The organism is Undibacterium sp. Di24W (assembly GCF_049340325.1).
Taxonomy (GTDB): Bacteria; Pseudomonadota; Gammaproteobacteria; order Burkholderiales; family Burkholderiaceae_D; genus Undibacterium.
In genome coordinates, this window is the sequence record NZ_JBMPOP010000007.1 from 1 (window position 1) to 115,343 (window position 115,343).

Annotated in this window: 105 protein-coding genes and 3 riboswitches (1 of these 108 running past the window's edge); of the genes, 61 read left to right on the forward strand and 44 right to left on the reverse strand. The window is 45.7% G+C overall.

The window, feature by feature from the left end:
- The coding region (locus ACO0KZ_RS15135) for a DUF4214 domain-containing protein (protein WP_422996666.1) at positions 1 to 490 on the reverse strand (490 nt) is incomplete at its 3' end.
- Positions 491 to 793: 303 nt separating this feature from the next.
- Positions 794 to 893, forward strand: a riboswitch (TPP riboswitch).
- Positions 894 to 950: 57 nt separating this feature from the next.
- Here ACO0KZ_RS15135 and ACO0KZ_RS15140 point away from each other — a divergent pair.
- The 13 genes from ACO0KZ_RS15140 (at position 951) to ACO0KZ_RS15200 (ending at position 13,489) form a co-directional block, all read left to right on the forward strand.
- Entirely contained in the window at positions 951 to 3,077 is a 2,127-nt protein-coding gene (locus ACO0KZ_RS15140) for a TonB-dependent siderophore receptor (protein ID WP_422996668.1), read from the forward strand.
- 186 nt (positions 3,078 to 3,263) lie between these two features.
- Positions 3,264 to 3,746 carry a Fe-S cluster assembly transcriptional regulator IscR gene (gene iscR, locus ACO0KZ_RS15145; RefSeq protein WP_422996670.1) on the forward strand — a complete coding sequence of 161 codons (483 nt, stop codon included), beginning with the start codon at positions 3,264 to 3,266 and terminating at the stop codon, positions 3,744 to 3,746.
- 81 nt (positions 3,747 to 3,827) lie between these two features.
- Positions 3,828 to 5,045 (forward strand): IscS subfamily cysteine desulfurase, encoded by a 1,218-nt coding sequence (locus tag ACO0KZ_RS15150; RefSeq protein WP_422997220.1) that lies wholly within the window; start codon positions 3,828 to 3,830, stop codon positions 5,043 to 5,045.
- A gap of 70 nt (positions 5,046 to 5,115) precedes the next feature.
- The gene (gene iscU / locus ACO0KZ_RS15155; protein ID WP_186889177.1) at positions 5,116 to 5,502 is read left to right on the forward strand and encodes a Fe-S cluster assembly scaffold IscU; all 387 of its coding nucleotides are present in this window, start codon (positions 5,116 to 5,118) and stop codon (positions 5,500 to 5,502) included.
- A 49-nt stretch (positions 5,503 to 5,551) separates the two neighbouring features.
- Positions 5,552 to 5,875, forward strand: coding sequence for an iron-sulfur cluster assembly protein IscA (gene iscA, locus ACO0KZ_RS15160; protein ID WP_422996672.1), 324 nt, complete (start codon positions 5,552 to 5,554; stop codon positions 5,873 to 5,875).
- 24 nt (positions 5,876 to 5,899) lie between these two features.
- Positions 5,900 to 6,403 (forward strand): Fe-S protein assembly co-chaperone HscB, encoded by a 504-nt coding sequence (gene hscB, locus ACO0KZ_RS15165; protein ID WP_422997222.1) that lies wholly within the window; start codon positions 5,900 to 5,902, stop codon positions 6,401 to 6,403.
- A 98-nt stretch (positions 6,404 to 6,501) separates the two neighbouring features.
- Positions 6,502 to 8,367 (forward strand): Fe-S protein assembly chaperone HscA, encoded by a 1,866-nt coding sequence (gene hscA, locus ACO0KZ_RS15170; RefSeq protein ID WP_422996674.1) that lies wholly within the window; start codon positions 6,502 to 6,504, stop codon positions 8,365 to 8,367.
- 20 nt (positions 8,368 to 8,387) lie between these two features.
- A complete protein-coding gene (gene fdx, locus ACO0KZ_RS15175) occupies positions 8,388 to 8,726 on the forward strand; it encodes an ISC system 2Fe-2S type ferredoxin (RefSeq protein WP_314863097.1) in 339 nt (112 codons plus the stop codon).
- A 295-nt stretch (positions 8,727 to 9,021) separates the two neighbouring features.
- The gene (locus ACO0KZ_RS15180) at positions 9,022 to 10,629 is read left to right on the forward strand and encodes a sensor histidine kinase (protein WP_422996677.1); all 1,608 of its coding nucleotides are present in this window, start codon (positions 9,022 to 9,024) and stop codon (positions 10,627 to 10,629) included.
- 164 nt (positions 10,630 to 10,793) lie between these two features.
- Positions 10,794 to 11,588: a thymidylate synthase gene (locus tag ACO0KZ_RS15185; protein WP_422996679.1), complete on the forward strand. Its 795-nt coding sequence runs from the start codon at positions 10,794 to 10,796 to the stop codon at positions 11,586 to 11,588.
- Positions 11,589 to 11,606: 18 nt separating this feature from the next.
- Positions 11,607 to 12,101, forward strand: a complete 495-nt coding sequence (locus tag ACO0KZ_RS15190; protein WP_422996681.1) for a dihydrofolate reductase — start codon at positions 11,607 to 11,609, stop codon at positions 12,099 to 12,101.
- Between the two features lie 8 nt (positions 12,102 to 12,109).
- Entirely contained in the window at positions 12,110 to 12,679 is a 570-nt protein-coding gene (locus ACO0KZ_RS15195) for a DUF4337 domain-containing protein (protein WP_422996683.1), read from the forward strand.
- Between the two features lie 12 nt (positions 12,680 to 12,691).
- Positions 12,692 to 13,489: a MipA/OmpV family protein gene (locus tag ACO0KZ_RS15200; RefSeq protein WP_422996685.1), complete on the forward strand. Its 798-nt coding sequence runs from the start codon at positions 12,692 to 12,694 to the stop codon at positions 13,487 to 13,489.
- 68 nt (positions 13,490 to 13,557) lie between these two features.
- Here ACO0KZ_RS15200 and ACO0KZ_RS15205 read toward each other — a convergent pair whose 3' ends face one another.
- The gene (locus ACO0KZ_RS15205) at positions 13,558 to 14,280 is read right to left on the reverse strand and encodes an ABC transporter ATP-binding protein (RefSeq protein WP_422996687.1); all 723 of its coding nucleotides are present in this window, start codon (positions 14,278 to 14,280) and stop codon (positions 13,558 to 13,560) included.
- 9 nt (positions 14,281 to 14,289) lie between these two features.
- Here ACO0KZ_RS15205 and ACO0KZ_RS15210 point away from each other — a divergent pair, with 9 nt between their 5' ends.
- Together ACO0KZ_RS15210 and mnmH are read left to right on the forward strand one after the other, a co-directional pair.
- Positions 14,290 to 14,934: an arylesterase gene (locus ACO0KZ_RS15210; protein ID WP_422996689.1), complete on the forward strand. Its 645-nt coding sequence runs from the start codon at positions 14,290 to 14,292 to the stop codon at positions 14,932 to 14,934.
- Positions 14,931 to 16,001, forward strand: a complete 1,071-nt coding sequence (mnmH, locus tag ACO0KZ_RS15215) for a tRNA 2-selenouridine(34) synthase MnmH (RefSeq protein ID WP_422996691.1) — start codon at positions 14,931 to 14,933, stop codon at positions 15,999 to 16,001. Before ACO0KZ_RS15210 ends, mnmH begins: the two co-directional genes overlap by 4 nt.
- Positions 16,002 to 16,003: 2 nt before the next feature.
- On the opposite strand, the gene ccoS is transcribed toward mnmH, so the two are convergent.
- From ccoS to ACO0KZ_RS15245, 6 genes are all read right to left on the reverse strand, one after another.
- Entirely contained in the window at positions 16,004 to 16,147 is a 144-nt protein-coding gene (gene ccoS / locus ACO0KZ_RS15220; RefSeq protein ID WP_422996693.1) for a cbb3-type cytochrome oxidase assembly protein CcoS, read from the reverse strand.
- A 30-nt stretch (positions 16,148 to 16,177) separates the two neighbouring features.
- On the reverse strand, positions 16,178 to 18,460 hold the full coding sequence (locus ACO0KZ_RS15225; protein ID WP_422996695.1) for a heavy metal translocating P-type ATPase: 2,283 nt from the start codon (positions 18,458 to 18,460) through the stop codon (positions 16,178 to 16,180).
- Complete coding sequence (locus tag ACO0KZ_RS15230; RefSeq protein WP_422996697.1) at positions 18,457 to 18,708, reverse strand: heavy metal translocating P-type ATPase metal-binding domain-containing protein; 252 nt, start codon at positions 18,706 to 18,708, stop codon at positions 18,457 to 18,459. Before ACO0KZ_RS15230 ends, ACO0KZ_RS15225 begins: the two co-directional genes overlap by 4 nt.
- A gap of 449 nt (positions 18,709 to 19,157) precedes the next feature.
- Entirely contained in the window at positions 19,158 to 19,541 is a 384-nt protein-coding gene (locus ACO0KZ_RS15235) for a Rieske (2Fe-2S) protein (protein WP_422996699.1), read from the reverse strand.
- A gap of 7 nt (positions 19,542 to 19,548) precedes the next feature.
- Entirely contained in the window at positions 19,549 to 20,208 is a 660-nt protein-coding gene (locus ACO0KZ_RS15240; protein ID WP_422996701.1) for an HAD-IIIA family hydrolase, read from the reverse strand.
- 58 nt (positions 20,209 to 20,266) lie between these two features.
- Complete coding sequence (locus ACO0KZ_RS15245) at positions 20,267 to 21,274, reverse strand: RluA family pseudouridine synthase (protein WP_422996703.1); 1,008 nt, start codon at positions 21,272 to 21,274, stop codon at positions 20,267 to 20,269.
- A gap of 689 nt (positions 21,275 to 21,963) precedes the next feature.
- Here ACO0KZ_RS15245 and ACO0KZ_RS15250 point away from each other — a divergent pair.
- The 7 genes from ACO0KZ_RS15250 to ACO0KZ_RS15280 all read left to right on the forward strand — a co-directional run bounded on the left by ACO0KZ_RS15250 (position 21,964) and on the right by ACO0KZ_RS15280 (position 31,287).
- Entirely contained in the window at positions 21,964 to 24,996 is a 3,033-nt protein-coding gene (locus tag ACO0KZ_RS15250) for an Rne/Rng family ribonuclease (protein WP_422996705.1), read from the forward strand.
- 228 nt (positions 24,997 to 25,224) lie between these two features.
- Entirely contained in the window at positions 25,225 to 26,346 is a 1,122-nt protein-coding gene (gene moaA / locus ACO0KZ_RS15255) for a GTP 3',8-cyclase MoaA (RefSeq protein ID WP_422997224.1), read from the forward strand.
- 19 nt (positions 26,347 to 26,365) lie between these two features.
- Positions 26,366 to 26,983 (forward strand): molybdenum cofactor guanylyltransferase MobA, encoded by a 618-nt coding sequence (gene mobA / locus ACO0KZ_RS15260; protein ID WP_422996707.1) that lies wholly within the window; start codon positions 26,366 to 26,368, stop codon positions 26,981 to 26,983.
- A 10-nt stretch (positions 26,984 to 26,993) separates the two neighbouring features.
- Positions 26,994 to 28,307: a gephyrin-like molybdotransferase Glp gene (gene glp, locus ACO0KZ_RS15265; protein ID WP_422996709.1), complete on the forward strand. Its 1,314-nt coding sequence runs from the start codon at positions 26,994 to 26,996 to the stop codon at positions 28,305 to 28,307.
- Positions 28,308 to 28,457: 150 nt separating this feature from the next.
- Positions 28,458 to 29,405 (forward strand): substrate-binding periplasmic protein, encoded by a 948-nt coding sequence (locus ACO0KZ_RS15270; protein WP_422996711.1) that lies wholly within the window; start codon positions 28,458 to 28,460, stop codon positions 29,403 to 29,405.
- Between the two features lie 363 nt (positions 29,406 to 29,768).
- A complete protein-coding gene (locus ACO0KZ_RS15275) occupies positions 29,769 to 30,344 on the forward strand; it encodes a peptidylprolyl isomerase (RefSeq protein WP_422997226.1) in 576 nt (191 codons plus the stop codon).
- 373 nt (positions 30,345 to 30,717) lie between these two features.
- Positions 30,718 to 31,287: a lipocalin family protein gene (locus ACO0KZ_RS15280; protein WP_422996713.1), complete on the forward strand. Its 570-nt coding sequence runs from the start codon at positions 30,718 to 30,720 to the stop codon at positions 31,285 to 31,287.
- A gap of 60 nt (positions 31,288 to 31,347) precedes the next feature.
- On the opposite strand, the gene ACO0KZ_RS15285 is transcribed toward ACO0KZ_RS15280, so the two are convergent.
- Together ACO0KZ_RS15285 and ACO0KZ_RS15290 are read right to left on the reverse strand one after the other, a co-directional pair.
- Positions 31,348 to 32,739 (reverse strand): YfcC family protein, encoded by a 1,392-nt coding sequence (locus ACO0KZ_RS15285; protein ID WP_422996715.1) that lies wholly within the window; start codon positions 32,737 to 32,739, stop codon positions 31,348 to 31,350.
- 33 nt (positions 32,740 to 32,772) lie between these two features.
- Positions 32,773 to 33,891: a succinylglutamate desuccinylase/aspartoacylase family protein gene (locus tag ACO0KZ_RS15290; protein ID WP_422996717.1), complete on the reverse strand. Its 1,119-nt coding sequence runs from the start codon at positions 33,889 to 33,891 to the stop codon at positions 32,773 to 32,775.
- A 316-nt stretch (positions 33,892 to 34,207) separates the two neighbouring features.
- On the opposite strand from ACO0KZ_RS15290, the gene ACO0KZ_RS15295 reads away from it, so the two are divergent.
- The 4 genes from ACO0KZ_RS15295 (at position 34,208) to ACO0KZ_RS15310 (ending at position 40,074) form a co-directional block, all read left to right on the forward strand.
- Complete coding sequence (locus ACO0KZ_RS15295; RefSeq protein WP_422996719.1) at positions 34,208 to 35,161, forward strand: MurR/RpiR family transcriptional regulator; 954 nt, start codon at positions 34,208 to 34,210, stop codon at positions 35,159 to 35,161.
- A 113-nt stretch (positions 35,162 to 35,274) separates the two neighbouring features.
- On the forward strand, positions 35,275 to 37,977 hold the full coding sequence (locus tag ACO0KZ_RS15300; protein WP_422996721.1) for a TonB-dependent receptor: 2,703 nt from the start codon (positions 35,275 to 35,277) through the stop codon (positions 37,975 to 37,977).
- A 165-nt stretch (positions 37,978 to 38,142) separates the two neighbouring features.
- Positions 38,143 to 39,441: a cyanophycinase gene (locus ACO0KZ_RS15305; protein WP_422996723.1), complete on the forward strand. Its 1,299-nt coding sequence runs from the start codon at positions 38,143 to 38,145 to the stop codon at positions 39,439 to 39,441.
- 153 nt (positions 39,442 to 39,594) lie between these two features.
- Positions 39,595 to 40,074, forward strand: a complete 480-nt coding sequence (locus ACO0KZ_RS15310) for a DUF962 domain-containing protein (RefSeq protein ID WP_422996725.1) — start codon at positions 39,595 to 39,597, stop codon at positions 40,072 to 40,074.
- Positions 40,075 to 40,188: 114 nt separating this feature from the next.
- Here the strand turns inward: ACO0KZ_RS15310 and ACO0KZ_RS15315 are convergent, their stop codons facing one another.
- The 10 genes from ACO0KZ_RS15315 to ACO0KZ_RS15360 all read right to left on the reverse strand — a co-directional run bounded on the left by ACO0KZ_RS15315 (position 40,189) and on the right by ACO0KZ_RS15360 (position 55,521).
- Positions 40,189 to 40,521, reverse strand: a complete 333-nt coding sequence (locus ACO0KZ_RS15315; protein WP_422996727.1) for an energy transducer TonB — start codon at positions 40,519 to 40,521, stop codon at positions 40,189 to 40,191.
- Positions 40,522 to 40,823: 302 nt separating this feature from the next.
- Entirely contained in the window at positions 40,824 to 43,127 is a 2,304-nt protein-coding gene (locus tag ACO0KZ_RS15320; protein WP_422996729.1) for a collagenase, read from the reverse strand.
- A gap of 812 nt (positions 43,128 to 43,939) precedes the next feature.
- Entirely contained in the window at positions 43,940 to 46,819 is a 2,880-nt protein-coding gene (gene gcvP, locus ACO0KZ_RS15325; protein WP_422996731.1) for an aminomethyl-transferring glycine dehydrogenase, read from the reverse strand.
- Positions 46,820 to 47,061: 242 nt separating this feature from the next.
- On the reverse strand, positions 47,062 to 47,439 hold the full coding sequence (gene gcvH, locus ACO0KZ_RS15330; RefSeq protein WP_422996733.1) for a glycine cleavage system protein GcvH: 378 nt from the start codon (positions 47,437 to 47,439) through the stop codon (positions 47,062 to 47,064).
- Positions 47,440 to 47,496: 57 nt separating this feature from the next.
- A complete protein-coding gene (gene gcvT / locus ACO0KZ_RS15335; RefSeq protein WP_422996735.1) occupies positions 47,497 to 48,621 on the reverse strand; it encodes a glycine cleavage system aminomethyltransferase GcvT in 1,125 nt (374 codons plus the stop codon).
- Between the two features lie 130 nt (positions 48,622 to 48,751).
- A riboswitch (glycine riboswitch) is annotated at positions 48,752 to 48,881 on the reverse strand.
- A gap of 11 nt (positions 48,882 to 48,892) precedes the next feature.
- A riboswitch (glycine riboswitch) is annotated at positions 48,893 to 48,995 on the reverse strand.
- A gap of 121 nt (positions 48,996 to 49,116) precedes the next feature.
- The gene (locus tag ACO0KZ_RS15340) at positions 49,117 to 50,880 is read right to left on the reverse strand and encodes a sensor histidine kinase (RefSeq protein ID WP_422996737.1); all 1,764 of its coding nucleotides are present in this window, start codon (positions 50,878 to 50,880) and stop codon (positions 49,117 to 49,119) included.
- Between the two features lie 168 nt (positions 50,881 to 51,048).
- Positions 51,049 to 52,734, reverse strand: coding sequence for a M14 family zinc carboxypeptidase (locus ACO0KZ_RS15345; protein ID WP_422996739.1), 1,686 nt, complete (start codon positions 52,732 to 52,734; stop codon positions 51,049 to 51,051).
- A 117-nt stretch (positions 52,735 to 52,851) separates the two neighbouring features.
- A complete protein-coding gene (locus ACO0KZ_RS15350; RefSeq protein ID WP_422996741.1) occupies positions 52,852 to 53,988 on the reverse strand; it encodes a M28 family peptidase in 1,137 nt (378 codons plus the stop codon).
- A gap of 171 nt (positions 53,989 to 54,159) precedes the next feature.
- On the reverse strand, positions 54,160 to 54,954 hold the full coding sequence (locus tag ACO0KZ_RS15355; RefSeq protein WP_422996743.1) for a methyltransferase domain-containing protein: 795 nt from the start codon (positions 54,952 to 54,954) through the stop codon (positions 54,160 to 54,162).
- Positions 54,955 to 55,521, reverse strand: a complete 567-nt coding sequence (locus ACO0KZ_RS15360) for a DNA-3-methyladenine glycosylase I (RefSeq protein WP_422996745.1) — start codon at positions 55,519 to 55,521, stop codon at positions 54,955 to 54,957.
- A 191-nt stretch (positions 55,522 to 55,712) separates the two neighbouring features.
- On the opposite strand from ACO0KZ_RS15360, the gene ACO0KZ_RS15365 reads away from it, so the two are divergent.
- The gene (locus tag ACO0KZ_RS15365; protein ID WP_422996747.1) at positions 55,713 to 57,188 is read left to right on the forward strand and encodes a S41 family peptidase; all 1,476 of its coding nucleotides are present in this window, start codon (positions 55,713 to 55,715) and stop codon (positions 57,186 to 57,188) included.
- Positions 57,189 to 57,378: 190 nt separating this feature from the next.
- The gene (locus ACO0KZ_RS15370; protein WP_422996749.1) at positions 57,379 to 57,879 is read left to right on the forward strand and encodes a peroxiredoxin family protein; all 501 of its coding nucleotides are present in this window, start codon (positions 57,379 to 57,381) and stop codon (positions 57,877 to 57,879) included.
- A gap of 81 nt (positions 57,880 to 57,960) precedes the next feature.
- Here ACO0KZ_RS15370 and purM read toward each other — a convergent pair whose 3' ends face one another.
- A complete protein-coding gene (purM, locus tag ACO0KZ_RS15375; RefSeq protein ID WP_422996751.1) occupies positions 57,961 to 59,004 on the reverse strand; it encodes a phosphoribosylformylglycinamidine cyclo-ligase in 1,044 nt (347 codons plus the stop codon).
- 215 nt (positions 59,005 to 59,219) lie between these two features.
- Here purM and ACO0KZ_RS15380 point away from each other — a divergent pair, with 215 nt between their 5' ends.
- From ACO0KZ_RS15380 to ACO0KZ_RS15420, 9 genes are all read left to right on the forward strand, one after another.
- On the forward strand, positions 59,220 to 60,305 hold the full coding sequence (locus ACO0KZ_RS15380) for an AI-2E family transporter (RefSeq protein WP_422996753.1): 1,086 nt from the start codon (positions 59,220 to 59,222) through the stop codon (positions 60,303 to 60,305).
- 49 nt (positions 60,306 to 60,354) lie between these two features.
- Positions 60,355 to 61,032, forward strand: coding sequence for a DnaA regulatory inactivator Hda (gene hda, locus ACO0KZ_RS15385; protein WP_422997228.1), 678 nt, complete (start codon positions 60,355 to 60,357; stop codon positions 61,030 to 61,032).
- 48 nt (positions 61,033 to 61,080) lie between these two features.
- On the forward strand, positions 61,081 to 61,767 hold the full coding sequence (locus ACO0KZ_RS15390) for an HAD family hydrolase (RefSeq protein ID WP_422997230.1): 687 nt from the start codon (positions 61,081 to 61,083) through the stop codon (positions 61,765 to 61,767).
- A complete protein-coding gene (gene pcnB / locus ACO0KZ_RS15395) occupies positions 61,764 to 63,161 on the forward strand; it encodes a polynucleotide adenylyltransferase PcnB (protein WP_422996755.1) in 1,398 nt (465 codons plus the stop codon). The genes ACO0KZ_RS15390 and pcnB overlap by 4 nt, the downstream gene beginning before the upstream one ends.
- Positions 63,148 to 63,642 (forward strand): 2-amino-4-hydroxy-6-hydroxymethyldihydropteridine diphosphokinase, encoded by a 495-nt coding sequence (gene folK, locus ACO0KZ_RS15400; protein WP_422996757.1) that lies wholly within the window; start codon positions 63,148 to 63,150, stop codon positions 63,640 to 63,642. The genes pcnB and folK overlap by 14 nt, the downstream gene beginning before the upstream one ends.
- 31 nt (positions 63,643 to 63,673) lie before the next feature.
- Positions 63,674 to 64,021, forward strand: coding sequence for a DMT family protein (locus ACO0KZ_RS15405; protein WP_422996759.1), 348 nt, complete (start codon positions 63,674 to 63,676; stop codon positions 64,019 to 64,021).
- Positions 64,022 to 64,059: 38 nt separating this feature from the next.
- Positions 64,060 to 64,872, forward strand: a complete 813-nt coding sequence (panB, locus tag ACO0KZ_RS15410; RefSeq protein WP_422996761.1) for a 3-methyl-2-oxobutanoate hydroxymethyltransferase — start codon at positions 64,060 to 64,062, stop codon at positions 64,870 to 64,872.
- 245 nt (positions 64,873 to 65,117) lie between these two features.
- The gene (locus ACO0KZ_RS15415) at positions 65,118 to 66,422 is read left to right on the forward strand and encodes a hemolysin family protein (RefSeq protein ID WP_422996763.1); all 1,305 of its coding nucleotides are present in this window, start codon (positions 65,118 to 65,120) and stop codon (positions 66,420 to 66,422) included.
- A 56-nt stretch (positions 66,423 to 66,478) separates the two neighbouring features.
- The gene (locus ACO0KZ_RS15420; protein ID WP_422996765.1) at positions 66,479 to 67,441 is read left to right on the forward strand and encodes a carbon-nitrogen hydrolase family protein; all 963 of its coding nucleotides are present in this window, start codon (positions 66,479 to 66,481) and stop codon (positions 67,439 to 67,441) included.
- A gap of 292 nt (positions 67,442 to 67,733) precedes the next feature.
- Here ACO0KZ_RS15420 and ACO0KZ_RS15425 read toward each other — a convergent pair whose 3' ends face one another.
- The 7 genes from ACO0KZ_RS15425 to ACO0KZ_RS15455 form a co-directional block, all read right to left on the reverse strand.
- A complete protein-coding gene (locus ACO0KZ_RS15425; RefSeq protein ID WP_422996767.1) occupies positions 67,734 to 69,155 on the reverse strand; it encodes a S41 family peptidase in 1,422 nt (473 codons plus the stop codon).
- Positions 69,156 to 69,227: 72 nt separating this feature from the next.
- The gene (locus tag ACO0KZ_RS15430) at positions 69,228 to 69,929 is read right to left on the reverse strand and encodes an SDR family NAD(P)-dependent oxidoreductase (protein ID WP_422996769.1); all 702 of its coding nucleotides are present in this window, start codon (positions 69,927 to 69,929) and stop codon (positions 69,228 to 69,230) included.
- A gap of 289 nt (positions 69,930 to 70,218) precedes the next feature.
- Entirely contained in the window at positions 70,219 to 70,482 is a 264-nt protein-coding gene (locus tag ACO0KZ_RS15435) for a TIGR02450 family Trp-rich protein (protein ID WP_422996771.1), read from the reverse strand.
- A gap of 7 nt (positions 70,483 to 70,489) precedes the next feature.
- Positions 70,490 to 72,037 carry a cryptochrome/photolyase family protein gene (locus ACO0KZ_RS15440; RefSeq protein WP_422996773.1) on the reverse strand — a complete coding sequence of 516 codons (1,548 nt, stop codon included), beginning with the start codon at positions 72,035 to 72,037 and terminating at the stop codon, positions 70,490 to 70,492.
- A 6-nt stretch (positions 72,038 to 72,043) separates the two neighbouring features.
- Positions 72,044 to 73,402 carry a DASH family cryptochrome gene (locus tag ACO0KZ_RS15445; protein ID WP_422996775.1) on the reverse strand — a complete coding sequence of 453 codons (1,359 nt, stop codon included), beginning with the start codon at positions 73,400 to 73,402 and terminating at the stop codon, positions 72,044 to 72,046.
- A complete protein-coding gene (locus ACO0KZ_RS15450; protein ID WP_422996777.1) occupies positions 73,399 to 73,560 on the reverse strand; it encodes a DUF2256 domain-containing protein in 162 nt (53 codons plus the stop codon). Before ACO0KZ_RS15450 ends, ACO0KZ_RS15445 begins: the two co-directional genes overlap by 4 nt.
- 27 nt (positions 73,561 to 73,587) lie before the next feature.
- Positions 73,588 to 74,628: a MerR family transcriptional regulator gene (locus ACO0KZ_RS15455; RefSeq protein ID WP_422996778.1), complete on the reverse strand. Its 1,041-nt coding sequence runs from the start codon at positions 74,626 to 74,628 to the stop codon at positions 73,588 to 73,590.
- A 252-nt stretch (positions 74,629 to 74,880) separates the two neighbouring features.
- Here ACO0KZ_RS15455 and ACO0KZ_RS15460 point away from each other — a divergent pair, with 252 nt between their 5' ends.
- The 3 genes from ACO0KZ_RS15460 (at position 74,881) to ACO0KZ_RS15470 (ending at position 75,929) form a co-directional block, all read left to right on the forward strand.
- Positions 74,881 to 75,261, forward strand: a complete 381-nt coding sequence (locus tag ACO0KZ_RS15460; RefSeq protein ID WP_422996780.1) for a thiol-disulfide oxidoreductase DCC family protein — start codon at positions 74,881 to 74,883, stop codon at positions 75,259 to 75,261.
- Between the two features lie 95 nt (positions 75,262 to 75,356).
- Positions 75,357 to 75,665 carry a high-potential iron-sulfur protein gene (locus ACO0KZ_RS15465; protein ID WP_422996782.1) on the forward strand — a complete coding sequence of 103 codons (309 nt, stop codon included), beginning with the start codon at positions 75,357 to 75,359 and terminating at the stop codon, positions 75,663 to 75,665.
- A complete protein-coding gene (locus tag ACO0KZ_RS15470; protein ID WP_422996784.1) occupies positions 75,666 to 75,929 on the forward strand; it encodes a TIGR03643 family protein in 264 nt (87 codons plus the stop codon).
- 9 nt (positions 75,930 to 75,938) lie between these two features.
- On the opposite strand, the gene ACO0KZ_RS15475 is transcribed toward ACO0KZ_RS15470, so the two are convergent.
- Both ACO0KZ_RS15475 and ACO0KZ_RS15480 read right to left on the reverse strand, forming a co-directional pair.
- Positions 75,939 to 77,534: an FAD-binding domain-containing protein gene (locus ACO0KZ_RS15475; RefSeq protein WP_422996786.1), complete on the reverse strand. Its 1,596-nt coding sequence runs from the start codon at positions 77,532 to 77,534 to the stop codon at positions 75,939 to 75,941.
- Between the two features lie 103 nt (positions 77,535 to 77,637).
- Positions 77,638 to 78,789 (reverse strand): acyltransferase family protein, encoded by a 1,152-nt coding sequence (locus ACO0KZ_RS15480; RefSeq protein WP_422996788.1) that lies wholly within the window; start codon positions 78,787 to 78,789, stop codon positions 77,638 to 77,640.
- 501 nt (positions 78,790 to 79,290) lie between these two features.
- On the opposite strand from ACO0KZ_RS15480, the gene ACO0KZ_RS15485 reads away from it, so the two are divergent.
- Both ACO0KZ_RS15485 and ACO0KZ_RS15490 read left to right on the forward strand, forming a co-directional pair.
- Positions 79,291 to 80,376: a HAMP domain-containing protein gene (locus ACO0KZ_RS15485; RefSeq protein ID WP_422996790.1), complete on the forward strand. Its 1,086-nt coding sequence runs from the start codon at positions 79,291 to 79,293 to the stop codon at positions 80,374 to 80,376.
- Positions 80,377 to 80,387: 11 nt separating this feature from the next.
- On the forward strand, positions 80,388 to 80,996 hold the full coding sequence (locus ACO0KZ_RS15490; protein WP_422996792.1) for a hypothetical protein: 609 nt from the start codon (positions 80,388 to 80,390) through the stop codon (positions 80,994 to 80,996).
- A gap of 114 nt (positions 80,997 to 81,110) precedes the next feature.
- On the opposite strand, the gene can is transcribed toward ACO0KZ_RS15490, so the two are convergent.
- From can to grpE, 4 genes are all read right to left on the reverse strand, one after another.
- Positions 81,111 to 81,776 (reverse strand): carbonate dehydratase, encoded by a 666-nt coding sequence (can, locus tag ACO0KZ_RS15495; RefSeq protein WP_422996794.1) that lies wholly within the window; start codon positions 81,774 to 81,776, stop codon positions 81,111 to 81,113.
- Between the two features lie 155 nt (positions 81,777 to 81,931).
- A complete protein-coding gene (gene dnaJ / locus ACO0KZ_RS15500; RefSeq protein WP_186923884.1) occupies positions 81,932 to 83,053 on the reverse strand; it encodes a molecular chaperone DnaJ in 1,122 nt (373 codons plus the stop codon).
- 147 nt (positions 83,054 to 83,200) lie between these two features.
- Positions 83,201 to 85,138 (reverse strand): molecular chaperone DnaK, encoded by a 1,938-nt coding sequence (gene dnaK, locus ACO0KZ_RS15505; protein ID WP_422996796.1) that lies wholly within the window; start codon positions 85,136 to 85,138, stop codon positions 83,201 to 83,203.
- A 232-nt stretch (positions 85,139 to 85,370) separates the two neighbouring features.
- Positions 85,371 to 85,949 carry a nucleotide exchange factor GrpE gene (gene grpE / locus ACO0KZ_RS15510; protein WP_422996798.1) on the reverse strand — a complete coding sequence of 193 codons (579 nt, stop codon included), beginning with the start codon at positions 85,947 to 85,949 and terminating at the stop codon, positions 85,371 to 85,373.
- Positions 85,950 to 86,210: 261 nt separating this feature from the next.
- Between grpE and rfbB the strand changes: the two genes are divergently transcribed.
- From rfbB to waaC, 11 genes are all read left to right on the forward strand, one after another.
- Positions 86,211 to 87,272: a dTDP-glucose 4,6-dehydratase gene (gene rfbB, locus ACO0KZ_RS15515; RefSeq protein ID WP_422996800.1), complete on the forward strand. Its 1,062-nt coding sequence runs from the start codon at positions 86,211 to 86,213 to the stop codon at positions 87,270 to 87,272.
- Between the two features lie 31 nt (positions 87,273 to 87,303).
- Positions 87,304 to 88,194, forward strand: coding sequence for a glucose-1-phosphate thymidylyltransferase RfbA (rfbA, locus tag ACO0KZ_RS15520; protein ID WP_422996802.1), 891 nt, complete (start codon positions 87,304 to 87,306; stop codon positions 88,192 to 88,194).
- 9 nt (positions 88,195 to 88,203) lie between these two features.
- Complete coding sequence (gene rfbC, locus ACO0KZ_RS15525) at positions 88,204 to 88,761, forward strand: dTDP-4-dehydrorhamnose 3,5-epimerase (RefSeq protein WP_422996804.1); 558 nt, start codon at positions 88,204 to 88,206, stop codon at positions 88,759 to 88,761.
- Entirely contained in the window at positions 88,758 to 89,714 is a 957-nt protein-coding gene (rfbD, locus tag ACO0KZ_RS15530; RefSeq protein ID WP_422996806.1) for a dTDP-4-dehydrorhamnose reductase, read from the forward strand. The genes rfbC and rfbD overlap by 4 nt, the downstream gene beginning before the upstream one ends.
- 1 nt (position 89,715) lies before the next feature.
- Positions 89,716 to 91,065, forward strand: coding sequence for a flippase (locus ACO0KZ_RS15535; protein ID WP_422996808.1), 1,350 nt, complete (start codon positions 89,716 to 89,718; stop codon positions 91,063 to 91,065).
- 43 nt (positions 91,066 to 91,108) lie between these two features.
- On the forward strand, positions 91,109 to 91,921 hold the full coding sequence (locus tag ACO0KZ_RS15540) for a glycosyltransferase (RefSeq protein ID WP_422996810.1): 813 nt from the start codon (positions 91,109 to 91,111) through the stop codon (positions 91,919 to 91,921).
- A gap of 9 nt (positions 91,922 to 91,930) precedes the next feature.
- Complete coding sequence (locus ACO0KZ_RS15545; protein ID WP_422996812.1) at positions 91,931 to 92,893, forward strand: UDP-glucose 4-epimerase family protein; 963 nt, start codon at positions 91,931 to 91,933, stop codon at positions 92,891 to 92,893.
- A gap of 33 nt (positions 92,894 to 92,926) precedes the next feature.
- Complete coding sequence (locus ACO0KZ_RS15550; protein ID WP_422996814.1) at positions 92,927 to 93,487, forward strand: sugar transferase; 561 nt, start codon at positions 92,927 to 92,929, stop codon at positions 93,485 to 93,487.
- 41 nt (positions 93,488 to 93,528) lie between these two features.
- Positions 93,529 to 95,427: a polysaccharide biosynthesis protein gene (locus ACO0KZ_RS15555; RefSeq protein ID WP_422996816.1), complete on the forward strand. Its 1,899-nt coding sequence runs from the start codon at positions 93,529 to 93,531 to the stop codon at positions 95,425 to 95,427.
- Positions 95,428 to 95,528: 101 nt separating this feature from the next.
- The gene (locus ACO0KZ_RS15560) at positions 95,529 to 96,905 is read left to right on the forward strand and encodes a phosphomannomutase/phosphoglucomutase (RefSeq protein WP_422996818.1); all 1,377 of its coding nucleotides are present in this window, start codon (positions 95,529 to 95,531) and stop codon (positions 96,903 to 96,905) included.
- Positions 96,906 to 97,037: 132 nt separating this feature from the next.
- Positions 97,038 to 98,024: a lipopolysaccharide heptosyltransferase I gene (waaC, locus tag ACO0KZ_RS15565; RefSeq protein WP_422996820.1), complete on the forward strand. Its 987-nt coding sequence runs from the start codon at positions 97,038 to 97,040 to the stop codon at positions 98,022 to 98,024.
- Here the strand turns inward: waaC and ACO0KZ_RS15570 are convergent.
- From ACO0KZ_RS15570 to ACO0KZ_RS15595, 6 genes are all read right to left on the reverse strand, one after another.
- Positions 98,008 to 98,172 (reverse strand): hypothetical protein, encoded by a 165-nt coding sequence (locus tag ACO0KZ_RS15570; RefSeq protein WP_422996822.1) that lies wholly within the window; start codon positions 98,170 to 98,172, stop codon positions 98,008 to 98,010. The genes waaC and ACO0KZ_RS15570 overlap by 17 nt on opposite strands.
- Before the next feature lie 62 nt (positions 98,173 to 98,234).
- Positions 98,235 to 98,729, reverse strand: coding sequence for a porin family protein (locus ACO0KZ_RS15575; RefSeq protein ID WP_422996824.1), 495 nt, complete (start codon positions 98,727 to 98,729; stop codon positions 98,235 to 98,237).
- 500 nt (positions 98,730 to 99,229) lie between these two features.
- Positions 99,230 to 99,556, reverse strand: coding sequence for a cell division protein FtsB (ftsB, locus tag ACO0KZ_RS15580; RefSeq protein WP_422996826.1), 327 nt, complete (start codon positions 99,554 to 99,556; stop codon positions 99,230 to 99,232).
- 92 nt (positions 99,557 to 99,648) lie between these two features.
- A complete protein-coding gene (eno, locus tag ACO0KZ_RS15585; protein WP_422996828.1) occupies positions 99,649 to 100,932 on the reverse strand; it encodes a phosphopyruvate hydratase in 1,284 nt (427 codons plus the stop codon).
- A 244-nt stretch (positions 100,933 to 101,176) separates the two neighbouring features.
- Entirely contained in the window at positions 101,177 to 102,031 is an 855-nt protein-coding gene (gene kdsA / locus ACO0KZ_RS15590) for a 3-deoxy-8-phosphooctulonate synthase (protein ID WP_422996830.1), read from the reverse strand.
- Between the two features lie 19 nt (positions 102,032 to 102,050).
- Positions 102,051 to 103,688: a CTP synthase gene (locus tag ACO0KZ_RS15595; RefSeq protein WP_422996832.1), complete on the reverse strand. Its 1,638-nt coding sequence runs from the start codon at positions 103,686 to 103,688 to the stop codon at positions 102,051 to 102,053.
- Positions 103,689 to 104,009: 321 nt separating this feature from the next.
- Between ACO0KZ_RS15595 and ACO0KZ_RS15600 the strand changes: the two genes are divergently transcribed.
- The 7 genes from ACO0KZ_RS15600 to ACO0KZ_RS15630 all read left to right on the forward strand — a co-directional run bounded on the left by ACO0KZ_RS15600 (position 104,010) and on the right by ACO0KZ_RS15630 (position 109,151).
- Positions 104,010 to 104,621 carry a GNAT family N-acetyltransferase gene (locus ACO0KZ_RS15600; protein ID WP_422996834.1) on the forward strand — a complete coding sequence of 204 codons (612 nt, stop codon included), beginning with the start codon at positions 104,010 to 104,012 and terminating at the stop codon, positions 104,619 to 104,621.
- Between the two features lie 58 nt (positions 104,622 to 104,679).
- Positions 104,680 to 105,024, forward strand: a complete 345-nt coding sequence (locus ACO0KZ_RS15605; RefSeq protein WP_422996836.1) for a terminase — start codon at positions 104,680 to 104,682, stop codon at positions 105,022 to 105,024.
- A gap of 353 nt (positions 105,025 to 105,377) precedes the next feature.
- Positions 105,378 to 105,944: a sigma-70 family RNA polymerase sigma factor gene (locus ACO0KZ_RS15610; protein WP_422997232.1), complete on the forward strand. Its 567-nt coding sequence runs from the start codon at positions 105,378 to 105,380 to the stop codon at positions 105,942 to 105,944.
- Positions 105,941 to 106,675: an anti-sigma factor gene (locus tag ACO0KZ_RS15615; protein ID WP_422996838.1), complete on the forward strand. Its 735-nt coding sequence runs from the start codon at positions 105,941 to 105,943 to the stop codon at positions 106,673 to 106,675. The genes ACO0KZ_RS15610 and ACO0KZ_RS15615 overlap by 4 nt, the downstream gene beginning before the upstream one ends.
- Positions 106,676 to 106,959: 284 nt before the next feature.
- Entirely contained in the window at positions 106,960 to 107,895 is a 936-nt protein-coding gene (locus tag ACO0KZ_RS15620; RefSeq protein ID WP_422996840.1) for a DUF3034 family protein, read from the forward strand.
- Positions 107,896 to 107,960: 65 nt separating this feature from the next.
- Positions 107,961 to 108,425 carry a group I truncated hemoglobin gene (locus ACO0KZ_RS15625; RefSeq protein ID WP_422996842.1) on the forward strand — a complete coding sequence of 155 codons (465 nt, stop codon included), beginning with the start codon at positions 107,961 to 107,963 and terminating at the stop codon, positions 108,423 to 108,425.
- A gap of 120 nt (positions 108,426 to 108,545) precedes the next feature.
- Positions 108,546 to 109,151, forward strand: coding sequence for a sigma-70 family RNA polymerase sigma factor (locus ACO0KZ_RS15630; protein ID WP_422996844.1), 606 nt, complete (start codon positions 108,546 to 108,548; stop codon positions 109,149 to 109,151).
- A gap of 7 nt (positions 109,152 to 109,158) precedes the next feature.
- Here ACO0KZ_RS15630 and ACO0KZ_RS15635 read toward each other — a convergent pair whose 3' ends face one another.
- The 4 genes from ACO0KZ_RS15635 to ACO0KZ_RS15650 form a co-directional block, all read right to left on the reverse strand.
- Positions 109,159 to 110,082, reverse strand: coding sequence for a lipid A-modifier LpxR family protein (locus ACO0KZ_RS15635; protein ID WP_422996846.1), 924 nt, complete (start codon positions 110,080 to 110,082; stop codon positions 109,159 to 109,161).
- Between the two features lie 116 nt (positions 110,083 to 110,198).
- Entirely contained in the window at positions 110,199 to 111,128 is a 930-nt protein-coding gene (locus ACO0KZ_RS15640; RefSeq protein WP_422996848.1) for an alpha/beta fold hydrolase, read from the reverse strand.
- A complete protein-coding gene (locus ACO0KZ_RS15645) occupies positions 111,085 to 113,616 on the reverse strand; it encodes a DNA internalization-related competence protein ComEC/Rec2 (RefSeq protein ID WP_422996850.1) in 2,532 nt (843 codons plus the stop codon). The genes ACO0KZ_RS15640 and ACO0KZ_RS15645 overlap by 44 nt, the downstream gene beginning before the upstream one ends.
- A 6-nt stretch (positions 113,617 to 113,622) precedes the next feature.
- Positions 113,623 to 114,441, reverse strand: a complete 819-nt coding sequence (locus tag ACO0KZ_RS15650) for a TatD family hydrolase (RefSeq protein ID WP_422996852.1) — start codon at positions 114,439 to 114,441, stop codon at positions 113,623 to 113,625.
- Positions 114,442 to 114,839: 398 nt separating this feature from the next.
- On the opposite strand from ACO0KZ_RS15650, the gene ACO0KZ_RS15655 reads away from it, so the two are divergent.
- Positions 114,840 to 115,343 carry the 5' end (the start) of an HD-GYP domain-containing protein gene (locus ACO0KZ_RS15655; protein ID WP_422996854.1) on the forward strand. 633 nt of this gene lie beyond the right edge of the window, so only the first 504 of its 1,137 coding nucleotides appear in the window; the start codon lies at positions 114,840 to 114,842; the stop codon falls past the right edge of the window.

Genomic DNA, 115,343 nt, shown 5'->3' on the forward strand with positions numbered 1-115,343 from the left:
CAGACGCTGGGTCTTTAGTCACGTTAGCCATGATCGTCGTTGCACCAGCAACATCATTGCTGTTCAAGGTGAAACCGTAGTATTCACCCACTGCCACTTTGTTCAAGAACAGGGCTTTAGAATCCAACGCCGCTTGGTCTGTACCTGTGTAGCCTTTTACCGCTGTGATGATTTGTGAGAATACGTCACCCACAGTCACTTTACCCGCTGCATCAAATTTGCCAGTCCAGAAAGTCACACCGTCCGCATCAGCAGCACGACCCAATACGTTGGAGTAGAATTTTTCTACCAATTCTTTGTTCGTGGATGATTTTGGATAGTAAGCACGTGCTGGATCAACATCAAACATTTGTTGAGCGATTTGCGCGTAAGTTGCGCCTGCATCTAATTTACCAACCCAAAATGCCAAGCCGTCACGCTCTGGTGCGCGGCCGAATAGAGAAACGTATAACTCTGTAATCTGTGTGCGCATTGCCGCTGTAATTGCCATGTTATTTACCCTAAGAAAAAACAAAAGAAAACGTAGATTAAATACTGCTAGAAATTTTTCCGATGAACATTAACATAACGGATTTAATGTTGCCACGTTTTAACTCTAGGCGACTCATTTAAGTAACAGTATTTAGTTAGAGCCAAGTAGACTTCGATTAAAAGCTTCCAAAATACCTTTAAAAAACAGCAATAGAAATTTAAATCCAGCTAAAATAGAAATTACCTCTTTACTTATGCAAATAACTAATTGCTATCTACACTCCGCTGCCAATTCAGTCCAATAAATTTTATGTTAAAGTCTCGCCTTCGCTAGGGGTCCTGTGCGCATTTTTGTACGGGTGAGATAGTCCCTTGAACCTGATCTGGATAATGCCAGCGAAGGGAAGCGCAAGATGACTCTGCTCATCCGCCCTCTTTTGCTTGGCTCGCCCAGACATAACCAAGTAGAAGAGCACATCATGTCCAATCCACGTTGCAGTATTAATTTCCGCTTAAGTCTAGTTGCCATCGCGATTGCGCAAGCATTTACTATTTCCACCACAGCCTACGCCCAAAGCAAAGAGCATACTTTGCAAGAAGTCGTTATCAGCGGTAGCCGCAGCGGAAAAACTGAAACAAGTAAAGTCGGCGGTTTTATCGAAAATACCTTGCAAGACACGCCGCTCTCCATCACCGTATTCTCTGCAAATCAATTGCAAGACTTGCGAATTCGCCAGACCACCGATGCGATGAAATTCGATGCCAGCGTGAACGAGGCTTACAACGCCATCGGCTACGCAGAACAGTTTTCCATTCGCGGCTTCGCACTCGATAATTCATCAAGTTATCGCAAAGATGGCTTTGCAATTCCAGGTGACGCCGCCATTCCTTTAGAAAACAAAGAACGCCTAGAAATCTTAAAAGGCATCAGCGGTTTACAAGCTGGCCTTACAACACCTGGGGGCATCTTAAATTATGTCACTAAGCGCCCTAGCAATACCCCAGTGCGCGCCATCACTTTGGAAGCTAGCGAACGCGGCACTTTGTATGGCGCACTTGATCTGGGCGGCAAATCTGAAGATAAACAATTCGGTTATCGCATCAATGCGGCGGGTGAAAAATTACGCTCCTACGTCAAAGGTGCCGACGGTGAACGCCAATTTATATCCGCTGCATTTGACTGGCAAATCAGCCCACAAGCTTTATTCCAGATCGATCTCGACCACCAACACAAATCACAGTTATCAGTACCGGGTTTTCAATTATTTAACGGCACCAAGCTGCCGCGCGGCATCTCCGCCGACTTGATGCTGAATGATCAAAAATGGGCAAAGCCAGTTGAGACTACCAATCGCAATCTTGGTCTGCGTTTTGAATATCAACTAGACAGCACTTGGATCGCAACCGTCTCCAGCAACCATCATGAATTCAAGCGCGATGATTACACTGCATTTCCCTATGGTTGTGGCGCACAAGATCTATATCCTGGCTATTGCGCCAACGGTGACTACGATGTCTACGACTACCGCAGTTTAAATGAGTCCAAGTCGTTACGTGGCGCACAAGCCCTACTCAATGGCAAATTCAGCACTGGCGATGTGCAGCATAAATTAGCTATTGGCTTGAGCAATTCACAACGTCGCGATTACTTTGGTGACTATGTGTACGATTACGCGGGCAGTAGCAATTTATTTCGCCCAGTCGCTGTACCTCCATCAAGCAAGAAAACAGGACCAGTTTCTTTGCGCCGTACTGATAAAGAAACTTCACTCTTTGCACAAGACATTATTAGCTTAAATAGTCAACTCGACCTGCACGTAGGCTTACGCCATCTGAAGGTAGACCGCGCGCAAGCAGGTAGCCCCGACTTTGAACAAAGCTACAATCTGCCGAACCTGGCACTGGTATTTAAACTTGACAATGCCATCAGCACGTATGCCAGCGCCAGCGAAGGCTTGGAACACGGCGGCGTAGCACCATTTGGCACCAAGAATGAAAATCGCATGCTCGACGCAGGCAAATCCAAGCAAGTGGAAGTCGGCTTCAAAGCTGCACTAGACCGTGACTTCAATGTTTCTGGCGCACTATTCCGCATCACTAAGCCACTCGAATATACGAATTCTGCCAATTTCTATGTCAGCGCAGGGGAAGCTGAGCATCGCGGATTCGAATTGTCCGCTCAAGGCAACTTAAGCAAGGAATGGACACTTGGCGCCAGCGCTACCGCAATGAACGCGCGTCAAAATAATACGGGCGACCCGACAGTTGAAGGCAAACGCGTGACCAATGTGCCGAACTTTAAATCCACGGTTTTCACCGATTACGCACCAAGCATCTTTAATGGCGCGCACTTGACCGCATCCTGGCAATACTCAGGCAGCAAGTCGTTTAGCCCTGACAATAAAGTCACCGTGCCTAGCTACAACGTAGTCAATCTTGGCACCCGCTACACAACGCAGCTAAATGGCGTCGTCAGCACTTTCCGCTTCGATATCAACAATGCGTTTAACAAGTTCTACTGGCGTGATGTAACGCAAAGTTTGGGCGGCTACTTATTCCCAGGCGCACCGCGTATTTATAAAATATCGGGACAGTTCGAGTTCTAAACATTATTTCTTATAGAGGCGAGCAAGCAAGTTCGCCTCTACGCCCCTCACACCCTCCTATTCTGCAAAATCAGGCAGTACCTGACAAGATTACTCAAGTTTGCTATACTTGAGTCAATTGCTCGGGATTAAAGTTTGTTCACGACTTTCGCCAAGCATCACTAAACAAGTTTGGAGTATTGACTCATGCGTCTAACCACTAAAGGCCGATTTGCTGTTACAGCCATGATCGATCTTGCCTTACGTCAAGACAATGGACCGGTCACGCTGGCAGGCATTAGCCAACGCCAGGATATTTCTTTATCGTATCTCGAACAATTATTCGGCAAGCTGCGTCGCCATGAAATCGTTGAATCCGTGCGCGGTCCCGGCGGTGGTTACAATCTCGCCCGCAAGGCACAAAATGTGACCGTGGCAGACATTATTATCGCGGTCGATGAGCCACTAGATGCCACCCAATGCGGTAGCAAAGGTAATTGCCATGGCAGTGATCACGATAGTGGCATTCACTGCATGACACATGATTTGTGGGCAACCCTGAACGCCAAGATGGTCGACTATTTAGACTCTGTTTCTTTGCAAGACTTGGTCAACCAACAAAAACAAAAAGCCCAAGATAAACCTATTGTTATCGTTCGTCACGGACATGCCGAACGCACTATTTCCTAAAATTTGGAGTTTTGAATGACTGCCGCAACTACCGCATCTACACACGTATCAGTGCCATTGACAAAAACTTTGATCGACACGCTGAAAGCGCCCCACTTTCCAATTTACATGGATTACTCAGCGACGACCCCGGTTGATCCGCGTGTTGCCGACGTAATGATCCCCTATCTGCGCGCGCAGTACGGCAATCCAGCTTCACGCAGCCACGCTTATGGCTGGGATGCAGAAGCAGCAGTCGAAGCTGCACGTGGTCATGTTGCTGCACTGGTCAATGCCGATTCCCGTGAAATCATCTGGACATCAGGCGCGACAGAAAGCAATAACCTCGCATTAAAAGGTGCTGCACAGTTTTACAAAGGCAAAGGCAAGCACATCATCACCGTCAAGACCGAGCATAAAGCAGTGTTAGACACTGTGCGTGAACTCGAGCGCCAAGGTTTTGAAGCGACTTATTTGCAACCACAAGATAACGGGTTGATCACCATAGAACAACTCCAAGAAGCCATCCGCCCTGATACGATTTTAGTGTCTGTGATGTGGGTGAACAACGAAATTGGCGTAATTCAACCAATTGGTGAGATCGGTGAATTGTGCCGCGAAAAAGGCATTATTTTCCATTCAGACGCTGCACAAGCCACAGGCAAAGTCGAAATTGATCTGGAAAAAGTGAAGGTCGATTTAGTCTCCTTCTCTGCCCATAAATCCTATGGTCCAAAAGGCGTTGGTGCATTGTATGTGCGTCGCAAACCGCGCGTGCGTTTAGAAGCGCAAATGCACGGTGGTGGTCACGAACGCGGCTTGCGCTCTGGCACTTTGGCAACGCATCAAATCGCTGGTATGGGTGAAGCCTTCCGCATCGCTAAAGAAGAAATGACTAGCGAATTAGCCCACGTTCGCGCCATGCGTGATCGTTTGTCTAAAGGTTTGAGTGAAATCGAAGAAACTTACATCAATGGCGATATGGATCACCGCGTTCCGCATAATTTGAATGTCAGTTTCAACTACGTCGAAGGCGAATCTCTGATTATGGCGATTAAAGACATTGCAGTGTCTTCAGGCTCAGCTTGTACGTCTGCTAGTTTGGAACCATCCTACGTTTTACGCGCTTTGGGTCGCAGCGATGAATTAGCGCATAGCTCGATTCGTTTTACCATCGGTCGCTTTACGACGGAAGAAGACATTGATTTCACGATAGAACTTTTGAAATCCAAAGTCGGCAAATTGCGTGAATTGTCGCCATTATGGGATATGTACAAAGACGGTATCGACATTTCAACAATTCAATGGGCTGCCCATTAATTTGACAGAGTTTGCGAGTTTATTTCGCATTGATGAACTAAATTATTAGCTTACAAAAGGAATTTTTATCATGGCATATTCAGAAAAAGTATTGGATCACTACGAGAATCCACGTAATGTTGGCGCGTTTGAAAAAGGTGATGACACGGTCGGTACCGGCATGGTCGGCGCACCTGCTTGCGGCGACGTAATGAAATTGCAGATCAAAGTCGGCGCAGATGGCGTGATTCAAGATGCCAAATTCAAAACTTATGGGTGCGGTTCTGCGATTGCTTCATCTTCACTAGTCACTGAGTGGGTTAAAGGTAAAACTTTAGATCAAGCTTTGAGCATCAAAAACACGGAAATCGCCGAAGAATTGGCACTACCACCAGTCAAAATCCACTGCTCTATTTTGGCAGAAGACGCGATCAAAGCAGCAGTACTCGATTACAAAAACAAACATAGCGCTGAATAACTTTATTCAACTTATTTTTCGCGCAGTTTTAGCGCAAATTGGATAGATCATGGCGATTACTCTGACAGAAAAAGCAGCAAAACACGTCATCCGTTATATGGAACGTCGCGGCAAAGGCATAGGCTTGCGCTTCGGCGTCCGTACCACGGGTTGCTCCGGTATGGCGTATAAATTGGAATATGTCGACGAAGTTGGTGACGAGGATCAAATCTTCGAAACTCACGGTGTGAAAGTGTTTGTCGATCCGAAAAGCTTGCCATACATTGACGGCACTGAATTAGACTTCGCACGTGAAGGCTTGAACGAAGGCTTTAAATTCTACAACCCTAACGTCAAAGACGAGTGCGGTTGTGGCGAAAGCTTCCGTATTTAAGCAGGTGCGACGACATTCATGACCATGCAAAATCATTTCGCGCTGTTCAATTTACCGACCAGCTTCGAACTAGACCGTGCCCAACTTGATAGCGCTTATCGCGAGGTACAGTCTACTGTCCATCCCGATAAATTTGTGCAATCGGGCGATGCAGAAAAGCGCGTTGCCATGCAGTGGGCTACGCAAGCCAATGAAGCTTATCAAACTTTAAAAGATCCACTTAAACGTGCGACCTATCTGTGCCTTTTGAATGGCGTTGATTTGCAAACAGAATCGAACACCAGCATGCCTGCGATTTTTCTAATGCAGCAAATGGAATGGCGCGAAGCCTTTGATGATGCGAGGCACAACCATAATATGGTAGCAATGATGCAACTGGAAAAAGAAGTGCAAGCAGGTTTAAAAGCGCAGATAACAAGTGCTGGCACGGCGATAGCTCGCGGGAATTTTCAATCAGCAGCACAAGATATTCGCGCCTGTTTATTCTTAGAAAAATTTCTGGCTGATATTGCTGCGTTTGATGATTGAATAATCCTTCGCTGATGTTTTGTGAATCCCTGTAATTTTTTGCAAACTTCAGATTAATAAAAACCGACGACATACAGCGTCATCCTCACAACAAGATTATGGCATTACTGCAAATTTCAGAACCCGGCATGTCCACTGCCCCGCACCAACATCGTTTGGCAGTTGGTATTGATTTGGGAACGACCAATTCCTTAGTTGCCACCGTACGCAATAGTATTCCTGAAATTCTCAATGATGAGGAGGGTCGCTCATTATTGCCATCGGTGGTTAGATATTTACCGAACGGTCATGCACATATCGGATTCAAAGCGCAGGCGGAACAAACGAAAGATCCTAAGAACACCATCGTCTCTGTGAAGCGTTTTATGGGGCGTGGGTTAAAAGATATCGCTCACGCTGAAAATCTACCTTACGATTTTCACGATGAGCCTGGTATGGTGCAATTGAAAACTGTCGCGGGTATTAAAAGCCCAGTTGAAGTATCCGCGCAGATTCTCGCGACTTTACGCCAGCAGGCGGAAGATGCTTTAGGTGACGATTTGGTCGGCGCCGTCATTACTGTTCCTGCATACTTCGATGACGCACAGCGTCAGGCCACCAAAGATGCGGCAAAGCTGGCGGGTTTGAATGTACTTCGTTTACTCAATGAACCAACCGCTGCAGCGATTGCCTACGGCCTCGACAATGGTTCTGAAGGTGTGTATGCGGTTTATGATTTAGGCGGTGGCACTTTCGATATTTCAATTTTACGTATGAGTAAAGGCGTATTCGAAGTCTTGTCAACTGGCGGTGATTCAGCACTTGGTGGTGACGATTTTGACCATCGCCTGTTCTGCTGGATTTTGCAGGAAGCCGGTCTATCCTTGTTAAATGATGCGGATACCAGTGTGCTGATGGTCAAAGCACGTGAAGCAAAAGAAATTTTATCGACGCAGACTTCAACCTATATCGACGCCAAACTCACGAATGGCGACGTCGTGCATCTGCAGATTACCAAAAGCATTTTTACTGAAATTACAGAAAATCTCGTCATCAAGACCATCACGCCATGCCGCAAAGTTTTGCGCGATGCAAAATTAAGTGTCGACGACATTGATGGCGTTGTCCTGGTCGGCGGCGCAACTCGGATGCCGCATGTTCGCAAAGCAGTTGCTGATTTTTTCGAAACCACGCCATTAGCGAATATTGACCCAGACAAAGTCGTCGCACTCGGTGCTGCAATTCAAGCGAATTTATTAGCAGGCAATCGCGCCGCTGGTGACGACTGGTTGCTATTGGACGTGATTCCACTGTCTTTGGGTATTGAGACTATGGGTGGACTCTCTGAAAAGGTCATACCACGCAACTCTACGATTCCTTGCGCCCGTGCGCAAGAATTTACAACGTTCAAAGATGGGCAAACCGCTTTAGCGATTCATGTTGTTCAGGGAGAACGCGAACTAGTCAGCGATTGTCGCTCACTTGCTAAATTTGAATTGCGTGGCATTCCACCTATGGCGGCTGGCGCTGCCCGCATACGCATTACTTATCAAGTCGATGCCGATGGTTTACTGTCAGTTTCTGCGCGTGAAATGCGTTCTGGTGTGGAGTCATCTATTGTCGTCAAACCCTCGTATGGTCTGGCAGATGATGAAATTGCACGCATGTTGCAAGACTCATTCAGTTCTTCAGACAGCGATATGCAAGCCCGTGCCTTACGCGAAGAACAAGTCGAAGCGGATCGTTTGCTATTAGCGATAGCATCCGCCTTGGCTGGCGACAAACATTTGTTAAGCGCTGATGAATTGCGCCAAATCGAAGCACTGATTGAAAGTTTACGCCTAAGTAAGCAAGGCAACGACCACGATGCCATCAAATCCGCAATCACCGCACTCGCTGACGGCACAGAAGAATTTGCCGCACGTCGCATGGATCAAAGCGTACGCAGTGCTCTCGCGGGTAAAAACCTGAACGAGTTTGAATAATTTTCCAGATAAAGAACATCATGCCTATTATTACTATCCTGCCACACGCCCAACTCTGCCCCAATGGAAAAACCATAGCAGTTGAAGAAGGAAAATCCTTATGCGAAGCGCTAGTCGAAAACGACGTCGAAATTGAACACGCCTGCGAAATGTCTTGTGCCTGCACTACTTGCCACGTTGTAGTTCGTCAGGGGTTTAAATCTTTAAATGAATCAACGGATGATGAAGAAGATTTGCTCGACGCGGCATGGGGCTTAGAAGCAACTTCGCGCCTGTCTTGTCAAGTAAAACTCGGCGAACAAGATATCACCATCGAAATTCCAAAATACACCATTAATCACGCTCGTGAAAATCATTAAAAGCGAAACAATTGTTTTCATTTAATCAAATGTCGCCCGTGCCGACCGCAAGCTCGTTGTAGTTTTTCTGTTTAGTACGAATTGAATTGGCATAACTGCGATGGCTTCACTTGTGCAAAGTACTAAAACCTTTTACCATCAGAAAGAATTTCTTGCGATAAATACCAACAAGAACTTGCACCGCCTTCCAGTAACCACTACTGATTTATGCCAACAGTTCATGGCACGATATCTGTAAAAACGAAAGACGACGTATGCTGCTGACCCTAAGTGAAATAAAGAAAGTGGTGAGTCCATGAAAAAACCCACTTTCATTTCCTCGATTATCAGTCGTATCACTCTACGCTTGGCGGTGGTCTTGGCCGTATTTTTCGGTTTATTAGTTACGTCAGCCGTTTTAATACCTACTCAGTTAAGTACAATTAGAGCGGATAGCTTACAGAAGCTCGAAGATGATCATAAGCGCTCAGCAGCAATTCTAGCTGTTATTTTGAGCGAACCTGTTTGGCAAATCACCCCAGAAATCGCCAATTTATCCAGTGAAGTCGTATTCTCCAACCCCAATGTTTCAGAGATCAACGTCATCACACTGCCAGATAAAAAAACCTTTATTACAACCTCACGTAAAGCAAGCCAAAAAGGGCCATTTCGTACCAAATCCGAACCGATTATGCATGGCGAACAAGTAATCGGCGAGGTTCAGTTGACTTTCGCCGAAGATATTATGCTTGCAGAGATTACAGCGAATGTCTACCGCGCTATTTTTGTGACAGCCACGTCCTTCCTTCTGTCAGTACTCTGCATTTTTGTCGTACTGCAATGGCGATTAGTATTGCCTATCAAGCAGCTGATCGAAAAATCGGACATGCTCGCTAATGGCGAACTCAACGAAGTCATAGCTTTTGATCGTAAAGATGAAATCGGCCATCTCGCCGTCAGTTTAGAGGCTACCCGTCAAGCTTTACAACGCTCGTTTAGAGAACTGGAAATTAAAAACCAGCAATTGCTCGAATACTCTGGCACATTGGAATCAAAGGTTCGACAACGGACACAAGAATTAGAAAATGCCAACCATCATTTAGAAGCAGCTCTGGCCAGTGTCAATAGCGCCCAAAATGAACTGGCCAGGATTGAACGCATGGCCGCTCTAGGCTCTATGGTTGCAGGCGTTGCCCATGAGCTCAATACCCCGCTCGGCAATTGCCTATTGGTCGCCAGCACCTTAAGTGACGAAACACGTCAGATAGGTAAAGCAATGACTGAAGGTACTATGCGACGTTCCGATCTTTCGCAGTATGTCGAAGCAGCAACGGAGTCGAGTAAATTATTAATGCGTGGCTTACAACAAGCAGCACAACTGGTCGGTGATTTCAAACAAGTTGCGGTTGATCAATCGAGTGCACAACGCCGCAAGTTCACCTTGGTCATCGTCTTCCAAGAGCTTGCAGCCTTGCTGCATTCCAGTCTACGAAAAACACCGTTCAATCTTGAACTGGACATCCCGGACGACATCGAACTCGACAGCTATCCAGGGCCCTTAGGCCAGGTATTTAGTAATTTGGTCAATAACGCAGTTGTTCATGGACTAGACGGAATGAGCCAAGGTTATATGCGCTGTATGGCCCGACGTCAGGGTGATCAGGTGCTAATTGTTTTTGAAGATTCTGGCAAAGGTATACCTCCGGGTATCATCAAACGAATTTTTGAACCATTTTTCACCACGAAATTTGGTAGAGGTGGAAGCGGTCTCGGTCTCAGTATCACCTTTAATATCATTACTAATGTGTTAGGGGGCGACATTCGCGTAACCAGCGAGCCAAATCAAGGCGCACGCTTTGAAATGACAATTCCTTTAGTCGCACCAGGTAGTCAAGATGGTCACGAAGATAGCATGCGTGCCTAAGCGATTAGGCTGAGCTGTTATACTAATCACTTACTCTGAAATTACACAGTCTTGCCATTTCGAGTGGAAAGGCTTTTTTTGCAATGCCTGTACAGAAATGCGGAACATAGCAATTTCTTTAGCAGCATTTCAACCGTTTCAACGACTAATTAAAACTAAGTAAAATGCAACAATATCTCGACTTTATGCGTCACGTGCAGCAGCATGGCAATGTGAAGACAGACCGCACTGGGACTGGCACAGTTTCGGTCTTTGGCTATCAAATGCGTTTTGATTTAAGTCAGGGCTTTCCGCTGGTCACTACTAAGAAACTGCACCTACGATCAATTATTCACGAGTTAATTTGGTTTTTGGCGGGCTCGACCAACACCAAATATTTAAAAGAAAATGGCGTTTCTATTTGGGATGAGTGGGCCGATGAAAATGGCGATCTAGGTCCAGTCTATGGCTCTCAGTGGCGCAGCTGGCCTTTGCCTGACGGCGGTCATGTAGACCAAATCGAACAATTGATTGAGCAAATCAAAACCAACCCAGACTCGCGCCGCCTGATCGTGTCTGCATGGAATGTGGCCGATATTCCGCAAATGAAGTTACCCCCCTGCCACGCATTCTTTCAATTTTATGTAGCCGATGGTCGTCTCTCTTGCCAGTTGTATCAGCGCAGTGCGGATATTTTCCTAGGCGTGCCCTTCAATATTGCTTCCTATGCGTTATTGACACATATGGTGGCACAGCAAACCGAATTAGAAGTCGGCGATTTCATCTGGACAGGCGGCGATTGTCACCTCTACAGTAACCACTTAGACCAAGTCAAAGAACAACTGTCACGCGAAACCTTCGCTTTGCCAAGTCTGAAAATCTTACGTAAGCCTGACTCAATTTTTGATTATAAATTTGATGACTTCGAGATTGAAAATTATGTGTTTCATCCACACATAAAGGCACCTGTAGCCGTATGAAAATAAAGATTATTAAATATGTCTGACCCAGTACCAAATTTAAGCATTATTGTTGCGACCGACAAAAACCGTGGCATAGGGATTAATAATCAACTGCCTTGGCATTTGCCCGAAGATTTAGCACACTTCAAACGCACCACGTCCGGCTATCCGATTTTGATGGGTCGAAAAACGTTTGACTCTATAGGCAGGCCGCTCCCCAAACGTCAAAATATCGTTATTACCAGAAACGCAGATTGGACACATGAAGGTGTTGACACCGTCACGTCTATACAGGACGCCTTGTCCTTGGTCGTAGGCCAAACTGCGTTTGTGATTGGCGGCGCGGAGATTTATCGACAAGCTTTAGCTTTTGCGCAACAACTGATTGTGACTGAAATCCAACAAGCCTATCAATGCGATGCGTTCTTCCCAAAAATCGATATGATTGTTTGGGAAGAAAAGAGTCGCGATTATTTCGTGGCAGAATCAAATCAGTTACAGTACGCAATTATTACTTACACAAGAAAATAGGAAAAAAAATGTCAGGACACGGATTCCACGTTCACGGACCACACGACCATGAACTTGAGCATGCGGCTCATAGTAACGATGATTTTTCCAGCAAAATCGCTGTCATGACGGCGATCATGGCGACAGTTGGTGCGTTAATAGGCTATAAAGGCGGTGCCACACAAAATGAAGCTGCCATGCTAAAGAATAGCGCGGCCATCACAAAGACAGATGCAGCCAATAGTTGGAGTCATTATCAATCAAAATCAAATAAACAGAACTTAGCCGAACTTGCCTTGTCTATCCCTGGTGTCAATGGCGAAAAATACAAATTAGACATAGATCGTTACAAAAAAGAGAAAGAAGACCTAAAAAAAGAAGCTGAGTCTTTTGAGAAGCAGGTAGTAGAATTAGAGGCGTCTTCAGAGGCAGCCTTACACCAGCATCACCGTTGGGCGCAGTCAATGACTGCAGTTCAAATTGCAATATCATTAGCAGCGATAGCACTACTGACCAAGAAAAAATGGCTGGAATACGCTTCTTATGCCATAGCATCAGCCGGTCTTGGTATCGCAGCATTGGCTTGGATGCATATATAGAGAGTTACCATTATGAAAAAAATGATTTGTTTAACAATTTTGTGTGCCTCAGTTAGTGCGTCGTATAGCGCCTCTGCACAAAATTTTGTTGTCGATCAATTTTCATCCGTCAAAAATACTGATGGCACTCAAAAATTGGTGGGTATCTCTACGCTCAAATCCATAGGGATGAGCAATATACTTGATAACACCAACAAAAATAAGCGCGGCTTACAACTGACCAATAGCAGCCTCACAAGTCTGAATTTTTCCAACTCCGACAAACTCGAATACGGCGTCCACTTCAATATTGAAAATCCGCAAGAGTATCTGGACTTGAGTCGCAAGGATTTTAATCGTGATAGTTTTAACAATCCTAAAATCGCAAACTCTACGCTGACCACGGGTGCGTATGTAAACTATCGGATTTCACCTAATTATTCATTGACCTCATCACTTAGCTACAGTAATGGCACAGAACGTGGTGCACAATTAAGCGTTGGTGCTAAGGCGACCAGTATCTTTAATAAAAAGCACCGTTTAACCACGGCGTTCAGTGTTAACTGGGGCAATCAAAATTATGTCGGCGGTAATTTATGGAATCAAATTGATAGCAAATATATTCAAAATTCGAATGGTTTGAATCTCATGAATTACTCAGTTCGTTCGGAATTGCGCTTAGGCACAAGTTGGAACTGGAATATTGACCCTAGCTGGTCCTTGTCGACGGGCGTATCAGCACGCCACATGTTGGGAGATGCCAGCAAATATCCTTTCCTCCAGCAAAGAACACCAGTGACGATTTTTTCTGTCATCACCTACCGCTTCTAAAAAAGTGGCTCAATTCAGATTGAGCCACTTTTCTATCGCCTATTGATTTTTCACCATACTCAAAGCTTCTATATCAATCGCCCAGCTGCGATGGACAAAGTACGACCACAACGCGCTGCAATCGATAAGTCATGCGTCACCAGCACCAAAGTAGATCCTCGTTCACGATTGAGTTCAAACATCAGTTGAATCACGGACTCTCCAGTGGTCGCATCGAGACTACCAGTTGGCTCATCGGCAAATAACAAAGGCGGCTCTGTCACAAACGCTCGTGCTAATGCCACCCTTTGCTGCTCACCACCAGATAGAAACTTCGGATAGTGTTTCAAACGACTACCAAGGCCAACTTTCTTCAGCATTTCTTCGGCCTTTGTTCTGGCATCTTTGTCGCCGCGTAGCTCCAGCGGTAGCATCACATTTTCGAGTGCATTTAAGTGCATCAATAATTGGAAAGACTGAAATACAAATCCCAGCTGGTTCTTGCGCAGCAAAGCACGACCATCCTCATCTAAAGAAAAAATATCAGTCCCACCTAAAAACACGGTTCCTTCTGTCGGGGTATCAAGACCGGCAAGAATACCCAACAGCGTCGACTTTCCGGAGCCAGATGCACCGACAATTGCCAAGGTCTCACCCGCTTCTGCAGTAAACTCGATATTATGTAGAATAGTCAGCTCACCGGTTGCATCCGCCACTCGCTTACTCAAATTTTCCACTTGTATGGCGTATTTGATTGCTGGCGCAGTTGCTAAGACTGTTACTGAAATATTGGCTTTGCTAGAAAGGTTCATGTTGAATTTATGCGCTTAAATTATATAAAAAAACTGAATGTCTTCAGTCTAATCGTTTCTCTGTTTTTCCTGAGCTTTTTTGCTACCTATGCGCATTCTGCACCAAAAACACTACTCGTGCTCGGTGATAGTCTGTCCGCTGAATATGGATTGGCTCGCAATACGGGATGGGTCGCGCTTTTAGAAAAAAGATTGCAGGAAAAAAAAGTCCCCTTAAAAGTCATCAATGCCAGTATTAGCGGAGAAACCAGCAGCGGCGGCAAAACCCGTTTAAGTGCTTTGCTCAAAATTCATCAGCCTTCAATAGTGATCATTGAGCTTGGTGGGAATGATGCACTACGGGGCTTAGATCTCAATGCATCAGAGCAAAATTTCCGCGACATGCTGATGATGGTACAGGATAGCAAGGCTAAGCCTCTACTAGTCGCGATGCAAATCCCTCCCAATTACGGCAAAGCCTACACCGAAAAATTTTTTTCTATGTATGCCAAATTAGCCAAAGAAACTAATTCTGCGCTGGTACCATTTTTCTTAAAAGGCGTGGCAGATAAACCGGAATTATTTCAGGCTGATCGCATCCATTTGACCGCACAAGCTCACCCGGTGATGATGGAAAACGTCTGGCAACCACTACAGAAATTACTCAAAAAATGAAGCCTTCCTTATTGATCAGTTTTGAAGAAGCCAATAAGAACTTGTCTGGCATTGACTGCATAATCGATGTCCGTAGCCCTGGCGAATTTGCAGAGGACCACATTCCGGGAGCGATCAATTGTCCTGTCCTGAGCGACGACGAAAGAATCCGGGTTGGCACCCTCTATAAACAGGTCAGCCCGTTTGAAGCGAAAAAAATAGGTGCGGCCCTTGTTGCCAAGAATATTGGCATGCATATCGAAAACTTATTTCTAGACAAACCGAAAGAATGGCGGCCATTGATTTATTGCTGGCGCGGGGGTAATCGCAGTGGCGCTATGACACACATACTAGCCAAGATAGGTTGGCATGCACAGCAACTAGATGGCGGCTACAAAAATTTCAGACGTCATGTTAATCAGAACATCGCAGAATTGGCTGCGCAAGCAAATTGGCGAGTTCTGTGTGGAGAAACAGGAACCGGCAAGAGCCGACTGATTCAAGCTTTGCAAGATCAAGGTGAGCAGGTAATCGATTTGGAAAAACTGGCTCAGCACAGAGGTTCAGTTCTTGGAAAATTGCCGTCAAACGGACAGCCCTCACAAAAATTTTTTGAGACGCAAATATGGCGCGCCCTATCTAGTTTTGACTTCAAAAAACCTGTTTATGTTGAAGCTGAAAGTAAAAAAGTAGGCAACTTAAGGGTACCCGATGGCATGATGGACAGCATGCGTCAGGCACCTTGCATTAAATTGGAACTAGCGCTCGAAGACAGAATAACGCTGCTGACCGAAGACTATCAACACTTTGTTCATGATACGCAATTATTGAACGAGCAGCTCGCTTGTCTGATCAGTATTCACGGCAAGGATCAAATACGAAAATGGTCTGAACTAAGCCAACAAAACAAAACGCCGGAACTCATAGAAGAACTACTTTTGAAACACTATGACCCTGCCTACCACCGAGCCATAGCACGGAATTTTAGTCAGGTAGAAAATGCAAGAAAATTTCAGCTTTTAAATGGTAGTGATGAGACCTATCGCGAACTTGCGCGTTGCATACAAATAGACAAGTATGGTCAATAACATCAACCTTCTTTATCATCAATGATACTTCGCCCCGGCTCGTCTAAATCTTCAAATTGTCTGTGATGCAAAGCCCACCAAAATATCGCACCGATAGCAAAAACCAGAACCACACTTAATGGAACCAGCAAATACAAAATTTCCATAATTATTTACTCTCATTCGAGCTGCTTCCATCAAGTAAGCAGATGCAAATCATAATCTGGTGGTTCCATAGACAATAAACGCAGACCATTTAACACCACCAATAAAGAACTCACCGACATGCCCAGTGCCGCATGCCATGGTTCCAGAAAACCGAAAACTGCAGCGGGTACCGCGATGAGATTGTAAAGTAATGCCCAAGCCAGATTTTGTCGAATCAAGCGATATGATTGATTCGCCAGTTTAATGCTAAAACACAAGTCACTTAACCGATTCGACATCAGCAAACAATCACTACGCGTTTGTGAAATAGGCGCGCCCTGCCCCATCGCAATAGATACATTCGCCATCGATAACGCAGGACCGTCATTCATACCATCACCTACCATTGCTACTACTGCACCTTGTTTTTGCAAGTCGAGGATATAAGCATGTTTTTGCGCTGGATTCAGGCCCGCCCGATATTCAAGAATATGGCATTGTGCGGCAATATCGGCAACCACCTCCAGCCTGTCGCCAGACAGCAAAATAATTTTTTTACCTAAACTCTGTAAATCTGCGATCGAATTGACAGTGCCATCTCTCAATTTGTCTTCCAAAACAAAACACGCTAAGACTTGTTCAGTGTCACCAAAGACTGTTACTGTCTTGTTTTGATAGGCGCTGGGGATAGTCCAATCGCTGGCACTTAGTTCCCGGACATAACTCAATTGACCAAGGCGATATAATTTACCATTAAATCGCGCCTCGATACCTGAACCAGTGTGCTCAATCTGCCGCTCGATCTTCGATTGATTTTGAAGTCCACTCTGCCGTGTCGGCTCGCCGACCAAATAGTCGGCAATGGCTTTAGAGACAGGATGCAGTGACATCTTAGCCATCATGCCTATCATGATTTTACATTCAGCGAGTTTGTCGCTATCAAGCACTGCAGGAAAAATTACTTGCAGCACTTTTAATTTACCAAAAGTCAGTGTTCCTGTTTTGTCGAAAACAATATGGGTTACATTCGCTAAATTTTCGATGGCACTACCTCGCGTCACTAACATACCAAATTTTGCTAACTGTCCAATCGCTGCTGACATAACGCCCGGTGTCGCTAAAGACAAAGCACAAGGGCAAGTTACGACGATGACGCTCACTGCAATCCAAAGCGCGCGATCAAGATTAATGCAGGCCCAGACAATTCCAGAGACAAAGGCGACAAACAATATCACCAACAAGAAGCGACTAGCATGTTTATCCGCCAACTGAACCAAGCGTGGTTTTTCCAGTGTTGCCGACTCCATCATCGCAATCAAGCTGGCCAACTGCGTTTGACTACCAACATGTTTTGCTTGCACAACCAAAGCACTATGCAAATTCACCGAACCTGCTATGACTTGACTGCCTGTTTGTTTATTTACTGGATGAGCCTCACCCGTCATCAATGCCTCATCACATGCGCTAGCACCACCGACCACGACACCGTCGCAAGGAATTTGCTCACCTGGTGGCACTAATAAATAATCACCAATCGCAATTTCATCAGTGCGACATTCTTGCGTGCGCTCAAGTGAAGGATATGCAAGAATTTTCTGCGCTAAAGCTGGGTGGATTTGAGTCAATACAGATAGTGCAGCTGAGGTTTTTCGCTTTACGTTTTCTTCGATAAAGCGTGCCCCAAGCAGCAAAAAAACGAACATAATCGCTGAATCAAAATACACAGCGCCACCAAAAAAAGTAGCCCAGCAACTCGCGACAAAGGTCAACAAAATGCCTAAGGCAACAGGAACATCCATACCTATATGTTGATATTTCAAATCACGCCAAGCACCTTTAAAAAAAGGAATGGCTGAAAACCCTATCACCGGCAATGTAATGATTAAACTGGCGATTTTTAATAGACGATCCAAATCGGGTGTTAAGTCGCCATCGAGCGAAGGAACGGGAACCAAGTAAGCGGGAAATGCATACATCATGACTTGCATCATTGCGAAGCCTGCGACAAACAAGCGCCATAAGGCGAGGTTTTTTTCTTTCGATTGAAATTCGCTCAACGATTGATTTGCTGGAAACGCAGCATAGCCTACATCGACAATTGCCTGCAGTATTTGCTTCAAATCTATCTGCGACGCATACCAACGTAATTGCGCTTTTTGAGAAATGGGATTGATGCGAAAAGAATCGATTCCATGAAGTTGAGAAACGCGAAATTCAATCAGCTGTATACAAGCAGCGCAACGAATTCCTGCAACACTTAACAATTCAGTCTGTGGCTGGTCGGTATCCGCAGACGCCGCAGCCGAGTTTGGGGCAATACTAGTATGACTCATGCAAAGTCTTTGCCTTCTTCACGATCACGCTTTGAAAGCAAATAATCATCAACCAAATTATTCTTCTCGATCGCATTCAATACAGCAAGGCAACCATAACAGCAAACCGGATACTGCTGATGTCGAAATGTCGCCATCAAGGCTTTTTCTTTACGCATACTTTCGCCACAATGAAAGCAAAGGCATTTTTCACGCTTAAAAAAGCGGGAAAAATGCAGATCACAAAATTGGGATAATGCTAAATGCATGGTTGATCCGGATGCGTGCTAAGGAAAACGAAGGTACAAAGCATGATAACGGACATATGGATAGTTTTCTTGATCTCACGCAAGAAAATTTAAGAAAACTTTGATGCCGAAATAAAAAGAAAGTGAGAAGAAAATAGAAAGGTGAAAATGAAAAACGATGGTCGAAACCATCGTTTTTATCACTTTGGGGCTTATTAGAAGCCTCTAAACCGAGGTATGTTCACACGGCATTTAATCGTATTAGAAGGACTTTCTACTTCACACATAACCGGTAAAGGATAAACACCGGAGCTCAACTTCCATTCGTCTGAAATACAAAAATATTTATGTATATTGACCTCCTCTTTTGAACCAGTTACGACTCTAATATAGGCTAGTCTTTCACGATCACAAAGAAAATTTTAACTATCTAAACGATTTTAAAGATTAAAAAAATCAAAATTATCAGATCAACTAGGAAGTGCTGCGTTGGCACTTGGGGCAAGTAAATAATCATCTGGTTGCCAATAAATTTTGCCCTCGACTTCAATCACCTGCATCTTACGCAATCGACCACCACGACATGGTCCGCCAGTGCAGTGTCCGGTTTCTGGTACATAAATCGCACCATGCGTCGCGCACATGATATATAAGCCGCTACCTTCGAAGAACTCACCTGGAGTCCAGTCCAGTTCAACTGGCACATGGGCACAACGATTTAAGTAGCCGTGGGCAGTTCCATCGTAACGCACAATAAATCCAGTGGCCTCGTCGCCGCCAGCTCTCAATGGAAAGCGTATGCCTTTTCCACCTTCTTCCAGTTCTTCTGAATTACATATAAAAATTTTTGTCATCACTACCTCAAGCATTTTCGGTAAGCCATTGATGCAGCTCAAAAACATTTTTTGCGGAATACAGTGGTGCCAAACTTGCTAGTGAACGTGCATCATGCGCGCCGTATTCAACTGCCACCGACGCCGCACCTGCATTGGCCGCCATCAATAGATCATGAGTTGTGTCACCTATCATCAAGGTACGCTGCATGTCTTGCCCGAGTTCACGAGTCAATTCTTGCAACATAGCCGGATGTGGCTTAGAAAAAGTTTCATCTGCACAACGAGTCGCATCAAACATGGCCAGAACATTTACACTATTCATCGCCCGATTCAATCCCACACGCCCCTTACCTGTTGCGACTGCCAAAAAATAACCTTGTTGCGCTAAATCTGCGAGCATTTCACGAACGCCTGGAAACAGGGGCAATTCGTGATCGCGCAATGCATAATGGTAGCGGTAGCGTTCTGCCATCTTTGGATGATATTTAGGGTCAACGTTTGGCATCACAGCCTGCATTGCATCGCCTAATGACAAGCCGATCACGTGCGCAGCAGCACCAGCATCTGGGATCGGTAATGAGAGATCCTTTGCCGCAGCTTGAATGCACTTCACGATAGCAGTAGTGCTATCCATTAAAGTGCCATCCCAATCAAACACAATAAAATCAAATAATTTCTTTCCCATATTTCCTTAATTTTCTTAAGTTGCAAAACTTAAACTTCTATTAAATTTTTGGTTCAAATCAGCAGAGGCTTTGCAAAAATTTCTCACATTCTTTTGGCAACGGTGCATTCAAAGTCATTTGTTTACCACTTTCGGGATGCGTAAAAGTGATTTGATGCGCATGCAGAAACATACGTTTTAATGCACCACGACTATCGGTTGCTTTTAATAAAGCACGATTTAAAGCAAAGTCACCATATTTATCATCGCCCGCAATGGCAAAACCGCTGGATGATAAATGCACGCGGATCTGATGGGTGCGACCAGTTTTTAATTCCGCTTCTAATAATGCGAAATCGTTATACTTTTTCTTCAAGCTAAATACGGTGTGGGATTCCATGCCATCTGCTTGCACGCGCACACGGCGCTCACCATCTGCCGTCGTATACTTATGGAGTGGCAATTTAATGTGCTGTCTTTGATTTTTCCAATCGCCTGCGACCAAAGTGAGATAACGCTTGTCCGTTTCACCATCGCGCATTTGTTCATGCAGATTGACCAAGGCCGAACGTTTTTTTGCTAACAACAGGATTCCTGAGGTTTCTCTATCTAATCTATGCACCAATTCCAAGAACTTGGCATCAGGGCGTGAGGCACGTAGTTGCTCAATAACACCAAAACTGACGCCAGAACCACCATGCACAGCAACGCCGGCTGGCTTATCAATAATTAACAAATGACTATCTTCAAACACAATCGCAAATTCAGCTCCTGGAACATGTGTTGTCTCTTTCTCGGCTATTCGAGTTGGCGGAACCCGCACAACATCGCCCTCTTTCAAGCGATACAACTGATCAATACGCCCTTTATTCACACGCACTTCACCAGACCTCAAAATCCGATAAACATGACTTTTTGGCACACCTTTACAGATACGCAACAAAAAGTTATCAATACGCTGACCAGCATCTTCTTCAGTGATTGTAATGAGTTGCACTTGTGCAAAAGTTTGCGAGGCGGTCTGCCCTTCAGCCATTTTGGATGGTTTTTGAGATATTCCACCCATATTTATCGCTAAGTCCTTCATTTTGAATATATAATCCCTGAGGCTAGAGCTCACAAAGCTTCAGCATGTGTAAGAAAGACGACTATTCTACACAGGGGCGTGTCTATCGGCCTCGCCATTTTGCAAATTCGATAGAAAAGATGTGTATGCACATCGTTTTTTGCAGGTCAAGGTTGCAACCAATTGTGGCAATCGGACTCATGCAAAGCGATTTGGATCAGAAAGTTTGAAATATAAGGATAAGTCTGGCAAGAGATGCGAATTGACATAAATTCGCTGGCTTGCCGGTTGATGGTTTTAGAAATACCGGTCGATTTCGTCATACGTGATGTAGTTAAATTGAACTACCAACGCTTTGACACTATTTATATTTTAGTAAGTTGCGCATCGCCTGAATAATTATTAGCTTGATGTAACTCTGTTTCGCGTCTAAGGATGTCGGAATGCAAGCCAGAGTATTCGGAGACATGTGCACTCGCCCCAGGTAAAAATCATCCGCGCCAAGCGCACAAGAGATTTAATGAACACCTTTGAATGATTCCAGCTTTACGCTGATCGCTCGCAGGATTATTTTTTACATTTCTTCGTGTCAGTGGCATTTCCCGCCCCCTCAAACTCTCCGCTCTCGCATACATCCAATGTAAGCACGCCACTATTGTTCAGCCGAGCTGACGCTAGTGATAAATGGCTTTGATGCCATGGAGAAAAATATGAAACGTATGCTATTTAATGCTACGCAGCAAGAAGAGTTGCGCGTAGCGATCGTCAATGGACAAAAACTGATTGACATCGATATCGAAACCACCGGACGCGAACTCCGTAAATCGAATATCTACAAAGGTGTTATTACCCGCATTGAACCATCCCTTGAAGCCTGTTTCGTCAACTATGGCGAAGAACGTCACGGCTTTTTACCCTTCAAAGAAGTGGCGCGCAGCTATTTCAAAGAAGGCATCGATGTTCGTAATTCATCGATCAAAGATGCCTTGCGTGAAGGGCAAGAAATCATCGTACAGGTAGAAAAAGAAGAACGCGGTAACAAAGGCGCAGCCTTGACTTCTTTCATCTCTTTGGCTGGTCGTTATTTAGTATTGATGCCAAACAACCCGCGTGGTGGTGGTGTTTCCCGCCGCGTTGAAGGTGAAGACCGTCAAGAACTGCGCGAAACTATGGACAAGCTGGACTTGCCACAAGGCATGTCCGTGATTGCTCGTACCGCAGGCATTGGTCGCAATGTCGATGAATTGCAATGGGATCTCAACTACCTGATGCAACTCTGGCGCGCAATTGATGGCGCTGGCAAATCTGCTCAAGGCGCCTTCCTGATTTATCAAGAATCCTCCTTGGTGATTCGTGCGATCCGTGATTATTTCCAGCCGGACATCGGCGAAATTCTGATCGACACTGACGACATCTACGAACAAGCTCAGCAGTTTATGAGCCACGTGATGCCAGATATGGTGCACCGTGTAAAACGCTACAGCGACGACGTGCCATTGTTCTCACGCTTCCAGATCGAACATCAGATCGAAACAGCCTACTCACGCACTGTGCCTTTGCCTTCTGGTGGCGCGATCGTTATTGACCACACCGAAGCTTTAGTTTCTGTGGACGTCAACTCCGCTCGAGCAACACGTGGTGGCGATATCGAAACAACCGCGTTCAACACAAACTGTGAAGCAGCTGAAGAAGTTGCGCGTCAATTACGTTTGCGTGACCTGGGTGGTTTGATCGTGATCGACTTCATCGACATGGAAAACGCCAAAAATCAACGTGAAGTTGAAACACGCTTGAAAGACGCATTGCGCTATGACCGCGCTCGCGTACAGATGGGTAAGATCTCCCGTTTTGGCTTAATGGAATTGTCTCGCCAGCGCTTGCGCCCTTCTCTCTCAGAAGGCAGCCATGTCACTTGCCCACGTTGTAATGGCACAGGCCATATCCGCGATACTGAATCTTCTGCTTTGCAAGTCTTGCGTATCATCCAAGAAGAAGCAATGAAGGAAAACTCAGCAGCGATCCACGTCCAAGTGCCAGTCGACGTCGCAGCTTTCTTGCTCAATGAGAAGCGCGGCGAAATACTCAAGATAGAAAATCGTCACCGCGTAACAGCTATTTTGATTCCAAACAAACATCTGGAAACACCGCATTACAAACTCGATCGCCTAAAACATGATGATCCACGTCTGGAAGAAGCACATGTTAGCTATGCCATGGCTGAACAAGCAGATACCGATATTGGTTACAGCAAACGCCAAAAAGATGATGTCAAACCACGTCAAGAAGCGGTTGTGAAGAGCATTACACCGGATACAGCGCCTATTGTTGAACGTAAGCCAGCGCCAGTCTCGACACCAGTAAAAGAAGCATCCAGTGGCGGTTTGTTTGCAGGTATTGCAAAATTCTTCAGTTCCATTTTTGGTGCCAGCGAAAGCAAAGCCCCCGTCGTTGAAGAAAAACCAAAGCATAGCCGTGACAAGCAAGGTGACCGTAATCGCCAGCGCAATCGCGGTCGCAACGGCAATGGTCGCAACGGTCGTAATGCGAATGGCGCAGAGACTGAAGATCGTCCGGCGAATGCGAACACTGCAGCAATTAACACTGCAAAAGATGCAAACAAAACCGTAGCTAACGATACAAACACGCAAACACGTCAGGCAAAACAAGCTCGCCCACCACGTGAAGAAAAAGATGGGCAAGAGCCACGCCGTGAACGTCAGCAACGTCAACGTGATAACCGTAAAGAAAGTGCGAATTTGGAGTCAAAAATAGAGGAACTGAGCAATACAGCCAGTACTACTCCTACGAGTCCGACACCCGCATTGAACAAGGCCAAAACCACAGAGGCGAATGAACCTGCAAACACAGCAAACTTAGATCTTAATGCAGAGCAAAATGATCAAGGTACACAAGCGGAAGAAAGCCGTCGCCGTCGCCGTGGTGGTCGCAACCGCAATCGTCGCGATCGCAACAACGCAGACAACAATGAAACAGTGTCCGGGACTAGCGAAAACAATGGCGAAACGAAAGTCGATGCCGCTCCTGCATTCATTCCTGTAGTCGATTTGCTTAACAGTGCTGCAGAGACTGTCACAGCACCTAGTGTTGACACGAATGTTGCTAGCGCCCCTGTCTTGACGGTCGCATCGGTAGAAACAACGCCAGTGCAAGCCAGCTTCGATTTAGTAACTGCAACGCAAGAACCGTTGGCAGTGGAAGTAGTGACTCCAGTAGCAACTAATGTCGCAGTCGATATAGCACCTGCCAATCAAGCAGTGGCAAGCAACACAGTAGCGGAAGCAGCGCAAGTTGAGATAGTAGCGCAGCCAGTGATCGTGCCAGCTACAGTTGCAGCCGAAGTACTTACTGAGACAATTGCAACTGCAGTCACCAAAGTCACTGAAACCGCTATCGCAGCAGGCGAAGCACCAACTGCCATCATTGATGTTGCACCAGCAGCGACTGAACCCCCAAGTCCAGTAGTTGTTACAGCGCCGGCAAATGAAGTGGCAGCAGCGACAGCACCTGTTCAAGTCACCACCAAAGTAGCGGTGCCAGTTGAAGACTTAACGGCGGTATTGGCAAGTGCTGGATTAGTTTTAGCTGGCACTGACCCAGCCAAATTGAAAGCTGCTCAAGAAGCCGCTGCCAATGCGGCGCCAGTCGCACGTGTAGTTCGTGAGCGCAAGCTTGCAGCACCGGTCGCAGAAGAACCTTTGGTCATGGTGGAAACCAAGCACTAATAGCGAAAACTACTAGCGCTATTGTTTGTGCAATTAGCGTTACTTCAAATGAAAAAGCCCTCTGATTTATTTCACAGGGCTTTTTTCTTACTGCTTAGCTTACTTGATCTAAGCTATTCTCCTGTTGATACTAGCCTACCTGATTGGGCGAGCAATGGCGATTTGTAGTAGGATCAAATCTGGCCTCCATTACACACAAATGCGTCAATGCAGAATGAGCGAAGAATGATGTCGAAAAAAATTATACCCATTATTCAAACAGCAAATCGTTTGGATAACTGGCTTGCCACGACACAAATGCAAACTACAACGGGCAGTTTGCTTGATACTCGCCAGCGCCCTTTACAAGACTTACGCATTTCGGTAACAGACCGTTGCAATTTCCGGTGCACTTACTGCATGCCTAAAGAAGTTTTCAACAAGGACTATCCGTATTTGCCGCATGGTGACTTATTAAGCTTTGAAGAGATTCTGCGCATTGCCCAGTTGTTTGTCGCCCATGGTGTGCGCAAGATTCGATTAACTGGTGGTGAGCCACTGCTTAGAAAAAACATTGAAGATTTGGTCGCAATGCTCAGTGTTCTGCGCACTGTGGATGGCGAAGCAATTGATTTAACTCTAACGACCAACGGCGCTTTATTGGGGCGCAAGGCACAAGCGCTAAAAGACGCGGGATTAAGCCGCATCACTGTATCACTCGATGCATTAGATGACACGATGTTTAAGCGCATGAACGATGTCGATTTTCCTGTCGGTGATGTGTTAGACGGGATACGGGCTGCAAGTACAGCAGGATTCACAAACATTAAAATAAACATGGTGGTGAAAGGCGGCACTAATGATCAGGAAGTCATTCCCATGGCACGCTATTTCAAGTCGAGTGGACACATATTGCGTTTTATCGAATACATGGATGTCGGTGCATCGAATGGTTGGAAACTTGATGAAGTAGTACCAAGCGCGGAGATTATCGAAAAGTTAGAGCAAGCAGGTATGCGATTACAGCCCTTAGGTTCACAGAGTGCCAGCGAAACTGCAACACGCTGGCAACATAGCGATGGGCAAGGTGAAATTGGCTTTATCTCCAGCGTGAGTCAGGCGTTCTGTCATAGCTGCAGCCGAGCGCGCTTATCGACACAAGGCAAACTTTACACTTGCTTATTTGCGAGCGAAGGACATGATTTACGCGCGCTGCTACGCCACCAACAAGAAGACCAGGTCGATCAAAGGTTAAGTCACTTAATTGCGCAAGTCTGGCAAACTAGGGACGACCATTATTCAGAAATGCGTCATCAGCAAACTGATCTGACACAAAGAAAAAAAATCGAAATGTCCTACATCGGCGGTTAGCTGTTTTTAACATTCACTCATGATTCCTCCAAAACAAATTACAGGTTTAATCCTCGCAGGCGGGCGTGGTACACGCATGGGGCAAGTCCAAAAAGGCCTGCAATTGCTACATGGTGAGCCCATGCTAAATCACGTGTTGCGACGCCTACATCCGCAAGTGGGAGAGCTCATCATCAATGCGAATCAAGATCGTGAGCTCTACGCTGAATATGGACATCCGCTCGTAACTGATCAAATTACTGGTTATGCAGGCCCCTTAGCAGGCCTGCACGCTGGGCTAATACGATGTGAGACGCCTTTTCTGATGAGCGTACCATGCGACTCTCCCTTCTTACCGGATAATTTAGTAGAAAAGTTAGCTCATGCTTTATTCAAGAATAATGCGCAACTTGCGGTAGTAACTGCGCTCGATAGCGAGTCAGAACCAGCTCAAATGCGCGCGCAACCCGTATTTTCCTTGATGGAAACTGGACTCGTTTCGCATCTGCAGTCGTTCTTAGAAAATGGCGGTCGAAAAATAACAGCATGGTATGCCAATTTACGTGTAGTCGAAGTACCGTTTGAAGATGCAGCAAGCTTTAGGAATATCAATACACTGGCTGAATTACAGCTCTACAATCAAACTTTCGACACTTAATATTTTAATCATGTTGACACCAATCCAAGCGAAGGACCAAACGCAAATTTCATTGCAGGAAGTTTTGCAGCAGCAGCCAAGTTACGAGGCACATGCCCTGAGCGTCAATGCAGCTCAACAGATCATCCAAGCTTTCGTTCATGAAGTTCAAGAAACCGAACAAGTCAATTTATTCTCAGCATTTGAAAGAGTCTTAGCGCACGATATCGCCTCTCCTATCGACGTTCCAGCGCATGACAATTCTGCGATGGATGGATTTGCATTTGATGGCACTGCTTTGCAAGCTGGTGGCAGTCTGGAGTTAAGAGTTGTAGGACATGCACTTGCTGGTCACCCATTTCAAGGGCAAATTCAAGCCGGTGAATGCATACGCATTATGACCGGCGCAGTGATGCCAGCTCACTGCGACACGGTCGTGCCACAAGAATTCACTGAAAGCGTCGGTCAAAATCAAATCCGCTTCGCTGTCGGCAAATTACAATTGGGTGATAACCGTCGTTTTCGAGGGGAGGATTTAAGCAAAGGTAAAATCGCTCTCGGTAAGGGTAAGCATATCACGCCGGCGGATCTCGGCTTATTAGCGTCACTCGGCTTAGCGCAAATTGAAGTCAAACGAAAAGTAAAAGTCGCTTATTTTTCCACCGGCGATGAGATACGCTCCCTAGGCGAATCACTGGATGCAGGCAGCGTTTATGATAGCAATCGCTACACCATCTACGGGATGTTGCAGCGCCTCGGATGCGAGATGCTAGACATGGGAGTGGTTGCCGACAATCCCGATCAACTGGAACAGGCCTTGCGCCATGCATGTGAGCATGCCGATGCGATCATTACTTCGGGCGGCGTCTCGGTTGGTGCAGCAGACTACACCAAACAGATCATGGCAAAATTAGGCGAAGTCGAGTTCTGGACGATAGGAATGCGCCCCGGACGACCTATGGCATTCGGGCGAATTCATTCAAACGGACATAGCGCTTTTTTATTTGGGCTGCCAGGCAATCCGGTAGCAGTCATGGTGACTTTCTATTTTTTTGCCCAGCAAGCCTTACATGCATTGATGGGGGTGACGCCGACACCTGTAATTACCGTGTCGGTAAAATCCAAAAATGCTATTCGAAAACGACAAGGCAGAACCGAATATCAACGTGGGATTGTGACAAAAACCGCCGATGGCCTGCTAGAAGTCGCCGTTACTGGTTCACAAGGATCAGGTATCTTGCGCTCCATGTCTGAAGCCAATTGCATGATCATATTGGATGACGCCTGCAGCGACGTCGGCGCAGGCGATCTTGTTAATGTGTTGCTTTTTGATGGCCTGACTTAAAAAGTAAATCAAGCTTCTTTCATAAAATCTAGGCTAAACAGAGCTGCAGGCCAAAACAATGTCAGGAGTATTCTTCTTAATAAGCGTTTATCTTCAAGAGCTTAAGCTCTATAATTGAACCGTGGAAACAAAATTAATCAATCAAGCGAAATGGGAAATCTCGAAAAAATCACCAGACACCCGTCGCTGGATTTTGTCGCATCTTGCTGGCATAAGCCGCTTCACCTGATGCGACTTATTCCCGCCCAAATCGGCAACGCCCTCTTCAGCTCTCAAACTGGCTCCCAACTAAGCTCCAAGTTTAGTTCAGTTTTTTTGCGATGTTTGATGTTGTATTTCTGTTTGCTATGGTTTTGCAATGCCCCTGTTTTTGCACAAACAAAAGTGCCGCTACTATTTGGTGAAAACAAAAATGAAAAAGGCGAGATGATACCTTTAGGTGATCCGTTCGTTAAAATTTTTTCGTTTATCGAAAAAGACTTAAAAATCAAATTTGAATTGCAGATTTATCCTTGGAACAGAGCTGTAATGTTGGCAACGAATGGGCGAGGATTAATTTTCGGTTTAAGTCTAACGCAAGAAAGAGATGCTATTTTTAGTTTTACCGAGCCGGCCATGTATCGCCATTTGTGGCTGGTTACACGTTCAGACCGCCGCTTCAAATTTAACAAGCTAGAAGATCTAAAGGGTAAAACTATAGGCATCGTACGTGGCTCAAAATATGGCGGTGACTTTGACGCGCAAAAAGGAATACTTTTCCAAACCGATGATGATATCGATGCTTATGCCCCGCGCCTCAAAAAATTACTAAATCAAAGAATCGATGCAATGGTTTTTGCCAGCTCATTAACCGATGCCAGTGAAGTAGAAAAAGTTGTGAGCGCCATCAAACTTTACAACGAGAATGACACAACTGAACCGTCTTACCGTCAATTCAGCGTGCTACCGGTACCGATTCTAAAAGATGGCATCCGCTTTGCAATGCTAAAAGGCAAGAACGATCAATTGGTTAAGAAGATTGATCAATCTTTGCAGAGGTTTCATGCTTACGAAGCTTCAGTACTTCGCAAAAAAGTCACTTCTCAACGCAAGCCCTGATACAAATACATACAACTGACTACAAAATTGGGACAGGATTCCCTAATTTCCCTTCGCCTTGATCTCTATACTCGTGACTCAATCTTGAGCACGGAGAATCTTTTGAAATTACCTCTTATTCTATCTAGCGTTATCGTTTTACTCTCGGCTTGCGGTGGAAGTTCTAGTTCTGACACCCCAACGCCTAGCAAGAAAGTCAGTGTTTCTGAGGTGAGCACGGATCAATTGGTCTATCGCAAAATCAGTACCATCACAATTAAGGGGCAAAACTTAGATGCGGGTATCAATTTTTCCCATTCGGGCTGCTTAAAAATTACCGAATTGACCGGTAGTACAGCGACACAAAAAGTCTTCAGCTGCAAAATGGTTGGCGTTGGCACAGTACCCGTAGTCATCACAGATGGCTCTGGCAACTCACTCTATGCGAGTAATGTCAGCATTCCACTAGCAGCTCAACCTCAAGTCACCGTGGTCACTAATCAAGGCACCGTTGTTTTGGAGTTAAATCCTGCCAAAGCACCGATTACGGTCGACAATTTTCTTAGCTATACAGAAACTGGCTTTTACGTGAACAAGATCTTCCATCGGGTAATCAAGGACTTCATGATCCAAGGTGGCGGCTTTAGTGCTGATCTAACGCAAGCGGTGACGCAGGCTCCAATCAAACTAGAAGTGGGCAAGGGTTTGAGCAATATACGTGGCAGTATCGCAATGGCACGAACCAGCGTATTGGATTCAGCAACCTCACAATTTTTTATTAACGTTGTTGACAATCTCACCTTAGATACCAGTGCAGGTGGTTATGCAGTGTTTGGCAAGGTGGTCAGCGGTTTGGACGTAGTTGATAAGATCAAAGTCGTGCCAACAAGTACGCGTGGTGGCATGGCCGACGTTCCTGACACCGCTGTTGTTATCAATAGTATGTTGCAAACCCAGTAATCATCTTGACTTAGTACTACCTACTCCCTCTTCGGGCTGGCTTTTACGCCAGCCTTTTTTTATTGCGCAAAAAGCTCAATGAATAAAAATCAAACTGACAAAAGATTACTGAAAAATTGCAGCCAACTCGGGGGCATTAGCAGCGCTTTGGCCACTCCTGCACCCACTAATTTTGAAATTGTCTTTCAGTAAAAATAAACCAAAAAGTGCCTCGATCAGGCTGTAGTTTATCTTCTACCGGAATGCCACTTAGCTTAAAATATGGCATAGAAACTCGCTATGTGCACAAAGCATCAAACGGTATCGAGGGATTGTGATAGATTATTTATCGCAAGAACCAATTCTAAACTGACAATATCAAGGCATAAAAGACATGAATCAATTATTGCAAGTATCACACCTATTTCGGTTACTCAGCAAACTTATTCTGGTCGGCATAATCGCCAGCGTCAGTTTACTGACGGCATGCAATGAAAAATATGCGCCTATGGAAACGGTGAAACAAGTGGAACTAGATCGTTATTTGGGGAAATGGTACCAAGTCGCGTTTATTCCAAACAGTTTTCAATCTATGTGTATTGCTGACACTCAGGCCGAATATCAGCTTGACGATAAAGATGTTCGTGTCATCAATCGCTGCCGCACCAAGGACGGCGGAATAGAACAGGCAAATGGCATTGCAAAACTGGTTGAAAACAGCAACAACACTAAACTACGCGTCAGCTTCTTTCGTCCGTTTTATGGCAATTATTGGGTACTCGATTTAGATCCCAATTATCAGTGGGTCTTGGTTGGAGAGCCTAGTCGCAAATACGGCTGGATACTGTCGCGCACGCCACAGCTTGATTCTGCCATTCAACAATCCATTTTGAAAAAAGCGGAAACACTAGGCTATCAACGCAGTCAATTTCAAGTCAGCGCCCAAAGTAATCCGCTCAAATAAATATCTTCATTGAGAACAAAAACGCCCTTAACAAATTGCTTCAGGGCGCTTTTTAAGTTCTTACCAATTCAGCTGACAAGCAATGGCTAACATCACCAAAGCCAACACAAAATAAATCACCTGCAATGGAATCATCCATTTGGCCCAAGTCACCCAAGGAATCCGGGCTAATGCCAACACACCAACGGTGATGCCAGATGTCGGTATCATTGGTGTAGTGAACTCACCAAATTGAAACGCGAGTACCGCTGTTTGACGTGATACACCGACCAAATCCGAAAGTGGCGCCATGATAGGCATAGTTAAAGCAGCTTGTCCGCTACCTGAGTGAATGAAGAAATTAATCACCGACTGAATCACAAACATTTTGTGGGCCGCGAACACGGAATTATCTGCCTGCACCAACGGCGTCAAATGAAACAACATGGTGTCGATAACATGTGCGTCACGTGCCAAAATCATAGTGCCGCGCGCTAAAGCGATTACGAGTGCGGTCGTAATTAAATCTTTGGCACCGTGAATAAAGGCCTCGACAAATTCATCCGAACTCAAACGTCCAACAATCCCGACCAAGATCGCCATCACCAAAAAGAGCGCCGCAATTTCATTGATAAACCAAGCATATTTCACCACGCCGAACACCATAACGCCGAGTGTTATTGCAAACATCAGCAGCACAGCCTTGTGCGTCTTGGTCACTCCCTCAAAGCTAGCCAATTCATCGTCTTGTTTTTGCGCACGCCGTTCTTGATCAATGGCGTAGGTCGGCGACAACATAGGATTTTTCTTAATTCGTGCGGCGTACCACATCAAAAAAGCGATCGTCAACGTTGTCGCCAAAGCCCATACAATCAGACGAAATCCAATACCAGAAAATACGGGAACACCAGCGATGCCCTGGGCAATACCAACATTAAAGGGGTTTAAAAATGCCGCCGCAAATCCCACTTGCGATCCGACAAATGGAATCGATACACCAACAATCGAGTCATAACCCAAAGCCAAGGCCAAAGGAATAAATATCATCACGAAAGGGATTGCCTCTTCGGCCATCCCAAACGTCGCTCCGCCTAATGAAAACAAGGTCACAAATACGGGAATAATCATCACTCGCACTAAGTGAGAGCGCGTGTGGGCTTGAGCGACCGATTTGATCATCGAATCAATCGCTTGCGTTTTTTGTAGAACAGCAAAAGCGCCACCCACAATCAACACAAATCCGATAATCAAGGCTGCTTCCACAAAGCCTTTAATCGGTGACATCATCAAATCGACTATTCCTTGCGGATTACTGGCGACATAATGGAACGAACTGGGATCAATCACAGTTTTGCCATTGATCACTTGGGTCTCGTATTTCCCACCTGGCACAAACCAAGTTGAAATCGCGAGTATCGCCAACAGTGCAAATAGCAGCACGAAGGTATTCGGCATTCTAATTTTTTTTAACATACGAGTCTCTCTTATTCTTTTAACCTAGACGATTTACATCGATAACAAATTACCGCTGCGATAGGCAATCGCGCCAGCAACCTTGGCAACCCGCATACCTTTCTGTGCATAACGCCGTGCAACCCGCGCATACAAGACGCCAGCCACACCAGAAATCATCGGTGTCACTTGACCTGAAATCGGATCAATCAAATCACCAATAGATTCACCTGCCTCAACGACATCTCCCACATTTTTTGTGAATGCCAATATGCCCGCATGCGCTGCGATGATAGGTTCGGAACCTTCAAGCGGTGTAGGTTGGCATAGTGCTGCGGGCATCGACTCTGCTTCCGCCAATATATGTCCAGCTTGAATGAGAAATTGCACAATGGCGTGCGCATCTTGCTGAGCATGCTCATGCACGACATCAGCTTCGCCGCGCAATTCAATGGTCACCGATTGGCAGCCTAATGCAATTGGCGTCACAGCGCCGAATTCCTCGGCCAGCTCCCACCAATGACGTGCGCAAGATTCATCAAATGGATCATCACCAGATAAGACAGATAGCAGTAGAGCACGTCCACCTAAATAACGAACTAGAGGCATAGTTGCATCTGCCCATGGTGTTCCAGTATACAGGTGCATCACTGCTTGATTATCACAATGTAGATCTAGCACAATGTCCGCATCAATCGCTAAAGATTGCAATGTCTTTTTAAGAGCAGTCGCCTCGCTGTTGGGCTGCCACTCCGCTAGCAAAGCCAAAGCCTGTTCACGAATCAAGGCGGTATTCACCTGAATATCAGCACCTAGTTTTCCTGCTAATCGTTGTTTCAAAGCAGGCGTCAAATATTGATAGCCGCGATTAAAATTTATGCCGGTGGCGAGATCGAAACGGCCGAACGCACTGCCCTGTATATCCTGTGCTAGGCCAATAGGATTCGCCACTGGTACCAAGACAATCTCGCCGGCAATTACACCAGCTTGCTCTAAGGCGGTAAAGCTCTGGCGTAGATAGTGGCTAACTAGCATGCCCGGAATTTCATCCGCATGCAGCGACGACTGGATATACACTTTTTTACCTTGAGTATTGCTACCAAAATGGTAGCTGGTCACTTCTCTACTGGTTCCAGCACTCAGCGTCGGCAGTGCATGTTTCACAATACGCATAACAATACTTTCTAAAAAATTACAAATTCATCTCAATTAATTTTACAAACAGATTGACCCGCATCTACACATACCAATTCCTACACATCCTGCCGCCAGCATCATTTCGTTGCATTATCGATGTCTTTTATTCACCTGCAAACAACAATCAAACAAAACGTTGTTGCCAAACTATTCTTGAACACATAAATTTATGTCTGATTTTTTACACATTCTATCTTTATGAAAAAAATCTGACAATAACTATTGAAATTTATTTTGATTCGTTCTAAAGTGCAGCCATCGACATTGTTTAGTTTTTTCAAAAATAGAGAAAATGAAAAAAATCCTGACTTCCACTGAATCGCATTCACCTGATCTGGTATTCGCCAAATCTAGTTTAGGCGAGAGCTTGATGCAGCAATTGAAGGAAGGTTCCTCCTCTTATAAGCGGATCGCGGACTATCTATTGCGCAATCAAGTCAAAGTTACTGCCTTGGGCATCGAAGACATGGCGGAACAATGCGAAGTATCGACAGCAACGATCAGTCGCTTTGCCCGTGATTTGGGATTCGCTAACTATGCAGCACTAAAAAATAAGATTGCGGAAACCGTACAAGAGATTTTCTCACCTGTTGAAAAGTTACGTAACACTATAGAAGCGCGCAAAAGCAATTCATCACCAGCAAACGCTAGCTTGCAATCGGCTACGGCAAACATCAATGCCGCCAGTCATGGCATAGAAGACGAACAGATGAGTCAGATCATCAATCGACTGAGCAAAGCTGGTACTGTATATATTATGGGCTTCGGCATCAGCGCACATTTGGCTGGCATGCTCGCACTGCATTTACAACCTTATTGCAATCGCGTAGTTGAAGTAGTGGCGTATGGCGGCACCGAAGTCGCTGCGGGCAATTTGGCAAACATCACCGATAAAGACGTACTGATCGTGATTTCATTCCCACGTTACGCCTTAGACGTGATTCGCCTCACGCAATTTGCACGCAATCATGCCACTTGTATTGTCGCCATTACCGATTCATCTGCATCACCGATCGCGCAACTTGGCGATTACTTGTTATTAGCACCTAGCACACATGCAGTGTTGGCCAGCAGCTCAACTGCCGCCACCGCTGTCATCGAAGCTTTAGTCAGCAGCATCATGGTTTCAAATAAGAAAAACGTCGAGAAAGCAATTCGTTTAACGGAAGCGCTCTCAGGCTATTTACACAATAACGATAACACCACAAGAACCTCGCAACTGGAAAGTCGCAAGCCGAAAAAGTAAGTTCCCACACTAAGCCACTGCTAACAACAAGCACTTTGAAAAGTGCTTGAACGGGATCTCTTTTTCGCAAAATTTTTGCAGCATTATTTTTAAAACCTGAGGAGTCAATAAAGATGAGTAATTACAAAGCAGGCACACAGCGCTTCCCATCTGTGCCGAAGAAAATCACATCAGCAACCTGGTCCGCACTGGGCGTGATGGCAATGCTGAGTATTTCTGCGAATACGGCATTCGCTCAAGAAAAAGCTGCAGAACCTGCGATTCAAAAAGTAGAAATTACTGGCTCATCCATCAAACGTATCAATGCAGAAACTGCTTTGCCAGTACAAGTTATTAGCCGCATTGAGATCGAAAAAACTGGCGCTACCAATGCTGAGCAATTATTAAATACACTAAGTGCCAATACAGGCTACACACAAGAATCCGCGAGCATTAGCGACAAACCTGGCTCAAGTGGCTTATCAGGCGCAAACTTACGCGGTTTGGGTGTTTCTTCTACTTTGGTTTTGCTCAATGGACGTCGCTTAGCTGCGTTTGCATTCGGTGGCGAAGGCACTGACTTAAACTCTATCCCTTTGTCCGCGCTAGAACGCGTTGAAGTATTGAAGGATGGTGCCTCTGCGGTGTACGGTGCTGATGCGGTGGGCGGCGTCATTAACTTCATCACTCGTAAAGACTTTGCGGGATTGGAAATTAGCGCCGGCGGCTCACGCACTAAAGAAGGTGGCGGCGGTGACAAGAACGTCAGCATTTTGGCAGGATTTGGTGACTTGAACAAAGAAGGTTACAACGTATTTGCCAGCATACAGCATAAAAAATACGATCAATTGCGCACAGCACAGCGTGACTTCGCCGTCAGCGCATGGCGCCCACTAGAGGCACGTGGTTACGCTGACAACTTCACTTCAGCAAACACATTCCCAGCCGGCATTTACTCTGTTGGTGGAAAAAAGTATTTGGGTAACCCAAGTGCGCCAGATTGCGCACCGCCAGCTAGTATCAATATCAGTGGTGCCTGCCGCTTTGATTACCAAGCAGCAGCGGATATCTATCCTGAGTCAGCAAAAACAAACTTTATCAGCCGCGCCACATTAGCGATCGATGCTGATCATACTATTTTTGCGGAATTCACCGCTTCGAAAAATGATGCTAAATATCGCCTCTCTCCTACCGGTGTCAATGGAAATCAAGGTACAAAATCAAGCGCTTTCACGTATCCAGCAGGCGGCCCTTTTTATCCTGCGTTCTACGTCAACTCAGCCGGTGTCAAAGTGGCAACCGATGGTCAGCCGTTCAATGTCCGTATCCGCTTAACACCAGGCGGTGCTCGTACCAATGGCCAAGAATCGAATCAATCACGTCTGTTGTTAGGTAGCGAAGGTACTATCGCAGGCTGGGATTACAACACAGCCTATGCTCACTCAGTTTCGGATAACACACAGACTTTGACGAATGGTTACTATGACCGCGTCAAATTATTGGCTGCTTTCAGAACAGGCAAAATCAATCCATTCGGCGCACAAACTGCCGAAGGACAAGGATTATTAGACGCGGCTGAACGCAATATCGATGGTCGCAAAGGTAAATCCACTAGCGATGTGTTCGATGCGCGCTTTACTCGTGAACTTGCTAAAACCGATGCGGGTGTAGTGGGTATTGCAACGGGTATCGAATTCCGTCGTGAAAAATTGGAAGACAATTCATCTGATGAAATTTTGTCTGGCACAATTTATTCCACTTCGAAGTCTCGCCGTGTGTCTGAATCTCGCGATGTGAAAGCGATCTTCGCTGAGCTTGAAGTGCCATTGACTAAAGAATTAAGCTCACAACTCGCTTTGCGTCATGATTCCTACGGTGGCAGCATAGGAAGCTCTACTAATCCTAAAGTCGCGTTGCGTTACCAACCAAGTAAAGAAGTCTTGTTCCGTGCTTCGTTTGGCACAGGCTTCCGTGCTCCTACGATGAAAGATTTGGATCCATCCAAAGTCGAAACAGCAACTGGCGGTTTGTATTTCGATACGATAGGCTGCAACAAGTACAACTCACAATGTTTTAGCGACCAAATCCCAACAACAGAAGCGGGTAATCCGAATCTAAAACCTGAGAAATCAAAACAATTCTCAGTTGGTTTTGTGTGGGAACCAGCAGCCGCTTTTTCAGCTGGCATCGATTACTGGAGCGTACGTAAGACGGACGTTATCAAGTTTGCACCTGAAACCTTAATTGATACCGATCCAGCTTACGTAGAAAAGTTCATCACGCGTGACAGTGATGGCTATATCTTGAACTGGGCATTGACTGCACAAAACCAAGGTAAAGAAACTAAGAGCGGTATTGATATCAATTTGGCCTATCGTGCGAAATTGGATGGCTACGGCAAGTTCACAACCCGCCTCTCAGGCACTTTGATGACCAAGAGTGAACAGCAATTTGCTGCCAGTTCAAAAGTCTTCGACAACCTCGGCAAATGGGGCTTTGAATACGTGACACCAAAGTGGCGTCATCGTTTGAGCGGTGATTGGGATATTGGCTCATGGGGTTTCACTTTGTCCAATACTTTCCAATTGCATCATGAAGATCAACAGTTAGATCCAAACGGTAAACGCCCAACTGTAGCTTCTTATAGCTTGTGGGATTTGCAAACGGCTTATTACGGGTTCAAAGACATTAAGGTTACCGGCGGCATTTTGAATGTATTTAACACTAAGCCTCCGTTCTCTAATCAGACTTTGACTTACTTTGCTGGCTTTGATTCGACCTATGTTGATCCACGTGGACGTGCATTTTACGTTCGTTTGAATTACGCCTTCAAATAAACAGAATATAGGATAACCAGTACCATTTTCTTGTGCGGCATTTCTCCCGCATTTCGGGTAGCATCTTAGGATTGCTACCCTTTTTTTTACATAGAATTCACTCGCCATAAATTAGTTCGCCGTAACTTCCCGAACAATATGGCATACATCTATTTTGGATAAATCATGACACTCACCGTGACTTGCGTTTTCTCGCCACTACACCAATGTCTAAGTATGCAGGGTGCAGTGCTGTTACGCCTTACATTCATCTGCCTAAGCTTACTTTCCGCACCATCACAAGCCAACACTGACCTTAGCAAAGTACGCGGTTCTCTACTTATTGCTGGTGGCGCTTTACGCAATGACAATGCAGCAGTATGGGAAAAATTAATTGAGCAAGCCGGCGGCAAAGACAGTAAGATTGCCGTTATCCCGGCGGCATCTGGCAACCCTGATCGGGCGGCTGAATTTGTTGTACAGACCTTAAAGAAATATGGTGGCAATGCTTTTCTCATCCCACTTTCAATTAAGTATGAGACCAAAGATAGTCAGAAAAAAACCTCGCAAATCAATCAAGATCCACACTGGATCTCACAAATTGAACGAGCCAACGGCGTGTACTTCACTGGCGGCGATCAAGCAAAAATTACCCGTGCTTTAGTGAATGCCGATGGCAAACCCAGCGCGATGTTAAATGCGATCTGGTCGCTTTATCAACGTGGTGGCGTCATCGCTGGCACCAGCGCTGGCGCAGCGATCATGAGTACTACGATGTTCAACGATGCGAAAGGTGTTCTGGCGACCTTAAAACTGGGTGTCAGCGATGATAAGGAAATCGCTCCCGGCTTAGGTTTTATTGGCAAAGATATTTTTATCGATCAGCACTTGATAATTCGTGGTCGTTTTGCACGTATGTTGCCAGTCATGCTAAAGAAAAATTACAAACTAGGCATAGGCATTGATGAAAACACTGCCTTGCTGGTACGTCCACAGCACAACATTGAAGTCCTAGGCTACAAAGGTGCCATTCTGATTGACTTCAATAATGTGAAAACCAACTCCTCGCTTCCAGAATTCAATCTGCAGAATGCGGGTATTTCCTACTTGTCGCATGGTGATCGTTTCGAACTTGAAAGTAAGCAGATTATTCCAGGCACAGACAAATCATTGATAAGCAATACCGCATCAGAAGACAGCGATCAGGCAGCTGTGTTCTTTCCTAACATTTTAGCCAATACCGCGGTGGTCGAATTAATGTCTGGCTTGGCGGAAAGCTCGCGGAGTTCAGCTTTAGGTTTAGCATTTGATACCGACAGTAAAATCAAACCCGGCTTAGGTTTCGAATTTACGTTCAGCAAAACGCCAGAGTCGAAAGCGTATTTCTCCAGTAGCTCAGGTGCGGAAGCATTTACGGTGATGCGACTGCGATTAGATGTACGACCAGTCAAAATGGCGCAGCCTCTGTATGAGTCCATCAAGTAACTAGTTTATATTTAATTATGTAGACAAAATTAGAGGAAATCATCTGTTGTTTTATTTGGCGACGGAGCTGCAATATGGCTGCGCTAATAGTGGACATACACTAAGATGTTCCGATCAACTATTACCTGCCGTCACAGCAGCTTTGGGAACATTATGAATAGCCAACAATTACCAGCATCAGATCAAAATCTGCCAATTTCAGGTCAGCGTAAAGTACTGCAACTACTCAATAAGTATGCCGAAAGCCATCGTCACCCACACAATGAAATCATTCATTTCATTTGTGTACCAGTCATTATGTGGACGGTATTAGCCTTATTGTGGGCGGTGCATCCACTGGTCGCAGTCGTTAGCAGCGTTGCCGCCCTGCTCTATTATTTCAGTCTGTCACTGGGATTTGCGCTAGGTATGTGCATGATGGCGGCATTAATGCTGGGTGTCCTGTGGTGGATGCCGCAAGAGTTGGTGCTACGCGTAGCCCTTGTTGTGTTTGTGATTGCCTGGATTTTTCAATTCATTGGACACAAGATCGAGGGTAAAAAACCTTCATTTTTTGAAGATTTGCGCTTTCTGCTAATAGGTCCCTTGTTTGTGATCAGCTTTCTATATCGACGTTGGAAATTGCCATATTGATCAACTGAATTCAAGAAGAGACTCACCACAAAATTCTCCATAAAAAAAGCCAGTTTCAAAAACCGGCTTTTTTCAATCTAGGCTTAAGTCAGCACTGAAACAGTGTCTAGCCGATTATGACAAACTCCAAACATGCTCTAATTTTGCCCAAGCTTGTTGTGCTTTGCCATCTTTAGTGGCTGGCTTGAATTTGCATGAAGCGTAAATCTTAACCGCTGCTTTATCCAAAGTTTTGGAACCACTTGATTGTTCTACTTTAGAGTCAACTACGTTACCGTCAGCGCCAACCAAGATAGACAACAACACGGTGCCAGTCTCTTCATTTATCAAAGAAGATTTTGGATAAACTGCTTTTTCGCATGTCTGCTTTTCAACAACAGGAACATCAGCCGCATTTGCAGCAAATACGGAACTCAACAAAGCAACAGCTAACAAGATTTTTTTCATAGTCGGATCACAGAAAAGAGATTGAGATAAGCCCATGAGAACTGTATTGCATAATGACCTGCAAATTGCCACATGGAAACAGTCGACATTCTAAAGAAATTTTTTCCGCATGGCAATACTTATGCACAAAATTTAATCAGTATTTTTGTCGAATGTAAATATATTCCCTTGTCTTTGCGCTGTTGATATCGTCGCGACAATAAAAGACCGAGCATGTGATACCACATGCTCGGCAAAATCATCTACTAACCCGTCCACTTTTGGTCTGGCGGGCCAGTTAATGATGAACTACCTAGGGACAATTATTCATAAGTTGCATTAATATTTACACCGCTAAATGGCTGTTTCGCTTTCAATACGATGTAATACCAGGTGTTCGCTGTAGGAGACGCAATTAAAACGTTTTCGTTGTTACCTGCTTTCAAAGAAGCTGCATCGTACGAGCTGGTCGTTGGATAGCTGTCTTTCTTCACATACAGATCGACATCACCGCTTCCACCATTGGTGTACAGCTTCAGATTCTTCGCACCGGCTGGCACCATAATATAAATATAGGCTTGAGTGTTAGAAGATAAATTCCTGATTGAGCAGTTTTTACCCAATTGTGATGTCGAATTACAAGCTGGCAAGACTACAACGGGTGGCGTAGGCAAAGGTGGCTCACCAGCAACCGTCGCGCTTTGAACCCAAGCTGTAAACTCTGCATCGTATTTAGTGCCTATATTTGCCATATAGGCTTGGTATCCCGTGTAATCACCCACGCGGAATTTAGCCACAATCGCATCAACATCATTGCGATGTTTCTCGTTCATAAAACGCACGGCCATATATCCCCAGCGATAAGCACGCGCCACATAATCAGACATGGAATAAGTATTACCGAAGATGGTGCTGAGTTTATAGGTACCCGTTTTCGCCGCGTCAATCGCTTCCTGATAGTTATTTTTGTGTGACAAATATTCTGCCACACCTTCTATCCACCAAATCGTTGGCTGCGCAGTGCCCGCTGAAAAATCACCCGCCATATCAAAGCGGCCATCCAAATAATGCACATATTCATGCTCCAGATTCCACACTACGAAAGCTGGGCGCAACCAAGACGCTTCATGAGCGATAAAACGTGCCTGATTATTGGCATCTGCCGGATTACCTTCTAAGTACATGCCACCATTATCAGTACTAATGCCATACAAGACACTGGCGTATTTACTGTAGTTGGTATAGTCGTCGAACACGACCAACTCTAGTGACTTGTTATTGTCGTTTGCCACAGGCTGTTGATTCGATACCAGCATATTGTGGAAATAGCCTTCTTCCGCACCCAAGATATTGCAAGAGTCTTGCAACTGCGCCGTCGTCATATCTTGTGCACGAATCTTGATTGTCGGGCTGCAGGTATAACTGGTTTTCAACACGATGTTAGCGAGCTGCGTTTTGTAATTGCATGTGCCGTAATCTGAACAGTTGGCACTATCATAGAAATCAACAGCGGATGCCGCATTCAACCACAGATCGCTATCAGAGCCTGTCATGCTAGACGTCGCCAATTGTTTTTTCACCATGGGCTTCACACTCGGCAACAAAGCTGAATACTTCATAAATCGAAAAGCTTCGTTTTCCGCGTCATTCAACTGATACGCGTTACTAGTAGTCAAAAGCGCAGCTTTGTTGTTCACCACAAAATTATTCAAAGCTGTCGGGTAAGACATATCCTGAATAATCGATGCTGCATTCGCACGATCATGCGCATAGAACATCACCGTTAAAGCACCAGTAAAAGCACCTGCTGCCGATGACTGCAGCAAGCCATTTGAAGCATTTGGATTCGAAGCAGTATTGGTAAAACGTACGAATACATTCTTAACGCTCGGTAGATAATAGGCTTCGTCATTCAGGTTAGTGACCAGCTTGAATACTTCACTGGCGGTATTGCTCCAGGCTGTATTTGACGCATACAAGGTATTACCATCTATCAATTGCTTAATCGGCGTACGCAAACTAGTCATAACAGTCGCGGATGGAGCAGGAATGGTGCTACCACTAGCTAAGTAATAACCAGCACGTAAATAAAGTGTCAAATTTACCAAAGCGATATTCGTGGCATCGTAACTACCCGCCTCTTGGATAAAACGAGATGCCACGGCATTCATATTGTTTGCCGAGTAAATTCCTGCACCTTGTGCAGCGGTTAAAGAAAACAAGCCATAAGTGCATTCAGGATCAGGCAAGGACACCAGATAGTTGGCAAGTGCTGCGCCGCTATAACCCGCCATCGTCGTCACATCTTTGCAAGCTGCAGTTGGCGCTGGCGCCATTAAAGGGTTGGACTTGGTTACTGCCGTGTTTTTATTTGGTGTGTGAAATGCTTCTAGATCACGCTTGCTAAAAGGCAAATTAAATTTGACTTGCTCAGCACTAGGCGGCATTGCTAGACGCTCATGGGGCCGCGGTGCCTGTTTCAATTGCTTGGAAGCATGCTCATGGCGCCCATCTAGCTCATCCCGTTCTAACTTTTCTAGCGAATTGGCTGCAATGGCATGTGACATGCCCATCACATTCGTAGCGACCAAGGCTGCGACGATCATGGTGTTTCGGTTCATTAACATTTTTTGACTCCTCTGTTGTAATTATTGACGGACGCCCAGCAACAACTTCTGCTAACAGGTGTCCACCGATGGATGAGTGGTCTTTCTACTGAAAAGCCCACTCCAGAGCCCCACCACAGTGATGTTTACGAGCTAGCGACCGCAATATGCCATCTCGCAACCCCAACAAAAACTGTAGTAACTGAAGCCTGGTTTCCCCTCCCTTAGAAGAAACAAGACTCAAGCAAAGGCGAACCCATCTTATAAATATATCTAATAAATATCAATGATATATTTCTACAATCGCGTAATCTAAAGACAATTAAATGCAAAAACAGAGTAAATTTTGGCAAGGTAAAGAAATATGAGATTTTGCTTTGAGGTGGAATTCAAAACCCAAACAAAATTCTAAATTCCGTGGTGAATTGGCGAATTTCCCAAGGGAATCATAGGCATTGATATAGTTTTGTTTGGTGAATACTTAGATTGAACATCGTATTGACTGCTTATTTAGCAGCAATCAAACTAGAAATCCTTATGCCTGTCTCAAGCAAAGCATGAATTCAGCTAAATATTTTTTCCTTGGGTTACTTACAAGCCATATTTTTCTTACTCGCAATCCAACCATCAAATCCTTTGCATAGTTTTATCTGGTGATTTACCTATTGGCTACGCTCTTTAAATATTCCTATTTTTATTAACATTCCTGTGTTCAATAGAATTACAGAGGGACAAAGACCAAAAAAAACGGACATGTGATTAACATGTCCGTTTTTTTGCAAACTCGCATGCCGTTTTGCGCCAAGCGAGGGTACTCGTTTTAAGAACTATAGTTACTCGTAATCACTCATAGGCACACAAGCACAGAACAAGTTACGATCGCCGTAGACGTTGTCCGCACGGCCTACTGGTGCCCAGTATTTTTGCTTACGCAATGCGGGTACTGGGTAGGCTGCCACTTCGCGGCCATAAGCGTGATTCCATTCGTTGGCGACCAATACTTCAGCAGTATGTGGTGCGTTTTTGAGTGGATTGTCTTTCGCGTCGAATTCACCACTTGCTACTTTAGCGATCTCTTCGCGGATAGCGATCATAGCGTCAATGAAACGATCCAACTCGGCTTGTGATTCGCTTTCTGTTGGCTCAATCATCAAAGTGCCTGGCACTGGGAAGCTCATGGTTGGTGCGTGGAAACCGAAGTCAATCAAACGTTTTGCTACGTCTTCATTGGAGATGCCAGTTGCATCTGTTAATGGACGCAAATCCAAAATACATTCATGCGCAACCAAGCCATCGTGGCCTGTGTAGAGCACAGGGTAATGTGGCGCCAAACGCTTCGCGATGTAGTTCGCTGCCAAGATCGCTGTTTCTGTCGCGGCTTTCAAGCCTTCTGCACCCATCATGGCGATGTACATCCATGAGATTGGCAAAATAGAAGCGGAACCAAATGGTGCAGCACTGACTGCAGAGATGCCTTCTTCACCACGTATATAATGGGTCGACTTTTGGTTCGGCAGGAATTTTGCTAAATGCGCGCCCACTGCAACTGGTCCAACACCTGGTCCGCCACCACCGTGAGGAATACAGAATGTTTTGTGCAAGTTCAAGTGACTAACGTCGCCACCGAATTTACCTGGTGCAGCTACGCCGACCAATGCATTCATGTTCGCGCCGTCGACATACACTTGACCGCCGTGTGCATGAACTATTTCGCACAAAGTTTGAATACCCTCTTCAAACACGCCATGTGTGGATGGGTAAGTCACCATCGCTGCTGCCAAATTGGCGCTGTGCTTTTCTGCTTTGGCTTTCAAGTCAACCAAATCAACGTTACCATTTTCATCGCAAGCAACCACCACAACTTCCATGCCGACCATAGAAGCAGACGCTGGGTTAGTACCGTGCGCGGAGGACGGGATCAAGCAGATATTGCGATGTGCGTCGCCGCGAGATTGATGGTAAGCCTGAATAATCAACAAACCTGCGTATTCACCCTGTGAACCCGCATTTGGTTGCAAGGACACGGCATCGTAGCCAGTCGCTGCGCACAACATCGCCTCTAACTGATCAATCATTTCGCGATAGCCAACAGTTTGATCGTTCGGCGCGAAGGGGTGCATATTCGAAAATTCTGGCCATGTGACTGGAATCATTTCCGACGTCGCATTCAACTTCATGGTGCAAGAACCGAGCGGAATCATAGTACGATCGAGAGCCAAGTCTTTATCCGCCAAACTACGCAAGTAACGCAGCATTTCGTGTTCTGCGTGATAGCGGTTGAATGTTGGGTGCGTCAAGTAAGTTGTGGTACGCGCCAAAGCTGCTGGGAAGGCATCCGCGACATTCGCTTCGATCGAAGTGAAGTCGATTGGTGCTACCGTCGTGATAAACAATTTCCACAATGCTTCGACATCAGCACGCGTAGTCGTTTCGTCGAAAGACACACCGACTTGTGTTGCGCTGATTTGACGCAGGTTGTAGCCCGCTTCTTGTGCTGCTGCGTGCACTGCTGCCGCATCAGCGACATTGATCGTCAATGTATCGAAGAACGAAGCATTGGCAACCGAAACGCCAAACTGCTTCAAACCTGCTGCGAACGTTCCTGTCAAACGATGTGTACGCTGCGCGATTTGTTTCAAACCTGCTGGGCCATGATAAACCGCGTACATCGAAGCAATCACCGCTAACAATACTTGTGCTGTACAGATGTTCGAAGTCGCTTTTTCACGGCGGATATGTTGTTCGCGTGTTTGCAATGCCAAACGGTAAGCTTGCTTACCTTGCGCATCGACAGTCACACCGACCAAACGACCTGGCATAGAACGTTTGAATGCATCTTTCGTGCCCATGTAACCAGCGTGTGGTCCACCGAATCCGAGCGGCACACCGAAGCGTTGGCTGTTACCGACGACGACGTCAGCACCCCATGTGCCAGGCGCTTCGATCAAGGTCAATGCCAACAAATCTGCAGCAGCGATCACCATCGCGCCTTTAGCATGTACGGCAGCTGTAAATTCACGGTAGTCGCGGATTTCACCGTCGACACTTGGGTATTGCAAGAGTACGCCGAAACATTCGTTTTCGATGGCTTCATTGCCTGTCAATGTACGTACTTCCACGCCCAAAGGTTTAGCGCGTGTTTCGATGATTTCACGCGTTTGCGGCAAGACGTCATGCGCTACATAGAACACGTTAGAGTTGGATTTACCAACACGTTGGATCAAGGTCATCGCTTCTGCAGCGGCTGTACCTTCGTCGAGCATAGACGCATTTGCGATGTCCATGCCTGTCATATCCATGATGACCTGTTGGAAGTTCAAAATCGCTTCCAAGCGACCTTGAGAAATTTCTGGCTGGTATGGCGTGTAGGCCGTATACCAAGCTGGATTTTCAAAAATATTGCGTAAAATCACGCCTGGCGTGTGCGTGTTGGAATAACCTTGACCAATGAACGACTTGAGCACTTTATTTTTGCTCGCCAATGCTTTCAAGGTTGCCAAAGCTTCAGTTTCAGATTTCGCCTCAGTGAAGTCAGCCAAAGGCAAAACGTCCTTACGACGAATGTTTGCTGGAACAATCGCATCGATCAAAGCGGTACGATCCGCATAGCCCAACACTTTGAGCATAGCAGCTTGTTCTGCTTCAGATGGGCCGATATGACGGGCGATAAAGGCATCATGTGCCTCAAGTTGGGAAAGGCTAGTACGTGTCATGGTATTTTTGGGTAATAAAACAAAATTCAACAATTGGGAGCAGCCGTCCTGCGGGACTCTAGCTTGATCCCCTCTCCCGCAAGCGGGAGAGGGTTAGGGTGAGGGAGGTTCAGTAAAGACAAACAATTCACGAGGAAGTCCTAAGATTAAACGCTCATGAATCTCATTCACAGGCGATCCACAAATAAACACCACCCTCACCCCTGCCCCTCTCCCGCTTGCGGGCGAGGGGTATTGAAAACTCAACCAATATTTTTTGCGTAAGCTTCTGCGCTCATGAGAGCATCAACATCTGCTGCATTCGCTGGCTTCAGTTTGAACAACCAAGCGTCAAACGCACCTGTATTGATAGAAGCAGGCTCATCAACGACTGCGTCGTTGACTGCAACCACTTCACCTGCAACTGGTGCATACACATCGCCAGCAGCTTTAACAGATTCAATAACGCAGCAATCTTTACCAGCAGCCAAAGTTGCGCCAACTTTTGGCAAGTCAACGAATACGATATCACCCAAGGCATCTTGTGCGAAATCAGTAATACCGACGGACACTGTGCCGTCAGCTTCAACGCGTACCCATTCGTGGGATTCTGTGTATTTACGATCTGCTGGAACTGTCATGTTTTTCTCCAAGAAATTTTAAGATTTAAACGAATTTAAGAATAGATTACGAATGAATTACGCTACAAGAACTTTGCCGTTACGCACAAACGGCAATTTCACTACAGTTGCTGCTAATTGTTTATCACGAATTTGTACGTGTACGGTATCGCCAATTGCGACGCCCATAGGCAAACGCGCTAAGGCGATCGCTTCTTGCATACTCGGACTGAACGTACCGCTAGTGATTTCACCTTCGCCATGGGCGGTAATGATTTTTTGATGTGCGCGGAGGATGCCGCCTTTTTCACGCAAAATCAAGCCGAGGAATTGTTGTGTTTGGCCTTGCTCTTGCAAAGCTTTTTTACCGACGAAATCACGTTCAGAAACCAGATCTATCGTCCAAGCCAAACCTGCATTCAATGGATTGACTGTTTCATCCATGTCTTGACCGTACAAATTCATACCCGCTTCTAAACGCAAAGTATCACGTGCGCCCAAGCCGGCTGGTTTAACGCCAACTGCGACCAAAGCATTCCACAAGTCAGTGATGCGTTCAGCAGAAACAGCAATCTCGAAACCATCTTCACCAGTGTATCCAGTGCGCGCCACCATCACTTCACCAAAAGCTGTGCCATCAACAATTACCGCATTAAATGGTTTCATTTCTGCGCTGGCTGCTTTGGTTTCTGGTAATACTTCCCATGCTTTAGCACGTGCATTAGGGCCTTGGACTGCAATCAAACCATAGGAATTTGCGCCATCACGACGTTGTGCAATCGTGATGCCAGCATTGGTCGCTGCATTGTGCGCATTCATCCAAGCCACGTCTTTTTCTGCTGTACCGGCGTTGACTACCAGACGGAACCAGCTTTCATTCATGAAGTAGATGATCAAATCATCGATCACGGTACCTTCAGGTTTCAACATCGCTGAATATAGCGCTTTACCGGACACTTGTAATTTATCGACGTTATTAGCAACTAAGCCGCGCAAAAAGCTACGGACATTCTCGCCTTTGAGGTCAACAACACACATATGGGAAACGTCGAACATACCGACGTCAGTACGCACAGCATGATGCTCTTCGATTTGAGAGCCGTAGTTCACCGGCATATCCCAGCCACCGAAATCCACCATCTTCGCGCCGGCGGCACGATGTGCTGCGTTCAAGGGGGTTACTTTAAGAGTTGCTTGCGTCATGTGAGAGCCTCAGTACCGTTATGGACAAAAAAAGGGACGAAAAAAAACACACGATAAGGTCGACGTTCGAAACCTGCTTCGTATGCTACTTGATCACTTCTCGAATTGAATTCAAGAAATAACAATCATTCGCTACCCCTCTGTCCTGGTACCTGAGAGATTACGAGAAGTCATCTTTCAATGATTCTCGTCGCACCTTCGGTGGGTAGTTCAATGCCTGATAATTCCGCGCACTGCTACCGCTCTCCAGAGTAGGGGAGTTTTTACACAACCCCGCTGATCGGTCCTTTTGCCTGAGAGTTTGTTGGGTATTAGCCCCTTCGGCGGCCGTCTGCAAAATGACTATTTGCTCAGCTCTCTCCCGATCTAGTGGCGAGATTATACCGCGAAACACTGTATATGCCGATATCCGAACAAGGATTTTCCCGATATTTTCACATTCGGGCAGTCACAATTCTTATTCTATTTTCTAACAAATCAAGCACAAATGATCGTTCAATCCAGCTTCGAAGAAAGTATCACCGTTGGCAGCTCAAAGCTAAACTCGCTACCACCATCAATTCTTGCTCGATACGCCACATCACCACCCAGCTTGTTCACAATGCGTTTGACCAATGATAAACCGACACCATGCCCTTCTTTGTTTTGATTCCCACAACGTTCAAAAGCCTCAAATAAGCCTGGAACATCCTCTAACCTCACGCCAGGTCCGCGATCAGCGACACAATAACGCACCATCCCATTTGCTGCCTTTGAACAAGAAATTTCTATGTGCGGTGGCTCACCGCCATACTTCAAGGCATTGCTCAGATAATTTATTAATACTTGTTCCACCCAAGCACGCATGCCCATAGCTGGCAATAAAAAGTCTGTAAAATCAATGATGGCAGCAGATTCATGTATTTGTGCCTCAAGGCGTTGTAGCACCTCTTTTACAATCGCCACCATATCGAGCTCTTGCATCTCCAAGTCAGATTCCTTACGCACACTCCCCATCAGCAGCAGCGCTTCAATAATCTCTTGCATTTTGGCAGCATTACGGTCGGCCATACCCAGCATGACCTGCAATTGTTGTAGCGGCAGTTCATGTATTTTGGCTCTTACAATTTTAATCGTGCCTAGTATGCTCGTAAGCGGATTCTTGAGATCATGAGCCACGCTGTGTGCATAAGCATCGAGCTCGCTGTTTTGCTCGGCTAGTTGCCGGTTGCGTTGACGTAATTCGTCTTCTACCAACTTACGTGTTGCAATCTCTTTCTGTGCGGTTTCATGTAGCTGCGTGTGATCGATTACCATCGCGGCCAAACGCGAAAAGCGCATACCATTCTCGATATCGATCGGAGAAAAAGCATGTCCGGGCCGCACACGCCCCAAACCTAAAACCCCGAGACAGCGATCGCCCGCCATGATAGGAAAATCGCCCACCGCAAACAACTCGGCGTCACCATACACCACCCGCTTCCCTGCCCATTTCGAATAATTATCGATGATTGCCGGCATGCCAGTGTCGTGAGCACGCCAACTCACCAAGGCTTCGCCACGACGCACCCTATCACCTAACAAATAAGTCTGATTTCGTGTGAATGCTCGTACAACCAACTCATCCGCATCGACCAACATCAATTCAGCATAGGGGGAGTCCAAAATCAATGAGGCTTGATCGACGATAGTCTGCAAGAGGCTGTCAAGATCATATCGCTCCAACATATCAAGACTGGTCTGGTAAAGCAGAGCGAAGAAACTTTGCTCGATGTTGACAGTATTTTGGGGCACCAACTGGGTAATCGCCTGACTGTCACGATCAACTTCAGCCATGCCCAAGGTCGCTGGCGATTGCAGCGGCTTCCATAAAGAAAAGCGGGTATGCCCTTTGGGGAAATAATCCAATTGACCATAGGCGCGATAACCTTGCTGGTAATAAAACCGTGGAGACTGAAAGCTGAAGGTCTCAAGCGCTACAAACAGACATCCACGTTCAAGCGCCAGACGCTCAGCGGTCGACAACAATAGCGTGCCCTGTCCAAGCCCCCTAACCTCTTCACTGAGCCACAGCGTTTGGATCAACAGCCATTGCCAAATTGTTTCTGCAATAAGGCCACCAAGGACTTGACCTTCTTGATTGCGCAACACCAGATTCAAAGCTTGAAGATCACGCTGGCCAACGGCCTGACGATTGTAGGCCTGCAAACCTAACTTGAGCTGCATCAAGTCGGCTTCGCTAGGATTGGAATCCACATGTAATTGCTGAACTGGTTTCATGCATGAAATAAGAGCTATGAGATACCAGCCTACTGTAGCTCATTTCTTTACCGATTTCGCTGAAGGATCAGAAAAAACCAGCAAAATGTCGTTTCTCTATCGTCATGCAGCACCAGCTTTAGTAAAAAGAAATCTTCTCGTTATTCCATTGAACGCTATTCACTAACCCTATTCTTGCACCCGCTCCGGTTTTCGCGCATCTGCTGCTCGCTCAGCGCCACTTGCGCTGCCACCAATTGCCAAAATCGGTTGACGCGGCGGCTCGCCCCACATGCCTTTACCTCTAGCATAATAGGCATGCAAATAGCCCCAGTACACCAGCCCATCACCACTGCGCGGATCAAGCAGATAAAAACCTAAACGACCTAATGGTTGATTCAAAGGCACATACATGGCTTTATCTAAAGTCTCATTAGTCCAGCTATAGCCGGCACGTTTCTCGGGAATCTGCTCTTTCCACTGCCCTTTAATTTGAGCAGTAAAAATTCCCTGGAAAGTATCCTTCGCGATGTTGCGTTCAGTCTCGTGGAAATACATCAAAGCCTGATCTTTAGGGCGTGCTGAACCAGGCAGCACTTTCAAACCATGCGCTTCCAAAATCGGGCGTAGTTTTTCGGCATAAGCTGGATCAACCAGATAGCCTTGCGGTACGCGAATTTCATCGACGGCCTTGAAGGCAACATAGGCGGGCAAATCCCTTTTGGTGCGCGATTTTTCGCCTATGATTTGGCCGTTAGCATCTTTAACCGGATCAACCACATCGAAAGTATAGGTCTCCGCCAAAGTCATTTCAGTACGCAATGGCAGGCGCGCGTCATTATTTTTCCATTGATCAGCCCAACGTACTTTCGCGGCGACTTGTTCACGTTTGACTTGCTCTTTATTTGCCGCTAGCCACCGCAATAATTCCACCACATAAAGGCGATTATCTTCTATGCGTTCTTTATAGCTACGATACACATAGGTCTCGACCAGAACACCCAAAGCATATTGCAGCGTCGGGTAATTACTGACTAAATTAGGCGTAGAAAAAGCCGATTCCCAACCATCAATCTGCTTATCTTTGTCGTAGCGAAAATTGCCGTAATCATAGGTTGGCATCCCACGCGGCAGCATGGTGGCACGCACATCGGTCAGCATCTTGCGATTAAGCCCTTGTAAAGACGCGTCGCCACCCGTCGCCCAAGCTGGCTCGTAAGTAATATGAAAGCCGTGATAACTGCCATTGGTCGTGTGTAAGTCAAATACCGCCGCCGGCTGAAAGTCTTGATACATCGCCAGCATCCAACGCGTATTTGCGGCAGCCGCTTTCATCATGTCGCGATTCAGGTCTATCCCAAACGCATTTTCACGCGGCCCTACGCCACCTGCAGGATTTGGCTGATGACGGCGATTTAAGGGATCTTGGGCATCAGCACCGTCAGCGTTATAAGTTGGTAGTGTCACGATTTCTATCGACTGACGGATTTCTGGATACTTCCCTTGCACTAATTCGCGCAAGATAATTTGCATCGCATCTTTTCCTTCCACTTCACCCGCGTGGATACCAGCATTGATATATACATGCAAAGGATCTTTCCCCGTCGAAGCGAGGCGCCAGGCAGTTAAGGGTTGCCCCGTCTCCGTGGTGAGCGGCGCTTTTTTGGGCTGATATCGACTCAAGGATTTATCCTTTTTCTGCAATTCCGCCATGAACTGCGCCACATCTGCAACCGTGCTGGTGCTCTGATAATGATTTTGCTCAAAACGCGCTTGTGGCCAATTGGCATCTTTGGATTTATCCCCTGCTTGTACAGAAGAAGTAATGACTGCAAACACACTGAGAGCTAACACCGTTTTTTTCATAGATTTCATTTTTTCTTCTTATCAGGTTACGAACGTATATGACGAAACACTTGTATAAAAAAACGACCTAAGCGAGCCATCACCTAAGTCGTTTTTAATTAGTCATTCAAACAAAGTTTCCAGAAATTATTTGTTGGTCTTGCCTTGCTTCCACGCGTCCAAATATTTAGCAGCTTTAGGATTTTTTTCATCCCACTTGGGTGCATCTTTGCTGTTAGCGATATGTTCAATGGCAACCGCAACAGCGCGATCAACTTTCGCCATATTCTCGTAATCGATCTTGTTCGCTTCATCACCTAAACCATGGTAGTCAGGGAAACCATAAGCCACACTGATCGTATGTGCTGGAATACCCTGATCCGCCAAGGCTTGGTTATCACTAGCACCAAAATACTTGTCACTATTCACTGGATGTTTCCAAACATGGATACCTGTCTTGTCGCCCGCCTGTTTGATAATGGCACCGACTTCGGAAAAATCAAAACCTGTCACGCCCACTGATGCGACTTGAGCGCCTTCTGAATCATCGGTACGACCGACTTGCTCAATATTGATACCGGCAACTGTTTTTTCTATCGGAAAGACCGGATTCTTGCCGTAGTAGCGTGAACCTACCAATCCTTTTTCTTCACCAAAGAAAGTCATGAAAACGATACTGCGTTTTGGACGATCCTTCATACCCGCAAAAGCTTTCGCTAACTCAATTACCGAAACCGTGCCACTAGCATCATCATTGGCACCGTTAAAAATCTTATCTCCTTCAGCATTCGCTTTCATGCCTATGTGATCGTAATGCGCCGTCACCAGCACATAAGTCTCTTTCAACGCCGGATCTGAACCACGCAAGACACCGATTACGTTACGCACGATAGTTGGCGACGTAGGCTCAGCTTCGGCTGGTGGCACTGGTGCACCAGGGCGGCGACGTAATTCTTTCTTTAATACATTCCAGTCTGCCGTTTGAAAATAACCGTCATTACCTGCTGGCTCTAAGCCAATAACTCGAAATTGTGCGGCAATATACTCCGCTGCTAAATCCAAGCCACGCGATGGTGTGTCGCGCCCCTCTAACAAATCTGAGGCAAGAAAAGTCAAATGGCCACGCATAGATTCCGCAGAAATACGTTCTATTGTGGCTTGCATCACAGGGCTCAGTTTGGCTGCGGCACTAGGTGCTTTTTGCGCAAACGTAGAGGGAGCAACAAGACTGCTAGAAATTATTAAAGCGGATGCAATTAGTTGTAATCGTGGCGTAAAGTTCATACCTATCCCATTAGAAATTATTACTACAAAATTATTTTAGAGGTAAATGTCGCAATTTAGAGTATCGCTTTAGCAGAGCATTTTTCCCAATCAAGTCTTTGACTTCAACCAAGCTCTGAGTCTACTTTACAAATATAGTTCCCAAGATAAACATCACATACGTGTTTTTAATTATTCAGATTGCATCCAAGCTTTTAAGCCATTGACCCAAATAGGTGCCTGCAATTTGTAGTTTACCCGCAATATGGCCGCCCGCTGATATAACAATTCGAAGTCAACTTCAGGTGCACTTTTAAAGCCTATTGCAACCACATTGGCGTCATGTACTTCCGGCAACCACACTACGACTTCAAAACATGCTTGCATGGCAGCGATATTTTTGGCGCGCTGCTGATCGTTTGCAAACAAATTGACTGTCAACATACCTTCATCACTCAAACAATCTGCACAGGCTTGATAAAATTCTGGACTATCCAATACAGGTCCTTCCGCCTCTGCGTCATATAGATCCACCTGTATCACATCGATCTTGCCGCGACGAGTGGGATTGCGCACGAAATCAAACGCATCCATCTCTATGACACGCAAACGTTCATCATCCTCAGGCAATTTAAATTGCTCGCGGCACATAGCGATGACTTTAGGATTTAAATCGACCGCCGTCACCTGTGCCTCTGGAAAATACCGGTAGCAGAATTTAGTTAAAGCAGCGGCCCCTAATCCAAGTTGCACAATATGTCTAGGCTGCATATTAAATAACATCCATAAATTCATCTGCTGCACATATTCAAGTTCAATTTGATCAGGCACTGCCAGGCGCATAGAGCCTTGTATTGGCGCGCAACTCACATCACTATTCACGGCACTCGCCAAATGAAGAGATCGCACGCCCCGAAACTCGGAAACAAACACATCTGGATGGTGAGCCGGTACTGGAATTATTTGCGTATTTTTTTTAGCCATCATCTACTTTGTTTTTTCGGCATTGAAACGAAAAGCACAATCATGAGCATGATCATTTACCATACCAATCGCCTGCATGTAAGCATAAACAATCGTCGAGCCCACAAACTTAAAGCCGCGTTTTTTCAGATCTTTAGAAATCTGATCAGACAATTCCGTTGTAATAATTCGTTCGCCCGTATTAACAATTGGTCGTCGATTAACGTGCGCCCACAAATAGCTATCGAGACTACCGAATTCTTTGCATAGCATTAAATACGACTTCGCGTTGGTTATCGTTGCTTGAATTTTGAGGCGGTTACGAATGATGCCGGCATTTTGCATTAGAGCCTCCACTTTTTTTTCGTCGTACTGAGATATTTTTTGTGCATCCCAATGATCAAAAGCAAGTCGATAATTTTCGCGTTTATTTAGCACAGTCTCCCAACTCAGGCCCGCTTGCGCACCTTCTAAATTAAGCATTTCAAACAAACGTAACTCTTCATGGCAAGGTACACCCCATTCCTTGTCGTGATAATCCAAATATAAAGAGTTAGCTGGGTTAGCCCAAGAGCATCGTGTTTGAGTCATATTTTCTACCAGTAATTTGGAGTCGAATCTAATGCTTAAATTATTATTTTTTCAAGCATTAAACAACACCATTGCATAAAACATAGATTATACTGGCCAGCATCAATGCTTTCTAAAAACGACAATTATAACTACTTGTCTTTTTATGAAACCGCCAATAAAAAAAATGCTATTTGATATAGGTATTTACAATGATGAATAAGTCCAAGAAAAACGCTTCTATTCTTAGCACCATATTACTAACGACCCTTCTAAGCAGTTGCGGTGGCGGCGGTAGTGGAAGCTCTTCCAACAACACGAGTTTGTGTACTCAAAATAGTGCGTTTTGCTCAGTCGCTGGCAACGTGAATTCAAGTAGTACAGGAAATACTACCGGTACAGGAACACCAACAGGTAGCAGCATTGGCGCGCCATCCCTCTATGCCAATGTTTGTACAGCGGCAGTCGAAAAAAGCTGGGTTCGCGCGCATTTAAATGATGTGTATCTTTGGTACAAACAGATTGTTGACGTACCACCAGCCAACTACAGCACTCCTCAATTGTATTTCGACGCACTGTTAGTTAAACAAAATGACCGCTTCAGTTTCACCGCACCAAAAAGTGAGATAGATGGCTATTTTGAAGCAGGTGAAGATGTCAGTTTTGGCTATAAATTGGTGAACCAAAATAATCAATTACGTGTCAGCTATATCCAACCAAACTCCCCGGCAGACTTGCAAAAAGTTAAGCGCGGCGCGCAAATTGTAGGCCTGAACGGCACGCCAATTGGTCAATTAAGTTATGACGCTCAAGTTGCAGCCCTCTACCCGACCAGCTCGCAAACCACAACTCGATTTGAAATCAAGGAGGTTGGTGCCAGCACGACTCGTTTTGTGGATTTGAAGGCAACAACCGTTACAACACAGCCGGTTCTACAGAACAAAATCATCACTACCCCCGAAAATCGCCGTTTAGGCTACATCGTGTTCACCGATCATATCGCAACAGCATCTGATCCTTTGGTCAACAGCTTACGCAATTTTCAACAACAAGGTATTGATGATCTTGTGATCGATTTACGCTACAACGGCGGCGGTTATATCTATATCGCGAATGAAGTAGCGTCTATGATTGCAGGCAGTAAAGCACAGGGTCGTGTTTTTGAACAACTTCAATACAACGACAAACATACCGATTGGACCGCTCAAAGTAAATTTCTATTCACTAACAAATCGCGCTCTGGACAAGATTTGCCTCAATTGAACTTGTCGCGCGTCTTTGTATTAACCACGGCTCGCACCTGCTCTGCCAGTGAATCCATCATCAATGGGCTGTCTCCATTTGTAAAAGTGATCACCATAGGCGGCACAACTTGCGGCAAGCCCTATGGCTTCACGCAAACCGATAACTGTGGCACGGCTTATTTTGCGATTGAATTTGATGGCGTAAATGATGCAGGCAAAGGGGGCTATGTCAATGGTTTCGCACCCACTTGTCCAGCTAGTGATGACCTTGATAATGAATTGGGTTCATTGAGTGAACGACTTTTAGCCAATGCTGCAAGTTATAGTAAGTCTGGCATATGCGCTATCACTGGCATTGCCGTCCCTGCTGCCCCTTTCCAAATTGACGGCAAAATTATCGATCCAGATCCTCATCCTTGGAGAAATAATCGCATACGCAAGTAAGTCTCGTTCAATTAACAGCCGCACAACAAAGCCCGGATTTCATACGCGGGCTTTTCTTAGACTATTTTTTAATTTATTTCGATATTGTGCGTAAGTTTTTTCAGATAAGTTCGACTAAGCAATAACTTTAACTTTTTTTGCGAAACAAATAATGCGCGCACCAATTCAAACCCGATATTTACGAGCCTGCATGAGCTTGCTCCTTTGTTTAACTTTAAATTCCTTATTGAGTTTTCACGCTACGGCGCAACAAGCCAAAGTCAGCCCCAAACTCGCACTCAGTGGCATTGACTATTTAGGTCGGAAAATAGATCTGCGTGATTATGCGGGGAAAACGGTATTAATCAGTTTTTACAGCGGCGGATGTACAGTGTGCGCAAGAGATTTGAAGCTAATGCGGGAATTTTTTCGAGACAATGCAGCGAAAAATTTCGTCTTAATTGGGATTAATATTGATAAGACTAAGGCCGATTTTGAGATGTACGCTAAAATTGTCGCTGCTAGCGTACCGAAGAATCAACAATTCCCCCTCATCTGGCGCGGCAGCACCGAAACCCTTGAAGGATTTGGCAACATTAGCAGCGACCCGAGTCATTTTGTTATTTCCGCAAATGGACAAATCAGCCTGAAACGTGAAGGTACGTTTAAATCTGAAGATTGGGATAACTTATGGGAAGTTTTACATCCATAGATGAGTTGCATTTATCCGAGCAACATAAAAAAACGCACGATCAACGTGCGTTTTTTTATTTCAAACTAATTGCAGCTTGCATTACACCACGATAGTCTGATGCTCATCACCTTCACGAGCACGGATAGTACCAATCTTAAATACTGTTTCACCGGCTGCGACTAATTGTGCCAGAGCCTCATCTGCTTGATCCGCCGCCATAATCACGACCATACCTATACCGCAGTTAAATACGCGGTGCATTTCTGCATCGGCTACGCCACCATGTTGTTGCAACCACTTGAACAAAGGTGGCATTTCCCAAGATTTGCTATCTAGGATTGCCGTCAATTTATCGCCCAATACGCGTGGTACGTTTTCTACCAAGCCACCTCCAGTGATGTGCGCCATCCCTTTGACTTCCATGCTCGCCATCAAGGCCAGCAAAGGTTTGACGTAAATTCGGGTTGGTGCGATCAAAGCATCCGCCAAGCTACGGCCGTGGAAATCTGCGTTCAAGTCTGGATTCGCAACTTCGATAATTTTGCGCACTAAAGAAAAACCATTGGAATGAATCCCGGAAGACGCTAAGCCCAAAATCACGTCACCTGGAACAATTTTGCTGCCATCGATGATCTTGGATTTTTCAACAGCACCTACCGCGAAGCCAGCCAAATCATATTCACCTTCTGGATACATCGACGGCATTTCAGCCGTTTCGCCACCGATCAATGCGCAGCCAGCTTGTTCACAGCCAAATGCCACACCTTTGATGACATCAGTCGCCGTTGCCACATCCAATTTACCGCAAGCAAAATAATCGAGGAAGAACAAAGGTTCCGCACCTTGCACCAAAATATCATTGACACTCATAGCGACCAGATCGATGCCGACGGTATCGTGACGATTCAAGTGGAAAGCCAATTTCAGCTTAGTACCAACACCATCCGTACCGGAAACCAACACTGGCTCTTTATATTTTTTACTGACTTCAAACATGGCACCGAAACCGCCGATACCTGCCATTACGCCTTCGCGCATCGTGCGTTTTGCGAATGGTTTAATCGCATCAACCAGCGCGTCGCCGGCAACCATATCGACACCAGCGTCGGCATAAGAAAGAGAAACAGGAGTATTTGTGCTCATAGGATATTCGTCAGTAGGGGCTTGAGGCGGTAAAATAGCGGAATTGCCAGAAACTAGGATGTTCCAAATCTATATTTCAGCTTATTTTTTAGCTTAAATTCTTAAAAATCGATTTTCAGCACATCCAAAACCGCTATTTTAACAAATTGACCTAGGTTTTACCTAGTTTTTAGGCAAACTAGCGATTTCAACATTGGCTTAACCAAGAAAAGACTATGCCCTTTAATCTGACCAGCAATCAAAAGCAAACCATTACATGGTTGAGTGTTGCACTCGCATTTATACTTTTGCTATCTTTACTTGGCCCTATTTTGATGCCATTTATTGTGGCGGCAATTTTGGCGTATGTTCTCAATCCTTGGCTCGACAAGCTTTGCAAGGTCAAAGTCAAAGGGATACATCTGCCACGTCCGATCGCGGCCACCTTAATGATTTTACTGGTTGTAGCCTGTATCTTGGCTATCGTCTTGATCATGGTGCCAATTTTGCAAAAACAAATTCCCCTGCTGCATAATCAAATTCCCCTATTTTTAAACAAATTCAATACCTTAGTTAGCCCTATCCTGCACGACTTTGGGATACAGGCCAGTATCGATAGCGAGGGTATTAAAGCGATTATCAGTGACCATCTGGCCACTAGTGGTGATGTAATCGGCAAAGCGGTGCTTTCGTCGATTCGGGTCGGTGGAACAGCAGTACTTGGCATGCTCGCCAACTTCATTCTGATTCCCATCGTGCTGTTCTACTTAATGGTTGATTGGCATGCCTTAATTCGTCGTTTGAATAACTTCATTCCTAGGCGCTGGCTGTCACAAACACAATCATGGTTCAAAGAAGTCGATGAATTACTTGCGCAATACCTGCGTGGCCAGGTTTTGGTGATGGTAGTGTTGGCATGTTATTACGCTATCGGTTTGACTATCGCTGGATTTGATCTGGCATTGCCTGTAGGAATTTTGACTGGATTACTAGTCTTTATTCCTTACCTTGGTTTTGGATTAGGCTTATTCTTAGCCTTGGTTAGTGCAGTTCTACAGTTTAGTGATCTGCAAGGTTTAATTGCCGTTGGCATTATCTACGGTATTGGCCAAGCTTTAGAATCCTTTATTCTGACGCCAAAATTAGTTGGCGAACGCATCGGTTTACATCCACTCACTGTCATCTTTGCCTTAATGGCGTTTGGCCAATTATTTGGATTTATCGGTATTTTAGTGGCACTTCCAGCATCCGCCGTGATTTCGGTTGCAACAAAAAACTTACGCAAGTCCTACTTAAACAGTTCCTTTTATCGTCAACCATAGATGATGCAATAAATGATGTAACAACGGGCTTTTGACGATTTTCATGACAATGAGACAGCTTTTACTCGATCTGGACGCGGAGACACCGCCGTCTTTAGATACTTTTGTAGTAGGACAAAATGCGGAATTGGCGCAAATTTTGTGCCTGTTTTCCGAACGTACGGCCAGCCAATACGGAGAACGATCCGTGTATTTGTGGGGCGAAGCCGGTGCTGGCAAAACGCATCTGCTACACGCGATTGCCCAAAATCCGCACACACGCTATATCAGTGCAGATGCACCCGAAGAGTGTTTTTGGTATAGCCCAGAAATCGATCTCTATTTGCTGGATGATTGTGATCAATTATCAGCCGCAGCACAAATTGACGCCTTTGCTTTATTCAATGAAGCACGTGCGAATGGTGCATTCTTTGTCGCATCGGGAAATCACCCACCTATGATTTTGAATGTGCGTGACGATCTGCGTACCCGCCTCGGCTGGGGTTTAATTTATCAAGTGATAGGTTTGTCTGATGATGACAAAATTGATGCCTTAGAGCGCGCAGCACAGGCAAAAGGCATAGGATTAGCTCAAGGCGTGTTACCCTATCTAATTACACACTACCGCCGAGATATGCGCTCTTTAACCTCAATGTTAGGCGAACTTGACCACTATTCGCTAGAAACCAAGCGCCCGATTACACTTCCCTTATTGCGTGAATTATTACAAAGAGATCATGCAGAATAATTTTTTTGACTTACCTGCACATTGAGCGTGCTTATGAGTAAACAATCTATGCAAAATATTGCACTATTTGATCTTGACCACACACTATTGCCGATTGATTCGGATTACGAATGGGGTCAATTTCTCTGCCGCATTGGCGCGGTCGATGCAGCAGAATTTGGACGTCGCAATGCGGAATTTTTCGAGCAATATAAGGCGGGCACTTTAGATCCTGTCGAATATTTAGAATTTGCACTTGGTACTTTGGCGCGATTTCCCCGTCAGCAATTGAATGACTACCATGCACAATTTATGCAAGAAGTGGTCAACCCTGCCCTCTTGCCAGCCGCACACGATTTACTCAAGCAACATCAAGATCAAAACGACTTGATCGCCATCATCACCGCCACTAATCGCTTCGTCACGCAACCGATTGCGCAAGCTCTAGGTGTCGAACATTTGTTAGCAGCAGAACCACATTTAGACGCGCAAGGTAATTTGACTGGTAAACTACAAGGTGTGCCGACTTCAGGTCCCGGCAAAGTCATGCATTTGAAGGCATGGCTAGCGCAACAAGGTAAGCAACTGAGTGATTTTAATAAGAGTTATTTTTACAGCGATTCACAAAACGATATTCCCTTGCTCTCTATCGTGACCCACCCGATAGCGACCAATCCGAATAAACTACTACAAGCCCATGCACAAGCACATGGCTGGCCGACATTACAATTATTTGAGCTGCATAACCAAGCATGATTAAGAAATTTATCCGCAAAATCTTAGGCGTTAAAAATCCTGACGACACCATCGATCAAGGCAAAGCAAGCGCTAAGAAAAACAAGCCAAAAGTCTTGAACGCGAAAGAGCATGGCATCGATCCCGACTTGGTATCCAATAATGCGATACGCGTCACGCAAACTTTGCAAGATAATGGGTTTAAAGCGTTTATTGTCGGCGGTGCAGTACGTGATTTGTTACTGGGCGTAAAGCCCAAGGATTTCGATGTCGCCACCAATGCGACGCCGGAACAAGTTAAACGTTTATTCCGCCGTTCCTTCATCATCGGCCGCCGCTTTCAAATTGTGCATGTGATGTTCGGGCAAGACTTAATCGAAGTCACGACTTTCCGTGGCGCAGCTAAGCACGAGGCGCCTAAAGATGAACATGGTCGCGTCTTGCGCGATAACACCTTTGGTGAACAACATGAAGACGCGGTAAGGCGCGACTTCACCATCAATGCCATGTATTACGATCCAGCCAGTCAAACGGTGCTCGATTACCATGGCGGTATTGCAGACATCCGTAAAAAGACTTTACGTATTATCGGCGTACCCGAACTACGTTATCGCGAAGACCCTATCCGCATGTTGCGCGCAGTGCGTTTCGCTGCGAAATTAAAATTTACGATAGATGCTGAAACCCGCGCACCGATCAAAGTAATGGCGGCCTTAATCAATAATGTGCCAAGCGCGCGCGTCTTCGATGAAATGCTCAAGCTCTTAATGAGCGGCCATGCGATGGCATGTTTACAGCAATTGCGCAAAGAAGGCCTACATCATGGCTTAATGCCTTTACTCGATGTCGTACTCGAACAGCCTCTGGGCGAACGCTTTGTGACTTTGGCTCTCGCCAACACCGACGAGCGTGTACAACAAGGAAAAACAGTCTCTCCTGGATTTTTGTTTGCCTCACTCCTATGGCATCAGGTTGTAGAAAAATGGGAAGCTTACAAAGTCTCTGGAGAATTAGCGATACCGGCGTTACATTTAGCTGCCGATGATGTGTTAAATACGCAGACCGACGCCCTCGCCTTGCAACGCAAAATCGGTACCGACATGCGCGATATCTGGGCGATGCAACCACGCTTTGAAAAACGCATCGGCAAAGCGCCCTACAAACTATTAGAAAATAATCGTCTGCGTGCTGGTTACGACTTCTTATTACTGCGTTGTGCTTCCGGTGAAATCGATGCTGAGTTGGGCGAATGGTGGACAGACTTTATCAATGGCGATGAGCAAGACCGCGTACGTTTATTGAGCATCAAGCCAAAAACAAAAGCAGCGGAAAATGCGCCAGCAAAAAAACGTAGACCACGTCGCAGCCCGAACCGAAACGCAAGCAGCAGACCTAAAGCGGATGCTGCAGAATAAAACCATGACGATCAGCGCTTACATAGGTATTGGTGCCAATTTAGGCGATGCACGAGCGATGGTCGAGTATGCAATTGAAAAGCTACGCAGTTTGCCCCAAACACAGCTCAAGCAAGCCTCGTCGCTATTCGTCACCGCGCCGATAGACTCCAGTGGCGATGACTACATCAATGCCGTCGCGGCCTTAGAAACAGATTTAGAAGCGCAGACTTTACTAGAACATTTACAAGCGCTAGAACTGGCCTGTGGTCGTGAACGCCCATATCGCAACGCACCACGCACCTTAGATCTCGATTTGCTCCTGTATGGACAGCAAACAATCAATACCGAACACTTAACCGTGCCACATCCGCGGATGACGGATCGTGCGTTCGTCTTGATTCCATTGCTGCAGCTTGACCCGTTTATCGAAATTCCCGGAAAAGGTGCTGCACATGAATTCGCACCTGCGGTTGCGGATCAAGGCATCGGTAAGCTGTAGCCCAAAACCTTAAGTGCAAGCAAGAGCCGCTATGCAAATCCCGGTCATCATCCAAACCACTGGCTTACTGATACTGTCAAACGTCTTCATGACTTTTGCCTGGTACGGGCATCTCAAAAAACTCAACAGCAAAGCCTGGTATATCGCCGCATTTGTCAGCTGGGGCATCGCCCTTTTTGAATATTTACTCCAGGTGCCAGCGAATCGTATCGGGTACACTCAATACAGTTTGGCGCAACTCAAAATCCTGCAAGAAATCTTAACACTCTTGGTCTTCGTCCCATTTTTGATGATGTGTATGAATCAGGCATTTACGCTAGACTATGTATGGGCAGGATTGTGCTTAGTAGGCGCTGTTTATTTTATTTTTAGAAGTTAAGCCTCAAAATTCATCAACTTCACACCAAAGGAAACATCGTGGCTGAATACTTACAAGACCGCAAAGCGGTCACCATCACGACACTCAATACCCTGCGCGGGCAAGGTGAAAAAATCACTATGTTGACCTGTTATGACGCCAGCTTTGCAGCCATGATGGATCGCTGTGGAGTCGAAATTTTACTAATTGGTGATTCGCTGGGCATGGTCTGCCAAGGACACAGCTCTACTCTACCTGTCACCAACACCGATATCGCCTACCACACCGCCAGCGTAGTACGCGGCAATGACAAAGCTTTCGTGGTCGCCGATATGCCCTTTGGCACCTATCCAACACCAGAAACCGCGTTTGCCAATGCAGTACAACTGATACAAGCCGGCGCGCAAATGGTCAAAGTCGAAGGCGGCGCATGGATCGCCCCTATCATCAAATTCCTCACTGAACGCTCAATCCCAGTCTGCGCCCACCTTGGCCTCACGCCACAGTCGGTACATCAGTTAGGTGGCTACAAAGTTCAGGGTAAAACTACTGCTGCCGCCGACTTACTCAAAGCCGATGCGCAGTTATTGCAAGAAGCTGGGGCTGCCTTGTTGGTATTGGAAGCAATCCCAGCAGTTCTCGCAAAAGAAGTCACCGACTTATTACACATCCCCACCATAGGCATTGGCGCTGGACCTGACTGCTCTGGTCAAGTCTTAGTCATGCATGATTTACTCGGTGTTTTTCCAGGTCGTAAAGCACGTTTTGTGAAAAACTTTATGGATGGTCAAACTAATATCGATGCTGCGATTAAGGCCTACGTCGTAGCAGTCAAGGATAAGAGTTTCCCTGCGCCTGAGCATTGTTTTTAAATAAACGCATCAAGATTTGGCTTTTGAAATGAGGCGAGGTGCTACTTTAGTGGCGCCTTCTTGATTATGAAGCAAAGCAAGTTCACGTTGATAGGACGACCTACTAAAAAAGTGTTCCTGAAACAAGCACTTTTATTTGATTGGTGCCCATCAAATAATATGATCCCATACACCAATGAAAATTCTGGGTACAATATCTGCTCCTTAACACATGGGGGTAAGGCAATACGACGTGCCCTCCTACAATGGACATATTGATTATCCTTGGTTTAATTCTGGTCAATGGCTTGTTTGCCATGTCAGAAATCGCGGTAGTTTCTTCGAAACGAATCCGATTACAGAAACTTTCCGATAATGGCAGCCGTGGTGCAAAAGCGGCTCTAGAACTCTCCGACAGCCCAAGTCGCTTTTTATCCACCATACAAGTTGGCATTACCCTCATTGGCATTTTCAATGGTGCGTTTGGTGAAGCGTCATTAGTTGCACAACTCATGCCAAAACTTGAACACCTGCCCATGATTGGGCAATTTTCCAGAGAAATAGCCTTAGTGATTGTGGTGGTGGGGATCACTTTTTCATCTTTAATTCTGGGTGAGCTTTTGCCAAAGCGGATTGCCATGCAATATCCAGAAACGGTCGCCTCACTTATCGCTGCGCCAATGCAATGGTTATCACGCATCATGGGGCCATTTGTCAAAATTTTGACCATTACGACAGAAGCCTTGCTACGCTTGTTGGGATTACACCAAACTAAGAATAATGCAGTCACCGAAGAAGAAATTACTGGCATGCTTAAAGAAGGAACGGATGCAGGCTTGTTTGAAAAAACTGAACATGAAATCGTTTCACGCGCACTGCGCCTTGACGATCAACGCGTCGCAGCATTAATGACGCCGCGTATGGATATTGACTTCATTGATATCGAAGAATCGCTTGACTATAACTTGGCAAAAATTGCTGCTAGCCCATATAGCCGTTTTCCGGTTTGCAAAGGCGATCTGTCAAATGTCATCGGCATCATTCATGGCGGGCATTTGTTCGATCAGGCAATCAAAAAACACTCTATAGCCGATGTCGATATTGCCGAGGCGGTCACGCCTCCGCTCTTCATACCAGAATCCCTCAGTGCAATGCAGTTGCTCGAAACATTCAAAAAAAATCGTGCAGAGTTAGCTTTAGTCATTAATGAATATGGTGAAATTGAAGGCATCGTCACCTTAAGTGATGTACTTGGTGCCTTAGTCGGTGATGTCGCTGCCATCGACAATAATCCAGAATCTGACTCTGTACAGCGTGAAGATGGATCTTGGCTGATTGACGGTGGAGTTTCATTTGATCGGTTTCGGGAAGTTCTGGATACCGATGTTAGATTTCCAGAAGAATCCTCCGGCTCCTACCATACCTTGGCTGGCTTCGTTTTAACTCACTTTGGCTACATACCCAAGTCATCGGAATATTTCGAATGGGCTGGATTTCGTATCGAGGTCGTCGATCTGGATAAGAATCGTATTGATCGTTTATTGGTTTCAGAAGTCATTACGCCAGACTAGAAATTTTTACCTTCTCAGAATCTACTTGTCTTCAAAAACATCCTCTGGAATCTTCCATGCAAACTTCTCAGCAAGACCACATCACCGTCGCCCTAGCCCAAATCGCCCCGGTCTGGCTCAACCGCATAGCCACGACCGCAAAGATCGTCGACTACATACAGCAAGCAGCAAAGCAAGGAGCGCGGCTGGTTTGTTTTGGTGAAACCTTATTGCCAGGCTATCCATTCTGGTTGGATCTGACCGACGGTGCACGTTTTAATGATGATATACAAAAAGATTTGCATGCCTATTACGTGCAGCAAGGCGTTGATATTGAAGCGGGCGATTTGGATAGTATTTGCCTGGCTGCGAAAACACATCAGATCGCTGTCATGCTCGGTTGTTTGGAACGGCCAAAAGATCGCACTGGTTATAGCGTGTATTGCTCTTGCGTGTACATAGATGCTGACGGGCTGATAGGTTCTGTGCATCGTAAGCTAATTCCGACTTATGAAGAGCGTCTGACTTGGGCGGCAGGTGATGGTCATGGTTTGCGTACCCATGCGCTGGATGGTTTTACAGTGGGTGGATTAAATTGTTGGGAAAATTGGATGCCTTTGTCGCGTGCGGCATTGTATGCACAAGGTGAAGATTTACACGTGGGAATTTGGCCTGGTAATTTGCGAAATACAGAAGACTTAACCCGCTTCATTGCGAAAGAAGGCCGCAGTTTTAGTATTGCTGTGTCGGGCTTGATGCGCAAACAAGATATTCCAGCTGACGCGCCGCACCTAGATAAAATTTTGGCGCGTTGTCCAGACATGCTAGCGAATGGCGGCTCTTGCATTGCAGCGCCAAACGGTAGTTGGATTATCGAACCTGTTATTGATAAGGAGTGTTTATTGATCGCCACTTTGGATCGAAACCAAGTTCGGCGTGAACGGCAAAATTTTGATGTGACTGGGCATTATTCTCGCCCTGATGTTACGCGCTTGATTGTGAATCGCCAGCGTCAAAATTTGGCGAGTTTTGAGGATTGATTTTGAAGTTTTAAGAACGGCGGCTATTCAGTTTTTAAGGCGATAATACCTAATGAATTGATTGTCATGGTATCGAACTTGGCACGATAAGCGCCAACTCAATTTCAAAGCTGCGCAAGTGTTAAGTTCCCTCCCCTTCAAGGGGAGGGTTAGGGAGGGGATGGGTTTCAATTTCACGGCAAAACGCTAAGATTCCAACTAAAACCCATCCCCATCCCAGCCTTCCCCTTGAAGTGGAAGGAGCAAAAAGCACAAACTCCAAAAATCAATGCAGTGCTACAAAAACTTCAGATTAGTTCTGAAAATTCAATTCAGCCGAGCTAGCCAGTTTCATCACACTCTCCTGCTGCATATTTTTCAACATCTGCACTGCTGCTTCCAATCCTGCATCTCTATTGAGCAATAAGTCCGCTCGTGTGACGCTGACGGTTTGGTCAGGTATCACGCCCACACCTTCTATGCGTTTGCCATTAATAGGCGCGAAGTCTAATTCACTGTAGGCTAATGCGCCACCGCCCGGCACATTGGCATAGCCCATATAGCCGAGCAAGCATCCACAACTGGTTTCACCGATGATCTTTGCACGACCTATACTTTGCAAGCTTCCTGCAAAAAATTCGCTGGCACTGGCGCTATCACTATCGACCAACACTACCACGGGTCCTAAGTAAGGGTTCTTCACGCCTTGCAATTCAAGTTCTAATTTCCCGGTACTAATTAGACCAAAAAAGAAAGTAGCTGGTTTCCCCGTACGAGTGATGCGCTTACCAATCGCAATTTTTCCACTCACCAATTGATTCATCATCGCTATCGACAAATTAAGCGCGCCGCCGCCATTACCCCGCAAGTCAATCACCAATCCTTTGGCGGTTCTGACTTTGTCATAAGTCATATCCAACTCTTTGCTCAAGCCTGCATCAAAGCCTGTCAAGCGCAAATAACCAAGATCATCGGCTAGCATCTTGCTATTTAAACTGTCTTTACGTGGTAAGTCTGCGCGCAATAAAGTGACATCAGCCTGGGTGCCGTCATTGCGTTCAACTTGTAATGCGATACTGTCTGACGGCGCATCCAGATCGCCACTATTGAGAATACGTTTTACGGTCTTAAAACGTGCGCGCTCTGTCGAATTCTTGCGAGCCTTACTCAATTTGAGTTGCCACCAATCATTCGCTTTGACACCTTCAATACTTAAAATCTTATTGCCTTTAACGATGCCTGCTTTTTCGGCTGGAGAGTCTTTCGCAACGCTAGTCACGATCAGCTCACCACCCAAATCGGCAACGCCCAAACCTACCGTATAGCTGCGTTTGTCTTTATCGTAGGCATACTGTTTCGCAGATAGTACGCGCGTATGCGCGTCACCCAGTTCACCGACCATGTTGTCCAAACTTTTCCAGAACGCTTCGTCAGTCGGCGCGCTCAAGACCTTAGGTTGATACTCCTGTCCGACTTTCTTCCAATCGACACCATTTAAATTTGGATCAACATAGGCTTCATTCACGCGGGTCCAGACAAAATCATAGGCACGCTGCCGTGTATCTGTGTCGAGCGCGACGCCAACGGGCGGTGCATCGTTGCCGATGCGGCGAGTCAAAATGTGATTCGGATCAATTGCCGCGCAAGCGAGCAAAAGCTGTAGCAATCCCAACGACAGACCACGCTTGAACCAGCTTTGAAAATCTATTTTCTTTACGGACAAGTTCAATTTCATGAAGTGTTTCTTTCAAGCGAATTAGACAATGACGACGATCATCATACAAGGACTGCATTCTACCCTCGCCATTTACCAAGGCAAGCGCTCTCCGATATAGCTGACAAAGCTCGCACTATCTTCCGACTGTAAACCATCGAGGACTCCAAGCATTTCGTTTACTGCCTGCGCGGGTGGTCTGCCGATTTGCTCACCACGAAATGGTTGCGACAGTCCTGAATTAACTGTGCCTGGGTGCATGGCAATTACGACGGCATTTGGCTGTGACCGTTTGATCTCGATTGCGGCCGTTTTGATCATCATATTCAAAGCCGCTTTCGAGGCGCGATAGCTGTACCAACCACCTAAACGATTGTCTTCTATGCTGCCAACTTTTGCCGATAACAAAGCAAACACACCGCGCTGCTTGTCGAGTAAGAGTGAAAAATGGCGCAGTATCATGGCAGGACCAAAGGTGTTCACCATGAAGGTGGTTTGCATTTGCGCCATATTCAATTCACCCAACTTTTTCTCGGGCATGAATTCTTGTTGATGCAATATACCAGCGGCATGAATAATGAGATGAAATGGGCCTTGTGATTTGATGTGTGCTGCGGCTGCTTCGATACTGTTCGCATCGCTTAAGTCTAGTGCGGGCACTGAGTTTCTATGCAACGCAACCACTTTGGCACAACGAGGATCATTTTGCAGCGCAGCGACAAATGCAGCACCAATCGCACCACTGGCGCCGATGACGCATGCGTGAAAACCTTCAGGGAAAGAATGTAATTGCATGGGTAAACCTTTTTTCAGAGACTAGAACCTTGACACAAACGAGTAAAATTCATGATCATTCCTGCGCATGCAGGAGGCCAGAGGCGCTCCTTTATCAATCTAAGCCGCTGGATTCCTGCTAAAAAGCACGCAGGAATGACGCCGATCCGGTTGCGTTTCCGATGACAAGTAACACTCTTTCGCAGGGCGGGTGCAACCCGCGCTGCACAAGCATCGATCTCGCTCGGTCTACGTTTAGGCGGCGCGGGTTGCACCCGCCCTACGAATTTCTCCATTGCACTAGCTATCCTCACACCCAACCCTGCTTCCAACGCGAGCCATCTTGTAATTCGCGCCAAAAAATAATTCGTTTTTCGCCCGAATAAACCGCTTCGATCTCAATATCAACAATCGGCAAACTCACGTCTTCAGGCTGCACTACGCGGTTCACTAAAAAATGTTTTTGCTTTGCAAGCACGTGTACCGCCGTCCATTTACTGAGCAAGAGTTTTTTTGGATTCAACTTGATAGGCTTGCTGACTTCTGACGGCTGATCTTGATTTATTCGACTCATATACAACTCACAATTCATTTAAATTTTGACGCAAATAATTGGCACGTTCAGATAAAACATGGCGCGCTTCTTGACTCATTTTGCGCAATTGCGGATACACCATACCTATACGCGGATTGTTCGCTAATTGTTTTTCATTGCGTGAGAAAAAATCCCAATAAAGAGCATTAAATGGGCAGGCATCTTCGCTTGTGCGTTGTTTTTTATCGTAGTGACAGCCTTTGCAATAATCACTCATGCGATCTATATAAGCCGCGCTAGAAACGTAAGGTTTGGTTGCTAGCACACCGCCATCGGCGTATTGACTCATGCCCAAAGTATTTGGCAATTCCACCCATTCAAACGCATCGATGTACACACCGAGGTACCATTCATGCACGCGCCGTGGATGCAAACCTGCCAGCAATGAAAAATTTCCAATGACCATCAAACGCTGAATATGATGGGCATGCGCTTGCTCTAAAGATTGACCGATGGCGTGCGATAAACAACGCATCTTGGTCTTACCGGTCCAAAACCACGCAGGTAATTCGGTTTGATGATCGAACACATTTTCTTGCGCATAATCGGGCATGAAATGCCAATACACACCACGCACATATTCACGCCAGCCTAAGATCTGCCGGATGTAACCTTCTGCAGCAGCTATGGATACATCACCTCTCGCCCATGCAGCTTCGACAGCATCAATCACTTCTCTCGGACTGATCATCTTAACGTTCAACGCGAACGACAGCAGTGAATGAAATAAACGCCACGCCTTGCTACTCATCGCGTCTTGAAAATCACCAAAATGCGGAAGCGCCAATCGGACGAATGCCCGCATTTGCTCGAGTGCTTCGTCCCTTTGCAGAGGCCAAGCAAACTCAGCCGCATTGGGTTGGCCGAAGCTTTTCACGCCAACGTTCTGGATGGACGCCCAGAGCACACTATGGTCATGACGCGGCCGAAAATCTTCAGGTTCCCACGGCAAGCCAGGCCAGGCTTTGCGATTATCATGGTCAAAATTCCAGGCGCCGCCTGCGGGATCCTGGTCGGCCATTAGTACCTGATGCTTCGCGCGCATTTGTCGATAAAAATGCTCCATCAACCACTTTTTACGTCCGTCAAAAATCTTACCGACTTCATCTCGTGCAGTAAAAAAATGTTCACTATCGAACATGTGACAGCGCAGCACTGTGTTTTGCGTGAATACTTGTAACTGCTGATCTAAACGGTACTCATCCGGTGCTTGATATTGAAACTCTTGGGCTTTATAAGTAGAGACTAGCTTTTCAATATTCGCGGGAATTGCATGCAGGTTTTCAGCATCATCGATCGCCAAATAATGCACACGATGCCCTGCCGTTTCCAAGCGCCGTGCGAATTCTCGCATCGCTGCGAATATCGCAATAATCTTTTGCGCATGATGCAAGACGTAATCTGTTTCTTGCCTTACCTCCATCATCACGTACAACACGTCGTCTTGCTGATGAGAAAACCAGCTATGTTGTGAATTAAGCTGATCGCCCAAAATCAGGCGCAAGGTTTGGACTCTTTTCTTAGAATTTTTCATATTTTTTCAGATTGTGTTCCAAAGCCGGCGATATGCGCCATCAGCATCATGTTGCTTCGTCTGCTTTTGCGGGTCGAACCAGCGCCCCCCTAAGTAACCGCGCGGGTCAGTACCTAAACCTGCCAAATACAGACAGTTACCTTGATTGCTATAGACATCGTAATCCAGCAATTGCGACTCAAACCAAGCTGCCGCAACGCGCCAATCACCGCCAAGTTCATGCAGCCAATAACTCACTACTTGCTGCCTTAAACGATTCGATAAATAACCAGTAGTGGCAAGTTCGCGCATGGCTGCATCAATCAAAGGCTCACCCGATTTGGATTGCGTCCATGCTTGAAATTTTTGCGCATCGAACGCGGGCAAACTCACAGGTGATTTTGATAAACCGCTAGCACGATAAAGCTGCACACCGTATTTGCAATGTAAGAAGCGAAAGTAATCGCGCCATAGCAATTCAAACCAAATCCAGTAACTGCCATCACTCTTGCCTTGTTCGTCTTCGAATTTACGCAAAGCCGCCAAAATTTGCGGTGCGGACATAGCACCGCTTGCCAACCATGGAGAAAATTTTGTTGAAAATCCTGTGCCATGCAACTGATTCCGAGTCTGCTTATAGCTGTGTGCTTTATCCGTAGAAAAGTAGCTTTCAAGATACCGCAAAGCTGCCTGACTTCCACCACTAAATTCGACTGTCCAATAAGGGAAAGAGGACCGATTATCCTGCTCAGGATGCTCGACACATGCCTCTTCTTTACTTTGCATTTGAACTGAGAACGCAAGCAAGCCAGGATCAGATAACACAAAATTATTCGAAAGCGCACACGTTGCGGGCTGACGAATAGAATAAGCTCCCTGCTCTACCTTGTGCCTGAATGCGGTGAATTGATCAGGCATCGACACCAATTCAAAATCAAAATCTTCAGGCGCGTACATCGTTGACTGCAAGAGAGTATGCACTGGCAATTTCAATGCGTGTAAAGACTCTACCTGTGCCATCTCTTCTGGTGCAGCGATCTCTTCACAGACGATAGTCTGCAATTCATAGTGCCGATATATGTAAGTCCAGAGTTCGGTTTGCGCACTCAATTCTCCATCCAATTCCAGCAAATCAAATCCATGCTGATGTAATTGATAACGTAAGTCATTCAAGCTATCACGCAGAAATTTTCGCCTATGGGAAGATATGCGAGCGAAGCCCCATTTGGTCTGACACGAATTCAATGCGCTGTATGCTGGGGTATGGCAAAACACCGTCAACAACTCAGCACCGTTTCGCTCTGCTAAACCACAGGCATGATTTAAGGCAGGATTATCATCTAATCGAAGATCATTCCGAAACCAATAGATAATGAACTTTTTCATGGCGATTTCGCCAATCCAGAAAGCCGCGAGCGGCTGCAGCGCTCGGAACAGTATTTAACTGATTCCCAATCCTTTTCCCATTTTTTGCGCCAACTAAACGGTAAGCCGCAAGTGACACATAACTTGCTCGGCAGATCGGATTTTTTGCGCATTTTCATGTTGTGACTTTCAGAGAATCGACCATCTCAGTACTGTATGCCTTCGGCCTGTGCCACTCTCACCAACGCCTGTTCCAACGCTGAACGTGCATGTGCTGCGGTGTAATGCAAATCGCGATGCAAACTCGCATCATCCTCGTTTCGATTCTCGCATTGAGCGCTATAGCGTTCGAAGCTAGTTAACATCTGTAGCAAATCCACCAAATGCCTTGGACATTCACAGTGGATGCTGTTGGCAAACTTGGCTATATGCATCAAATTATCATCATCAAGTAGGCGTGCAGGTATCGCGTTATTACGTTTACTACGAGACGTATCGGATTTCATCACGCTCTTTTTTGATCGCCCTATGCGCCCCTGCTGTTCAACCAGCGTTAATGCGCGTGCCAAGGCCACGCGACACAAATGATCGATCTCCAACATGTCTGCCGGAATACGTGCGACATGAAACCCCGACAGCCGCATTTGTCGAATAGCATCGCTGGATGCAAAGCGATATAGAATCAAAACAGCCGTCGCATGGCATGCCTGTTGTGCAATTTTCAAAAGCGGGATCTGCTCTTCGGGAGCGGTAAGTTCGCCCTGTTCAACGACCAGTACATCGACCTTCACATCCTTTAACTGCAACTCAGCTTGTTTCAAATTAAAGGCCGTCTGAACCAAACTCAGTTTGCTTTGCTCAGGATTTAGATTAATCAAAGACTGGCGCAACATCACACCGACTAAAGCGATCCGCAAAAGTCCATTGCTCACTTGTACTTGGGCTTGACCTGCTGGCAAATTGGCAACAGCACTCAACATCGCGAGTAATTGTTGCAAATCCAAATGGGCGACCGCCCCGATTGAATTGCCTGCATCGACTAACTGCTTGATCAGACCAAGTCGTCGGACATCGTCAAACGAGTATTGGCGTTGTCCACGCTCAGAACGGGTCGGGTCAGTGACGCCGTAACGGCGCTCCCACACACGCAGGGTTTCTACCGGAACGCCAGACAAACGAGCCGCAGCGCCACTGCGGTAGGTGGAGTTGATCTCATTAGAAGAGGATTTTTGAAGTTCATTGTGCATTTTGGCTCACTTTAGGTGTGGGTTAAATCAGCGATAACGAGAAACAAATTCGGCGCATGTATGAAAAACCACTTAAAAGAACCGCAATTGAACCGAATAAACTCATAATAACACATGTTTTTACGGTTCACATATTGGACAACGATTTCACTTTGGTCTAAGCTAAGCGCATTGAGTCAATTCTAAGTTGGCATGAATTGACACCTATCGGCATTAATAGAAAAGCCAAGATAATTCTATATGAGTTAAGAAATGACAAACTTACATCCCAACACTGAGAAAGTCTGCACCATCTACTTCGACGGCGCATGCCCTGTGTGCGCGAAGGAAATAGCTACCTATAGAAATTGGCAAGGTGCGGAACGAATTGATTGGATTGATGCCAGTCGCTGTACCGATCTAGCTTTGGGAACACAGCTTGAGCGAGCGCAAGCTCTCGCGAAATTGCATGCTCGCGACGAAAATGGAATGCTAGTATCCGGAGCGGCAGCATTCGTCATGATGTGGCGGCAAATGCCCGCACTTAAATGGATCACCTCTTTTTTAGACCATGCATGGATAATTCGAGTTTTAGATTATCTGTATGAAGCCTTTTTGAAAATTCGCCCGCTATGGCGTAAGGCGGATCAGTAAAGAAATTCAGAAACTAAACGATGAAGTTAGCACTTTAGGCGCAACACCGTATCATCAAAGCACTTTTATAACACCACAAACCAAAGGAAATCATCATGAATTCACGTCGTCAATTTCTTATTCAAACGATCCCGGCTGCATTGAGTCTGGGCGTAGCGCTCAAGGCTAACGCGCAAGCTAACCACGTTGACGAAAATGCGCCAGCTGCCACAGCACTCGGCTACAAGCACGACGCAACAAAAGTCGACGCCAAGAAATACCCAGCTTATGCTGCCGGAAAAAACTGCAGCAACTGCATGCTCTACCAAGGAAAACCAGCAGACGCCTGGGCGAACTGCGCCGCATTGGGTGGCAAGCAAGTGAATGGCAAAGGCTGGTGCATGGCTTGGGCGAAAAAAGCCTAAATGACGATGCCGCAAATCGATCAAGCTATTGTCGATAGAGTCATACAAATGGCGTGGGAAGACCGAACCACTTTCAACGCCATTCAACGTCAATTCGGCTTAGATGAAAGCGCAGTGATTCGTCTGATGCGCCGCGCCATGAAAGCATCCAGCTTCAGAATGTGGCGGGCAAGAGTGACTGGTCGCAAAACCAAGCATCAGGCTTTGCGTGGTTCAAAAGTCTCGCGGTTTAAGTCTAGTGATCAGAAGAACCGGGATTTTTAACTGAAAATATTAAAAATCGAAACTGAGTTGATACACATCATCAATGACAGTAGCGATTTTGTCGGCCTTCGATTTTAGTTCATTTGACTTGCTTTTATCTTGCTTTACACTGCGCGTACTTCTCGACCCATGTTTCTTGACCACAGCCGATTTACCAGCCCTAACTTCCGACAAACCTCGCACTGCAAATAGTTTGGCTTTCGCCACACGCGTCGCGACCTCTATATCAACCAAGGGAAACGAGATATCGCTTCCCATCCGAATATCACACGCGGCCTGCACATCCGCCGGCATAGTCCATGGTTCAAACAAAAATAGATCTGGAACCTTGCGTAGTGCGGGCAACCAACGTCGTACGAATAAGCCTTTCGGATCATGATCATGCGCTTGCTTAATCGGATTATAGACACGTGGCACGTTGATACCTGTTGTGCCAGATTGCATTTGCATCTGACTCCAGTGGATACCGGGTTCATAGTCCAAAAACTGAGTTGCAAGCCACGCACCGACTGGACGCCAATCTAGCCATAGGGGATAGGAAGCAACTGACACCAGCATTGCGCGCATTCGAAAGTTAATCCAACCAGTTTCGCGTAACATCGCAATACAAGCATCGACCATGGGCCAGCCGGTACGTCCCTGTATGAATGCCTGAAAATGTACCTGACTAAAATCATCTTCACGCATGCCGTCGTAGCCGCGATGCATGTTTTGATATTCAATTTCTGGTTCTGATTCCAGTTTTTGTATGAAGTGACAATGCCAATACAAACGGCTAACAAAGGCATTCAAACCTTGCTTCATTCGTGTAGCAGATGGATGTTTTGAAATGAGAGCATTCTCATGCAGTTGTTCCATGCGCCGTATAGTCGCATGTACGACTTCACGCAAACTCAAGCAACCAAAAGTCAAATAGGGTGAGAGCCTCGAGCAAGCATCCGGCGCGGACAAGGGCGAAGAAATTCCACCGCGATAATTGGCGCTACGCTCATGTAAAAATGACGATAAAACTGCTAGGCCAGCCTGTCGTCCACCACGTTGTCTGTGAGGTGGGTCAGCTTGAGTTAACTGTAGTCGATCCGCCGACGGTGGCTCGGCATCTTGCCAAGGCATATCGACAAATTGTATATGCATTGGAATAGTCAAACAAATTTGTTCAACATGCGCATCCCAACTAGCCTTCCAATGATCGCGATCAGTCAAGCAGCGCACCACTCCGAACTGGCGAAATTCTAAGAAATTAATTTGATGTTCTCGACACCAACGCCCTACTGCCAAATCGCGTTGATAAGTCCATGCATTTCCGGTTTCTTCATGCGCACACAAATTCTGAAACGGCGCTTGATCATGCAAAGCCGTGAGCACGTCGATTATTTCGCCGGTCACCACATGCAGACGTCCGCCATGTTGCTTCAACGCGAGGTACAGATCTCGCAGACTTTCTAAAATAAATTCAAAATGCTGACGTGCTACATCGGGCTGTCCCCACAAACCTGGTTCGACCACATACAAACACAAAACCGGGCCGTGAGATACAGCCTCACACAAAGCCGCATGATCATGCAAGCGCAAATCACGTTTGAACCAAACGACGCTATATGTCATACAAAAACACAAAAAAAATCGAAGTTCTAGTATTCCAGAGTACTACAGGCGCGTAGACAAAGAATGCGGGTCAAGTAGCAAAACCGATCGGGACAAACCTACATCACTTGTAGGAAAAATAGCGATCGCGCAGTCGCATGAAGGGTGTTTCCACGACACGATATAAGACATAAGCCGCCAGTATGCTAAGCGCAAACATGCCACCTATGCCCGTCCCAGATTTAACTGAGATGCCCCAAGCTTCAAATGGGTGAATCAAAGCATTCATAAGCGGCTTATGTACTAAATAGAGCGCGTACGACCACAAGGCCAAAGTTGAAGCACCGGGTATACGCCAGCGATATAGATAAGAGTTAGGGCTAAGTCCTGCCAAGGTCAACAAGGCGAATCCCGCAGCTAATAAACTATAGCCAAAGGTCGTGGTGAACCACAAAAAACCTTGCCCATCCACATAGCTATGGAAAGTGAATAAATACATGGCAACACCAGTCAGGATAGCGCCCCCTAACAAACTCAAGTGCCCATGTTTAAGCGAACGCAACCATATTTGAGGATAAAAATTCTTCAGCAAAGCGAGCGCAACACCGGGTAACAATTCATCAAAGCGACACCAAGTTGAATAGTAAATGTGCACATAATACTGAGTATAGTCGTCACCGACTCGTTGCCACATTAGGTATCGCATACACGCAGCACCTGCCATTGAAGCAAGCAACACCAACCACATCGCACGCACGGATTTTAGATAGGCAATAGTAGCGATCGCGACTAAAGGCAAAGCAAGGTAAAACTGTTCTTCTATACTGAGGGACCAGGCATGTGAGAATGCGGAACCTGGTTTTAAATCAAAATTCTGTGTGAATGTTAAAAATTTCCATAGCGGCGTGACTGCCTTTCCTCCCGCTTCGATAGGAAAAAGAAAGTAAATCGCCAGCACCACATAAAAGTTGGGTAGCGTACGCAAGGCGCGACGAACGTAAAAAGTCTTAAGTGAAAACCCTTGTTCGCTCTTCAAACCTGCGAATATTTGATTACCTATCAGATAGCCACTCAAGACAAAGAACAGGTCTACCCCAACCCAGCCGATTTCACTCAAGAACCCGAAGCTAGGCTCATGACTAACAAACACCATATAGTGATACATCAAAACCAGCAAGATAGCGCAAGCACGCAAAGTATCCAGGCCATTGATACGAGAAACCAAAGAGTGAGAGTGCATGAGAACAGGAAGAAATTGCGGTGCGCAATTATCCATGAAAATCACATCATTGGGCTACGCTTTACTCGAATTGCTCCAGGCATGAAGTCGAAAAAGTGCCATAGACGTTGAGTTCATAAAAAAACGATGATGGCAACGCAGATGAGAGAGAAGAAAAAAATAAAATACCCAAAAGAAGTTAATTAAATAATCAATCAAAAGCTACTAGATTTTACTAAACGCGATTGTTTATTGCTATTAACTTAAAATTTCACGAAATATTGCTTGAAAAAAACTATCAAGCTGGTATATTGCGCCACTTTCAAAAATAAGCTGCCTATATATTTTGCAATCGCTGCATGTTTTATCGGCACTTGATTCTTGAATAGACGACGCGAATTGCGGCTAATGCAAAGGACAAATTTATTGCTGAACTATAACGATAAACAAACGTCCAATCCGAGCTTGATCTTGCCATGCCCGTTCGCAACAAAAATTCTAAATGACGTCGAGTGATTGCCGTTATTGGCACCACTCAGCAACTCAGAAAATCTCAACATGAAAAAACCTCAATTCGGTCTCAATATTTTCCAAAAATTACTATTGATCCTACTACTTGTTACCCTTATTCCCTTAATCTCTCTTTGGTATATCAATAGCAAAGACGCGCGCCACGACATGGACGCCCATATTGCGGCGACTATGATTGCCACTGCAAATACGATAGAAACAGGAATCGTAGGTTGGGACAACACCAATGTCCGTGCATTACGCCAAATTTCCCGCATCGATGACATAACGTCCATGCAAGCAGAAAAACAAAATCCAATTTTGAAAGCGCTCACTGAAACTTATGAGTACTCATTTCTCTCACTGACCATAGGTCTGAATGGTGAAAACGTCGGACGCAGCGATGACAAACCGACGACTTACTATGGAGAGCGCGGCTACGTGCAAGCCGTTTTGAAAGGAGCGCCAATCAGCCGAGAAGTATTGCTCAGTAAAACGACGGGTAAACCTTCTTATGTCCTGGCGGAACCGATTCGTAAAACTCACGGGGAAGTCGTTGGCGTCATTGCGATGGTGATGAACTTAACCGACATATCCAAAACAGTGGTAGATACCAAACTTGGTGAAACAGGCTATGCGATATTGCTTGATCCTAGCAACAAAGTCATTGCTCACGGTCGCCCAGAGAAAGTAAAAACCGCGTTGCAAGATTTCAGTAACCATCCAGCTCTTGGGCTCGAAAGTGCCAGTGACCGTCCAGTGCAATATAAAGAATCTGACAAAAACATACTTACCTTTAAGCGCAAGCTGCCACAAGGATGGACCTTGATCGTTGAGCAAGACTATAACGAAGCTTATGCATCGCTCAAACAAATGGAAGCGGATGCGCGCAATTTGATTTTGGTAACCATTGCGCTGGTATTTGGTATTGCGTTCTTAATCGGCAAACAATTAACTCGTCCCATCAATGAGTTAACGGCCATTGCAGCGGAATTAAGTAGTGGTAAATTCGACCTCGAGATTCCTCAAACTGAACGTAGCGATGAGATCGGCGCCTTGGCGCTAGCCATTCAACGTATGGGAATTAGCATACAAATGGCGATGGACCGGCTGCGTAAGAAGAATGCCGAATAAGGAAGACTATCATGACTCAACAAAATTTCAGTCCCTTCTTCGAAATCATAGAAGACATCAAAAAACTGTGCGCACAAGGCCGGACTGGTACTATTTTTCTGGTCAGCGACAACAACCGCATGGCGCAAGTCTTCTTGGATAAGGGTGATATCGCCTCAATTCTCTGCCGTGGACAACGAGGTCAAGAAGCGCTCAGTAGTTTAAGTAGTATGCAAAGTGCCAGACTGCGATTTGATGAAAGCCTGAAAATAGTGAGCAATCGAGACGGCTTGTCTAACCAAACGATCTTTGAATTCTTGATGCAAGCAGCAGGGAAACTGACGGGCGTCGGTTCGAGTATTACGTCAAAAGCGGTGACAAGACCGCCGATTTCGGCTACGTCATTCGCCGAAAAAAGTGCGGCTGGATTTAGCATTAACGCTGAAACCCGAAAAATCGTACAATCAGCATTGACGGTCTACATAGGTCCCATCGCAGAAATCGTATGCGATGATTATTTCGACAAAGCGACCAATTTGCGCGGATTGATAGAACAATTAGCGGGAGAGATCCCAAACGAAGCTAGCGCTAATCAATTCCGCACCGAACTACTCAAAACATTGAAGTCTGCAACAAACTGAGTGAATTAAAGTCGGTCCATGTAGAATAAAAAAGTGGAGTCCGGATAATACCGTACTCCACTTTTTTATAATGCCGCCTTGAACAGAATCAATCAGCCGATGTTAATGAGACTGTTATTGATAACGCGCCAAACTACGCTCTAAATGGGGTGCTAACATTTGTGCTGAATTGATAGACATGCCCAGTTCGTTCAATAGGCCATCTTGAATGCCGTACACCCAGCCATGTACTTCAACCGACTGACCGCGCTCCCAAGCATCTTGAATGATGGTTGTCTGACATACATTTACAACTTGTTCGATCACATTCAATTCACACAATCGATTAACGCGCTCTTTTTCTGGTAATACTTCGCCCAGATATTTTTCATGTTTTTGCTGAACATCCTGCACATGACGCAGCCAATTATCGGCCAAACCAATTCGACGACCAGTTAGCGCTGCTTGCACACCGCTGCAACCATAATGCCCACAAACGATAACGTGCTTCACTCTTAAGACATCAACAGCGTACTGCAATACAGAAAGAGAATTCAAATCAGAATGTACGACCAAGTTAGCAATGTTGCGATGTACGAACAACTCACCCGGCAACAATCCCAACAGTTCATTGGCGGGAACCCGGCTATCTGCGCAACCTATCCATAGATATTCCGGGCTTTGTTGTTCGGCCAGTTTTTTGAAAAAATTGGCATCCCGGCTAAGAATCTCTGCCGCCCAACTACGATTGTTTTCAAATAACTGGTCAGGGGTAACACTGCCACGTATGACTTCTCTCATATTGCTCCTTTACTATTTTCACCATCGACATTTTACCTTTTTTAGACCGCTGAATCGAATTTTCACCTACGAAAACAAGGCCTTCAGATGTTGATCACAAAAAAAAAGCGCGGATAAAAAATCATCCGCGCTTTTCTCATCATTCAAGGTTTTTCTTACTCGAAGAACTTCTTCACTTTGTCCATCCATGACTTGCTTTGCGGACTATGTTTAGAGCCACCTTCTGTCGTCAACTGCTCAAAGCTACGTAGTAAGTCTTTTTGCTTTTCAGTTAATTTCACCGGTGTTTCTATCACAACGTGACAGAACAAATCACCCGCATAGCCAGAACGCACGCCTTTCACGCCTTTGCTACGCAAACGAAAAGTCTTACCCGACTGCGTACCTTCAGGAATCGTGAAACTGGCTTTCCCACTGAGCGTCGGCACTTCGATATCGCCACCTAAAGCTGCTTTGACAAAGGAAATAGGAATTTCGCAATGTAAATCATCACCTTCGCGCTGGAAGACCTGATGTGGTTTGATATGAATCTCCACATATAAATCACCTGGTGGACCACCATTAATACCTGGCTCACCATTACCAGAAGAACGAATCCGCATACCGTTATCAATACCAGCAGGAATCTTCACTTCCAATGTCTTATTGCGTTTAATACGACCCGTGCCATTACACGGATTGCATGGGTCGGTAATCATCTTGCCTGTACCGTGACACTTAGGACAGGTTTGCTGAATGCTGAACAAACCTTGCTGCATACGTACCTGACCATGCCCACCGCACGTCGTACAAGTCACAGGTGATGTGCCTGGCTTTGCTCCAGAACCATGACAAGTATCGCAACCATCATAACTAGGAACACGGATCGTGGTATCAAATCCGTTCGCAGCCTGCTCTAAAGTGATTTCAAGGTTGTAACGTAAATCAGCACCGCGATAAACCTGCGGACCTGAGCTACGGCCACGACCGCCACCAAAAATATCGCCAAAAATATCGCCAAAAGCGTCAGCAAAACCTGCATTGCCACCACCGCCTCCCCCACCCATATTCGGGTCAACGCCAGCATGACCATATCGATCATAAGCTTCGCGCTTTTGTGGGTCAGACAGCATTTCGTAGGCTTCTTTGCCTTCTTTAAATTTTTCTTCCGCAGTCTTACTATCCGGATTGCGATCCGGATGATATTTCATCGCCAGCTTGCGATAAGCCTTTTTGATTTCATCTTCCGAGGCGTTTTTCGCAACACCTAGAATTTCGTAAAAATCACGCTTCGCCATCTCGATTACACCTTGTTTTTATTAAAGTAGTTTCACCGCACAATGCAAATTCAAAAGCACTTACCGCAGAGGCGCAGAGAACGCAGAGTAAGCTTTTTGCTCTTCTCAGCGTTCTCTGCGCCTCTGCGGCTCGCTTTCGCTTTACAATTATTTACCGTCTTTGACTTCTTTAAAGTCAGCATCCACCACATCAGCATCATTTGGTTTTGCATCGGTGCCTGGCGCTGCACCTGCAGCACCGCCAGCAGCGGCTTGCTGTGCTTGCATGTCTGCGTACACTTTTTCACCTAACTTTTGTGAGGCAGTCGACAAATTGCCGAGCTTAGTGTCGATCTCTGCTTTATCGCCAGATTTCAAAACATCTTCCAACTCTTTGATCGCGGCTTCAATCTTCTCTTTTTCGCCAGCATCTAACTTATCGCCGTGCTCAGACAAAGCTTTCTTGGTTGAGTGAACCAAAGCGTCGCCTTGATTACGGGATTCAGCCAGTTCTTTCACTTTCTGATCTTCTTCCGCATTCAATTCTGCATCTTTCACCATTTTTTGAATTTCTTCTTCAGTTAAACCAGAGTTTGCCTTAATGGTAATCTTGTTCTCTTTGCCGGTTGCTTTGTCTTTCGCGCCAACATGCAAAATACCGTTAGCATCGATATCAAAAGTCACTTCGATTTGCGGTGTGCCACGGGATGCTGGTGGAATACCTTCCAGATTAAATTCACCCAAACCTTTGTTACGGGCCGCGATTTCGCGCTCACCTTGGTAAACCTTGATCGTTACAGCAGGTTGGTTGTCATCTGCTGTCGAGAATACTTGACTGAACTTGGTTGGAATCGTCGTGTTCTTTTGAATCATTTTCGTCATCACGCCACCCAAAGTCTCGATACCCAAAGACAAAGGTGTCACGTCTAACAACAGCACGTCTTTACGATCACCAGACAATACAGAACCTTGAATCGCCGCACCAACCGCAACCGCTTCATCAGGATTCACGTCTTTACGTGGTTCTTTGCCGAAGAATTCTTTAACCAATTCTTGAACTTTAGGCATACGAGTCATACCACCAACCAAGATGATGTCATCGATGTCTGAGGTTTTGACGCCCGCATCTTTGATCGCCATACGGCATGGTTCCATCGTCTTCTGGATCAACTCTTCTACCAAAGCTTCCAACTTGGCACGAGTGATTTTCAAATTCAAGTGCGTTGGTGCGCCATTTGCCATGGCAATATATGGCTCATTGATTTCTGTTTGCTGTGAGCTAGACAATTCGATCTTGGCACGTTCTGCAGATGCCTTAATACGTTGCAAAGCGATAGGATCTTTGGACAAATCCAAGCCATTGATCTTTTTGAATTCATCAATGATGTAGTCGATGATGCGTTGATCGAAATCTTCACCGCCCAAGAAAGTATCACCATTGGTAGACAATACTTCAAACTGCATTTCGCCATCAACGTCCGCGATTTCAATGATGGATACGTCGAAAGTACCACCACCCAAATCGTAGACTGCAATCTTACGATCGCCTTTTTCTTTTTTATCCAGACCAAACGCCAAAGCAGCAGCTGTTGGTTCATTGATGATGCGTTTTACATCCAAACCAGCGATACGACCAGCATCTTTCGTTGCTTGACGTTGTGCATCGTTAAAATAAGCTGGAACAGTAATAACCGCTTCAGTGACTTCTTCACCGAGGTAATCCTCAGCGGTCTTTTTCATTTTGCGCAAAACTTCTGCAGAGATTTGTGGTGGCGCCAGTTTTTTGTCGCGCACGGATACCCAAGCATCTCCATTATCTGCTTTAGAGATGGTGTAAGGCATCAAAGAAATATCTTTTTGCACTTCTTTTTCATCAAACTTACGTCCGATCAAACGCTTAACAGCGTACAAAGTGTTTTTTGGATTCGTGACAGCCTGACGCTTAGCAGAAGCACCAACGAGAATTTCGCCGTCTTCTTGATAAGCGATGATCGATGGCGTGGTACGCGCGCCTTCTACGTTTTCGATCACTTTTGGTTGGCCATTCTCCATCACTGCAACGCAAGAGTTGGTTGTACCTAAATCAATACCGATCATTTTTCCCATGATATTTTCCCTATCCTAAAGAATTTATATATTTAATTAATTTCAAATGAATCTAAAACCAAGTTAAAACTTTTTGAGCTCTTCGAATTATCTGTCTCGCGCCCATCTATTTCTGATATTTGGCAAAAAACCGCATTTTCAAGGCGTTTTTAACGTTTTTTACGGATTATTTGCCATTTTTTGATTTCCACCTTGGTTTTTATCTTTGTAACGAGGCATTTAGACGACTTACTTACTTAGTTTGTGCCACCGTCACTAAAGCTGGGCGCAACAAACGATCTGCAATCGTATAACCTTTTTGCAATACTGCAACGATAGTATTTGCCTCTTGCTCAGCAGGCACCATAGACACAGCCTGATGCTTAGTTGGGTCAAGTTTGTCACCTTGTTGTGGATTAATCTCCAACAAACGATTTTTTTCGAACGCGGAATTTAATTGCTTCAGCGTCATTTCCACGCCCTCTTTAATCGATTCTACCGTTTGCGTTTCGACCTTTAAGCCCATTTCTAAGCTATCTTTGACGGGCACTAAAGATTCAGCGAAACTCTCAATCGCAAATTTATGTGCTTTAGAAATGTCCTCCTGGGCGCGACGACGAATGTTTTCGCCCTCCGCTTTAGCACGCATAAAAGCATCTTGCAGTTCCAATACTTTGGCCTCTAATTGCGCCAAAGTCTCAATAGACACACCAGGCTCAACCGCTACTTCTGGCTTGTCCTGATTCGGTGCGGCGGCTGGTTGTAAGGCTTCAACATCAACTGAAGTTGCTATTGTTTCAGTGTTTTCTACTGGTTTATCTTGCTCTTGCATTAACAATCTCCATAAAAATCAAGCATTTCCCACACAAATGAGGTGGGTATTCCACAATTCAAGAGTAAAAGTGCTTTTTTTAACTAAAATAATGCGCCCTCCCCACTGCCGACACAAAACCGATCGACAAAAATTCACCAATCGACAGCAGATTTAATTACTTTTAGGACAAAAAAACCCTAACTACCGCACCGAATTTCAGATCAAGTGGCGTAAAATTGCGGACTTTCATCGATCGTATCAACAACAACGGGTATCCACATGATTTTAGTCACTGGCGGCGCTGGCTTTATAGGCGCAAATTTTGTTTTGGATTGGCTGGCGCAAAATGATGAGGCCGTTGTCAATTTGGATAAACTGACCTACGCTGGGAACTTAAACAATCTCATCAGCTTAAAAAACGATCCTCGCCATATCTTCGTGCATGCGGATATTAGCGATCGCGATACACTAAACCAATTGTTGCAAGAACACCGACCGAGAGCAGTCGTGCACTTTGCGGCAGAGAGCCATGTTGACCGCTCAATTCATGGCCCTGCAGCATTTATCGAAACGAATGTCAACGGTACATTTAGTCTGCTAGAGTCTGTCCGTGCATATTGGCAGGCACTGCCTGAGCAAGAAAAAGAGACGTTTCGATTTTTGCATGTCTCTACTGACGAAGTCTATGGCAGCTTGGAAGCCACCGATCCGCCATTTACCGAGACTACAGCTTACGCACCGAATAGCCCATATTCCGCATCGAAAGCAGCCTCTGACCATTTAGTACGCGCCTATCACCATACCTACGGCCTGCCAACACTGACCACTAATTGCTCGAATAATTATGGCTCTCTGCATTTCCCCGAAAAGCTTATTCCATTAGTTATTACAAATGCGCGAGCTGGTAAAGATTTGCCTATCTATGGCGATGGCAGTCAGGTACGTGACTGGCTCTATGTTAGTGATCACTGCGCAGCGATACGTCGCGTCTTGGAGGCGGGTCGCCCTGGCGAAACCTATAACATCGGCGGCTGGAATGAAAAAACAAATCTAAATGTCGTACACAGTATTTGCGAGCTGCTCGATGAATTGCAAGCGAAACCAACCGGCAGCTATCGTGATCAAATTCGTCATGTAAAAGATAGACCTGGGCACGATAAACGTTACGCAATTGATGCCCGCAAAATTGAACGAGAACTCGGTTGGAAACCTACCGAGTCATTCGAAACTGGTCTACGTAAGACCGTCAGCTGGTATTTGGCAAACGATGAATGGACCGAGCAAGTGTTATCTGGCGAATATAAAAACTGGGTCAATTTGCAGTATCAAGAAAAAAACTAACTCCTAATTATTACGAAAAACAAGAGACAACATGACACAGACTCAACGTAAAGGCATTATTTTGGCAGGCGGTTCAGGTACACGTCTATATCCTGTGACCAAGTCGGTGTCCAAGCAATTACTACCGATCTACGACAAACCAATGATTTACTATCCACTGACATCCCTGATGTTGGCTGGCATGAGAGATATCTTAATCATTTCGACGCCACAAGATACACCTCGTTTTCAAGAGTTACTCGGAGATGGCTCGCAATGGGGGATCAACCTCAGTTATGCGGTACAGCCTTCACCTGATGGTTTGGCGCAAGCTTTTATTATCGGTAAAGAATTTGTCGGCAATGCGCCGTCTGCGCTGATTTTAGGTGACAACATTTATTACGGGCACGAGTTCGAACCTATGCTGCGTAACGCTGACAGTAATCAAAATGGTGCAACCGTTTTCGCTTATCACGTGCATGATCCGGAGCGATATGGCGTGGTTGATTTTGACGAAAAGCGCAATGCACTGAGCATAGAAGAGAAACCACTCAAACCAAAATCAAATTACGCCGTGACTGGGCTGTATTTTTACGACCAGCAAATTTGCGACATTGCCGCCAACATTAAACCATCGGCGCGAGGCGAATTAGAGATCACTGACGTCAATAACGTCTATTTGCAGCAAGGCCAACTCAAAGTCGAGTTGATGGGTCGAGGTATGGCCTGGTTGGATACGGGCACACACGACTCACTATTGGAAGCGGGTCAATTTATCGCAACGATAGAAAAACGCCAAGGTTTAAAAGTCGCTTGTCCTGAGGAAATTGCCTTTCGCAAGGGCTACATCAGCCCGACGCAATTGGAAGACTTGGCACAGCCATTGAAGAAAAATGAATATGGCCAATACTTGTTGCGCCTGCTCAATCACAAAAGTTTTTAAACGCTCACCATGAATATTATTCGAACTGATTTACCAGAAGTCTTGATTTTAGAACCTAAAGTGTTTGGCGACGAACGCGGCTTCTTTTACGAAAGCTTCAATGCAAAAACTTTCGCTGCTTGTACTGGCTTGAGTACTGAATTTGTACAAGACAATCATTCTCGATCTGCGCGTGGTGTACTACGTGGATTGCACTATCAAATTCAACAAGCACAAGGAAAATTGGTGCGCGTGATTGCCGGTGAAGTATTCGATGTTGCGGTCGATGTGCGCCGTAGTTCTCCCAATTTTGGCAAATGGACATCAGCCATTTTGTCGGCCAGCAATTCGCGTCAAATGTGGATACCGCCAGGTTTTGCACATGGATTTATCGTTACGAGCGACTATGCCGAATTTCTGTACAAAACGACCGATTACTGGGCGCCAGAACATGAACGTTGTCTGCTTTGGAATGATCCCGCATTAGCGATTAACTGGCCACTCACGGATCTAGCGAATGGAGCTCCATCGCTGTCCGGCAAAGATCAGTTAGGAAAACTATTAGCCGACGCTGAGGTTTTTGCATGAGAATTTTGTTGACAGGCACTAGCGGTCAACTTGGACGTAGCCTCGCTAAAGCGCTGCGGGATGTGGGCGAAGTAATTACACCACAGCGTGCTGAATTAGATCTTTCCGATATTGAGTCCATAGCGCCCTACATTCAACACTGCCAACCCGATTTAATCGTCAACCCTGCGGCTTACACTGCCGTCGATCTGGCAGAAAAAGAAGATGAAGTCGCCTATCGCGTCAACGCTGAAGCGCCGACTATTCTGGCTCAGGAAGCAAAAAAAATGGGGATAGGTTTGATCCATTTTTCGACCGATTATGTGTTTGATGGTAGCAAGTCAGATACCGACGGCGAACGTGCACTTTACAAAGAAGAACATGTTTGCGCTCCCCTAAATGTCTATGGTGCGAGCAAGCTGGCTGGCGAACAAGCGATCGTCAATAGCGGATGCAGGCATTTGATTTTTCGTACTAGTTGGGTGTATTCCGATTTCGGTAAGAATTTTCTGTTGACGATTTTACGCTTGGCAAAAGAAAAGCCCGAACTCAATATCGTTAATGATCAGTGGGGTACGCCTAGTTCCACTTTGTTTTTAAGTGATGCAGTCAAACAAGTTATCCTGCAATTGCAAGATGCGGAAGCACATACACAAACAACAGCGACATGGTGGCAACAACACCAAGGGATTTATCACTTAACGCCTAACGGCTTTACCAATTGGTGCGAGTTCAGCCAGCGTATCGTCGAACATGCAGTGCGACTAGATCTATTGAGCGCAACCTTGCCCAAGATACAAGGCATTCCGAGCTCTGCTTATCCCACACCTGCGCAAAGACCGAAGAATTCCTGTCTCGACAAGAGCAAATTCAGACTACAGTTCGGAATCGAATTACAGGACTGGGACGTGGCTTTACAAAATTGCTTGCAAGATATGGCGTCTTCCATGAAATCGCCGGGTGCAGCTAACTGATATGTCACTCAAAAAAAACACCATCTGGAATCTGGTTGGGAGCGGCTCGCCTTTATTGGCAGCCGCCGTCTGCATCCCTTATACCTTGCAACAATTAGGGGCTGAAGGTTTTGGTGTTCTAACATTGATCTGGGCCTTGATAGGTTATTTTAATTTTTTTGATTTCGGTGCTGGGCGTGCCTTAACTTATGAAGTGAGCCGCTTACAGACTGCGATGCAGGATGCCATACCTGAATCACGTCGATTCGCGATTCATAACATATTGAAGGCTGGACTACTCCTCACCGCAGTGACTGGTGTACTGGGATTTTTATTGATCATGGGCTTTGCCTATCCCTTGGCGCACGAATGGCTAAAAATCACTCCAGCCTGGCAACACGATACAAAAATCGCTTTACAGATAACGGCATTGGGCGTGATTCCCGCCACGCTCACCAGCGGTATGCGCGGTGCACTTGAAGGTTTAGGGCAGTTTAAAGAATCCAACATCAATAAGATTTTTTTGGGCTTTTGCATGTTTATTTTGCCCGCATTGTCCATCATGATGCATGGCTCCAGTTTATGGAAAATTACAGTTTATTTGGTGTTAGCACGATTGATCACTGTGGCGTATGGATGTTTTCAACTCAAGCATTACTTATTTATTCGTGATAAATTCGCTACCACTAATTTGGTGGCACAAGATTTTGGTGGCATCAAGCTACAAATCCGCCAGCTAGTTTCCTATGGTTTTTGGGTCACCGTCACCGGCATCGTCAGCCCGCTGATGGTGTATGGCGACCGCTTCTTTGTCAGCGCCTTGGTCGGTGCCGATAAATTATCTGAATATGCAATTCCTCAAGAAGGCTTGATGCGCCTACTGATGATTCCGATAGCGATTTGCGGTGCTTTAATGCCGGTATTTGCCACAATAGCTTCGCGTACCGACTTGCATCAGTCCTATTCCAGCAATCTGCGACGTATGGCTAAAATCATGGCGGCTTTATGTTTACTGACGCTAGTTGCGGCCTATCCTGGCTTCACTTGGTGGATTTCACCAGAATTTGCACAAAAAGCCTTTCCCATTACTGTCGTATTGATATTTGGCACCTTCATTAACGGGATCGCTGTAGTACCATATACCCTGCTGCACGCGACGGGCAATACGAAGACGACCGCACTATTTCATGTCTTTGAATTATTCTTCTACATGGCTTTACTGGTAGTGCTGACCAGACAATTTGGTTTAATCGGTGCTGCGTTTGCCTGGGTCTGTCGCGTATCGGTAGATTGGGTGCTTTTACACTTTGCGGCGCAGCGCCTATTCAAACAAACTAAACCATCTTTGCGGGATCAGGAATGCGCTTCATGATGCAAACGACATTAGCAAGTACAAGTCATGCGAGATTACTTGCATGATCCATGTTGCCGTCATCAGCCATGGTCATGAAGACTTGCTAATCAATAGCAAGCTTGGTGGTTTGCTGGACGAACGAGTGCGTCTCACGATCTGGATTAAGGACAATAAACCAGCCGCAAGTCTAAAAGGCTACTGCACCCAACATCATATTTTCTATACCGATGAGCATGCTGGTTTAGGTTTTGGCGAGAACAATAATTATTTGTTCGACCTGATACAAAAGAAAACAGGTTTCCAAACGGATGATATTTTTTTGGTGATGAATCCAGACATTACCGTCAAGCCAGAAACCATATTTTCACTCACAGAAGAAATGCAACAATCCGACCACGCCATCGCCACATTGAACCTGTATCGGGATCAGGCCATGAGCGTACCGGACAAAAACATCCGTCACTTCCCCGGCATGTTATCCATAGTCAAAATGCCGATAGTGAATACTTTCAGCGAAACTTACGATAAAGACCGGATTGCTGCTGAGACAAACCATATCCCCGTGGAATGGGCATCAGGTGCGTTTTTGGCGTTTAAGCCAGAGCTGTATCGGGCACTGGGCGGATTTGATCCCAGTTATTTCATGTACTTTGAAGACGTTGACATCTGCTACCGCGCTCGTCGCTACCATCAACAGGCTGTACATTATTATCCGCATCTAAAGGCGATTCATACCGCTGCGCATAAAAACCGGAATGTTTTTTCGCGACATGCGCTTTGGTTCTTTCATAGCTTTTCCAAGTTTCTGGTACGCCGTTACCTACGTCTGAATTCCGTCTACTCAGGCAAGAGTGCCGGACGATCACACACCTAGTTGCATCATATGAAAAATAAAATACTCATCACTGGCGCAACAGGCTTTGTAGGATCGCATTTAGTACAAATGGCATTGCAGCAAAATCGCGAAATAACTTGTCCTGTGCGTAGTAAAAGCTCAACACCAGATTCACAGACGCCCACTATCAGCAGCATTGATCGAAATACCGATTGGCAAGAGTACCTGGCAAATATACACACTGTCATCCATTGCGCTGCGCGAGTCCATGTGATGAATGATACCGTGGCAGATCCGCTCGCTGCTTTTCGTGAAGTTAATTTACTCGGCACATTACGCTTGGCGGAACAAGCAGCGGCTGCAGATGTCAGTCAATTTATTTATCTCAGTTCTGTCAAAGTCAACGGAGAAACGACAGTCTCAGGCCAAGCCTTCACAGAAAATGATACGCCGCAAGCCAGCGATCCCTACGGCATTTCCAAGCAAGAAGCAGAAAAAGCTTTAATGGAGCTAGGCCAACGTACTGGTATGGCAATCACGATTATTCGTCCACCTTTGGTATATGGCAAAGGTGTTGCCGCCAACTTTTTGAGTTTATTAATTTGGGTAAAAAAACAAGTCCCACTACCGCTCGGCAGCATTCACAACCAGCGTAGCTTTGTATTCGTCAAGAATCTAACCGATTTCATCTTGCATTGCGTGCAAAACCCAATGGCTTACAATCAAATATTTTTGATTTCTGATGGCAAAGATTTGTCGACAACTGAACTCTTGCGTGAAGCAGCAAATGCACTAGCAGTGCCATCGCGCTTATTGCCATTCCCTGCTAGGCTAATTGGTTTTGCAGCAAACTTGATCGGCAAAAAAAATATCGCAGATCGTTTATGTCAGTCCTTGCGTGTGGACAGTAGCAAAGCACGTGAACGCTTGCAATGGACGCCGCCGTATTCGGTACAGCAAGGCTTGCGCGAGAGCGCCGCCAACTTACTCCGCAACAACATCAAGCAATAACAATAAGAAAATAGAAAGCGAAAGATAGAATTTATGAAACGTTTAGCCGACTTAGTCATCGCATTTATTGCTGCAATTATTTTGCTGATCCCATTCGTCATTGTTTCTTTGATGGTGCGCATGACGTCAAAAGGTCCGATCATTTATTGGTCAGATCGCGTCGGTCGTTACAATCAAATTTTCAAGATGCCAAAATTCCGCTCTATGTTGATCGACACGCCGGCCGTCGCCACACATTTACTGACCAACCCCGATCAATATCTAACACCCGTCGGCTCCTTCTTGCGCAAGTCTAGCCTAGATGAGTTGCCACAATTGTGGAGCATTATAAAAGGCGATATGAGCTTTGTTGGCCCACGTCCAGCGCTTTACAACCAAGCAGATTTGATTGCGCTACGTACCGAAAAACAAGTTCATACCATCGTCCCAGGTTTAACAGGCTGGGCGCAGATTAATGGTCGCGATGAGTTACCGATTCCTCAGAAAGTGGAATTGGATGCCTATTACTTACAGCATCAATCGCTGGCACTGGATATCAAAATTTTGTTTCGCACTTTCTTTAAAGTGATTAAGCGTGATGGCGTCACCCATTGATGCACAATACAGCGCAAACAAATTAAAACGACCATCTCACTATGATGCATACCTTAATCAATCTCCCAAGGCTACAAAAGCAAGTTATTGCTGGCGTAGTGGATGCAGTCTTTTTGCCACTAACGTTTATTCTGGCTATTTTTTTGCGCTATGAAAGTATCAATGTTGAATTACTCAAACACTATGCTTGGTTGATTGCCGCTGTACCCTTGTTTGCGATTCCGATATTTATCAAAATTGGCTTGTATCGAGCGGTGATACGCTACATCGATCACAAGATGGTGAGCGTGGTCGTCATTGGTGTAACGCTATCTGTATTGGCCTTAGGTTTTTTGAATTTCATGTTGCAGTTAAACGCTATCTCCCGCGCTGTTTTCGTCACTTATTGGTCTGGGGCGATACTTTATGTGGGTGCCAGCCGTTTAATCGCCCGTGCCTACTTGGGTGGCTTACGGCGCAATCCGAACGCGGTCAAGATTGCAATCTATGGCGCTGGCACGGCTGGTATGCAACTCGCCAATGCTTTGCGCGCTGGCCATGAACTCGATTGCATAGCCTTCATCGACGACAATCGTGCGATGCATGGTTCTTCGATTGCGGGCATTAAGGTCTACGCAGTTGAAGCAATACCACAACTGGTCAAAAATTTCGGCATTAATGAAGTTTTGCTCGCCTTACCCAGCGTATCCAAAGCGAAACAAAAACAGATCCTTGATCATTTAGAGACCTATAAAGTGCGCGTCAAAGTGACGCCATCGATCAAAAGCCTGATCAACGGCGAACTAAGGGTGCAGGATATACGGGATGTCGAGATTGAAGATTTATTAGGGCGTGATCAAGTCGAACCGGATGAAGCTTTATTAGCGACTTGCATCACCGACAAAAATGTATTGGTCAGCGGCGCAGGTGGTTCGATAGGCTCGGAATTATGCCGCCAAATTCTGCGCCAAAGACCTAAGAGTTTGATGCTATTAGAAATGTCGGAATTCTCTCTATATTCGATAGAACAGGAACTCTCAGACTTACGCGATCAATTGCAATTAAGCTGCGACATCAAACCTTTCTTAGGTTCTATCCACGACAGCGCCAAGCTTGATAGAATTTTTCATGGCTTTGAAATCGATACGGTGTATCACGCAGCGGCTTACAAACACGTGCCGCTAGTAGAACATAATCCTATCGAAGGCATACGAAATAATGTATTTGGCACCTTCAAATTGGCTCAAGCTGCAATCGATGCAGGTGTCAAACAATTTGTCTTGATCTCTACCGACAAAGCGGTTCGCCCCACCAATGTGATGGGTGCGACTAAGCGTTTAGCCGAATTAATTTTGCAAGCAAATGCGCGACGTCAAAAAACGACACGATTTTGCATGGTCAGATTTGGCAATGTGCTAGGCTCTTCTGGCTCGGTCGTGCCTTTATTTCGCAAACAAATTATGCAAGGTGGTCCGATTACCTTAACCCATGCAGAAATTACTCGTTATTTCATGACGATACCGGAAGCAGCGCAATTGGTTTTACAAGCCGGGGCGATGGGTCAAGGTGGTGACGTCTTTGTACTCGACATGGGCGAACCGGTGCGTATCATTGATTTAGCACGTCGCATGGTGCATCTGTGCGGCTTAGAAGTGAAGTCGTCAGATCATCCCGAAGGGACGATAGAAATTCGTGAAGTCGGTTTGCGTCCGGGCGAAAAACTATATGAGGAATTACTGATTGGTGACAATGTAGAGCGTACTACACATCCATTGATCATGCGCGCCCAAGAAGCAGAGTTAGCTTGGGCAGATTTACGAATCGCCTTAGAAGAATTAGACCTGGCATGCAGCAATTTCGATTATGAAAAAGTACGCAGCCTAATGCAGCAGTTGGTGGTTGAATATCAGCCTCAGTGCGGTATTGAAGATTTTATTTGGCAGATTAAAGATAAAGCTTAGACGCAGAGGCGCAGAGATACTTTTTCTCGAAACTCTGCTTACTCTGCGCCTCTGCGGCAACGCTTTCAAAAAGAATTCGCATTTTTTAGATTGAGAACATTATGTCCCTACTTTCCAAAAGTATTTTTAAAGCCTACGACATCCGCGGCATCATCGACAAAACTTTAGATGCCGATGTTGCTTATGCCATCGGTCAGGCCTTTGGTAGCGCCGCATTGGCAAAAGGTGAAAAGACCGTCGTGATAGGTCGCGATGGTCGTTTGTCTGGCCCATCTCTGACAGCTGCATTAGCCAAGGGCTTACAAGCCACAGGCGTTAATGTGATTGATCTGGGTGTGGTCGCTACGCCCATGGTGTATTTCGGCACTAATGTACTGGGCGCGAAATCCGGCATTATGGTTACCGGCAGTCACAATCCACCTGATTACAATGGATTCAAAATGGTGCTGGCTGGAGAAGCAATTTATGGCGATACCATCCTCGCGCTATACGACAGAATCGTAGCGAAAGACTTCGCCGTCGGTGAAGGTACTTACAGCATTCACGATATCAAAGCAGCCTATCTGGAGCGCATCGTCAGCGATGTCAAGCTGACGCGCAAAATTAAGGTCGCGGTTGATTGCGGCAATGGCGTCGCAGGTGCATTCGCTGGTGATTTGTATCGCGCCATGGGCTGTGAGGTGACAGAGTTATTTTGCGAAGTCGATGGCAATTTCCCGAATCATCATCCTGATCCAGCTCATCCAGAAAACCTACAAGATCTGATTCGTTGCTTACAAAACACCGACGCAGAAATTGGATTAGCGTTTGATGGCGATGGCGATCGTCTTGGCGTCGTCACAAAAGACGGCCAAATCATCTACCCAGATCGTCAATTGATGCTATTTGCCGCCGATGTATTGAGCCGTCATCAAGGCGAACAAATTTTGTACGATGTAAAATGCACTCGCCATTTATCGAGCTGGATCAAGAGCCATGGCGGTATTCCATTGATGTGGAAAACGGGTCATTCTCTGGTCAAAGCCAAACTCAAAGAAACTGGTTCACCTTTGGGAGGAGAAATGAGTGGGCACGTATTTTTTAAAGACCGCTGGTACGGTTTTGATGACGGCATGTATGCAGGCGCACGTTTATTAGAAATCTTGAGCAAAGTTGCGGATATGACTGCGACGCTCAATGACTTGCCACAATCGACCAGCACGCCAGAATTACAATTGAAATTGAAAGAAGGAGAGAATTTTGCCATCATCGCAGAAATGCAAAAGAATGCGAATTTTCCAGGCTCGACTGAGATCATTAATATCGATGGCTTGCGGGTTGAATATCCAGACGGTTTCGGTCTAGCGCGCTCTTCGAATACAACCCCAGTCATCGTGATGCGTTTTGAGGCTGAGACGCCCGAGGCTTTGGTAAGGATTCAATCAGCCTTGAAAGACGCGATCTTGGCTGTGAAGCCGGATGCGCTTTTGCCGTATTAAAACAACGAAAACCTCTCAACAAAGAGACACAGAGAGTCGGAGTGAGCACAGAGTTTTATCTCTTTGCTCTTCTCTTGCTCCTCAATGTCTCTGTATTGAGAGGTTCGCAATGTTTCCACAAATTTTCTCAACATGAAAATCCTTCTGATACGCGTTTCTTCTTTAGGCGATGTCCTCCACAACATGCCCATGGTGGATGACATCAAAGCCCACTACCCTGGAGCACAAATCGATTGGGTGGTAGAAGAAGCCTACGTCAATCTGGTCAAGCTACAACCTAAGGTCAACCAAGTCATCGCCTACGCGCAACGACGTTGGCGCAAAAGTTTGGGGAGTAAAGAAACACGCGCGGAGATTAAACTTTTCTACCGCACACTACGTGAAGAGGCTTACGATTATATTTTCGATACTCAAGGTTTGTTAAAAACCGGCATCATCATGGGGATGGCTCGCAAAGCGCCAAATGGCAAAAAAGTCGGGTTAGCAAACGGAACTGAAGGCTCAGGCTATGAAGGTATTTCTAGAATTTTTCATGACTTGAGTATTCCAGTTGATCGCCGCACTCACGCAGTTTTGCGTGGACGACTAGTCGCAGCGGCCGCGCTCCATTATAAGATCGATAGACAGGTCAGTTTTGGTTTGCAAAAACTTGATTTGCAACCTGACTGGATGCCATCTACACCCTACATCGTGTTCTTTCACGGCACTGCAGGTGAATCAAAAAAATGGCCACGTAATAACTGGATAAGTACCGCACGAGATCTACAAGTGACTGGATGGCCGATTTTGCTTCCCTGGGGAACCGTTGCAGAAAAGACTGAAGCGGAGGCGATGGCAGAACACATGCCCAACGCTAGCGTACTGCCTAAACTCTCGATGCAAGAAGCCACCGTACTGGCGCAACGAGCAGCCTTAGTAATTGGTGTTGACACTGGTCTGGTACATATTGCTGCAGCCTACGAAACACCAACGATAGAAATTTACTGCGATTCACCAAGATGGAAAACGGAAGGAAATTGGTCAGATAGAATCATCAACTTGGGTGATCAGGGCTCACCACCTAGCGTGGCTGAAGTCGAGATTGCATTTGAAAAACTACTCTCTAAGCATATGGGTTAAGCGCATTCCAGGAATATTGTTGACCGACACCAGAAACGTTCAATGCAACGGCCAGATCTTCTGCCACACTATTTCCCTCGCGTATCGGAACGCACATCAGAGAACTGATACTTGGCGCAAAAACAATAAAGCCCGTCAAATTAATCACGGGCTTTATTCATTTAGTCCTAAATGCTATGAGTACTAGCATATAAAGATCAGCAAACCATCTTAGAACTTGAGCGCTACGCCAACACTCACATTAGTCGCATCTTTACTTGGGCGTTGAATTTCTAAACGTGTACTCAAAGTTGAAGAGAAGTTGTAAGCAACTCCCAGACCAAACAAAACGCCAGAATCAGAGGCCTTACCACTGAAACCTTTGTAAGAAGCACTAGCTGACAATTTGTTGTAACCAACACGTCCCAGCAGGTCGAAACCATTACCAATTTCAGTTGTGCCAACCAATGACAGAGCAGATTGCGTTAAATCTACGTCTGTTTTATAAACGGAAAATGAAGCCAATTTGCGATAGCCGCCTTCAATAGCCAAACCATTTGTGAATTGATAACCAGCAAAACCACCGAAACTAGACTTACGACCAGACAAGTCATCAACTTTTGTACTACCTGCGTCGAGGCCAGCATAAAAACTTGGTTTATCAGCAGCAAATGTGGAGGACGCAGACAAAGCCAACGCGACAACAGCAATAATTTTTTTCAACATAGTAAACCTATTAAATAATAAACATCTCAAAAAATTTGAGATGCGCATTATATATTAAAAAAACAATTAACTGCACTTTTTTCAATCTTTTTTCTTACCTGTAAATGCCAAAAACAATTAAGTTCGAATCCAGAAACGTGAAATTGATTGATGCCCAATTTGATATTAATTGAAATCAATCAACTTATCTAAGAAAAAATGCAGCTGATCCAAGTGAAGATTTTTTATCATTGAAGGCTATCAATTCTTTTTACTGAGTGGCTTCCTGATTTGCGCTCAACCCGTCTTACTGCACCTAAAATCTGAAAAAAATTTGCGGCATACCATGGAAATTTGCTTCGACTAAGTTGAGTAAAAAATCGAAAAGAGTTGATCGGGTAAATGTCTTGATCTTAGAGATAAAAACTCAGCGCCTAGCTTGGCTGAATCTGAGCTTAAGATTGAACGCCTTCTAGCAAAGAAATTTCTACGCTGCGCAAACGAACGAAATATACGTTTGATTAATTCTTCTTAGCAGCAGGTTTAATAACTTGTGGCTTACTTTCGACCTGACTACCTGCATCCAAAATCTGAACAAAAATTTCATCCTTCTTGATCATGCCTAGTTCAAAACGGGCGCGTTCTTCGACGGCGGCCGTACCGTTTTTTAAGTCTTGCACTTCGGAGTCTAATTTAGCATTGCGCTCTTTTAGACCGTCGTTTTTTACCCGTGCTGCGGTTACCTGTTTGTCTAACTCGCCAACACGCAGCCAGCCGCCTTTGCCTAACCACAGTGGATACTGGATCAGGACTAACAAAGCTAGTAAGGCTAAGGTAATTAGACGCATGTGATCTTAGATCAAGATAAACAATTCAGGAAAATTCTACAACGATAAAAAGGGGAAGTCGTCTTCCCCTTTTTTTTACTTCGGTATGCCGATTACTTCAAATTATAAAACGCATCACGGCCTGGGTAGCTCGCGATTTCGCCCAAATCTTCTTCGATGCGCAAGAGTTGGTTGTATTTAGCCATACGATCAGAACGTGACATCGAGCCAGTTTTGATTTGCAAAGCATTCATACCAACAGCGATGTCAGCAATCGTGCTGTCTTCCGTTTCGCCCGAGCGATGAGAAATCACGGCAGTATAACCAGCGCGTTTTGCCATTTCGATCGCGGCGAAAGTTTCTGTCAAAGTACCAATTTGATTGATTTTGATCAGGATAGAATTAGCGATACCTTTTTGTATGCCTTCTTTCAAAATCTTGGTGTTTGTTACGAACAAGTCGTCACCCACGATTTGTACTTTTTTGCCGAGTTTTTCGGTCAGAATTTTCCAACCTTCCCAATCGCCTTCCGCCATGCCATCTTCGATCGAGATGATAGGATATTTGTCGACCCAAGTTGCCAACAAGTTGGTGAAGTCGGTTGAAGACAAAGTTAAGCCTTCGCCTTCCAAATGATATTTGCCGTCTTTGTAGAATTCACTCGCTGCGCAATCTAAGCCCAACGCGATTTGTGTACCTGGTGTGTAACCAGCCGCTTCGATCGCTTGAATAATCAACTTGATCGCTTCTTCGTGGTTTTCTACGGAAGGTGCAAAACCACCTTCATCACCAACCGCTGTCGTCAAACCTTTGTCGTGCAAGATTTTTTTCAAGTTATGAAAAACTTCTGCGCCATAACGAATCGCTTCGCGGAAAGTAGGTGCGCCAACCGGGATGATCATGAATTCTTGAATATCCAGATTATTGTCAGCATGTGCACCGCCGTTGATAACGTTCATCATCGGCACTGGCAATTGCATCGCGCCAGAGCCACCGAAGTAACGGTACAAAGGCAAACCCGCTTCTTCCGCCGCTGCTTTAGCAACTGCCATGGACACTGCCAACATGGCGTTGGCACCTAAACGTGCTTTATTTTCTGTGCCGTCGAGATCGATCAACGTTCGATCCAAGAAAGCTTGTTCATTCGCATCCAAACCCATGATCGCTTCTGCGATTTCTGTGTTGATGTTTTCGCAGGCTTTCAATACACCCTTGCCCATGTAACGGGACTTGTCGCCATCGCGCAATTCAATCGCTTCGCGGGAACCAGTTGATGCACCAGAAGGCACAGCAGCGCGGCCCATCACACCAGACTCCAACAAGACATCACATTCCACAGTTGGATTGCCGCGTGAATCAATAATTTCACGACCGATAATATCAACGATAGCACTCATTCAAATTCTCCTAAACAATCAAATTACAAAAATATTGGTTTTAAGTCTGGTGCGAAAATCACAAACTATCGGGTTCGATCTTGTAGAAACTGCGCGAGCAAATCAAGCTTCTCGTTTTGTCTGCGCCTGCCCTCTTCTCCAAAACACATTTGTGGTTTTGAAGCGATCATCATCTACCCACACTTTGAAACCGATGATAAAAATTTGCCTCGCAAAGTCACTAAGCTTTGCGAGGCAATACTTGTTAAATAAAACTAGATTCTAAAAATCCGTTTTTCTTGACCACCCGATCGAGATCGATCAAGGTCGCCAGTAGTTCTTTCATACGTCCTAGTGGCACTGCGTTGGGGCCATCTGACATCGCTTGTGCAGGATTTGGATGGGTCTCCATGAACAAGCCTGAAATACCCACTGCCACTGCAGCACGCGCCAAGACTGGCACGAATTCACGCTGACCGCCTGACGATGTGCCTTGACCACCTGGCAATTGCACGGAATGCGTCGCATCGAAAACGACTGGGCAATTGGTTTCACGCATGATAGCGAGTGAACGCATATCAGAAACCAGATTGTTATAGCCGAAAGAGACGCCACGTTCGCAGGCCATGAAATTATCTTCTGGCAGACCGGCTTCTTTCGCTGCCAAGCGCGCTTTGGCGATGACGTTGATCATATCGTGTGGGGCCAGGAACTGACCCTTTTTGATATTCACAGGTTTGCCTGATTGCGCACAAGCTTGGATAAAATCTGTTTGACGGCACAAGAAGGCTGGCGTTTGCAACACATCGACCACTGCGGCGACTGGTTTGATCTCTTCAATCGCGTGGATATCTGTCAACACATGAACGTTCAATTGCTTTTTCACGTCGGCTAAAATTTCCAAACCCTTTTCCATACCTAAACCACGGAAGGAAGTGCCTGAAGAACGGTTTGCTTTATCAAATGACGATTTGTAGATAAAAGGAATTCCGAGTTCGGTAGTGATTTCTTTCAAAGCGCCTGCGGTATCCATCGCCATTTGATGCGATTCAATCACACATGGACCAGCGATCAAAAAGAAAGGATGATCTAGACCTACGTCAAATCCACATAATTTCATGCTGTTGTTCCTTTATCGATTACGCTTGCGCTGCGCGTTTATGCGCAATCGCAGCTTGAGCAAACGCGGTGAACAATGGATGTCCGTCACGTGGTGTCGATTTAAATTCAGGGTGATATTGCACCCCCAAATAGAACGGATGTACGCTCTTCGGTAACTCAATAATTTCACACAAATCTTCTGTTGGTGTACGAGCAGAAACTACGAGACCCGCATCTTCAACGCGTTTCAAGTAGTGATTATTCGCTTCATAACGATGACGATGACGCTCAGTTACCACATTGCCGTAGATATCAGAAGCCAGTGTGTTTGGCTGAACGGCGCAAGTCTGCGCACCTAAACGCATGGTGCCGCCGAGGTCAGAATTTTCATCGCGTGTTTCGACTTTACCGTCATGGCTTTGCCATTCGTTGATCAAGGCTACCACTGGTTGTTCTGTTTCCAAATCGAACTCGGTGGAGTTTGCCATGCTCAAGCCCGCTTTGTTACGCGCATATTCGATCAGGGCAACTTGCATACCTAAGCAGATACCGAGGTAAGGAATCTTGTTTTCGCGCGCATAACGTGCCGCCAAAATTTTGCCTTCTACGCCGCGCTTACCGAATCCGCCTGGCACCAAAATCGCATCGTATTTTTCCAATGCTTTTGTACCGTGCGCTTCGATTTCTTCAGAATCGACATACTCGATATTCACACGGCTTTCGGTGTGGATACCTGCGTGACGCAAAGCCTCTGTCAAAGATTTGTATGACTCAGTCAAATCGACATACTTACCAACCATGCCAATCGTGACTTCTTCTTTTGGATTATCCAGTGCGTAGATCAACTTGTCCCACATGGACAAATCAGCTGGTTTCGGATTCAAACCCAATTTATCACAGATGATCTTATCCAAGCCTTGATCGTGCAACATCTGTGGAATCTTGTAAATGGTATCGGCATCCCAAACAGAAATAACCGCTTCTTCCACCACGTTAGAGAAAAGGGAAATCTTGGCGCGTTCATCATCAGGAATACGGCGATCAGCACGGCACAATAAAGCGTCTGGGAAAATACCGATTTCGCGCAATTTCTGCACACTGTGTTGAGTTGGCTTGGTTTTCAATTCGCCAGCAGAAGCTAAGAAAGGCACCAAAGTCAAATGCACGAAGGCAGCAGCATTACGACCTGCACGCAAGCTCAATTGACGCGCAGCTTCCAAGAATGGCAGAGATTCGATATCACCGACCGTACCACCGATTTCAACTAAAGCGACGTCAAAACCTGCTGCACCACGATGGATGTATTCTTGAATTTCATTAGTAATATGCGGAATCACTTGGACAGTTTTGCCCAAATACTCACCGCGACGTTCTTTACGAATCACGGATTCATAAATCTGACCAGTCGTGAAGTTATTCACTTTTTTCATCTTCGCAGAGATGAAACGCTCGTAGTGACCCAAATCCAAATCCGTTTCAGCGCCGTCATCTGTGACGAACACTTCACCGTGCTGGAATGGACTCATGGTACCCGGATCCACATTGATGTAGGGATCGAGTTTGAGCATGGTAACTTTGAGACCGCGCGATTCAAGAATAGCAGCGAGTGAGGCAGCAGCGATGCCTTTGCCTAGAGAGGAGACGACGCCCCCAGTAACGAATACGAACTTAGTCATTGCAGAAGGTGCCAGACGGCACAAGCGGGAAATTCGAATTATACATCAAGACGCCATTGATGACACGTCGACCGGGAGATTTTTTCTACCAGCGCTGAAGTGGAATTTCATTGAAGGCCATCGAAAGTAAGTCGATTTGTAAGTTGAGGCAAAAACGACAAACTAATTTATTTTATGGAAACATAACGATAACTGTTGGATTATCAAATAAATTCAATCAAAATATAATCAACACATGTCACTTATGACCATGCAATAATATCAAGAAAAATATTTGTACGACAGCCACGCCCTGCATGCACAACTCTGAAGAGATAACCCATGTCCGTATTTGCTAAATATCATCTTGGCAGCCTGTTAGGACGCAGCGCACATCTGCACGACATGTTTAATCCCATAACCCTGCCCGAACTGAACTTCCGCGATCCCAAAGCGCCCTTGATTGAATTGCGGCCCTTGTGCGCCGCCGATTTGGTTTCCTGGTTCGACTATCTAAGGCTAGAAGAAATTCGGCAGCGTACCAGTTGGAATGTCAACTCGCCTGCGGATTTACAGCAATTTATTCGTAAGCCTGACTGGTCTAGTCCCCATGCGCAAATCAAATTCGCAATTGCCAATAAAGACGATGAACAGTTAATAGGTACGATAGGCTTTCACAGCATCTCACAAACGAATCAAAGCGCGGAAATCGCTTACGATTTGAATCCTCTGTATTGGGGCAAAGGCATCGCTACGGTGGCTTGTCGCGCACTGACGCAATGGGCGCACCAGCAGGGCCAATTTCAACGCATACAAGCGACTGTTTTGGATAGCAATTTCAACTCTCGACGAGTATTAGAGAGGTGCGGCTTTAATCTAGAAGGTCACTTAAAGAAATATCGAATCGTTCGTGGAGAGTCGCGTGACTACTGGATGTTCAGTCACATTCTCTAAATAAAGCCAAACATAAGCCGTCGATATAAGACGACCAACACATAGGGAAGCAATTACCATGCTTAAACTTATTCAATGGCAGTGGGAAGGCTATACCGAATTTCATCGCTCGAAACTCAATTTGCTCATGCATATCATCCTAGTGCCGGGTTTTATCTGTGCCAATCTCTATCTTATTTTTAGTCTAATCAATGGCCGCTATTTGCTCGCACTACTTTCCCTAGCCAGTATGGGTTTATCCATTGCACTACAAGGACTGGGGCACAAGCAAGAGGCACAGCCATCCATTCCGTTTATCGGCGCAATTAATGCTGTATCACGCCTGCTTATCGAACAATGGATTAATTTCCCTCGCTTTGTAATATCTGGCGGCTGGTGGCGTGCTTTACAACACGCTGCTTAACTTTTGTATGACAAATCAAGCGCTATCCACCCTTATTGTTTTTGCGGTATCAGGACAAAAAAACTCGCGTTTCATCTGTCTAATGAACCCAAATAAAGTGGCAAATAAACTTAATTCTTGGATAAGCCAAAAAATTTCTAAGAAGAGCCTTTGAACAAAGCTATCTTAAAATTCAAAGCTCTAAAGATTTTTGCATCCGTTTAGACTTTTTCTACGTATAAGCTTGGACAAACACTTATTGATTTCACCAAGTACTACCCTGTTTGTACGAACTGACACTCAACTCACTTATGCAAAAAGGCACCCCATTGTCAAACACATCCACTCCATCGAAGCCCCTTGACCCAGGGCAAATGCACTTATGGCTGCTGGCAGTCGCTAAGCAAGATGCGCAAGCATTCCATTCCCTTTACGAAGTGAGTTCACCCAAACTATTTGGCTTTGTCATGCGTATTTTGCAGCAACGCGAACTAGCCGAAGAAGTGTTGCAAGATAGCTTCGTGAATATTTGGAACAATGCCTCCAGCTACCACGCCAGTCTCGCCTCCCCGATGACATGGATGACTACCATAGTACGCAACAGAGCTTTTGATTTGCTACGTAAACTGAATAATGGCCAGCACCTCAACGTCAGTTACGATACTGATGCCTTTGAAACAGAAATTTGGCAAGCAATGGAAAGTCAAGATGCAACGCCGATACAAGCATTAGAACTCAGCCAGGATGCAGCATCCCTAGCGCGTTGTATGTCACGCTTAGAAGGTCTGCATCGACAGGCCATGAGTCTGGCTTACTTCCACGATTTATCCCATAGTGAAGTGGCAGAGCAAATGCAGCTACCTATGGGCACGGTAAAAACCTGGATACGTCGTAGCCTTGAGAAATTGAAAGTTTGCCTAAGCAAAGGAGCCTTGGCATGAATATTCAACACAATCAGCGCCTGCAACATCAATTGGCGGCAGAATTTGTTCTTGGCACGCTACGTGGTGGCGCACGACGTCGCTTTAGGGCCTGGCTACAAACCGATCCTCATTTGCAACAAATCGTCAGAGAATGGCAGGCACACTTAATGCCGATGATGGAGTTTTCCACACCTAAGGTGCCACAAGCACAAGTTTGGAGCAATATAGAAAAGCAGCTCAAGCTCGGTGCAGAACGCGGTCAAAAAGCCTTCTTTCGATTTCTGCACGAGTTGCAGTTTTGGCGTGGCCTCAGCTTGGTAGCAAGTGCAGCCCTGATCTTAATGGCGGTGTTTGTCTTCAAGCCACAAGACAGCAGCCTGCCAGCTGAAATGTATGTGGCGACTCTATCCGATGACAAAGCTCAACCTATCGCCGTCATCTCTAGCGATAGCAAACGCCGTCAGGTCTTATTGCGCTTCGTCAATCGACCCCAAATAGCCAACAATCAAAGTTTAGAACTTTGGTCAATTTCAAAAGAAGGCAAGATACGATCCTTAGGCTTAGTCGATCAGGTCACCAATGCAGCAGATACGACAGGCGCGGTGTTACGGATTAATTTACCAGAAGGTGTTACTAACGCTACGCCACAACTCCTGGCAATTTCCTTAGAACCGAAAGGTGGCTCTGGCAATCCTGAAAAACCTAGCGGGCCAATTCTATTCAAAGGCAACTGGTTGAAAACAGCTTAATGAGTATTTAATAAATATCAACAAAAAATATCCCTTCTACTTGCCCAAAAAGAAGGGATATTTTTCTCAATAAGCAGCCCCAAGCAATCCTCCATAGATTCAAAATTCAACTAGTTTAAAAAATTTTTGATTTTTTTAAAAATAATTGAATCCATTCTCAAACGTCGTTCGTATAAGTATTAACAGCAATTATTTGTTAAATGAAATTGCCTGAGCAATTTAGATTCGCAAAAAAGTCTGTCTGTATTTTTATTCGCAAAACACAACGTAAATAGGGAGTCATCATGCATTTTTCCATTTCTGACAGTGCTTCACACCGCACACGCAGCCGAACCAGCAAAATTATCCTTCTCGCCAGCTTAAGCTTAGGCTTTCAAGCGGCGCAAGCGCAAGATTCACTTGCACCCGACATGGGCAAGCTAACCGCCACTGGTGGTGTCAGCCAAGTCGAAGGCGCTGGTGGCGGTGGCTTGACGCCTTGGGCTTTAATCACTGGCTACGGTACACGTGATAGTTACGGCGCTAACGTTCACTACACCCAAGCAAATACTCAGGATTACAGCTTGAAAACCTATGGTGCGGCGATTGGGATCGCAGATCGTGTTGAATTTTCACTCGCCAAACAAGAATTCACTGGCAGCCTCGCTCCTTTAAATGCACTCAACCTAAAACAGGATATTTTCGGCATCAAAGTCAAGTTAGCTGGTGATGCGGTATATGACCAGACCGGTTGGATGCCACAAATTGCCGCTGGTATGCAATACAAACGGGATGCACGTATTGGTGGTTTGGGAGCGCTTGGCGTCACTAATGTGAAGCAATTAGGCGCGAAAGATGATCGCGGCGTTGATTATTATGTATCAGCGACCAAGATCTATCTGGCACAAAGCCTTTTAGTTAACGGCACATTGCGCGCAACTAAAGCGAATCAAATGGGCTTACTCGGTTTTGGCGGGGATAAAAAAGACCAGTATCAAGCGCAATTAGAAGGCTCAATTGCCTATCTGATCAATCGCAAATTAGTAGTGGGAGCTGAATACAGGATGAAACCACGCAATTTGGGCGTGGACAATGAGAAAGATTATTCCGACGTCTTTGTCGCCTACTTCCCCACTAAAAACTTCTCAGTAACCGCCGCCTATGTGAAACTGGGTGACATCACTATTTTCAACCCAAAGACACAACGCGGCTGGTACCTTTCCCTGCAAGCCGGGTTCTGATCCCGCAATTTTGCCTTTAAAAGTACACCTCAATTTAATTATAGAAATTATAGAAAGATCGCATCATGAAAAACTCACTTCAAACTAGCTTCGCAAAATTTTTGACCATCATCGGCTTTACTAGTTTCGCACTTTGTATCGGTTTCTCCGCGCAAGCCCAAAACATGGATAAAGACGACAGCATCTATCAAGGTTTAGGCAAGAAAGAAGGAATCACTAAAATCGTGAATGACTTTGTTCCTATGATATTAGCGGATCAACGCATTGCTCATTTCTTCTCAAAAGTCAAAAAAGAAGAATTCTCTGAATTATTAGTCGCTCAATTTTGTGAGTTGGCAGGTGGTCCATGCCAGTACAAAGGGCGTGATATGTACGAATCACATCAAGGAATGGAAATTAGCAATGCGCACTTCAATGCTTTAGCAGAAGACTTGCAAATGGCGATGGAGAAGAATGATATCCCGTCATCCATCTCCAACAAATTGGTCGCCAAATTGGCACCAATGCAACGCCCTATTGTCAGCAAATAATTACTGCGATTCGTGGAGCGATGTTCTTATTCGACATTCTTATTCATGAATAGTCCGCTTAGATAAGAACATCCACCAAACTCCTCAATTTTGAACACACTACTTCAGAAAAACCTAGTTATGGCGATCAACCTCACGTTCCATCAGCAATTAACGGCCTTACGTCCGCAACTATTGCGCTTCGCCAGACAAAAAATCCGTGATGAAGCTATCGCCGAAGATACGGTACAAGAGACCTTATTGGCTGTCTTAGAAAGCCCTGATCGCTATGCAGGCAAATCGTCTTTATCGACCTATGTGATCAGTATCTTAAAATTCAAAATCATCGATGACTTCCGCAAAAGCATCCGTCACATCACTCACAACGCCACTCAGGGCACAAAATTGGCGAACAACCGATTTGATGAGGATATTTTTGAAAGTGCAACGACCTGTATGGAAGAAGATGGCATTTCTAAGATTCGCTATGGAATTACACAAAGTAGCTTGTGTAGCGAATCAAATCCTTTAACAGAACTGGAGCAAAAAAACTTTTTTGTGAATTTGGAAATTGCATTACATGACTTGCCACCCAAAAGCGCACGAGCCTTTACATTATCAGACTGCATGGAATTAGATAGCGACGAAATATGTGAAGAACTCGGTATCACTAAAAACAATTTGATGGTGTCAGTACATAGGGCGCGCCATGCTTTGCGCAGCGCCCTCGTGCACCTTCACCACTAACTTGACATCACATCGAATAGGTTAATTGTAGTTTGGCGAAATTTTGCGCGCCTTTGGCATTTGATAATTCTTTTATTTCAGAACCACGACGCAGCACGGATGCATAAAAACCCCAGGTATCGCCACGATACTGGTAACCAAGTTCCACCTCAGGGATCACGCGATTAGGATTAATGACTAATTTTTGATCGCGGAAATACCCCCCCTGCAAACTAGCATTATAGCCAACCGCTTTGATTTCCGCGCGGCCAAAAACAAAACTGCCTGGTGCGTCGATGCTGCTGTTTAGTCGACCATAACGCCACATCACCTCAGTCTTCGCATCCGTAAAAATATTGCCGACACGTGCTTTAAAACGCGTACCTAGATCTGAATCCGTACTCAAATTCCATGCGGCTGGGCTAAATTCTGCATTCAATACCGCTCCCCATTCTTGCTTAAGCTGGGTGCTCCACGCTTGCGGCAAGGGTTGATTGAACAATCTATGCAAATTGGTTTGTGTCCATTCGCCTGCGGCACAGGGGCCAAAGCAACCTAGTTCGATGCCCAATTTGGTGCCACTACCGCCTTTATTTTGAACCTGTTTAAACACACCCGCATACAACCAAGCAGCGTACGGATGATCAAATTTATTAATCTGTCCCGGGCGTAATTTGATATCTGATGCAGTGTATAAATCTTGCCCGACGTACCAAGCATAAGCCGTGCTCTGTTGTGGTGTTGCCAGAAATTGACGCACGATCAAATGGTTGCCACTGGTATAAAAGCCATCATCTCGCTTGAGCAGCAAGCTATCGTTTTCCACATCCAGTGTTACGCTGGTGCGGCCTTGCGCCTGCACTTTTTGGTATTCTTGTATTGATGGAAAAAAATCTTGAGCTTGAGCGCTAAAGGCGAACAAAGAGAGTGTAGCTATAAGGGATGTACGCATAGTCCAATGAGAAGTTTGACAAAACAAATAGAGAGAAATACGCCGTCTAATGCGTATCCAATTTTACGCTAGTATTGACACTGAACAAACTGTACTAGCATGGCCCACTCAACTACTCACTCAGCAATGTTACTCGGACTGACTGCTAACAATCTTTGTATCATCGCATGGCAAGCCTGGGCAGTTTTCTCTGGCATTTCCATAGGCAGCAAATGTCCCGCTGGCAGCTGTACGAAATAATCGCCACACATTTTACGTGTGGCCTCTAATCCGCCCTGGCGGCATTCTATCGACTCCGAGCCACCTACAAAACCAATTGGAACACGCAAGCCGTGCCGGGCAATCGTACCTAAATTGCCCGGCAAACTCAGGTAGATGGCCGTTTCAATTTCACGAGTAAATTTTAAGCTGATACCATCGGGATGGGTCTGCATGCCCGCATCGATATAGTCTTGCAATACTTCTGGCGGCCAAATCGCAAATTTTTCTTTTGATGAAAAATGTTCGAAGGCTTCTTGCTTATCGCGCCAGAGCATGCGACGTCTAGCCGAAAATTGCGCTGGGGAGTATTTTTCCAACAATCCTAATGCACGGAAGGTTTTAAGGAATAGCGAACGCCACCCTGTGACCACGGGTGAATCTATCATCAACACGCAACGCACCAGATCAGGTCTGCGACTCGCCGCCATTAAAGACAAAATGCCGCCCAAGGAATGTCCCAGCAAAATCACTGGTTCATGATAATTTTTCTGTAAAGTATCAATCAACTCTTGCACCAGAAACGGCCAGTTGGTCGTCACCGGATACTCGGGATTATGTCCATGCATTTCTAAAACGTGGATCTCATAGTCGGGCTGCAATTGCTCTAACATCTGACGATAAGTCCCCGCAGGAAAACTATTACCGTGGCAAAAATGGACTACTGGTTTGGACATAGCTTGCAACTTCACATTGAGATTAGGTTTGATAAGACTAAGTTGGAAACACGGGGCGAAGTAAGCCTCATCGTGAGTACCAATATCGCGCATGATCTTTGCGATATTCATTCACCGTTATTACGCTGCCAAATTGTAATGTGATTGCACCGCTTGTGTCCGTCCTTAGAGGCTTTATTCCAAAATCCAAATACCGCTGCATCACCTCGGGTTTGGGATGTTGGTAGCGATTTAAGTAGCCAACTTGAAACAAGGCCAACTCGGGTCTCACGGACTGCAAAAAGGGCGTGGTCGATGAGGTGCCACTGCCATGATGCGGTGCCAATAAAACGTCTGCTTTTAATTTACCCGGAATACTGTTAACTAATTCATCTTCCTGTATAGCTTCGATATCGCCTGTCAGTAACAAACTATGAGTTTTTGTTGATATCTTTAAAGTACAACTTAATGCATTGCTCTTCCACTTGCTACTTGTATATATCACAGGCACCGGATGCAAGACTTCAAACTGTACACCGTCCCAATTCCATGATTGCCCCGCTTGACAGCGTCGATGTTGATGGGCTGCTAGCACAATAGGATGTGTAGCCACTAAGGAAGATGACAGCAAGTCGATATCCAGATTTTGTATCAAACTCAAAGCCCCACCAGAATGATCGCTATCACTATGGGTAATCATCAACTGATCGAGTCGATGAATGCCACGCCCCTGAAGATAAGGCAGCAAAACTCGGGTACCCGCATTGGCTTCTGCTGAAAATCCCGGACCTGTGTCGTACAGCATGCGATGCTTGGCGGTCTCGATCAGAACTGCACTGCCTTGCCCTACGTCAAACACGGTGACGTTCATATCTCCTGTTTCAGGCGCACTGACCGGCTGCAATAACACGGGCAAACAACAAATCACGCCAAGAAAACGCAGAGGCCATCCGCGCGGCATTAACATCCAAAGCACGCCTATCATCGCCAACGCAAACATCCACCAAGAAGGAATAGGCGCACGCCAGACAGCCCATGAATTTTTGCTTAACATAGTCAAGAACTGCGCCAGCAAACTGATCAACTCATGTGCCAAGGTAAGTAAAAGGGTAGAAACTGGCGCCGGTAAAACACTACCTGACAAAGCTAAAGGCGTCACCACAAAACTCACCAAAGGTATGGCAATTGCGTTCGCAATCGGGCTAATTATTGAAACTTGCGCGAATAAAAGTAAACTTAAGGGAACCAAACCCATCGTCACTGCATATTGAGCGCGACCAGCAAGGTACAATTTTTCTCCAATCACCTGCCACCTGACTGTCCATGTGCTTATCGATTGTGTATCGTCGTTAGTCTTTACAGGAAAATGGTAGCGACCTAAAGAAGCGAAGAGCAGGACACCGACTGCTGCAAACGACAAGTAGAAACCCGGTGACATAACCGCCCAAGGGTCAAGCAGTAATACTAAGCCCAATGCAATGCACAATATGTGAGTAATACTGGCAGTGCGTCCACTCCAGACAGCTATCGCCACAACCAGCAACATCCAAAGCGTACGCTGTGCCGGCACGCCAAAACCTGCTAAAGCAACATAAATGAAGGCTGCTACAACACCAGCGATAGTCGCCACTTTAGGTGCAGGTAAACGCAAGGGCAACTGCGCTTGCGTAAAAAACGAATGCCGCCATAAGTAATACATCAGTGAAGCGAAAATACCGGCAATCATGGTGATATGCAAACCAGAAATCGAAATTAAATGTCCTATCCCAGTACGATTGAAAATTTGCCAGTCTCTTTGCGTGATATCTCGTTGATCGCCGATCACCAAGGCGGCGATTACGCCAGCGTATGTCGCTTCACCCAAGGTCGACATAATTTTTTCACGCAGAAAATAACGTGCACGTTGGTTCAGATTATGCAGGCTCCAAACAAATTCTTGCTGAAACTGGTTCGCAGCTGCTGCCGTATTTTCGCTAGTACTAGCGCGTACTGAGCCAGTCGCGCGTATGCCCTGCTCCAACAACCAGACTTCATAATCGAAACCATCAGGATTAGAATTGCCATGCGGACGCTTTAAACGCACGGTCAATTGCCAGCGCTGCCCGGGACGTAAATCTGCAACCGCGATGGGATTCGAGGGCTGATCAAACCAACCCAAGGCAAGTCTGCTGGGAAGCCTAGGCAAAGCCGCCCCATCAATACTTACGGGCTCGGCTATGGCATCATACTTCTCGACCAAAAAATCAAACCGCACCCCTTGCGGAACGCGGTTAGGTAGATTATCGATCACGCCTGTGATTTGCAAATCGCGGTTTTCTAGAGCTGACGGTAGTTGTTCGCTTAAGTAAAAATGAGCGTAGGTTCCAGCCCAGCAAAATCCCAACAGCACGGCAAAGAGTATTTGTAAGCCTAACCTCAGTTGCAGCTTCAGTTGCAGCTTCGTTTGCAACCATAGTTGATATTCTTGCTGTAGTCTCGACGCTAACTTCCGCTGCAATGGGAATACCAGCAGCAAGAATAGGGAAACCGGGCAAACTATATACGCCCACAATGGCAACAATTCGTCCTGTTGCTGTAACAGCGCCACTCCAACCGCAAAACCGATCAGCGCCAGCCGCACTATTTTCTAACTCAAACTAACTTGTCCTGCCATGCGCGGCAGTACGGACAAAACATTCGCACTAGTTTGCTGTGCGGCTTCCGTTATCGTAAGTTGGCGCAAGCTGGCGAACTCATGACCTATCTGAACCAACTCGCCAGGCGAATTGATCCCGGGGTGACACCAGCGCGGCGCAATGTCGGGCGCATCGGTTTCCAAGACGATACTAGTGATCGGCAGTTCACTAGCGAGGCGTCGAATTTGTAAAGCACGGGTAAAAGTCATGGCACCACCAAAGCCCAATTTAAATCCAAGATCAATAAAATGCTGCGCTTGCTGTTCGCTGCCATTGAAAGCATGTGCAATACCACCCTGAACAGGAATACGTCGCAAAAATTTTAATATTTTATCTTGCGATTTTCGCACATGCAAAAGTACAGGCAAACTAAAATCTCGTGCTATTTTTAATTGTTCGCTATAAAAAAACTCCTGTTTCTCTTTTAGCGGCGAGACAGTTAAGGCGGGCACAAAAAAATCCAAACCGATTTCACCGATCGCGACCAAGCGCTTACCTGTCACGGGATCATTGAGCAAACGTGCGACTTCCTCACGCAAAAATTCCAAGTCTTGCTCCACTGAAGTCGCGACATACATAGGATGTATGCCTAGTGCAAAAAAACAATCAGACCTTTGCGATGCGAGTTGTTGGACTTTGGCAAAATTTGATTTATGCACGGCAGGTATCACAATCGCTGATACGCCCATACGTACGGCCTCGTCAGCTAAGTCCAAAGAATGTGTCCCAAACTCACTAGCGTCGAGATGGCAATGGCTGTCTATCCACATTATGTCAATTTACTTTCCTAAGTTTAAGACTGCTTCTTGAGAAAAATACATTCTACAATAGTGCGACAAACTAGGATGTCAGGCCGCATTTTCTATACAACAGTCTTTCTCAGAGCCTTGCTAGGCTGAGGTAATGTGCAACATGAACTTGGCAGGATGTGGGTCAAAATCAGGGGTATTTTTTTCAATATTGACGCGCTTTTCTGGCACAACTGGGCTAGGATTGGCGCTTCATTCATGGAACAACTGCAATGAAAGGTGTATTGTGATTATCGCTTTTTGTGCAATACTCTGACTAGTTGAATTGAATTTCCTATACGTTTAGGTGGCTTGAACTTTCTATCCGTCATCCGTCTCCATTATCCGTTGTTTGTCGCATATCTTTATTGAGGTATCACATGTCAAATAAACGCATTTCCATGTCTGATATTGTGCTGGGACAACCACTACAATGGGATATCTATGGCAATGATGGAAATCTATTGCTAAGACGTGGCTTCGTCGTTAGTAGCACTAACCAAGTCGAGACTTTGATAGAGCGTGGTTTGTATGTCGATGGAAATCAGTTAGATCAAGCCCGCGATAAAAAACCTTTTCTAAAGGTGGTAGAACAACCCTCTGTCGTACGCATCATTACTCAAGTACGTAATGAGCTGCGTACACTGTCCTATAATTTAACGCCCGAAATCCAAGCAAGAGAAAAATTCTTAGCGCTCGCGAAACAGGTTGTTATTGCGACTTTTCTCGACGCGGATGTTGCTTTAGGCTGTATTTTATTACATCAAGAGGGAAACTATTCTGCGAGGCATTGTGTAGACAGTGCCGTTGTAGCAATTTTGATCGCACGTGCACTCAAGAAAACGGAAGAGGAAATCATATTCATTGCCGCTGCTTGCTTGACG

What these genes read in the sequence shown, in the direction of transcription:
- ACO0KZ_RS15140 (WP_422996668.1), top strand. Translation starts at nt 951, where the DNA reads ATGTCCAATCCACGTTGCAGTATTAATTTCCGCTTAAGTCTAGTTGCC.
- iscR (WP_422996670.1), top strand. Translation starts at nt 3,264, where the DNA reads ATGCGTCTAACCACTAAAGGCCGATTTGCTGTTACAGCCATGATCGAT.
- iscU (WP_186889177.1), top strand. Translation starts at nt 5,116, where the DNA reads ATGGCATATTCAGAAAAAGTATTGGATCACTACGAGAATCCACGTAAT.
- iscA (WP_422996672.1), top strand. Translation starts at nt 5,552, where the DNA reads ATGGCGATTACTCTGACAGAAAAAGCAGCAAAACACGTCATCCGTTAT.
- hscB (WP_422997222.1), top strand. Translation starts at nt 5,900, where the DNA reads ATGCAAAATCATTTCGCGCTGTTCAATTTACCGACCAGCTTCGAACTA.
- hscA (WP_422996674.1), top strand. Translation starts at nt 6,502, where the DNA reads ATGGCATTACTGCAAATTTCAGAACCCGGCATGTCCACTGCCCCGCAC.
- fdx (WP_314863097.1), top strand. Translation starts at nt 8,388, where the DNA reads ATGCCTATTATTACTATCCTGCCACACGCCCAACTCTGCCCCAATGGA.
- ACO0KZ_RS15180 (WP_422996677.1), top strand. Translation starts at nt 9,022, where the DNA reads ATGAAAAAACCCACTTTCATTTCCTCGATTATCAGTCGTATCACTCTA.
- ACO0KZ_RS15185 (WP_422996679.1), top strand. Translation starts at nt 10,794, where the DNA reads ATGCAACAATATCTCGACTTTATGCGTCACGTGCAGCAGCATGGCAAT.
- ACO0KZ_RS15190 (WP_422996681.1), top strand. Translation starts at nt 11,607, where the DNA reads ATGTCTGACCCAGTACCAAATTTAAGCATTATTGTTGCGACCGACAAA.
- ACO0KZ_RS15195 (WP_422996683.1), top strand. Translation starts at nt 12,110, where the DNA reads ATGTCAGGACACGGATTCCACGTTCACGGACCACACGACCATGAACTT.
- ACO0KZ_RS15200 (WP_422996685.1), top strand. Translation starts at nt 12,692, where the DNA reads ATGAAAAAAATGATTTGTTTAACAATTTTGTGTGCCTCAGTTAGTGCG.
- ACO0KZ_RS15205 (WP_422996687.1), bottom strand. Translation starts at nt 14,280, where the DNA reads ATGAACCTTTCTAGCAAAGCCAATATTTCAGTAACAGTCTTAGCAACT.
- ACO0KZ_RS15210 (WP_422996689.1), top strand. Translation starts at nt 14,290, where the DNA reads ATGCGCTTAAATTATATAAAAAAACTGAATGTCTTCAGTCTAATCGTT.
- mnmH (WP_422996691.1), top strand. Translation starts at nt 14,931, where the DNA reads ATGAAGCCTTCCTTATTGATCAGTTTTGAAGAAGCCAATAAGAACTTG.
- ccoS (WP_422996693.1), bottom strand. Translation starts at nt 16,147, where the DNA reads ATGGAAATTTTGTATTTGCTGGTTCCATTAAGTGTGGTTCTGGTTTTT.
- ACO0KZ_RS15225 (WP_422996695.1), bottom strand. Translation starts at nt 18,460, where the DNA reads ATGAGTCATACTAGTATTGCCCCAAACTCGGCTGCGGCGTCTGCGGAT.
- ACO0KZ_RS15230 (WP_422996697.1), bottom strand. Translation starts at nt 18,708, where the DNA reads ATGCATTTAGCATTATCCCAATTTTGTGATCTGCATTTTTCCCGCTTT.
- ACO0KZ_RS15235 (WP_422996699.1), bottom strand. Translation starts at nt 19,541, where the DNA reads ATGACAAAAATTTTTATATGTAATTCAGAAGAACTGGAAGAAGGTGGA.
- ACO0KZ_RS15240 (WP_422996701.1), bottom strand. Translation starts at nt 20,208, where the DNA reads ATGGGAAAGAAATTATTTGATTTTATTGTGTTTGATTGGGATGGCACT.
- ACO0KZ_RS15245 (WP_422996703.1), bottom strand. Translation starts at nt 21,274, where the DNA reads ATGAAGGACTTAGCGATAAATATGGGTGGAATATCTCAAAAACCATCC.
- ACO0KZ_RS15250 (WP_422996705.1), top strand. Translation starts at nt 21,964, where the DNA reads ATGAAACGTATGCTATTTAATGCTACGCAGCAAGAAGAGTTGCGCGTA.
- moaA (WP_422997224.1), top strand. Translation starts at nt 25,225, where the DNA reads ATGTCGAAAAAAATTATACCCATTATTCAAACAGCAAATCGTTTGGAT.
- mobA (WP_422996707.1), top strand. Translation starts at nt 26,366, where the DNA reads ATGATTCCTCCAAAACAAATTACAGGTTTAATCCTCGCAGGCGGGCGT.
- glp (WP_422996709.1), top strand. Translation starts at nt 26,994, where the DNA reads ATGTTGACACCAATCCAAGCGAAGGACCAAACGCAAATTTCATTGCAG.
- ACO0KZ_RS15270 (WP_422996711.1), top strand. Translation starts at nt 28,458, where the DNA reads ATGGGAAATCTCGAAAAAATCACCAGACACCCGTCGCTGGATTTTGTC.
- ACO0KZ_RS15275 (WP_422997226.1), top strand. Translation starts at nt 29,769, where the DNA reads ATGGTTGGCGTTGGCACAGTACCCGTAGTCATCACAGATGGCTCTGGC.
- ACO0KZ_RS15280 (WP_422996713.1), top strand. Translation starts at nt 30,718, where the DNA reads ATGAATCAATTATTGCAAGTATCACACCTATTTCGGTTACTCAGCAAA.
- ACO0KZ_RS15285 (WP_422996715.1), bottom strand. Translation starts at nt 32,739, where the DNA reads ATGTTAAAAAAAATTAGAATGCCGAATACCTTCGTGCTGCTATTTGCA.
- ACO0KZ_RS15290 (WP_422996717.1), bottom strand. Translation starts at nt 33,891, where the DNA reads ATGCGTATTGTGAAACATGCACTGCCGACGCTGAGTGCTGGAACCAGT.
- ACO0KZ_RS15295 (WP_422996719.1), top strand. Translation starts at nt 34,208, where the DNA reads ATGAAAAAAATCCTGACTTCCACTGAATCGCATTCACCTGATCTGGTA.
- ACO0KZ_RS15300 (WP_422996721.1), top strand. Translation starts at nt 35,275, where the DNA reads ATGAGTAATTACAAAGCAGGCACACAGCGCTTCCCATCTGTGCCGAAG.
- ACO0KZ_RS15305 (WP_422996723.1), top strand. Translation starts at nt 38,143, where the DNA reads ATGACACTCACCGTGACTTGCGTTTTCTCGCCACTACACCAATGTCTA.
- ACO0KZ_RS15310 (WP_422996725.1), top strand. Translation starts at nt 39,595, where the DNA reads ATGAATAGCCAACAATTACCAGCATCAGATCAAAATCTGCCAATTTCA.
- ACO0KZ_RS15315 (WP_422996727.1), bottom strand. Translation starts at nt 40,521, where the DNA reads ATGAAAAAAATCTTGTTAGCTGTTGCTTTGTTGAGTTCCGTATTTGCT.
- ACO0KZ_RS15320 (WP_422996729.1), bottom strand. Translation starts at nt 43,127, where the DNA reads ATGTTAATGAACCGAAACACCATGATCGTCGCAGCCTTGGTCGCTACG.
- gcvP (WP_422996731.1), bottom strand. Translation starts at nt 46,819, where the DNA reads ATGACACGTACTAGCCTTTCCCAACTTGAGGCACATGATGCCTTTATC.
- gcvH (WP_422996733.1), bottom strand. Translation starts at nt 47,439, where the DNA reads ATGACAGTTCCAGCAGATCGTAAATACACAGAATCCCACGAATGGGTA.
- gcvT (WP_422996735.1), bottom strand. Translation starts at nt 48,621, where the DNA reads ATGACGCAAGCAACTCTTAAAGTAACCCCCTTGAACGCAGCACATCGT.
- ACO0KZ_RS15340 (WP_422996737.1), bottom strand. Translation starts at nt 50,880, where the DNA reads ATGAAACCAGTTCAGCAATTACATGTGGATTCCAATCCTAGCGAAGCC.
- ACO0KZ_RS15345 (WP_422996739.1), bottom strand. Translation starts at nt 52,734, where the DNA reads ATGAAATCTATGAAAAAAACGGTGTTAGCTCTCAGTGTGTTTGCAGTC.
- ACO0KZ_RS15350 (WP_422996741.1), bottom strand. Translation starts at nt 53,988, where the DNA reads ATGAACTTTACGCCACGATTACAACTAATTGCATCCGCTTTAATAATT.
- ACO0KZ_RS15355 (WP_422996743.1), bottom strand. Translation starts at nt 54,954, where the DNA reads ATGATGGCTAAAAAAAATACGCAAATAATTCCAGTACCGGCTCACCAT.
- ACO0KZ_RS15360 (WP_422996745.1), bottom strand. Translation starts at nt 55,521, where the DNA reads ATGACTCAAACACGATGCTCTTGGGCTAACCCAGCTAACTCTTTATAT.
- ACO0KZ_RS15365 (WP_422996747.1), top strand. Translation starts at nt 55,713, where the DNA reads ATGATGAATAAGTCCAAGAAAAACGCTTCTATTCTTAGCACCATATTA.
- ACO0KZ_RS15370 (WP_422996749.1), top strand. Translation starts at nt 57,379, where the DNA reads ATGAGCTTGCTCCTTTGTTTAACTTTAAATTCCTTATTGAGTTTTCAC.
- purM (WP_422996751.1), bottom strand. Translation starts at nt 59,004, where the DNA reads ATGAGCACAAATACTCCTGTTTCTCTTTCTTATGCCGACGCTGGTGTC.
- ACO0KZ_RS15380 (WP_422996753.1), top strand. Translation starts at nt 59,220, where the DNA reads ATGCCCTTTAATCTGACCAGCAATCAAAAGCAAACCATTACATGGTTG.
- hda (WP_422997228.1), top strand. Translation starts at nt 60,355, where the DNA reads ATGAGACAGCTTTTACTCGATCTGGACGCGGAGACACCGCCGTCTTTA.
- ACO0KZ_RS15390 (WP_422997230.1), top strand. Translation starts at nt 61,081, where the DNA reads ATGCAAAATATTGCACTATTTGATCTTGACCACACACTATTGCCGATT.
- pcnB (WP_422996755.1), top strand. Translation starts at nt 61,764, where the DNA reads ATGATTAAGAAATTTATCCGCAAAATCTTAGGCGTTAAAAATCCTGAC.
- folK (WP_422996757.1), top strand. Translation starts at nt 63,148, where the DNA reads ATGCTGCAGAATAAAACCATGACGATCAGCGCTTACATAGGTATTGGT.
- ACO0KZ_RS15405 (WP_422996759.1), top strand. Translation starts at nt 63,674, where the DNA reads ATGCAAATCCCGGTCATCATCCAAACCACTGGCTTACTGATACTGTCA.
- ACO0KZ_RS15415 (WP_422996763.1), top strand. Translation starts at nt 65,118, where the DNA reads ATGGACATATTGATTATCCTTGGTTTAATTCTGGTCAATGGCTTGTTT.
- ACO0KZ_RS15420 (WP_422996765.1), top strand. Translation starts at nt 66,479, where the DNA reads ATGCAAACTTCTCAGCAAGACCACATCACCGTCGCCCTAGCCCAAATC.
- ACO0KZ_RS15425 (WP_422996767.1), bottom strand. Translation starts at nt 69,155, where the DNA reads ATGAAATTGAACTTGTCCGTAAAGAAAATAGATTTTCAAAGCTGGTTC.
- ACO0KZ_RS15430 (WP_422996769.1), bottom strand. Translation starts at nt 69,929, where the DNA reads ATGCAATTACATTCTTTCCCTGAAGGTTTTCACGCATGCGTCATCGGC.
- ACO0KZ_RS15435 (WP_422996771.1), bottom strand. Translation starts at nt 70,482, where the DNA reads ATGAGTCGAATAAATCAAGATCAGCCGTCAGAAGTCAGCAAGCCTATC.
- ACO0KZ_RS15440 (WP_422996773.1), bottom strand. Translation starts at nt 72,037, where the DNA reads ATGAAAAATTCTAAGAAAAGAGTCCAAACCTTGCGCCTGATTTTGGGC.
- ACO0KZ_RS15445 (WP_422996775.1), bottom strand. Translation starts at nt 73,402, where the DNA reads ATGAAAAAGTTCATTATCTATTGGTTTCGGAATGATCTTCGATTAGAT.
- ACO0KZ_RS15450 (WP_422996777.1), bottom strand. Translation starts at nt 73,560, where the DNA reads ATGAAAATGCGCAAAAAATCCGATCTGCCGAGCAAGTTATGTGTCACT.
- ACO0KZ_RS15455 (WP_422996778.1), bottom strand. Translation starts at nt 74,628, where the DNA reads ATGCACAATGAACTTCAAAAATCCTCTTCTAATGAGATCAACTCCACC.
- ACO0KZ_RS15460 (WP_422996780.1), top strand. Translation starts at nt 74,881, where the DNA reads ATGACAAACTTACATCCCAACACTGAGAAAGTCTGCACCATCTACTTC.
- ACO0KZ_RS15465 (WP_422996782.1), top strand. Translation starts at nt 75,357, where the DNA reads ATGAATTCACGTCGTCAATTTCTTATTCAAACGATCCCGGCTGCATTG.
- ACO0KZ_RS15470 (WP_422996784.1), top strand. Translation starts at nt 75,666, where the DNA reads ATGACGATGCCGCAAATCGATCAAGCTATTGTCGATAGAGTCATACAA.
- ACO0KZ_RS15475 (WP_422996786.1), bottom strand. Translation starts at nt 77,534, where the DNA reads ATGACATATAGCGTCGTTTGGTTCAAACGTGATTTGCGCTTGCATGAT.
- ACO0KZ_RS15480 (WP_422996788.1), bottom strand. Translation starts at nt 78,789, where the DNA reads ATGGATAATTGCGCACCGCAATTTCTTCCTGTTCTCATGCACTCTCAC.
- ACO0KZ_RS15485 (WP_422996790.1), top strand. Translation starts at nt 79,291, where the DNA reads ATGAAAAAACCTCAATTCGGTCTCAATATTTTCCAAAAATTACTATTG.
- ACO0KZ_RS15490 (WP_422996792.1), top strand. Translation starts at nt 80,388, where the DNA reads ATGACTCAACAAAATTTCAGTCCCTTCTTCGAAATCATAGAAGACATC.
- can (WP_422996794.1), bottom strand. Translation starts at nt 81,776, where the DNA reads ATGAGAGAAGTCATACGTGGCAGTGTTACCCCTGACCAGTTATTTGAA.
- dnaJ (WP_186923884.1), bottom strand. Translation starts at nt 83,053, where the DNA reads ATGGCGAAGCGTGATTTTTACGAAATTCTAGGTGTTGCGAAAAACGCC.
- dnaK (WP_422996796.1), bottom strand. Translation starts at nt 85,138, where the DNA reads ATGGGAAAAATGATCGGTATTGATTTAGGTACAACCAACTCTTGCGTT.
- grpE (WP_422996798.1), bottom strand. Translation starts at nt 85,949, where the DNA reads ATGCAAGAGCAAGATAAACCAGTAGAAAACACTGAAACAATAGCAACT.
- rfbB (WP_422996800.1), top strand. Translation starts at nt 86,211, where the DNA reads ATGATTTTAGTCACTGGCGGCGCTGGCTTTATAGGCGCAAATTTTGTT.
- rfbA (WP_422996802.1), top strand. Translation starts at nt 87,304, where the DNA reads ATGACACAGACTCAACGTAAAGGCATTATTTTGGCAGGCGGTTCAGGT.
- rfbC (WP_422996804.1), top strand. Translation starts at nt 88,204, where the DNA reads ATGAATATTATTCGAACTGATTTACCAGAAGTCTTGATTTTAGAACCT.
- rfbD (WP_422996806.1), top strand. Translation starts at nt 88,758, where the DNA reads ATGAGAATTTTGTTGACAGGCACTAGCGGTCAACTTGGACGTAGCCTC.
- ACO0KZ_RS15535 (WP_422996808.1), top strand. Translation starts at nt 89,716, where the DNA reads ATGTCACTCAAAAAAAACACCATCTGGAATCTGGTTGGGAGCGGCTCG.
- ACO0KZ_RS15540 (WP_422996810.1), top strand. Translation starts at nt 91,109, where the DNA reads ATGATCCATGTTGCCGTCATCAGCCATGGTCATGAAGACTTGCTAATC.
- ACO0KZ_RS15545 (WP_422996812.1), top strand. Translation starts at nt 91,931, where the DNA reads ATGAAAAATAAAATACTCATCACTGGCGCAACAGGCTTTGTAGGATCG.
- ACO0KZ_RS15550 (WP_422996814.1), top strand. Translation starts at nt 92,927, where the DNA reads ATGAAACGTTTAGCCGACTTAGTCATCGCATTTATTGCTGCAATTATT.
- ACO0KZ_RS15555 (WP_422996816.1), top strand. Translation starts at nt 93,529, where the DNA reads ATGATGCATACCTTAATCAATCTCCCAAGGCTACAAAAGCAAGTTATT.
- ACO0KZ_RS15560 (WP_422996818.1), top strand. Translation starts at nt 95,529, where the DNA reads ATGTCCCTACTTTCCAAAAGTATTTTTAAAGCCTACGACATCCGCGGC.
- waaC (WP_422996820.1), top strand. Translation starts at nt 97,038, where the DNA reads ATGAAAATCCTTCTGATACGCGTTTCTTCTTTAGGCGATGTCCTCCAC.
- ACO0KZ_RS15575 (WP_422996824.1), bottom strand. Translation starts at nt 98,729, where the DNA reads ATGTTGAAAAAAATTATTGCTGTTGTCGCGTTGGCTTTGTCTGCGTCC.
- ftsB (WP_422996826.1), bottom strand. Translation starts at nt 99,556, where the DNA reads ATGCGTCTAATTACCTTAGCCTTACTAGCTTTGTTAGTCCTGATCCAG.
- eno (WP_422996828.1), bottom strand. Translation starts at nt 100,932, where the DNA reads ATGAGTGCTATCGTTGATATTATCGGTCGTGAAATTATTGATTCACGC.
- kdsA (WP_422996830.1), bottom strand. Translation starts at nt 102,031, where the DNA reads ATGAAATTATGTGGATTTGACGTAGGTCTAGATCATCCTTTCTTTTTG.
- ACO0KZ_RS15595 (WP_422996832.1), bottom strand. Translation starts at nt 103,688, where the DNA reads ATGACTAAGTTCGTATTCGTTACTGGGGGCGTCGTCTCCTCTCTAGGC.
- ACO0KZ_RS15600 (WP_422996834.1), top strand. Translation starts at nt 104,010, where the DNA reads ATGTCCGTATTTGCTAAATATCATCTTGGCAGCCTGTTAGGACGCAGC.
- ACO0KZ_RS15605 (WP_422996836.1), top strand. Translation starts at nt 104,680, where the DNA reads ATGCTTAAACTTATTCAATGGCAGTGGGAAGGCTATACCGAATTTCAT.
- ACO0KZ_RS15610 (WP_422997232.1), top strand. Translation starts at nt 105,378, where the DNA reads ATGCACTTATGGCTGCTGGCAGTCGCTAAGCAAGATGCGCAAGCATTC.
- ACO0KZ_RS15615 (WP_422996838.1), top strand. Translation starts at nt 105,941, where the DNA reads ATGAATATTCAACACAATCAGCGCCTGCAACATCAATTGGCGGCAGAA.
- ACO0KZ_RS15620 (WP_422996840.1), top strand. Translation starts at nt 106,960, where the DNA reads ATGCATTTTTCCATTTCTGACAGTGCTTCACACCGCACACGCAGCCGA.
- ACO0KZ_RS15625 (WP_422996842.1), top strand. Translation starts at nt 107,961, where the DNA reads ATGAAAAACTCACTTCAAACTAGCTTCGCAAAATTTTTGACCATCATC.
- ACO0KZ_RS15630 (WP_422996844.1), top strand. Translation starts at nt 108,546, where the DNA reads ATGGCGATCAACCTCACGTTCCATCAGCAATTAACGGCCTTACGTCCG.
- ACO0KZ_RS15635 (WP_422996846.1), bottom strand. Translation starts at nt 110,082, where the DNA reads ATGCGTACATCCCTTATAGCTACACTCTCTTTGTTCGCCTTTAGCGCT.
- ACO0KZ_RS15640 (WP_422996848.1), bottom strand. Translation starts at nt 111,128, where the DNA reads ATGAATATCGCAAAGATCATGCGCGATATTGGTACTCACGATGAGGCT.
- ACO0KZ_RS15650 (WP_422996852.1), bottom strand. Translation starts at nt 114,441, where the DNA reads ATGTGGATAGACAGCCATTGCCATCTCGACGCTAGTGAGTTTGGGACA.